Source organism: Demequina sediminis (assembly GCF_039545075.1).
Classification (GTDB): Bacteria; Actinomycetota; Actinomycetes; order Actinomycetales; family Demequinaceae; genus Demequina; species Demequina sediminis.
This window is the reverse complement of record NZ_BAABRR010000004.1, coordinates 1-114,321: the sequence shown is the minus strand read 5'-3', so window position 1 is coordinate 114,321 and position 114,321 is coordinate 1. Positions and strand designations below refer to the sequence as shown.

Genomic DNA, 114,321 nt, shown 5'->3' with positions numbered 1-114,321 from the left:
GCCACGTCGAGGCGGGGTCGATCGCGCGCGGGTCGACCATCTCGATCACCGCGTCACGCGGCGCGGCCGTGTCGCGCACGAGTCCCGCGAGGTCGCCGAGGCGGGTGGGGTGCCCCGATCCGAGGTTGAGGACCGTGGGCGCATCGGGACGCTCGACGATTGCCGCGACGGCGTCCGCGATGTCGTCGACATAGATGAAGTCTCGCTGCGCGTCGCCGGTTCCGAACAGGCGAATCGGCTCTCCCGCGAGCACCGCGTCCATCCAGATCGCAAGGACACCCTGGCCTCCGTTGCCCTGCTGGCCCGGGCCGTACGCGTTCGCGAGGCGCACGAGCGTCGCGGGCACGCCGGCGGCATGGACGATGTCCTCTTGAGCGAGCTTGTACGCACCGTACGCGTTGGCCGGATGGGGCACGTCGCCCTCCCGGAAGGGAGGACGCAGGGGCGGGCCATAGACCGCGCCGCCCGACGACAGCAGCACGAGGCGTGGGCTGCGCGGCTGCGCGGCCAGCGCCTCCACACATGCGGCGAACTCGGCGAGATCGGACTCGACCAGGTCGGGTCGCTGCTGCGCGAGCGCCGGCGTGAGCGACCCCGCCGCCCACACGACCGTGTGGACCTGCGCGGCATCGTCCGCCCACACGCCGTCCGACAGAAGCGGATTCTCCCTGGTGAAACGCGCCACCGCGTGGCCCCGGCGCTCGAGTTCCCGAGAGATCGGGCCGCCAAGGAAGCCCCGCGCTCCCACCACGGCCACGTCGTATGATTTGCGCAACCGTCGTGTCCTTTCAGATTGGATCTCATCCTATGGCCTCCCGGCGCCTGCTCATCTTGACGTCGACGATGCCGGCGAGAGAGGGCGACGGGACCCCGGCATTCGTCGCGGACCTGTCCGCTCAGCTTGCCCAGGACTTCGAGGTGCGCATCCTCGCGCCCGCGGTTCCCGGTGCTCCGGCGCGCACGCGACTCGACGATCGCGTCGAGGTCATCCGCTACCGCTACTTCCCGCGCCGTTGGGAGGACCTCGCCGACGGCGCGATTCTGGAGAACGTGCGCGCCAAGCGTTCACGCCTCATGCAGGTGCCCCCGCTGCTCGCCGGCCTCGCCTGGGCGGTGCGCTCGCAGGTGAGGGAGTTCCGGCCCGATGCCATCCACGCGCATTGGGTGATCCCGCAGGGAGTGGTCGCGACCGGCGTGGCCCGCTCCGTGCCGCTGGTCATCACGACGCTCGGAGGAGACCTCTATGCGCTCGAGAACGGAGCGGCGACGGCCCTCAAGCGCCGGGCGCTCCGGCACGCGCGTGCGGTCACCGTGATGAACGAAGACATGAGGGAGCGCGCCATCGCTTTGGGCGCCGACCCCGCCACCACGCATGTGATGCCCATGGGCGCGCGGCTGGCGACGCTCGAGGCCACGACCGCGCGCGAGGTCGCGCCGCCGTCGCGCAGGCATCCGGTGCGGGTCCTCGCCGTGGGTCGATTGGTCGAGAAGAAGGGCTTCGACGTCCTCCTGGCCGCGCTGCGGGCCGCCCAGTCGCGGCTTGAGCTCGTGATCGTGGGCGATGGCCCCGAGCGAGCCACACTCGAGGCGGCCGCGGCGGGTCTGCCAGTGAAGTTCTTGGGACAGTTGGGCCGCGCGGAACTCAACGCGCAGTACGATCAGGCGGCGATCGCGGTGTTCCCCTCCCGCCGCGCATCGACGGGCGACCAGGACGGGCTGCCCGTCGCGATGCTCGAGGCCATGGGAGCCGGCTGCGCCGTGATCGCCTCGGACCTGCCCGGACTCAACGAGGCGATCGAGGAGGGCCACTCGGGCGCCTTGGTGCCGCCTGGTGACGTCGCCGCGCTCGCCCGCACCATCGAGGTGGTCGCGGAGGACGCGGAACTGCGCGCCTCACTCGGCGCGGCGGCGCGTGAGCGTGCCCAGACCTACTCGATTGACGCGGTGGGCGCGGGTTACCGCGCCCTGTTCCACGGCATCGTCTCCTAACGCGGCGGCGCTACCGACCCAGGCGCTGGTACCGCAACTCGGTCTCGAGCTTCTGCGCGCGCCACCACGGCTCGTGCTCGCGGTACCAGTCGACGGTCGCGACGAGCCCGGCGCGCAGGTCGCGGTGCTCGGGCTCCCACCCGAGTTCGTCACGCAACAACGAGGCGTCGATCGCGTAGCGGAGGTCGTGGCCCGGCCGGTCGGGCACGTGGTCAAAGTCATCCGCCTCGCGGCCCATGATCTCGAGCAGCGTGGAGATCACGGTCCGGTTGTCCATCTCGCCATCGGCCCCGATGAGGTACGTCTGGCCGATCTTGCCGCGCTCGAGGATCGCCCACACCGCGCGGTTGTGGTCGTCGACGTGAATCCAGTCGCGCACGTTGAGGCCCGCGCCATACAGCTTGGCGCGACCGCCGTCGAGGAGCGTCGTGATCTGGCGCGGGATGAACTTCTCGACATGCTGGTACGGACCGTAGTTGTTCGAGCAGTTCGAGAGCGTCGCCTCGAGGCCAAAGGAGCGCACCCACGCGCGGACGAGCAGGTCCGCACCCGCCTTGGTCGACGAGTACGGCGAGCTCGGGTTGTACGGAGTGTCGGGCGTGAATCGCTCGGGCGTGCCGAGCGGCAGGTCGCCAAAGACCTCGTCCGTGCTGATGTGGTGGAAGCGCACCCCGTGCCGGCGCGCCGCCTCGAGCAGGTGGAAGGTGCCCACGATGTTGGTGTGCACAAACGGCCATGGCTCGTCGAGCGAGTTGTCGTTGTGCGACTCCGCGGCGAAGTGCACCACGGCATCGGCATCGCGCACCAGCGAGTCGACCACCTCGGGGTCCGCGACGTCTCCCTTCACCAGCGTGACGCGCGGGTCCTCCGGCAACGACGCCGAGTTTCCCGCGTAGGTGAGCAGATCGAGGACGGTGACATCGACGTCGGGGCGCTCCGCGAGAGTGAGGCGCACGAAGTTCGCACCGATGAACCCGGCACCACCGGTGACCAGCAGCCTCATGAAGGCTCTCCCTTCGCGTCCTGGTCCAGCAAGGTCAGGAGGTAGTCGCCGTAGCCCGACTTCGTGAGCGCCTCCGCGCGCTCGCGGAGGTCGGCGTCCGTCAAGAAGCCCCTGCGCCACGCGATCTCTTCCGGCGATCCGATCTTGAGCCCCTGACGACGCTCGACCGCGTGCACGAACTGGCTGGCCTCGAGCAGCGACTCGAACGTCCCGGTGTCGAGCCATGCGGTGCCACGCGGAAGCACCTCGACCTGAAGGAGGCCGCGCTCCAGATAGTGACGGTTGATGTCCGTGATCTCGTACTCGCCGCGAGGCGAGGGGCTGATCGACCGCGCGATCTCCACGACCTCGTTGTCATAGAAGTACAGACCCGGCACCGCGAAGTGAGAGCGCGGGTGCTCGGGCTTTTCCTCAAGTGACAGCGCGCGCCCGTCCGCGTCGAACTCGACCACGCCGTACGCGCGCGGGTCCGCGACGCGGTACGCGAAGATCGCGCCGCCCTTGATCTCCTCAAAGCGCTGCAGGTGCAGGCCCAGTCCCGGCCCGTAGAAGATGTTGTCGCCGAGGACAAGTGCGACCGGCTGGTCGCCGATGAAGTCGGCACCGATCACGAAGGCCTGGGCCAGTCCGTTCGGCTCGGGCTGCTCGGCGTACTCGAGGGTGATGCCAAAGCGCGACCCGTCGCCCAGCAGACGCTGGAACTGAGGAAGGTCGTGCGGAGTCGAGATGATGAGCACCTCGCGGATGCCCGCGAGCAGCAGGGTCGACAACGGGTAGTAGATCATCGGCTTGTCGTAGACCGGGACCAGCTGCTTCGAGATCCCCATGGTGATGGGGTGCAGGCGCGTGCCGGAGCCGCCCGCGAGAATGATTCCGCGCATGGGGGCCATTGTGCCGTGTAGCGTGTGGGTTAGGCCAGCCGCGAGCGCGGCGGCGGCGCGCCACGTGCCGAACCCCCTCCTTCGAGACGCGTCGCGCACGATGCGTGCGCCTAGGACGAAGGTGCGCGACGACTCCCCATGCAAGCGCGTACATTGTCCTCGTGATCGAGAACACGCCCCCCGTGGCCGCCCGTGAGCACACCGTCGAGAGCTTCACCCGCGAGTTCCTGCGCGAACTCAACTTCGGCCAGGGCGTCGACCTGGACCGAGCATCGGCCAACGACAAGTACCTCGCGCTGTCGCGCACCGTGCGTCACTACCTCACCACCCGGTGGCTCGAGACGCTGCGCAACCAGTACCGCGACCAGGCGAAGACCGTCGCGTATCTGTCCGCGGAGTTCCTGCTGGGGCCCCAGCTCGAGAACGCGATGCTCGCGGCCGATCTCGATGAGATCGCGAACGAGTCGCTGCGCGCGCTGGGCGTCGACCTCGACGAGCTGCGCGCCCTCGAGATCGAGCCCGGCCTGGGCAACGGCGGCCTGGGCCGCCTCGCGGCATGCTTCATCGATTCCCTCGCAACCCTCAACGTGCCGTCCGTCGGCTACGGCATCCGCTACGAGTACGGCATCTTCCGTCAGACCTTCGAGGACGGCGCTCAGGTCGAGAAGCCGGACACGTGGCTGCGCCTGGGATCGCCGTGGGAGCTGCCGCACCCCGAGCACGCGGTCGAGGTCTCCTTTGGAGGCCACACGGTCGAGGCCGAGGGCGGCAACGATGGCGCGCGCACCTGGGTGCCCGACTGGCGTGTCGCCGCGGTGCCCTACAACTACATGGTGCCCGGCTACCGCAACGGACGCGTCAACACGCTGCGCCTGTGGAGCGCGCGCGCGACGCACGAGTTCGACCTGCAGATCTTCAACGCCGGCGACTACGCCGAGGCCGTGCGCGCACGCACGTTCGCGGAGAACATCTCCAAGGTGCTCTACCCCGAGGACTCCACGCCGCAGGGCAAGGAACTGCGCCTGCAGCAGCAGTACTTCTTTGTCGCGGCCTCGCTGCGCGACTTCCTCGAGACGGTGCTTCCCGCGGACTTCGACCTGCACCGCCTCCCCGACCGCATCACGTGGCAGCTCAACGACACGCACCCGGTGATCGCGGTGCCCGAGCTCATGCGCATCCTCGTCGACGAGCGCGGGTGGGACTGGGCCGATGCCTGGGCCGTGACCCAGAAGGTGTTCGCCTACACGTGCCACACGCTCCTGCCCGAGGCGCTCGAGGTGTGGTCCGTCGACCTGCTGGGCCGCCTGCTGCCGCGCCACCTCGAGATCATCTACCGGATCAACGAGGAGTTCATCGAGGAGGTGCGCGCCGCGTTCCCCGGGGACGAGCTGCGCGTGCGGCGCATGTCGATCATCGCGGAGCAGCCCGAGCGTGCGGTGCGCATGGCACACCTCGCGACCGTCGCGGGCTTCAAGGTCAACGGCGTCGCGGAGCTGCACTCGCAGCTGCTCGCGGACAAGGTGCTGCACGACTTCGCGCAGATGTGGCCGGGCAAGTTCACCAACGTCACCAACGGCGTGACCCCCCGTCGCTTCGTGCGCCTCGCGAACCCGGGGTTGTCGGGGCTCATCACCGAGGCGATCGGCGACGGCTGGATCACCGACCTCGAGCAGCTGCGGGGCCTCGAGCCGCTCGCGGACGACGCCGAGTTCCGCCGCCGCTTCCGCGAGATCAAGGCCGCCAACAAGCGCCACTTCGCGGACGTGCTCCTCGCGCGTGACGGCATCGAGATCGCGGGAGACGCGATGGTCGACGCGATGGTCAAGCGCCTGCACGAGTACAAGCGACAGAGCCTCAAGCTGCTGCACATCGTGTCGCTCTACGAGGGCATCACCTCGGGACGCATCCCGCTCGACGCGGTCACCCCACGTACGTTCGTGTTCGGCGCCAAGGCCGCGCCGGGATACGTGCGCGCCAAGGAGACCATCGCGCTCATCAACGCGGTGGGTGCCACGATCAACGCGGACGCCTCGCTCCAGGGCCGACTCAAGGTCGCCTTCCCCGCGAACTACAACGTGACGCTCGCGGAGGACCTCGTGCCCGCCGCGGACCTGTCCGAGCAGATCTCGCTCGCGGGCAAGGAGGCGTCGGGCACGGGCAACATGAAGTTCGCGCTCAACGGCGCCCTCACGGTGGGCACCGACGACGGCGCGAACGTCGAGATCCGCAAGCTCGTGGGCGACGAGAACTTCTTCCTCTTCGGCATGACCGAGCCCGAGGCGGCGGACCTGTCCGCACGCGGCTACGATCCCGGCGCGTACTACGAGTCCGACCCCCAGCTGAAGGCCGCGCTCGACCTGCTCGCCTCCGGCGTGTTCACGGGCGGAGAGCGCGGCGGCGCGGTGGCGTCGATCTTCGCGAGCCTCACCGAGCGCGACCGCTTCATGGCGCTCGCGGACTTCCGCTCGTACATGGACGCGCAGTCGCGCGTGGACGCCGCGTACGCGGACCACGAGGCGTGGAGCCGCTCCGCGGTGCTCAACGTCGCGCGCACCGGCTTCTTCAGCTCGGACCGCTCGATCCAGGACTACCTGGACCGGATCTGGGGGGCGCGTCCCGTCACGCAGAACCGCTAGCGAGGCGTGCGCGGTCCGCGAGCGCCTCGCGCACGTGGGCGAGGATCCCGTCGACTCCCGCCTCGACCTGCGCGAGCGTCACCCGGAAGTCCTCGGAGGTGCCGTACCAGGGGTCGTCGATGTCGAGCGCCGGGCCCTGTGCCGCGGGGTCGAACTCGCGGTACAGGCGGATGGGCGCCTCCGGATCGAGTGACCGGAGCCGGCGCGCGTGGGCCGAGGTCATGGCAAGGACGAGATCGCTCGCGCCCAGGTCCGCGCGCGTGACTTGCCGTGCGGCCCTGCGAGGCACCTGGTAACCGGCCTCCCGGAGCACCGCGGCGGCGCGCCGGTCGAGCGGCCTGCCGTGCTCCTCATCGCTCACGCCGGTGGAGGTCACCTCGACGCGGTCGCCGAGGCCAGCCTCCGCAAGCCGCGCCTTGAGGACCACCTCCGCCATGGGAGAGCGGCAGATGTTGCCGGTGCAGACGGTCATGATGCGAAGCGGTGAGGGCATGCCTCCATGATGCCAAGGCCCGCGCGGGCGGAGCGCCGGCACCGACACCCGGCACCGGCCCCGGCACCGGCCCCGGCACCGGCCGGGGCCCCCGCTAGACCCCCGACCGCCCCCGCAGCCTGTCGATCTGCCTGCGCTCGCGCTTGGTGGGCCGTCCGGCACCCCGCTCGCGCTGGCCGAACGGCGACGCGAGCTCCTTGGGCGGAGGGGGAGGGCTGTGATCGATGTACGCGGCCGCCGCTACGGGCGCGCCCACGCGCTTGGCGAGCAGCTGCGTCACCTCGACGATCCGCACGCGCTCTCCGCCACGCACCTCAACCCTGTCGCCGGCGCTCACCCGCACCGCGGGCTTGGCGCGCTCGTCGTTGACGCGCACGTGCCCCGCCCGACAGGCGGCGGTGGCCTGCGAGCGCGTCTTGTACAGGCGCACGGCCCACACCCACGCGTCCACCCGCACCGACTCAGCCACCCGCCGAGCCTACGCCGGACGCGCCGCCTCACCCGCGCATCGTCCCCTCCCACGCCGCCGCCGCTGCGCCCGTACGCTGGGGGAATGCAGACCGTCATCGAGATCATCGGCTGGGTCGGATCGATCCTCATCGTGTGGTCGCTCACGCAGGCGCGGGTGCTGCGGTTCCGGTGGATGAACTTTGCCGGCTCGGTGATCGCGACCGCCTACAACGTGCTGTTCGAGATCTGGCCGTTCGCGGCGATGAACGGCGCGATCGTCATCATCAACGCGTACTGGCTCACCCGCCTGTATCGCGAGCGCCACGACACCGACGTCTACAAGGTGCTCGCGGTGGGCCCCGAGGACCCGTTCCTTCAGCACGTGCTCGCGACGCATGCGCAGGACATCGCGGCGCATCAGCCCAGCTTCGCCGCGCGGGCGATGTCGCAGGACGGCAGGCGCGCGACCTTTCTCATCACGAGGGGCGACGAGGCCGTCGGCGTGGTCGCCGTGCGCAACGAGGGCGCGGGCACGGGACTGGTCGAGCTCGACTGGGTCAAGCCGAGATTCCGCGACTTCACGCCGGGCGAGTTCGTCTATCGTGACTCGGGGGCGCTCAAGCAGGCCGGCTTCCGTCGCGTCGAGATCGACACGCACGAGGCGCTTGACCGCGAGTACCTGCGGCGCATGGGATTCCAGACCCGCGGCACGCGCTGGGTCCGCGAACTGTAGCGCCGGCGTGCCATGATCCTGAGGTGAACCAGGTCCACTTCGCCTCCGACAACTACGCGTCCGTCCACCCCGAGGTGATCGCCGCGATCATCGCCGCGAACGGCGGCCACGACGTCGCGTATGGGGCGGACGCCGCCACCGCGGCCTTCGACGCCGCGATCGCCGCGACCTTCGGCGAGCATGCGCTCGGCTTCCCGGTCTTCAACGGCACGGGAGCGAACATCGTCTCGCTCATGGCCATCAGCCCGCGGTGGGGCGGCGTGGTGGCCTCGGAGCACGCTCACATCCACGTCGACGAGAACGGCGCCCCCGAGCGCGTGGGCGGCCTCAAGGTGCTGACCCTGCCGTCCACGGATGGCCGGCTGCGCCCCGCGCAACTCGAGCGCTACCTGGGAGACTTGGGCGACGAGCACCGCGCGCAGCCCGTGGTGCTGTCCATCACCCAGTCGACGGAGCTGGGGACGGTGTACAGCCTCGAGGATCAGCGCGCGCTCGCCGATGCCGCGCACGCCCTGGGCATGCGCGTGCACCTGGATGGCGCGCGCCTCGCGAATGCGGCCGCGGCGCTGGGCGTGTCGCTCTCGCAGGCCGCGGCCGGCGCCGACATCCTCAGCCTGGGCGGCACCAAGAACGGGGCGATGCTGGGCGAGGCCGTCGTGGTGCTCGCTCCCGACCTGCGCGACACGCTCGCGCACGACATCCCTTACCTGCGCAAGCAGACCATGCAGTTGGGTTCGAAGATGCGCTACGTCTCGGCGCAGCTCACGGCGCTGCTCACCTCGACGGACGCGGCGGGCGACCCCCTGTGGCTGCGCAATGCGCGCCACGCGAACGCGATGGCCGCACGGCTGAGGGCGACCCTCGCCCCGCTCGCGGCCGCGGGCGAGATCCGCTTCACGCAGAAGACCGAGGCCAACGCCGTGTTCGTCGAGCTCCCACGCGCCGCCGCCGACGCGGTGCGCGAGCGCTTCCGCTTCTACGACTGGCAGCCCGGCGCCGCCCCCGACACCGTCGAGGCGCGCTGGATGTGCGCATGGGACACGGGGGACGATGACGTGGATGGCTTCGCGGCCGCGGTCGCCGAGGCGCTGGGCCGGCCGGGCGGGACGCGCTGATGGCGGCCCTGTGCCCGTGCGGAAGCGGCGCATCGTTCCCCGACTGCTGCCGCCCGTACCTGCGCGGCGAGGCCGACGCCCCCACCGCGGAGGCCCTCATGCGGTCGCGCTACTGCGCCTTCGTGCGCCGCGACGCGGCGCATCTCGCGCGCACCTGGCACCCGTCTACGCGCCCGCTCGACCTGGAGTCGGAGTTCGAGGATGTGCAATGGCGCGCGCTCGAGGTGCTGTCCGCCACAGGCGGCGGTGAGGACGACGACACCGGGACGGTCACCTTCGTCGCGCACTACGCGACGGGCGCGATCTCGATGGGCGCGCACCGTGAGACGAGCCGGTTTATGCGGGTCGACGGGCGCTGGCTCTACGTCGACGGGGACGTCACCGCGTCCTGACGGAAGCCTTGTGACCCTATGCCCACGCGAGAACTCCGCGGAGGCCCCACAATAGTGCGGCGACCGAGCCCCTCCTCCTCGCGGTTGTTGTCGCGACCGCTCTCGCGTTCGACTTCACCAACGGCTTCCACGACACCGGCAACGCGATGGCAACCTCGATCGCCACGCGGGCCCTCAAGCCCAAGCAGGCGGTGCTGCTGTCCGCATCCCTCAATCTCGTGGGAGCGTTCCTCTCGCTCGCCGTGGCCGCCACGATCGCCAAGGGAATCGTCGATGCCGGGGTGGTCACTCTCGACGTGGTGCTCGCCGGACTGGTGGGCGGAATCGTGTGGAACCTGGTGACGTGGCTGTTCGGGATCCCGTCCAGCTCCTCGCATGCGCTGATCGGCGGCGTGGTGGGAGCCGTGCTGGCCGCGGCCGGCACCGGCGGCGTGCAGTGGGCCGGCGTGGTGGGCAAGGTGCTCATCCCCGCGCTCGTGGCGCCGCTGGTCGCGATCCTGGTGGGATCGGTCGCGACGTGGCTGGTCGCCCGGATCACTCGCGACGTCCCGCAGGAGACCAACGACCGGCTGTTCCGGTGGGGCCAGATCGGGTCCGCGTCGTTGGTTTCGCTCGCGCACGGCACGAATGACGCGCAGAAGTCGATGGGCATCATCCTGCTCGCGCTGATCGCGGCGGGCGCCGTGCCCGCGGACTCCGGAGTGCCGTTCTGGGTGATCCTGTCGTGCGCGCTCGTCATGGCGATCGGCACCTATCTGGGTGGCTGGCGCGTGATTCGCACGCTGGGCAAAGGCCTCGTGGAGCTGGAGTCGCGGCAGGGCATGGCCGCCGAGACGTCATCGGCCGCGGTGATCCTGCTGTCGAGCCACTTCGGCTACTCGCTGTCGACCACCCATGTCGCGACCGGCTCGATCCTGGGTTCCGGCGTGGGCATGCGTGGTGCGCAGGTGCGCTGGTCGGTCGCGGGCCGGATGTTCCTGGCCTGGCTCATCACCGTTCCCGCCGCGGCCGTGGTGGGCGCCGCCGCGTACGGGCTGGACGTGCTCGTGGGCGGCACCGCAGGGTCCTACGTGGTGTTCGCCGCGCTCGTGGTCATCGCATGGGTGATCTGGGCATGGTCGCGCCGCCACCCGGTGGGACACCACAACGTCAACGACGACTGGGAGCCGGCGGACGACAACGAGTCGATCCTGGCCGAGTCGGTCGTCGATCACGATCCTTCGCTCATGACGGTCCCCGCGGACCGTGAGCGCGAGCTGTAGGGGGCACGGTCATGGGTGAATTCGTCGAGTGGGGCGCCCTCGCCAACGTGGTCCTCATGGGACTCGTGGTGGGCGCCGGCCTGCCCACGCTCTTCGCGCTGGGAGTGCGGGCCCTCGCGGGGCCCGGTGCGCGCGATGTCGATGGCCGGGTGCTGCCCGCGCGCAGGCTGGCCTCAGCGGCGTGTTTCGGAGTGGTGGTGCTCGCGATCGTCGGGGCGATCGCCTACATCGCGGCGGGCGGTCACTAGCCTCCGCGTCCCTTGACCCGGCACGCGCGCCAGTTCCGAGACCACCCGCGTGCCGAGCAGCGCCGACCGGGATCGCGGGCGGTCTCCCGAAGAGCCTGCGATCGGGGCCGCGGTGCGACCGACGCGCGCGTCAGGACGATGCCCGGGCCGGGGATGCAAGAAGGCCCCCGAGGTCTCTCGGGGGCCTTCTCCTGTGGTCGGCTGTACGGAATGGCCCTGGACCTGGGGCGCCACCCAAGGTCGGATGTCCGTCTCTCGCGGCCGGTCGAACGATCTCCCGCGGGTCGGCACACGGCAGCGGCGCCCGGCCGCAGTCCGATCCTCGGCAGCCGCCATTTAGCGATACCACCTGGCGTCGCGGGCGCGCGCGAGGACCCCGGCCACGCCCGCGCACAGGAACAGCGCCGCGATCCACGTCACCTCCGTCGCGTGACCGGCGAGCCACAGCTCGACCTGCCCGCGACCCAGGTTGTTCGCGGCCTCGAGGACGAGTCCCACGAGGAGTACCGGCATCCACGCCAGCCGCGCATCGATGGCGGCGGCGACCGCACCAATGCTGAGGAGAAGCACCCACGCGACGTGCTCCGAGGTCCGTCGCGCTGCCACGAGCAGCGGCGCGTACGCACCGAAGGAAAGCGCCAAGCCGATGCCGACCGTCAGCGCCTGCACCACCACAGGCCTTCGCAACGACGCCGCGTATGAGTCCCACGGAGAACGGATCGCGACGCTGAAGAGGAGCGCGCTCACCATCACCACGAGCCAGCTCGCCGGAATGCCCTGAGGAAGCACGGGCGTGTCGAGCAACGCTCCCTGCGACAGGTGCCCAACGACCGCGGCGACCGCCGCAGCGACGACGAGTGGGACGAGGCGCGCGGCCTTCAGTGCGACCCGGATCACGGCAGCACTGCCGGAAGCTGGGAGGCATCGCACGCGGCGAGGGCCCGGTACAGCGACGGAATCGCGACGCTGATCTCCCCCCAGCCGATCCCCGCATCCCGGGCGTCCCAAGCCGCTTCGGCCGCCGATTCGTCCGAACCGAACGTGACGCGTGCGCGCACCCACTCGTCGACGTAGGCGCTCGCGGTGAGGATGCGCTCGCCATCGGCGCTTGGAATGTCGGAGAAGTAGGCCTCGCACGCGGCGGGCCGAGAAAGCGTCAACGCCACGGCGTCGATGCCGGGAGACCCGTCGTCCTCCAGGTAGGCGGGGTCGACGGCCCACAACCCGACGTCGGGATCAGGCTCGCTGATGGCGCGATCGTCGACATACCGCGTCGGCGCGACGATTCCCCACTCGACTAGCGACGCGAATGTCTGATCTATCTTGCTCGCCGAGCGCTGAGCGGCCGCAGGCGGCTCCGAGGTGCAATATTGCGTCGCCGCACCGACGCACGACAGGTCCGGCTCCGACCCCACAATTCCGTTGCTCCCAGGGTCCTGCATCCCGGCGGCGACGGCGAGCACGACCGCTCCGCCCCCGCCCATCACCATTGCCGCTCGCCAGGGCGAGCGCCGCAGGCCTCGTGGCAGGCCGAACGTGCGCCACACGGCAATGCCTGCGGCCACGAAGAGAAGCAACCCCGCGCACTTGAGCCACACGAGCACGCCGTCGAGGCTCGTGTACGGCGTCCACGCAGGGAACCCGAGGGTAACGATGAACCTGCGGTACGGACCGTAGTTCTCCGCGAGGACCGCCAGGCAGAAGTAGCCGAACCCCGCCGCGGCCGGAATCCACAAGCGCGGCACGAGCATGCCCGCGGTGACGCCGACTGCCGCAGCGAACAGGATCACCACGATGGGGTGAGCCAGCATGGTGAGGCTCACCTCGATCGACGCTCCGTTCCTCTTCGTCATCGCCACCGCAACCACGCAACCGACGAGCCATGCCAGCAGCGCGCTCGCCCCGTGCGCCAGCCACAACGCGCCCGCCGAACGGTGCGCGCGCAGAGTTTGCAGCAGGTCGTCGCGCCACTGACCGTGATGGAACCGCCACGCGTCGAACGCCGTGGCACCGACGATCAGCGGCGTGGTCAGCAGCAACGCGCCTGAGACCCAGTTCACCGCCGCCAAGCTCGACTGCGTCCACGTGTCGCGGCTCGAGGCGACATATGCCTCGACCGCGATGTAGGGAAGAAGCATCCACAGCGCGCTCGACCGCCGCGCGGTGAAGCCCACGAGTCCTGCGCTCATGGCACCTTCGCGGCGTCGACGACGGCGAGGAAGGCGTCCTCGAGCGCGCGTGGCGACGCGCTGTCGGGAGCCAGCGTGCGCAGCTGCTCTGTGGTGCCGTCGAACACGACGCGCCCCCTATGAAGCACCACCACGCGCGAGCAGATGGTTGCCACGTCTTCGATGAGGTGGCTGCTCATAACAAGCTCATGGTCGAGGCCTGCGACAAGGTCAAGGATCTCGCGCCGATGCTGCGGGTCGAGACCAGTGGTGGGCTCGTCAAGCAGGAGCACCTCAGGGTCGAGGGCGATCGCTTGCGCGAGCGCGATCCGCCTATGCATGCCTCCCGAGAGCGTTCGAATACGTGTACCGACGCGGTCTGCAAGACCCACATCCACGAGCGCCATGTGCGCGGCCCGGGTGGCATCACGCCAACGCGCGCCTCGCATCCACGTGAGATAGGCGACCGCTTCGAGCGCGGTCAGGTGCGATGGGAGGGCGAGGCTCTGCGGCATGAGCGCGACCCTGCGAAGTGCGACACGGCGCGAGGCTCGGCTGTACAGCGACGCACCGCCGATGGCGGCGTCGCCGCTCGTGGGCTTGAGCGCACCGCCTGCGACGGAGAGCAGGGTGGTCTTCCCCGCACCGTTCACCCCGACCAGACCGATGCGCTCCCCGGCCACCGCGATGCTCACAGCGTCGAGCGCCACCACACCTCCATACGTATGGGCAACGCCCGACACCGTGAGCATGTGCTTCCTATCCTTCTGCGGCAGCCGTCAGTGGCTGAACGTGAGCGACGTGGTCTTGCACGGGTCAGCGCGTAGGACTCCTCGATCCTCGCAGATCCGCACGTCGACGACGTGCGACTGTCCCAGCAGATCCTCGGTGAGATCCGTGCCCACCACCGTCTTCGTGACGTCCGTCTGGCGGGTCCAGGCCGCCGAGGAGGTCGCCTTGGTGCGCACGCGCTCGACGTTGTAGTTGTTGAAGTAGCCCAGGAGGTTGCCCGAAATGCCGTACTCCCTGGCGAAGTAGTCGGTGTCGACCTTGGTGAACACGCCGTTACCGTTCGACCTCGTGTCACGCTGGTAGGCGGAGTCATACTCGAACGTCTGCCACGTTTTTGGGACGATCTCGCCCCGAGCCTGGGCGAGGTTCGCACCATCCTCGCTGAGGGTCAACGGCGAGGTCGCCGTCGCGAACGCTACCGCGTTCGCAACGGTGCCGCCGCCGAAGATCACGAGGCATGCCGTCGATACGGCAATGCCCACACGCAGGTTTCTCTTCACGCTGACTTGCTCCTTCGTCAATCCGCTCATCCTCGAGCGGGCCGACCCCCCCCAGTAGGGCCTGCGAGGCACAAGATAGCGACCCGGGAGCTGGGAGGCAATAGCGACATAGGTTCCTCTCGAGAGCGCATCCCTCCTGCTATCTCACGAGTACGGCGAGTTGCAAGCCCCCACTTCTGGGGTGCTGTCGCATGGAGGGCGACCCTCCGGAACCGAGTAGCGCGACTCGCTTCCGGACCCGCCGGAGCCGGAGGCGAAAGCATGCCCGGAACCGGCCAAGACAGCCCTCGACCCCAGCCACGGCTACCAACGCAAAAACGGGTGAACCCCCATCACTGGGGGTTCACCCGTTCACGATGTCGTGAGACATCACATGGTGGCCGGTTCGGGCAATTCCGTCGGCCCTGGTAGGCCGCCCGTATCAAGCGGGGCGGATGTCCGTTTCCCACAGCGGTCGGCGCGATTTCCCACGGAGCGCGGCCGCGCAAGGCTGCGACCAGGCGGGGTCCGCGTACGGTGCGGCCGCGCCGTCGACAGAGCGCAATCCGCGTACGGGCGCGGAGTCAGCCTCTTCTCGAGCAGACCCGGACGCGCCACTTCCCACGCCAATGACCGAACAGCGATCTGAATCGGTCTGAGTTTTGTTCCGTCCTATCGACAAGGATGGAACCCATGACTCGTTACACCCCGGAGATGCGTGAGCGCGCGCTGAGGATGCTCGCGGAGGCGTTGCCGGATCACCCGAACTTGTGGAGCGCGGTGCGGCACGTCGCCGGGCTGCTGGGGATGAGCCCCGAGACGCTCCGCGTGTGGCATCGCCGCCTCGAGGTCGACGCCGGCGTTAAGCCTGGCGTGCCCAGCGATGCGGCCGAGGAGATCAAGCGCCTCAAGCGTGAGAACGCCGAGCTGCGCAAGGCCAACGAGATCCTCAAAGCCGCGAGCGTGTTTTTCGCCAAGGAGCTCGACCGCCCCTGACCGACATGATCCGGTTCATAGACGAACATCGGGATCAGTTCGGGGTTGAGCTCATCTGCCGCGTCCTCAGACGGGCAGTCCATGGCTTCCTCACGTCGCGTGGCTACCGCGCAGCAAAGACGCGCACGCCGTCGGCACGGCAACTGCGTGACGACCTGCTCATCCCCGAGGTCGCCCGCCTGCACGCAGAGAACTACGGCGTGTACGGGCGTCGCAAGATGCACGCGCTGATGCGCCGGCAAGGATGGGACATCGGACGCGACCAGACCGAACGCCTCATGCGCGCCGCCGGCGTGCGCGGCGTGAAGAAGTCCAAGCGCGTCTTCACGACCAAGAGCGATCCGAAGGCGGCGCTGCCGCGGGACCTCGTCAATCGGCACTTCGCGGCCGACGCGCCACGGCGGCTATGGGTCGCTGACATCACCTACGTCGCGACGTGGTCCGGCTTCGCCTACGTCGCGTTCGTCACTGACGTCTTCTCACGCAGGATCGTGGGCTGGACCGTCGCGTCGACCCTGAAGGCCGAGATCCTGCCCTTGCAGGCGCTCGACATGGCCGCGTGGGACGCCGGCGGCGACCTGAGCGGGCTGACGCATCACTCGGACCACGGCTCGAACTACATGGCGATGGTCTACACCGACCGCGTCGTCGAGCTCGGCGCGAAGCCCTCGACGGGAACCGTGGGCGACAGCTACGACAACGCCCTCGCCGAGGCGATCAACAACCTCTACAAGACCGAGCTGATCCGCCAGCGCGGCCCCTGGCGAACCGTCGAGCAGGTCGAGCTCGCGACCCTTGCGTACGTGTGGTGGTGGAACAACCAGCGCCTGCACGGCGAGCTCGGGATGCGGACACCACTCGAGGTCGAAGAGGCCTACTACGCTGACCTCGAATCACCCCAGCCGGTACCTGCCGGACAGGGAAACTGAGCGGAACGAAACTCAGGATGCTTCTATGTCATGTCAAGGCCTCGGAGTGGTGGAGTTGCCGGTAGACCTGTCGGGCGATGTATCGCTTGAGGCAGCGGCGGATCTCCTTGGTCGATAGTCCCTCGGCGCGGCGTCGTTCGACGTAGGCGCGGGTGGGCTCGTGGTGGGACATCCGTGTCAGCGTGATCGAGGACAGTGCTCGGTTGAGGCGGCGGTCGCCGCCGCGGTTGAGGCGATGGCGGTTGGTGTTTCCGGAGGACGCTGGAAGCGGGCTCGTGCCCGATAGGACCGCGAACGCCGCTTCGGAACGGATGCGGCCGTCGTGCGACCACGCGGCGATCAAGACCGCGGCGTTGATCGGGCCGATGCCGGGAAGTTCGAGCAGGTGAGCGCCGTCGCTGGCCGCCACGAGCGCGGTGATCTGCTCGCGGTTGGCCGCGAGTTCGACATCGCAGGCGAGGACGTGCCGAGCGAGCCGGGTTGCCTCGTATCGTGCTGTGGCGATCGCGAGGCCCTCGCTACGGGTGCGCCAACCGGCGATAGTTTCGAACTGGGTGCGGCTCAGCGAACGACGGGCGTCGATACCGAGGTCGACCGTGCGCACGAGCGCGGTGAGGGCGTTGATCGCGCGAGTGCGTTCGGTGTTCATCAACTCGCGGGCGCTGACTAGGACGCGCAAAGCCCCTCGTACACCTGTGTCGTCGCGTGGATCGCGCAGTCGGTCGATGTCGGCCCCGAGGACGGAGCGGGCGATGAGCTCGGCATCGATGTCGTCGCTCTTGCCCCGGCCGTGGCGCGCTGCCGCGGGCGTGGCGAAGGGTTCGACGACGCGATAGCCGCCGTCATGACAAGCGCGCGCCAGGCGGGCACCGTATGAGCCGATGCCCTCGATGACGACGAGCGTCGAGGCGGGTGTCGTGGTGCGCTTGGCGATCCAGTTCACCGCGCGCGCCATCCCGGCGTTCGTGGCGGGGAACGTATCCGACGCGGTCCTCGCGCCGGTGGTTGCGTCAATGATCGCGAGGGTATGCGTGCGGGCGTGGGTGTCGGCCCCGATGACGAAGCCGACCTCGTTTGCGACGATAGACATGGTGTGCGTGATCCTTTCCGTGGGTGACGTCACTGTCGTCGGCGTCGACCCGGGAGAGATCACTTCGAGGCAGGCCTGTAATGGGTCACGACCGCTGCAACGGTCGGGCAAGCTTCTGATCAAGCCATCGGAGTGGGCCGGGTCGGCGTCGGCATCCCGCTCGGATGGACAGATCCCGGGAAAGGCACACCGCAGCCGCGGCGGCCAGTCGATTCAGGGGTCACACCCGAGCAGGAACGCCAACACCAACCCTGCCAGCCGGCCCCAGGCCAGCCACTCACAGACTTACAGCCGATTCAATCCGAGATCGAGCGATCATCGGGGGCGGCGCGGGCCACGCCGCGCGACCGATCTGCTCGATGCCGTGGTGCCCATCTGGCTCGCCGCAGCCTCGGTCCGCTCCCAGACGATCTCCCACGCTTGATCGCTCACTCCGCGGTACGCCGAGCGATCAATCTCGGTGAGCACTGTGGAGAGGTCACCGATGACCGCACTCACCGTATTCCGTGCAAGTCGGCCAGGGATTCCCCATGCTTCGGCCTCGGCGATCACGTCTGAGACGGTGATGTCGTCAACGAGGGTCTTGCTGTTGACGTCCAGTGCAAACCTGCGGCCGTCGCGCTCATGGTGCAGGTGCATCGCGATGTCGTATGCCGGCGAGAGCTCGGCGGTGCCGTCGTCGTAGCGGAGGAACGAGATGTTCTTCGCGTGCATGTCCGTGTTCCCGACCAACGTGGAGAAGGTCACGAGTCGCAGGAGGGCGCGCAGGTCGGCCCCATCGGCACGCATCACAGCGGCTGCGTGCCTGAGCGAGGGCATCGTTGAGCCCCACTGGAACTTGCGATTCGGGTCGCGTGTATCGAGGCCGATGGCTTGCGCGAGATCCTCCTGGTGCCATCGCTCGACGACGCCACTGTCATCGATGGTGCGGTCGTACCGCGAGACCGCGATTGCACGCGTGGATTCAAACTCGAGGATCTCGGCACGGATGTCAGTAAGGCCGAGTGTGCGGGCCAAGTGCAGCGCGGCGACCTCGGTGTCGATCGTGTCCGCGGTGAGTGAGTCGGCAGGGTTGCCACGCTTGATGATCCAGGTCGATGCCGCGCCCTCCTTGCACGCGAGCCAGGTGCCGTCTTCAGCTCGATGGGCGACGATCTTGGGAACCATTCCGGGAAGCGTCGACGAGTCAGCGGTGCCCGCTGCTGGCGATCGCGTGTCGGCGTGGACGATCCTGGCCTCGAGCTCGGCCAGATCGATCGGCTCGTAGTGGCCGGTCCGCTCGGGATCCCGTGCCGAGTCGGGCGCAAAGACGGCCGCGCCTGGAGTGTCGAGCCCGTACGCGCGGATCAGTCCGAACGTGTCGTCAGGAGGAATGCCGGCGTCGAATGCGTGGTTCGTGCGGGCGTTGCCTTCAGGAAGGAGCCCATCGAGGTAGTTCTTCACCATCGGAGAGCCGACGGGCTCGCCAATGGGCAACTTGGCGGACAAGATGCGGGACCCGAGCGGCCAGCGCTCCGCGGCCTCGCTGGTCCATGCAAGGGAGAGCCGGTCATTGGTGGACTCGGCGATCGTGGCCGCTCGGGTGCCATAGATCCACACGCCGAGCGACTCGCGCCCGCTCATGTCAGGGCCCATCGCTCTCGCCGCGTGCGGCAATCTGCGAGCGACGGGCGCGTGCCTGATGACGACGCCCTGCTGCGTCAGGGACAAGTTCGATACGCAGCCCGAGCTCGCGAAGTGAATCGAAGAGACGGCGAGCGTAGAGGTTGGGCTCGCCAGACTCGATGTTGTAGACATAGCGCCGACTCACACCGATCGCTTCCGCAAGCTCATCTTGGGTGAGATCGACCTCGATACGCCGACGGGCGATCGCTTCTCCGAGTGCCTCCGGCGAGCGGATGGGCAGACGTGCAGGTTCTGAACCCTCCATGACTGCACTCCTCACGGGCTGATATCTTCCCACGAGACTAACGGGCGCATATCGGCCCGTCAATCACGCGGGCGGATATGCGCCCACGAAAGGGCTTGAGCACGGGGAACGCCCCTCCACCACGCACGAAGGTCATCGCCCTCATCCACGACCGCGACACCACCATCATCAGCGCCAACCCCAGCCACGACTACCGACGCAAAAACGGGTGAACCCCCATCACTGGGGGTTCACCCGTTCACGATGTCGTGAGACATCACATGGTGCGCGAGGGGGGACTTGAACCCCCACGCCCTTTCGGGCACACGGACCTGAACCGTGCGCGTCTGCCAATTTCGCCACTCGCGCGCGCCGAGCAACTCTAGCACGTTTCGCAGGGCCTATACGATGGGCCGCATGGGTGTGCTAGACCGCTTCGAGCGCGGCGTCGAGAACGTCATGCAGAACGCGTTCGCGCGCACATTCAAGTCCGGGGTCAAGCCCGTCGAACTTGCCGCCGCGGTGAAGCGCGAATGCGACGCGCGTGCGGCGGTGGTCGACCGCGGCCGCACGGTCGCCCCCAACGAGTACGGGATCGCGCTGTCTCCCACGGACATGGAGACCGTCGAACAGTGGGGTCTCGACGCACTGAGCCACGAGATTGTCGAGTCGCTGCGCACGCATGCCGAACGTCAGCGCTACTCCTTCGTGGGCGCCGTCGACGTCGCCTTCGACGTCGACGACACGCTCGCGACCGGCCGCTACGCGGTGGTGTCGCGCACCACGCGCGGGCCGGTGGCCCCCGCGACCACCTCGAACCCCAGTTCGCGCTACCCGCTGCTCGACATCGACGGCACGCGCTACTACCTCACCGGCGACGCGACGGTGATCGGCCGCGGCTCGGAGTCGGACATCGTGGTCGACGACACCGGCGTCAGCCGGCGTCACGTGCGCCTCGAGGTCACGGCGCACGGCACGATCCTCACCGACCTCGGGTCCACCAACGGCACGTTCGTCGAGGATCAGAAGGTCAGTGAGGCCACCCTCCTCGATGGCAACGCGGTCACGATAGGCCGCACCACCATGATGTACTGGGACGCCATCGATGGGGACGAGGACGACGAGTGAGCCAGCTCTCGATCACGCTGTTGCGGATGGGCTTTCTGGTGCTCTTGTGGGCGCTGGTGCTCTCCGCGATTGCCGTGCTTCGCGCGGACCTCTATGGCACGCGCATCACGGCGAGGGGCCGCGGTCGAGAGTCACGACGGGCGGCCGATGCTCGGGCCGACAAGACCGCCGCGCCCGGCCGAGCGTCCACGGGGGTACGCACGGGGTCGATCTCGACCAAGGATCCCGCGGCGGGCCACCTCGCAGTGACGGCCGGCCCCCTCAAGGGCACGACGATCCCGCTGGGCTCGGCACCCGTCCTGGTCGGCCGCGCGAGCACCTGCACTCTCGTCATCGACGACGACTACTGCTCCGCCAAGCACTGCCGCATCTATCCCGACGGTGACCGCTGGATGATCGAGGATCTGGGCTCGACGAACGGCACCTACCTCGGCAATCAGCGCGTGACGGACCCGGTGCCGTTCCGCGAGGGCGAGGTCGTGCGCATCGGCGCCACCGCCCTGGAGCTGCGCCGCTGATGTTCCTCGGGATCCACTTTGCCGCGCGCTCCGACGTGGGTCTCGTGCGCTCAAGCAACCAGGATTCCGGCTTCGCGGGCCCCCATCTGCTGGCCGTCGCGGACGGCATGGGCGGCGCGGCGGGCGGCGACATCGCCTCCTCGATCGCGATCGCGCGCCTCGCGGCCCTCGAGGGCGAGGCCCACGGTCCCGACGACGCGCTTGACGAGCTCAAGTCCGCGATCTCCGACGCCCACGCGCAGATCGTGATGCGCGCGCGCAACGACCCGGAACTGTCGGGGCTCGGCACCACGGTGACCGCGCTGCTGCGTTCGGGCGCGACGCTGTCGATGGCGCACATCGGCGACTCGCGCGCCTACCTGCTTCGCGACGGCGTGCTCGATCAGGTCACCACCGATCACTCGTTCGTCCAGCATCTGGTCGACACGGGCCGGCTGTCCGTCGCGGATGCCGAGCATCACCCCAAGCGTTCGATGCTGCTGCGCGTCCTGGGAGACATCGACGCGGACATCCCGGTCGACATCTCGGTGCGCGAGACGCGTGCGGGCGACCGCTGGATGTTGTGCTCCGACGGCCTATCCGGGGTCGTCAGCAAGGACACGATCCGGGAGACGATGCTCGAGGTCGCCGACCCGGGCGACTGCGCCGACGCGCTCGTGGGCCTCGCCCTCTCCGCCGGCGCGCCCGACAACGTCACGTGCGTGATCGGGGACATCGTCGACATCGACGCGTCACCCGACGGCGTAGGCCCGCCGACCGCGTCGCAGATCGTCGGATCGGCCGCGCGCGACCGCCGCAAGCCCTCGGCGGGCGGCGACACCCCCGCGGGCAAGGCGGCCCGCCTGGCCGCGCGCGAAGACCCGGACGACGAGGACGAACCTGCGCGCGACGGCTGGCAGCGCCTGCGCCCGTGGATCCTGCCCTTCGTCGTGCTGCTCGCCCTGGTGGGCGCCGCGTGGGGCGGGTACTGGTGGTCGCAGCAGCAGTACTTCGTGGGCGAATCCGATGGCTTCGTGACGATCTACCGGGGCATCCCCGAGTCTCTCGGCTCTCTCACGCTGTCGACCGTGGTCGAGAAGACCGGCGTCCCCGTCGATGAGCTCGCGCCCTATCAGCGGGAGCGGGTGAGCGACGCGATCCGGGTGGGCACCTTTGAGCAGGCCACGGCCGTCGTCGCCTCCCTGGGAACGGGCGCGTAGTGGCGACCGTCGCCGAGGTGACGGTCCGCACGGGCCGGCGCTCCGAACTGGGGCTGCTCGCGCTCGCCACCGGCGTGGCCGTGCTGTCGCGCGGACTCGTCGACTATCACGCCGACGTCCTCGAGCTCGGGGGGCTCGGCGCGTACGCGCTGGGCTGGATCGCGGTGAGCCTCGTGCTGCACTTCGCGGTGCGGCGGTGGGCCTCCTTCGCCGATCCCGTCCTGCTCCCCGCGGTGCTCGCGCTCAACGGAATCGGCCTCGCGATGATCCGCCGGATCGACTTCGCCTATGCGGATCGCGGCCGCGACACCTCCTTCGGTGAGGTGCAGATCGTGTGGAGCCTCCTCGGGGCGGCCTTGGCGGTCGCGGTCATCCTGCTGCTGCGCGACTACCGCCTGCTGCGGCGCTTCACGTACACCGCCGGCGTGCTCGGTCTCGTGGGGCTCGTGCTTCCCCTCATGCCCGTGATCGGCACGCAGATCAACGGCGCGCGCATCTGGATCACGGTCTTCGGGCGGTCGCTGCAGCCCGCCGAGTTCGCCAAGATCGCCTTCGTCATCTTCTTCGCGGGCTATCTGGTGTCGAACAGGGACACGCTCGCGCTGGCCGGACCCAAGGTCCTCGGGATGCGCTTCCCGCGCCCGCGCGACATGGGACCGCTCGCGCTCGTGTGGGTCGCCGCAATGATGGTGCAGATCTACGAGCGCGACCTGGGCACCTCGCTCCTGCTCTTCGGGATCTTTGTCGCGATGCTCTACGTCGCGACCGAGAGGCTCAGCTGGGTGATCGTCGGCATGGGCATGTTCGCGGCGGGCGCGGTGCTCGCGGGGACACTGTTCAGCCACGTCGGTTCGCGCTACACGGCGTGGCTGCACGCGCTCGACCCCGAGGTCTACCGCTCGGGCGCGTCCGAGCAGCTCGTGCGCGGCCTGTTCGGCATGGCCTCGGGCGGGCTGTTCGGCACCGGCTGGGGCGAGGGGCGACCCGACCTCGTGCCGTATGCCGAGTCCGACTTCATCGTCAGCTCGCTCGGCGAGGAGCTGGGCCTCACGGGGCTGATGGCGATCCTCACGCTGTACGTGATCATCGTGCAGCGCGCGATGCGCACCGCGATCGGCGTGCGCCACGGCTTTGGCAAGCTCCTCGCGGCCGGGCTCGGCTTCGCGATCGCGCTCCAGGTCTTTATCGTCGTGGGCGGTGTCACGCGCGTCATCCCCCTCACCGGCCTCACCACGCCGTTCCTCGCCTACGGCGGCTCGTCGATGCTGGCCAACTGGGTGATCGTGGGCCTGCTCCTGCGCATCTCGGACCAGGCCCGCCGCCCCGAGGAGGTGCGCGCGTGAACGAGCCCGTGCGTCGACTGTCCGTCGTCGTCCTCGTGATGTTCCTCGCCCTGATGTCGGCGGCCTCGTACATCCAGGTGATCTCCGCGGGCGACCTCAACCAGGACCCGCGCAACGTACGCACGCTCTACCGCGAGTACGGCACCTTCCGTGGGCCCATCGTGGTCGACGGCGAGTCCGTGGTGTGGTCGCAGTCCGTCGACTCGCCCTTCAACTTCCAGCGCACCTACGCCGACGGCCCCCTGTACGCGTCCGTCACGGGCTACTACTCGATCGTGTTCGGCCGCACGGCGATCGAGCAGACCGAGAACGAGCTTCTCGCCGGCACGGCCGACTCGCTGTTCTGGACCAGGCTGGGCAACCTCGCCTCGGGAGAGACGCAGCGCGGCGCGAGCGTCGAGCTCACGCTCAGCGCCGCGATCCAGGAGGCCGCCGCCGCCGCGCTGGGCGACAACACCGGAGCGGTCGTCGCGCTCGACCCCGCGACGGGCGAGGTGCTCGCGATGGTGACGAGCCCCACGTACGACCCCGCCCTGCTCGCGAGCCACAGCTCCGCCGAGGTCAACGCGAACTACCAGGAGCTGCTCGCCCAGGAGGACGGTCCGCTCGTCAATCGGGCGATCGCCGGCGACACCTACCCGCCGGGCTCGACCTTCAAGCTCATCGTGTCCGCCGCGGCCCTCGAGGCCGGATACGAGGCGGACTCGGAGTTGTACGCGCCCGACGAGCTACCGCTCCCGCAGAGCTCGAACGTGCTGGGCAACTACGGCGGAGCCGCGTGCTCCGACGACGAGCGCCAGACCCTCGCCGACGCGCTGCGCATCAGCTGCAACACCGCCTTCGCCAACCTGGGCATGACGCTCGGGTGGGGCGTCATTGAGCGCAAGGCGAAGGAGTTCGGCTGGGGAGAGCAGCTCTCCATCCCGCTCGCGGTGACGCCGTCACGCCTCCCCGAGAACCCCGACAGGGCGCAGACCGCGATGGCGTCGATCGGCCAGTACGACGACCGCGCCACTCCGCTGCAGATGGCGATGGTGGCCGCCGGCATCGCGAACGACGGCGTCCTCATGAGCCCCTACCTCGTGGACCAGGTGCGCGACGCGAGCCTGCGCCTCATCGAGGACTCGGAGCCCGAGGAGTTCTCCTCGCCCATGACGACGGCGGACGCGAACACGCTCACCGAGATGATGGTCGGCGTGGTCGAGTCGGGCAGCGCGACATCGGCGCAGATCCCCGGCGTGCGCGTCGCAGGCAAGACCGGCACCGCGGAGACGGGCACCGACGAGCGGCCGCACGCGTGGTTCGTCGGCTTCGCCCCCGCCGAGGACCCGGTCATCGCGATCGCGGTGCTCGTCGAGAACGGCGGGTCGACCGACGGCGAGATCACGGGCGGCCGGGTCGCGGCGCCGATCGCGCGCTCCGTGATCGAGGCCGCCCTCACGGAACGGGCGGGAGGCTGACATGGCGATTCACGCGGGGACCACGCTTGGCGGACGCTACGTACTGCGCTCGCTGCTCGCGGTGGGCGGCATGGGTGAGGTGTGGCGCGGCACGGATGCCGACCTCGAACGCGACGTCGCCGTCAAGGTGCTCAAGGACGGCGCGGCGGAAAACGAGACGTTCCTCAAGCGCTTCCGCAACGAGGCGACCAACGCGGCGGGGCTGTTGCACGCCAACATCGCGCAGGTCTACGACTTTGGCGACCACGACGGCACGCCCTACCTAGTCATGGAGCTCGTCGAGGGCGAGCCGCTGTCGACGATCCTCGAGCGCGAGCACACGCTCGAGGAGGCCCGGCTCGTCACGCTCCTGCGCCACACGTGCCGCGGGCTCGACGCCGCGCACGCCGCCGGCGTCATGCACCGCGACGTCAAGCCGGGCAACCTCCTGGTCCAGGAGGGCGACCACGTCAAGATCACGGACTTCGGCGTGAGTCGAGGCACCGACCAGACCACGCTCACGGCGACCGGCATGGTGATGGGTACCGCCCAGTACCTCGCCCCCGAACTCGCGCTCGGCAAGCCCGCGACCCCAGCCTCGGACCTCTACGCGATGGGCATCATCGCGTTCGAGGCCGTCGTGGGCAAGAGGCCGTTCACGGCCGCGAGCGCGGTCGACATCGCGATCTCGCAGGTCAACGACCCCGTGCCGCCGTTGCCTGAGGGCGTATCGCCCGACCTCGCGGCGCTCATCCTGAAGCTTCTCGAGAAGAACCCGCGCCGCCGCCCTCACTCCGCCCTCGAGCTCGACCGCATGCTCGCGAGCCTCGAGCTCATCGAGGCGGGCAGCGAAGTGCCGGTGCCCGCCTCGAGCGCGGTGCCGATTGCCGCGCCCGCACGCCGCGCGATGCCCCCCTCGATCGCACCACGAGAATTCCGACCACGCCCCGACGTCGAACGTCGCCGGCCGCGACCCCGGTAGGTGCGACAATGGCCCCCAGCACGACGGACCACGAAGGACACTCCATGAACGAAGAGCCGAAGATCCTCGCCGGACGGTATGAGGTCGGCGACCTCATCGGCCGCGGCGGGATGGCCGAGGTCCATGTCGGCTACGACACGCGGCTGGGCCGCACCGTAGCGATCAAGATCCTGCGCGCGGACCTCGCGCGCGATCCGTCCTTCCAGACGCGCTTCCGCCGCGAGGCCCAGGCGGCCGCGGGCCTCAACCACCCCAGCATCGTCGCCGTGTACGACACGGGCGAGGACACGATCGTGGGCGCGAACGGCAACCCTCAGGCGGTGCCGTTCATCGTGATGGAGTACGTCGAGGGTCACACCGTCCGCGAGATCCTCAAGGGCGACGTCGCGGCGCCCATCGACGAGGCCGTCGAGATCACCGCGGGAGTGCTCGCGGCCCTCGACTACTCGCACCACGCCGGGCTGGTCCACCGCGACATCAAGCCCGCCAACATCATGCTCACGCCCACGGGCGCGGTGAAGGTCATGGACTTCGGCATCGCGCGTGCGCTCGCCGATGCCGGCCAGACCATGACCCAGACGCAGGCGGTCGTGGGGACGGCGCAGTACCTCTCTCCCGAGCAGGCGCGCGGCGAGAACGTCGACGCCCGGTCGGACCTCTACTCGACCGGCTGCGTGCTCTTCGAGCTGCTGACCGGACGGCCGCCCTTCGTGGGCGACTCGCCGGTCTCCGTGGCGTACCAGCACGTGCGCGAGCCCGCGCCGCGTCCGTCGGAGTTCGCGTCCGACGTGCCAGAAGAGCTCGACCGCGTGGTGCTGCGTGCGCTCAGCAAGAACCGCGACGAGCGCTACTCGAGCGCCCAGGAGTTCCTCGCGGACCTGCGCGCGGTCATGGCGGGAGACGAGATCTCGCCGTCGACCGGGGCGATCGCGCTGGGTTCGGCGGCGCTGGGTTCGGCGGCGCTGGGAGCCGGCGTCGCGGGCGTGGCCGCCGCGGCGGGCGGTCCCGAGACCGGAGCGACCGAGATCATGCCGAGCGCTCCCGTCACAGGCGAGACGGCCGTCATGGAGGGTGGCCCGTGGGCCGCCGTCGGACAGCCGCCGTCGATCTCTCCCCAGGGCGACCCCGTCACCGGAGCGGTCGGCACGCTCGAGGAGGACGAGGACGACGCCGCGGCGCTGCGCAAGCGCCGCATCATCCAGTGGTCGATCCTGGGCGCCGCGCTCCTCGCCGCGATCCTGCTCATCATCGCGCTGTTCATGATGACGCGCGACACACCGGGCGCCGAGCCCAGTCCGTCCGCCGAGACCATCGCCCTCACCAACCTCGCGGGCATGACCCAGGCCGAGGCCGAGGCAGAACTCGAGGCGCTCGGCCTCGAGGGCACCTTCACGCCAGAGGCCTCCGACACGGTCGAAGAGGGGCTCGTCACGCGCACCGATCCGGAGGCGCGCCTCATGGTGCCCGTGGGCTCGACGGTCGAGGTGTTCGTGTCGTCGGGCGCGGACGTCGTCATCGTGCCCGATGTCCGCGGCTTCGAAGAGGACGTGGCCCGTAAGGCGCTCGAGGATGCCGGCCTGCGCGTGGTGCGCACCGACACCGAGGACGACGGCGGAATCGATGCCGGCCGTGCGTCGAGCACGGATCCCGCGGCGAACGAGGAGGTGCCGCGCGATACCGCGGTCACGCTCTACCTGTCGACGGGCGAGGTGGAGCTGCCGAACCTCGTGGGGTCGACCGAGTCGGACGCCCGCGCACAGATCAGCGAGCTGGGGCTCGTGCCCAGCGTCACGTACCGCGAGACCGGCGACGAGCCGGCGGGCCGCGTGCTCAAGCAGGAGCCGGGCGCAGGCAAGGTCGCGCGCGGCTCGACCGTGACGCTCACGGTCGCCGAGGCGCCGTCGACGGTCGCCGTGCCCGACGTCGTGGGACGCTCCGAGGGCGCGGCCCGCAACGACATCACGGGCCAGGGCCTCGAGGTGGGCAACGTGTCGACGGACACGTCCGCCGCCGACCCCGACAAGGCGGGCACCGTGAAGTCGACCAACCCGCGCGGCGGCACGCAGGTCACCCCGGGCACGGTCGTCGACCTGGTGCTGTGGTGCGACGTGCGCTCCGTGACGGTCACGCCCGACCCCGAGAACCCCGAGGCCACCGAGCAGCATTTCGAGTGCCGATAGTCACGGTTCAATGACGGCGCCGCCCCCGGGGAATACCCCCGGGGGCGGCGCTGTCTATGCTGGCATGATGATGCCCCTCGCCACCGTCGACGGGGTGCGCGACTTTGTCGTCAGCGGCCTGCCCGCGGTCCAACGCGCCCTCGACGACCACGTCACCCAGGCCATGTCAGAGCTGCCTGCGGCCGGCACCGACTACCGCAACCTGTGGGCGTCGATCGGCGACCAGTACCTGGGCGGCAAGAACCTGCGGCCGTCGCTCACGCTCGCCGCGTATGCGGGGCTGGGCGGCGACGAGCCCGAGGCCGTGGTGCCGGTGGCCGCCGCGATGGAGATGCTCCACACCGCGATGCTCATCCACGACGACATCCTCGATGGCGACGAGGTCAGGCGGGGCCGCCCGAACGTCGCGGGCACGCGCCGGCGCGCGCTCGCCGGCAGCACGCTGGCGCCCGCCCAGGTGGACGCTCACGTGCTGTCCGCCGCACTCCTGGGCGGCGACCTGGCCCTGGCATCGTCCTACGACCTCATCTCGCGCGCGAAGCTTCCCGCGCACCACCGCATCGCGTGTCTCGACCTCGTCACGCGCGCGATCCGCACCACGATCGCAGGCGAACTCCTCGACATGTATGCGGACGTGCTCGCTCCCGAGGACGCGAACTCGCTCCTGGTCGCCGAGCTCAAGACGGCAACCTACTCCGTCGTGGTGCCGATGCTGGCGGGCGCGCAGCTCGCGGGGGCGGACCCCACGATGGTGAGCCACCTCGAGAAGCTGGGCGCGTCGCTCGGGCTGAGCTTCCAGCTGATCGACGACGACCTGGGCGTGTTCGGCGACCCGGCCCTCACCGGCAAGTCCGTCCTGTCGGACCTGCGGGCGGGCAAGCGCACCGAGTTGCTGCGCCTCGGCTTCCAGCAGGCCGATGCCCCCGGCCGTGCGGTGCTCGCCGCCGCGGTGGGCAACTCGCGCCTCGACGACGCGGGAGCGGATCGTGTGCGCGAGGTGCTCATCGAGTCGGGCGCCCGCAAGCGCGCTCTCGCCGTCGCGCGTCAGCACACCAAGGTCGCGCGCCGCATCGCCTCCGAGCGCATCCCGTCGCCGCTGTCGGGCTTCCTGGTCGACCTCATGGACGAGCTGGAGGGGCGCTCGTCGTGAGCCCCTCGCACCGCCAGCCCTCCGATCCATCCCCCTCCCTCGCCCTCTACGACGCGACGGCCCGCGACGCAGCCGCGCGCGTGATCGCGCGCTACTCGACCTCGTTCGGGCTGGGCACGCGGCTGCTGGGCCGCGCGATGCGCGCACACATCGAGGCGATCTACGCGATGGTGCGGGTCGCCGACGAGGTGGTCGACACCTATCGAGGGGACGATGCCGAGGCCCAGTTGGAGAGGTTCGTCGCCGAGGTGCACGCGGCGATGGACGGCGGCTTCAGCACGGACCTGGTCGCCCACGCGTTCGGACTCACCGCGCGCGAGGTGGGGATCACGCGCGAACAGACCGAGCCGTTCTTCGCGTCGATGCGCATGGACCTCACGCGGACGGTCCACACGCGGGACTCGCTCGCCGCGTACATCTTCGGCTCCGCCGAGGTCGTGGGGGAGATGTGCCTCGCGGTCTTCGTCAACACGGGACACGGCCCCCGTCCGCTGGATCCCGACGTGCGTGCCGGCGCGCGGCGCCTGGGCGCCGCCTATCAGAAGGTGAATTTCTTGAGAGACCTCGCAAGCGACACCTCGAACCTAGGCCGGTCGTACTTTCCCGGCGTGACGGCGACGACCCTGACGGATGCGACGCTGGCCGAGCTGGTCGCGGACTGCCGCGCGGACATTCGCGCGGCGGAGGCGACGCTGCCCGCCCTGCCGCGACGCGCGCGCGTCGCCGTGGGCACCACGGTCGACATCTACGCCCGGCTGCTGCGGCAGATCGAGGCCACCCCGGCGCGCGAGCTCGAGCGCCGCCGCGTGCGCGTCGCGGACCCGATCAAGGCCGCCCTCGCGGCACGCAACGCGTGCGGACTGCGCGGGAGGACCGCATGAGCGCCGTGTCGGACGCCGCGCAGCGGGGCAGCACCGCCCGTCCCCGCATCGTCGTGATCGGCGGAGGGGTGTCGGGACTCGCGACCGCGGGGCTGCTCGCGCGCGGCGGCGCCGACGTCACGCTCGTCGAGCGGCACGCGGAGCTCGGCGGGCGGTCGGGGCGCCTCGAGGTCGACGGCCACACGTTCGACACCGGCCCCTCGTGGTATCTCATGCCCGAGGCCTTCGCGCAGTACTTCGCGCTCATGGGCAGGGACGTCGACGTCGAGCTCGACCTCATCGAGCTCGACCCGCGCTACCGCGTGTTCTTCGAGGGCGCCGAGCCCGACGGCATCGCGGAGGTGCTCGACGTGAGCGCCGACTCCGAGGAGAACTGGCGCCGCTTCGACGCGATGAGCCCCGGCGAGGGCGACGCGATGCGCGCGTACGCGAAGGACGCGGGCGAGTTCTACCGGATCGCGCTCGACCGCTTCCTCTACACGACCTTCGAGAGGCCGCTCGCGGTGCTCAACGCTGGCGTGATCCGGCGGATGACCACGCTCGTGCCGCTGCTCGTGCAGTCGCTGGGAGGGCGCATTGCGGCACGCGTGCGCGACCCGCGGCTGCGGCAGGTGCTGGGCTTCCACGCGGTCTTCCTCGGCTCCGCGCCCTCGCGCGTGCCGTCGCTGTTCTCCCTCATGAGCCACTTGGACCTCACGGACGGCGTGCGCTACCCGCGCGGCGGCATGTTCGCGATCATCGAGGCGCTCGCGCGGATCGCGCGCGAGGAGGGCGCGGAGCTGCGCACCTCCGCCCCCGTGGCGCGCATCCTCGTCGACGACCGCGGCCTCGCGACGGGCGTCGAGCTCGAGTCGGGCGAGGTGATTCGTGCCGACTCCGTGGTGTCGGGCGCGGACCTCCACCACACCGAGACCACGCTGGTCCCCGAGAGGTGGCGCGCCCACCCGGAGCGCCGCTGGCACCGTCGCAAGCCCGGCGTAAGCACGCTCCTCGCGATGGTGGAGGTCGACGGAGAGGTGCCCGAGCTCGCGCACCACAGCCTGTTCTTCTCGCGCGATTGGGACGCCAACTTCGAGGCCATCATGGGACGCCGCCTGCCTCCCGTGCCAGCCTCGGTCTACGTGTCCCGCGTGGGCGCGACGGATCCGAGCGTGTCTCCCGCCGGCAAGGACTCCCTGTTCTTCCTGGTGCCGTTCCCCGCCGACACGGCCCTGGGTGCGACCGAGCCCTCGCGCGAGCGTCTCGAGGAGGTGGCACGCGCGTACATCGCACAGGTGGGCGCATGGGCCGGCGTCGAGGACCTCCCCGGCCGATCGCGCGTGCTCTCGCTCACGACCCCGGCCGACTTCGAGGGGCGCCTGGGTGCCTGGCAGGGCGGCGCGCTCGGCCTTGAGCACACGCTGCTCCAGTCCGCGATGTTCCGCCCCGCCAACGTCTCCTCACGCATCCCCAACCTGCTGTACGTGGGGGCCTCGACCACCCCAGGCATCGGCGTCCCGCTGTGCCTCATCTCCGCGGAACTGGTGGCCAAGCGCCTGCTGGGCGCCACGGACGCGGGACCGCTGCCCACGCCTGCGCCGCGCGGCTTCCTGGGCCGCTCGCGCGCACGCGGCGTGCTGGGCAACCTCGCGCGACGGGCGCGCGCATGACCCACGCGTTCTATCTGATCGCGCTGGTGGTGTCGATCGCGGGACTCGTCACGCTCGATGCGCGCTACCGGATCGCGATCTTCGACCGGCCGCGCCCCGCCCTCCTCACGCTCGCGATCGGGGTCGCGTTCTTCCTGGTGTGGGACGCGATCGGGGTGGGCCTCGGAATCTTCTTCGTGGGCGAGGCGCCGTATCAGACGGGCATCATGCTCGCGCCGGAGATCCCTCTCGAGGAGCTGTTCTTCCTCATCCTGCTCGTGTACCAGACGCTGCTGCTGTGGCGCTGGTTCGACGGGCGCCGCGCTCAGGCGGGAGCCGTGGCATGACGTACGTGGTGCTCTCGCTTGCGGTGCTGGCGATCGTGGCGGCGGTGACCGTGCCCACGCTGCGCCGGCTTCCCGCGCGCCCGATCCTCCTCACCGGCCTGGTGCTGATCGCGCTGACCGCGGTGTTCGACAACCTCATCGTGGGACTGGGGATCGTGGCCTACGACCCCGACAAGATCTCGGGACTACGGCTGCTGCACGCCCCGATCGAGGACTTCGCGTACAGCCTGGGCGCGATCATGCTGGTCCCCGCCCTGTGGACCTGGCTCGCCCGCCCCTCGCACCCCTCCGGCCCCTCCTCGCCATCCACCGTTCGGGACACTCAGGACTCGTCAACCCCGCCCACTGGGCCCTCTCGGGACACTCAGGACTCATGACCACCCTCGCCAGCATCGTCAAGGCCTCTCGCCCCGTCTCGTGGATCAACACCGCCTTCCCCTTCGCGGCCGCGTATCTGCTCGTCACCCGCGAGGTCGACGCGGTCCTCGTGGTGGGCACGCTGTTCTTCCTCGTCCCGTACAACCTGCTGATGTACGGCATCAACGACGTCTTCGACTACGAGTCGGACCTCGCCAACCCCCGCAAGGGCGGCATCGAGGGCGACGTGATTCGCGACCGCGAGCGCGCACGGCGGGTGCATCGCGCGATCCTGTGGGCCTGCGCGATCACGGTGCTTCCTCCCCTGGCGTGGCTGCTGACGCAGGGCACGGTCGCGGCCGGCGTGACGCTGCTGCTGGTGCTCTTCGGCGTCGTCGCCTACTCCGCGCCGGGTCTGCGCTTCAAGGAGCGCCCCTTCCTCGACTCGCTGACCTCGGCGTTGCACTTCTGCGGCCCGCTGCTCTACGGCCTGGTGATCGCGGGAGCCTCGCTCACCGCGCGCGACACGTGGCCCGTGTGGGTGGCGTTCATCCTGTGGGGCATGGCGAGTCACGCCTTCGGGGCCGTGCAGGACGTGCGCGCGGACCGCGAGGGCGGGATCGGGTCGGTCGCGACGGTGATCGGGGCGCGCGCCACCGTAGGGGTCGCGTTGGCGCTCTACGTAGCATCGTCCCTGGTGCTGCTGCTGCTCCCGTGGCCTGGAGTGCTCGCGGCGGTGCTCCCGCTCGTGTACGTGGCGTCGGTCGCGCGGTTCGTGCGCGTCACGGATGACACCTGTGAGGACGCCAATCGCGGCTGGCGCACGTTCCTGTGGCTCAATCAGCCGGTGGGCTTCGCCGTGACGATGCTCGTGATCGCGGTCTGGAGAGACTGGCTCTAGGCCCGTCGGGCGCCGCGGGGAAGCGCGCCACGGAGTCCTAGCGGCGCACGAGCGGCGACAGGCCGGCCGAGCGGCCCTCGGGATCCGGCATCCCACACACCTCGAGCCAGTTCGCGAGCAGGCGGTGCCCGCCCTCGGTCAGCACCGACTCGGGATGGAACTGCACGCCATGAAGCGGCAACGAGCGGTGCCGCAGTCCCATGATGATCCCGTTGGCAGTCGACGCCGTGACCTCGAGTTCATCAGGCACGGTCGGGTTCTCCACGGCCAGCGAGTGGTAGCGCGTCGCGGTGAACGGCGATGGCAGCCCGGCGAGCACTGACTCGCCCCCGTGCGCCACCGAGGACGTCTTGCCGTGCATGAGCTCCGGCGCGTGCGAGACCACGCCACCGAAGACCTCCGCGAGCGCCTGGTGACCCAGGCAGATGCCCAGCATCGGGGTTCCGGTCTCCGCGCACTGGCGAATGACGTCCATCGACGCGCCGGCCTCGGCGGGCGTCCCGGGACCGGGGGAGATGAGCACCCCGTCGTAGTCGGCGATCGCGCCCGCGGTACCCACGGCATCGTTCCTCACGACCACCGTCTCCGCGCCCATCTGACGCAGATAGCCCACGATCGTGTAGACGAAAGAGTCGTAGTTGTCGACCACCAGGATCCGTGTCACGGCGCCGCCTCCACATTCGTCTCTTGGATGTCGAACGTGACGGAGAACCACGGGAACACCCACTGGAACAGCACTCCAACCACCGCGGTGATCACCAGGAGAAGGATCACGAGCCGGACCCATGCCGGCCCGGGAAGCACGCGCCACACCCAAGGGAAGATCATGGCTGGGATACCTCCTCGAGGATCTCGGCGGGAACGGCGTCGCCCACGGGCGCCCAGTACTCGAGCTCTCCGTGCACGATGAACCGCTCCGCCGCGGAGAACATCGGGTGGCACGTCGTGAGGGTGATGTAGTGGCCGTCGGGAGCGGCGCCCGGCTGCCCTGGGACGGGGGCAATCACCTCGACCTGGTGCGGCAGGACGATGCTGTCGTCCGTGACGCGGTAGACGTACCAGGCCTCTTGGGTCTGGACCACGAGGGCGTCGCCGTGTTCGAGCTCGGCGATCCTGTTGAAGGGCTTGCCGTACGTGGTGCGGTGCGCGCTGATCGCGAAGTTGCCCAGCTCTCCCGGCATACCCGTGCCCGGGTAGTGGCCGATGCCCAGGACGTCGAGCACCTCGCGGCGCGTCACGCCCTCCGAGATGGGCTTGACGTAGTCGGTGCCCCACCGCGGCACGTACAGCGTCGCGAACGTCGTGCGGAACTCGGGCTCCTCCATGACGGGCGCGGTGTCGGGAGACTGCTTGTCGGCATCGGCGATCACCAGCGGGCCGGCCGGCTCGGCAGCGTCACCCGGCTCCTCCGCCTCGATCTCCCCCGTATACGCCCAGTCGAGCGTCTCGAGGACCTCCTGCTGCTCGCGCGCCGCGGTGACGTCCGTGTAGAACAGCTGCCACACCACGTAGAGCCCGACCACGGCGCCGGCGAGGATCAGCAGCTCACCCACGAGGGAGACGAGGCGCGCGCCGATCCCTGGACGGCGGGCGGCGGCGGGCGCCGCGACTGCCGCGGAGCCAGGGGGGGCTCCGGCGTCGGCGGGGCTGTGGGGAGGCGCGGTCATGAGGAGTCCAGTCTACGGGAGGCCACGCAGGGCGCGGAATCCCTGACTCTCGCGCGCGCTCGGTACCCTAGGACCCTGACCTCGCGCGCTCGGGCGCAAGGCCACGACGTACGGAGTGATAGTGGCAGTCTCGAAGAAGCGCGACGACAAGGCCGTCAAGGCGTTCAAGGCCCCCCGCAACCTGGGCAAGCCCAGCAACGACAACCCCAAGTGGCTGCTGCCTGTCGCGCTCACGGCGCTGGCGTTGGGCCCCACCTGGATCGTCGTCTACTACGTGTCCAAGGCGAACTACCCGATCCCGGGGATCGGCGACTGGAACCTTGCGGTCGGATTCGTCTTCATGGCCGCCGGAATGGTGCTGCTGACCCGCTGGAAGTGACCCCACCCGCGGGCGTTGTCCCCAGGTTCCTCCACACCGGTGGAGAAACCACACGGGTGTAGTTATCCCCCGCTGTGCACAAGATTGGGGATAACTACACCGGTGTCATTCACAGCTGTGGACGATGCCGGGGAGAGCGGTCCGGGCGCGTCGCCGTCGCGGTGGGGGGTCCGCCGTCGCGGCCCGCGAGTGGGGGTGGCCTCAGGGCCGGCGATCCACCCAGCGCAGCATCGCGAGCATCGTCGCCGCACCGGCGAGCGCGCCGCCCAGGTGGCCCTGCCACGAGATGCCGGGCACCACGAAGCCCACGACGAGCCACAGTCCGGCCGTGGTGAGCAGCGACCGGTAGTCGAGCTTGAGCTTGAAGAGCACCACGGCGAACGCGGCGATGAGGCCGAAGATCGCTCCCGAGGCGCCGCCGTGAAGTGCGACCGACGGGGCGATGAGAGCGGCGACCAGTGAGCCGCCCAGCAGCGAGGCGACGTAGAGCAGCACGAAGCGCGCGCGGCCAAGTATGGGCTCAAGCTGCGTACCAAACTGGAAGAGCACCAGCATGTTCATGCCGAGGTGCAGCAGACCAAAGTGCACAAAGCCCGCGGAGATCCAGCGGTACCACTCGGTGCCCACGTTGGAGTACATGGCCACCTCGGCGGGGCCGACTCCGGTCCACAGCCCCCAGGCGTCCTGCCACGCCTCGGTTCCGAGCACGAACGTGCCAAAGAGGAACGCGAGCACGTTCGCGGCGATGAGGCCGTAGGTCACATACGGGGTCCCCATCGCGCTGGTGAAGCCAAGGCGATTGCGCAGGGGACGCGCGGCGGACTGCGCCTCGCGGACGCAGTCGACGCACTGGATGCCCACCGCGGCCGGCCGCTGGCACTCCGGGCACGCGGGACGTTCGCAACGCTGACAGCGCACGTACGAGACGCGTTCGGGGTGTCGCGAACAGACCGGCGGCGCGGCGGGCTCCGAGCTCACGTGTTACTCGGCGATGGTGACGCCGGTGATCATCACGTCCTCGAGCGGGCGGTCGCGGCCGTCCGTCGGGGTCGCGGCGATCGCGTCGACCACGGCGCGGGACTCGTCGTCCGCGACCTTGCCGAAGATGGTGTGCTTGCCGTTGAGCCAGCTGGGCTGGTCCACGGTGATGAAGAACTGCGAGCCGTTGGTGCCGCCGGGACGCCCGGTGATGGGGTTGAGACGCTGGCCCGCGTTCGCCATCGCGAGCAGGTAGGGCTCGTCGAAGCGCAGCTCGGGGTGGATCTCGTCGTCGAAGTTGTAGCCGGGGCCGCCGGTGCCGGTGCCGAGCGGGCAACCGCCCTGGATCATGAAGCCGGAGATGACGCGGTGGAAGACGAGCCCGTCGTAGAACGGGTCGTTGGACTTTTCGCCGGTCTCGGGGTTCTTCCACTCCTTCTCGCCGGTGGCGAGGCCCACGAAGTTCTTGACTGTCTGAGGGGCGTGGTTGGGGAAGAGCTCGATGCGAATGTCGCCTGCGGTGGTCTGAAGAGTTGCGATCATGCTGGCCATTGTTCCATGGGCCTCGCTACCGCGCGCCGCAAGTGGCACGATGGATGGAAGAGTTTGCCCTGGGATTCGGTTGTCACCCCGGGGAGGCAGTGTCCCCCACCGACGACGAGGAGCTGAGCATGAAGAAGGTCGATATCCAGGACTTCGACGCCGACAAGGCGCGCGCACAGGCCGCGGACGCCGCCAAGGCGGCCCGCGAGGCTGCTCGTGAGGCATCCGTCGCCGCTCGCAAGGCCGCGAAGCGTGCCAAGCAGTGGGCCGAGCCCCAGGTCGAGCACGCTCGCGAATGGGCGGGACCGCGCGTCGAGCACGCGGTCGAGTGGGCCACGCCGCGCGTCGAGCAGGCGTATCACGCCGGCGCCCGCAAGGCGAAGCCGTACGTCCACAAGGCGGGCGACAAGGCCAGCGAGTGGACCGATGTCGCGCACGCAGCGATCATCGGCGCGGTGATCCCTGCCGTCATGGCCGCCGTGGACGATGCCGCGCGCACCCCGGAGGAGAAGACGTCCCGCTCGTGGGGGCGCGTGCTGGTTCCCGTCGTGCTTGCCGCGGCCGCAGGCGCCGCTCTCGTGGCATGGGCGCGTCGCGACCCGGGCCGCGACGCGTGGGCCGGCGAGGACGAGCAGTGGGAGTTCGCCGGCGAGGCCGACTTCAAGGACAACCTGCGCCGCGGAGTGAACAAGGCCGTCGACGCCGCCGCGGACGCCGCACGCAAGGCCGCGGATGCCGCGACCGCAGCGGCAAACGCCGCAGCCGAGGCGATCACCACCACGGCCGGTCCCACGGTCGACAAGGTGCGCGAGGCCGCAGGACCCGCCGCGGAGGCCATCAAGGACACGGTCGTGACCGAGGCCAAGAAGGTCGCCGAGGTCGCCGGTCCCGCGCTCACCCAGGTCAAGGACACCGCCGTGGCCGAGGCCAAGCGGGTGCGTGACGCCGCGGACGAGGCTCGTTCCCGCGCCACCGACGAGGTCGTCTCCGTCATGGACGACGCCGAGGACGTCTGGGAGGACGTCGCGGATGACGTCAAGGAGGCCGCGGCCGAGGCCACGGACGCGGCGACGGACGCCGTCAAGGACGCCAAGAAGAAGTAGCACCGCCGCCCGGGGGGCGTCGCGTGGCTCCACTGTCGAGCCGCGCGGCGCCCCTTTCGCGTGGTCGGAAACGCGCGTCCGGGACCTCCGCCTTGACGTTGCCCCGGGCTGGAGGGTTTACCGTCGTGTCATGAACGCCACCTCCGCCCCCACCGTCGAACTCACCGTGTCCGGAATGACCTGCACCGGATGCTCGGGCACCGTGGAGGCCGCCCTGACCGCGCTCCCCGGCGTGCGCGCCGCCTCGGTTGATCACGTGTCGGGCAAGGCGGTGGTGCTCCTCGAGGCCGACGCCGATCCCGAGGCCTTCGCCTTCGACGCCGACGCCGCGGTGCACGACGCCGGCTACACCGTCGAGTCCGCGGATGTCGCGACCGCCGCCGCTGCCGGTGCCGACGCCGGTGAGTCGTGCTGCGGCGGCGGGGGCTGCTGCTAGCCCCCGCTCCTTCCTGCTCCTCTCCCTCGCGGCTCCGCCACACGGTTTCGCGGCTGCGCCACACGGGTCTCGGCGTGTCGCCGGCAAGTCGCGACCGCGGAGGCCGCTGAGGGCCGATGCAGGGCGCGCGTGTGTGGCGGAGCCGCAAGGGTGCGCGGTGTGGCGCAGCCGCAGGACAGCGCGGTGTGGCAGCTTCCGACCCCGTGCGGCGAGCGACGGCTCCGCCACACGGATTCGCGACTCCGCCACACAGGTCTCGGCGTGTCGCCGGCGTGTCGCGCCCGCAGAGGCCACTGAGGGCCGATGCCGGGGCGGCTTGTGTGGCGGAGCCGCAAGGGTGCGCGGTGTGGCGGTGTCGCGCGTCAGACTTAGTGGCAGGGCTGTTAGTTGAGTCCTGAACGGAGAGTCAGTCATGGGAAGACCCCCGCAGATCCCCGCGGAGAAGAAGACCAGGATCGTCCTGGCGGTGCTGGCTGGCGAGCTGTCGATCGCTGAGGCCGCTCGCAAGGAGAAGGTCTCGGAGCAGTCGATCGGGCGGTGGAAGGCCGACTTCCTCGAGGCCGGCAAGAGCGCCCTCACGACAGGCCGCACGGGCCCGTCGACCCGAGAGCAACAGCTTGAGGCTGAGGTCACTGAGCTGACCCAGGCCCTTGGCGAGGCGGCGGTCGAGATCCGGGTGTGGAGGAAGTCCGCCGAGGGCCGCTTGGGCCCTTCACGGACCTCGAGATGATCCGCGTGGAGGCGGGCATGTCGACCTCGAGGTTCTGCGAGATCTTCGACATGCCCGAGCGGACGTGGCGGCGATGGCAGGCCCGTGCGCGTGCAGGCGAGATGGTGAAGGGTCCGTGGCCGCAGCCGGCCCGCACGATGGTGCGCGAGCACGTCGTGACTCACGCGACCGCGCACCCGGCGTGGGGGCATCGCAAGATCTGGGCGCTGGTGCGCCACGACGGCGTGCGCACGTCCGAGGCGACCGTGTTGCGCACGCTGCGCGACGAGGGACTGCTGCTGCCGGCCCACTATCAGCGTGAACGCAAGCAGCTCGCACAGCGGCGCAAGGCGGCGTTCGCGACCGATCCCACGGGTCCGAACCAGGTGTGGCAGCTGGACTTCAGCGAGTTCGAGACCACCGCGGGCGGCACCTGGCGCATCGCCGCATGCAGGGACTACTGGTCCACGTTCGAGTTCGACGCTCACGTGTCACCAACCGCGAACATGTTCGACGCGATCGCCGCGGTCGAGAAGGCCCTGGCCGAGGCCGAGTGGATGTTGGGTCGACCCCTGCGGGACATGGCGGTGGAGGACCGCGAGACGGGTCTGCTGACTCCGGTGGTGACGATCGTGACGGACAACGGCGGCCCGTTCCGTTCCTTCACGTTCGAGGCGTTCATCGCCGCCCATCCTGAGCTGCGACACGTCCGCACTCGCGTCCGCACGCCCGGCCAGAACGGCTCGCGTGAGCGTGGCTTCGGGTCGATGAAGTACGAGTGGCTGTACCGCCACGAGATCGATGACGCCCTGGACCTCGTCGCGCAGATCGAGGCGTATCGCGCCGATTACAACCACGTGCGACCTCATGAGGCGATCGCCTGGAACAGACCCGCCGAGGTCCACCAGGGGCTGGCCGACCCGACCATCCCCACCTTTGAAGCCGAAGAAATCCTGCCAACAACTTGACGCGGGACACCGACGATACCGACGAGTGGGTCCATCACGGCTGCGACGTGAATGTCTTTGTGGGTGTCGACACCCACGACGACGTGCCTGGACCGCGGCTGTTCCGGTGACTCCATTTCTGTCCTCCTCAATGCGAGCTAGCGTGGGATACACGCTGTCGCCGGCGGGTGGACAGGACTGTCACGGGGACGCTTCGAGGTGTTGCTCCATGCTCCTATCAGGTCACACCCGTCCGGCGGCAGCGCTTGCTGCGTGCCCGGCCGGGCGGTCGACAGATCAACGCAAAGACACCACTCGGGTCAGTCGCCAGCAAGGGTCAGACCGCGTCGGCCAGGACTTCCCCATCCTCGCTGGACGGGACCAGAACAGCCTGACAGTCGCCCGCAGCACCGACGCGGCCCATCGAGCCGACCATGCCGTGACGGTTCAGCGCCTTGGCCATCTTCCTCGAACGAAACTGGCTACCGCGGTCGGCATGCAGGATGCAGCCGGCGACGTCACCGCGTGTTGCGACGGCGATCTTGAGGGCATCGACGGCGAGTTCGGCGGGCATCCGATCGGCGATCGAGTAGCCCACGATCCGGCCCGAGAAGACGTCTTTGATCGCACAGCAGTACAACTTGCCTTCAGCCGTCCAGTGTTCCGTGATGTCGGTCAGCCACACCCGGTTGGGTGCGTCCGCGGTGAAGACCCGCTGCACGAGGTCGTCGAACACGGGCGGGCCGGAGCGTTTGCCCTTGCCGCGCCTTCGTCGCTGCGCCGCCGACGTGATGCCCGACTGGGAGCACAGCTTCCATGCCGTCCGTCGGCTCATCCGCCAGCCGGCACTGCTGGCCTCACCAGCCAGGAACCGGTAGCCGAACGTCGGATCGTCCGTGTGGGCGTCCCACAGGGCGTTGACGCGGTGAGCCTGTACCCACTCGGAATCGGTCACGGGATTGGCCAGCCACCGGTAGTACGGCTGGCGAGCGAGCTTGAGGACCCGGCACGTCACCGCAACGGGGATCCCGTCGGCGGCGAGCTCTTTCACGAGCGGGTAGAACCTTTTCCCGGCAGCTGCGCCTGGGACAGGTAGGCGGCCGCGCGTCGCAGCACTTCGTTCTCCTGCTCAAGGAGCTTGATGCGCTTCTTCAGTTCACGGGTCTGGGCCGCATCGGCGGCCGTCAGGCCGCTCTTACGGCCAGTCTCGACATCATCGGAGCGCAACCAGTTCTGCAGGCATGTCTGGGAGATCCCGAAGTCGTGGGCGATCTGCTTGATCGTCACGCCAGCCTCACGGCGACGAGCGACAGCAATCACATCATCACGGAACTCTTTGGGGTAGGGCTTGAGCACAGGTCACATCCTTCCAGCAGCACCATCCGGCACCACAGATCAGATGTCACCTAACCGTTCACCACGCCCAAGGCGGTGGCGATCACCCCGGTGACGGGCATCCGCGCGATCCCGCCGCGCCCGACCCTGGTGGCCGCGACCCGTTCCTCCAGCATGGTCATCGTGTCGCGCATCGCCGTGTGATGGGCCTGCGCAATCAGCGATTGCGTCCCGGCATCGGCGACACCCCACACTGCGCTCAGCGACTTCGGCGGTGAGAACGTCAGATCGAAGCCTGCAACCGCGGTGCGCGACTTCTTCGCAACCTCCTCCTCACGGATGCGTTCGATGGCGTCCTGCCGTTGCGCGCCGGTCAACGACGAATCCAGCCGTGCAACCCTCGCTGCAATCCGCTCGCGCGGGGGTCGCAACCGCGGATATGGCGACCCGAGCTTCTCCCCGGTCACTGGATGGACACCCTCGCCGAGCAGCCGGGCGAGGTGCTCCTCGGTCACAGTGTCGCCGTCCGCGAGGGCCGGACCCTGGCCGGTGTCGAGGCTGGACAGGCCCGTGCCAAGCCACGTTCCTGGAGGGCAGCCGGACTCGGTGTAGTAGCGGGTCAGAGGGGTGCCCATGTCCCGCTCGCCGTCGCCCGCGGCGACCGACTTCAACAGGTATTCGTACCCGCGGCCCGACGACATCACGCGGATCGTCATCACCACGGCCGACCCCTTCCGAGACGATCTCGGAAGGGGCCGCCTCAGCGGTCAGGTGCGCCCGGCACGCCCGCTCTGCACCCTTGGTGCCAACCGTGTGGGGGAACCTCAGGACTCGGATCCGGCCTGCAACGTCAAGCACCCCCGCGAACCTGACTTGTCCTGTCTGACCTCACGGAGCCGGGGGCCCCGCCGGCTACGTCCTCTCCGGCCTACCGCATGGGCTCCCTCGCGTGTCTCTCGTGAACGGCGTGGGTGCTCGTGACCGGTCCTCTCTCAGGTGCTGGCGCCCCTCGGGGCTTTTCGCCCGGACCGCTATGAAGGGCCGGCTGCGCTTCTATAGGGGCCGCTGGAGAGTCCGGTGTCCTGTGAACTGCTCCGGCGCACGAAGGCAGTGGGAGACGATCCCGGTTCTGCGCAGCCAGACGGCCGACGCTGTTGCTGGCACTGCCGATCTTGATCGGACCTTCATGGTTCGACGATCGGGCATTGACCCCGACACACGAGACTGAAGGCTCGATGTCTGCGACGGGTGGTGACAGCTCGATCGTGACGACTTCTGGTGGAAGCCGCATGCACAGGATGAGGAGCGAGATCTTTTGAGTACGAAGACGAAGTTGACGGCCGTAGTCGGGGCAGCGACGCTGGCGATTGTGCTGGCGGCCTGCGGGTCGCAGTCTGAACCATCCGGGGCCGAGGAGTCGCCGACTGCGGACTCGACTCAGACCGGTACAGCGGTCGAGCACAACGAGGCCGATACCGAGTTCGTGCAGATGATGATCGTCCATCACGAGGGCGCGATCGAGATGGCCGACCTCATCGTGGAGCGGGCCAGCACCGAGCAGGTGCGCGAACTGGGTGAGCGGGTCCGCGATGCCCAAGGTCCTGAGATCGAGCAGATGACCGGCTGGCTGGAGTCCTGGGGCGAGGAGCTGCCCTCCGACATGGACCACGGCGGGATGGACCACGGCGGCATGGACATGGGAGGCATGGATCAGCAGCAGGCGATGGAGGCCCTGGGGAACGCCGACGGCGCCGAGGTTGACCAGCTGTTCCTGGAGCTGATGATCGAGCACCACCGCGGGGCCATCGAGATGGCACAGGATCAGATCGACAACGGTCAGAACACGGACGCGATCGCTCTGGCCGAGGACATCATCGCGGCACAGGAAGCGGAGATCGCTGAGATGGAGCAGATGCTCGAGGGATCTTGACTGTAGCACCCTGTCGCAACGTTGCCGGTGCATCGCAGCGTGACGTGCTTCATCGAATGTTGATCGAACCCCGACCGGTTGCGTGGAACGCGGGGACGAACATGGGCCCGACCGCAAGTTCGCGCGCCGGTGCGAGAAGGTCGAGACGAGATCGGAGGGCCCCGTGAGTCCAGCAAGTACGACCGTGCCACGCGTCACCGTGGTGTCGGCACCAGCGTGCCACTTCTGCGAGGACGCCGACCAGGCTCTGGCGAAACTGGAGGGTGAGTTCGTGATTGCTGTCGAGCACGTCGCGCTCGACAGTGACGCCGACGAGCTGCTCGACATCGCCCTCGACAACCTCTAGCCCACCCACCCCCGCTCACCGACACCCCGATGGAGGACACGATGACCACCTGTTGCCGCGAGAACTCGCCTGACCGAACGCCCGCCGCGGACCGGCAGTGCTGCGGTGCCCACGCCGCCACGCAGTCGCCCACCGGCCAGGACGCCTGCTGCATGACGCCCGACGGCTCGGAGCGCCTCAGCGAAGCCTCCGACCGAGCGACCTAACCGGCGGCAGCCTCACCACAGGAGCACATGATGCGACCGATCCTCTTCTCCGTCCTCGGCCTGGACATCCAGACCTACGGTGTCAGCAAGGCGTTGGCGGCGCTGCTCGGCGCCTTCCTGCTCGGACGTGCCTTCGAGCGCCTCGGCCTGAAGAAGGATGACGCTCACGCACTGGTCCTCTGGGCGACGGTCTGGGGGTTCGTGGGTGCGAAGATCTACCACCTGCTCGAGAACCTGCCGAATCTCACCTGGCATCATCTGGGCGGAACCGGGTTCACCTGGTACGGCGGACTGCTGGCTGGTGTCGCCTCCGCGCTCATCGTCATCCGCCGTAGGCGCCTGCCCGTCGCTGCTGTCGCCGATGCGGCCGCCATCCCGTTGACCCTGGCCTACGGTGTCGGCCGTCTCGGGTGCTGGTTCTCTGGTGACGGCACCTACGGCAGGCCCACCACACTTCCGTGGGGCATGACGGTCTCCGACGGTGCGGTTCCGACCGACGTGCCCGTCCACCCCACGCCCCTCTACGAAGCTCTCGCGGCGGTTCTGATCGCGGCTGTGCTGTGGAGGCTGGCCCGCCGTCAACGGCCACCCCTGACGATCTTCGCCGGCTACATGATCCTCAGCGGTGGTGCCCGGTTCGCAGTCGAGTTCCTGCGCATCAACGACCCGGCGCTCTTGGGCCTGACCCAGCCACAGCTGTGGTCGATCGCCAGCGTGCTCGCCGGTGCCGTCCTGATCGCCATTGTCCGCCGACGCAACCCGCAGGACATCGACGCATCACCTGTGGCAGCGCCCGGTCGCTCACTCGCGCCAGGAGATCTCTCGTCCTCGACCCCCTCCTGACCCGGCAGAGATGCTCCGCCAGACGAGAAGTTCTCAGGACGGGAGCACGTCCACGCGGCGCGCGGTGCAAGCCCGGAGCGCCGCCCGAGACCCGCACGTCGCAGTCACGCCGTCGCTGTTTCCCACCCATGGCGCCTACGAGGAAGGTCGCGCTGACTGCCCTTTGCGGGGGTGAGCAGACACACTGGAGTCATGAGTACCTCCCCTTCCTCCGGTCGCCGTGCCCTGGTTGTCGACGATGAGCAGGCACTGGCGCGTGTGCTGGCCGGCTATCTGGAACGGGACGGTTTCGAGGTCGACCTCGCCTTCGACGGGCACTCCGCGGTGGAGCTGGCCCGGCAGGGCGACCCGGTGGTGGTCGTGCTCGACCTGGGCCTGCCGGGCATGGATGGGATAGAGGTTTGCCGGCAGGTCCGCACCTTCTCGGACTGCTACATCCTCATGCTCACCGCACGTGCCGAGGAGATCGACACGTTGATCGGGCTGTCGGTCGGGGCCGATGACTACATGACCAAACCGTTCAGCACCCGCGAGCTCATCGCCCGGATCGGCGTCATGCTGCGACGACCCCGCGGCACAGGACCCCAAGACGCCGCCCACGAGCCCCTGAGGTTCGGCGCGTTGAGTATTGACGTGCTGGGACGCGAGGTGCATCTCGACGGCGAGCCGGTGGCGTTGACGCGTACGGAGTTCGACGTGCTGGCCGCACTGGCGGCCAATCCCCGGCAGGTGTTCACGCGCCAAGCGTTGATCAACGTGGTGTGGGGTGGGGACTGGGTGGGCGATGAGCATCTGGTGGACGTGCACATCCTGCACATTCGCCAGAAGCTCGCCGACAGCGCCACGGAACAGAAGTACGTCCGCACGATGCGCGGCGTCGGGTACCGGATGGGCACCGGCCAGTAAGCGCTCGAGAGACTTCGGGGCGCGCACGTGGGATCGCTGTGCGCCTGATCATCGCGATGGCCCTGGTGATCCTCGCCGGGGGAATCACGGCTCTGCTGGTCGCGGCTCTGGTGGGCCCGGTGTTCTTCCACCGCCACCTGATCGAGGTGGAGAACTCTCCCGGGACGACCTTCGAGCACGCCGAAGCCGCTTTCATCTCGGCCAGCACGCTGACCCTCGCCATCGCCCTGGGGGCCTCCGTGGTGACATCGCTGGCCGCCAGCCTGATCCTGGCCCGCCGGATCGGCACCTCGCTGGGCACCATGTCCACCGCCGCCGCGCAGGTCGCCGCAGGGCGGTTCGAGGCCCGCGTCGCACAGCCAAGGGTCGGTGCGGAGTTCGATGAGCTGGCCGACGCCTTCAACGATATGGCCGCCCACCTCGATCACGACGAGGACCTACGACGCCGACTGATGGCCGACGTCGACCACGAGCTACGCACCCCGGTCACCACAATCTCCGCCACCGTGGACGCCCTGGAGGACGGGGTGCAGGAGCTGAGCCCGCAGACCGTCGAGGTCCTGCGCACCCAGGCCTCACGCCTGACTCGCCTGGCCGCCGACCTCGCCGCCGTCACCCGGGCCGAGACCGGCGACCTGCACCTGGACCGGCAGCCGGTAGCGCCGGAAGAGTTGCTGGAGGTGGCCGCGCAGTCCGCCCGCGACCGGTATGCCGCCACCGGCGTCACCCTGGTCGTCGAAGCTGGCCCACACCTGCCCGTGGTGTCGGTGGACGCCGACCGGTTCGGGCAGGTCCTGGCCAACCTGCTGGACAACGCGCTACGCCACACCCCCAACGGCGGCCGGGTCACCCTGGGCGCGAGCCGCCACGGCGCCGGTGTGCGGCTGGTGGTGACCGATACCGGCGAGGGCATCGACCCCGTCCATCTGCCCCACCTGTTCGAGCGCTTCTACCGCGTCGACACCGCCCGCGACCGAGACCACGGCGGCTCAGGTATCGGACTCAGCATCACCCGGGCGCTCGTACACGCCCACGGCGGCACGATCACCGCCCACAGCGCCGGCACCGGCACCGGCACCAGGTTCGTCATCGACCTCCCCGCAGCGGCAGCGACCACCGCCGCGAGCGATCGGTACGCCGCCGATCTTCAGTGAGACTTCATAGAGCGACCGTCTCTTCTTGATCCACCTGGCCCAGGCTGGAAGCAAGCCACCGGTGGGGACCCACCGGGGTCAGGGCAAGGAGACCGTGATGGGCCTGTGGTGCAACCAGATGGGCGTGGGCGGCTGGGTCGCGATGATCGCGCTGTGGGTCGCTGTGTTGGCCGTGGTCATCTGGGCGGTGTGCCGGATGTTCCCCACCCCCCATCAGCGGGCCGACCGCGACGTCGACCCGCAGGCGCTCCTAGATGCCCGCCTCGCCTCGGGCGAGGTGGACCCCGAGACCTACCGGACACTGCAGTCCCACCTCGCCTACTCCCCCCACTTGGCCGACCCTGAGCCGGTCACGACGAAAGGACCACGATGAAGCACCACCTCAAGCACATGGCCATCGGCGCGGTCGTCATCCTCGCCGTCCTGCTGGCTTTCGGCGTCGATCTCGGCCAGGCGTTGCCGTACGCGATCCTGCTGGCCTGCCCCTTGGGGATGGTCGCGATGATGTTCTTCATGAACCGACAAGGCGGTCACAACCACGGCGGCTCCACGGGCCAGGACGCGGGGCACGAGCACACCACGCCGACCCGTGAGGATCACGAACGCATCCCCTGAGGCCATCCCGCGAGCCGTCGGCCCTTCCGTTCCGGCCGGCGCGGGCGTAGCCGCTGACCCCCTGCAGCGCGCACGCCCGCGCCGGCCTCGTCATTCCTTCAGAACGCGCAACGCATGTCCCGCAGATCCGTCGCCTTCATCGAATCTCCATCGATCTGTTAGGGCAGCGCAGGGTCTACGCGCTTACCGTCATAGATACCCCCACCGGGCATCCGAGGGGTTCGAGCCATCTGGCCCAACAGGAAGGAACGACGTCATGGGAACCCTCGCCACGCTGGCCGCGGCCCTACTGCTGACGGCCCTGATCGGCTGGTACTTCTTCGGCCCGAAGAAGTCCCGGCGCGCCCAGGTCGACGGTGGCGTGCAGGTCGTGACCGTCTCGGTCAAGGGCGGCTACAGCCCCGACGTCGTCGAGGTCGTCCAGGGCGTCCCGGTGCGGATGGTCTTCGACCGTCAGGAGTCCGGGGACTGCTCCTCCCGGGTGGTCTTCCCCGACTTCAAGGTCAACCAGTCCCTTCCCGCCTATGCGACCACGGCGGTGGACTTCACCCCCCAGGAGATCGGTGAGTACGGCTTCGCCTGCGGGATGAACATGCTGCACGGCAAGGTCCGCGTGGTCCCGGGCGCCGCCAGCGCTGTTGGTGCCGACTCGGGTGCCGCGGCATCGTCGAGCGCGCCCGGGAGTGGTGGCGTGATCGCACCCCCGCGCCCGACCGAGGAGACCTCGCCCCTTGCGGGCGGCCCGCACGGCCACGGGGGCGGCGGCAGTGCTGCGGATGTGGTCAGTGGGCCGGTGGCGATGCATGTGGCCGAGGATGAGTCGGTCGATGCGGAGGCCGCCGAGCGCGCGGCCGAGGTCGCCGATCTGCGTCGGCGGGTGATCGTCGGTGCTGTGCTGACTTTCCCGGTGCTGGTGGCGGTGATGGCCCATGAGCTGTTCGGGGCGATGTGGCCTGGGGTGCTGCTGGAGCCGTGGTTGCAGCTGGTGCTGATCGCCCCGGTGATGGTCTACACGGGCTGGCCGATCCACCGCACCGGGTGGCTGGCGCTGTCCCACCGCACCGCCGAGATGAACTCCCTGATCACGCTGGGCACGATCGCGGCGTTCGGGTTCAGCCTGGTGGTGACCTTCGTCCCGGACGTGCTGCCGGCCGATGCCCAAGAGGTCTACTACGAGGCCGTCGGGGTCATCATCACCCTGATCTTGCTGGGCCGGCTGCTGGAGACCAAGGCCAAGGCCGGCACCGGTGAGGCGATCCGCGCCCTGATCGGCCTACAACCGCGCACCGCGCGCGTCATCCGCGGCGGTGAGGAGTTCGAGATCGCCGTCAGCGACGTCCAGGTGGGCGACGTGATCGCGATCCGCCCCGGGGAGAAGCTGCCCGTGGACGGCGAGGTCAGCGAGGGAACCTCGGCCGTGGATGAGTCGATGGTCACCGGCGAACCGATCCCGGTGGTCAAGTCCACCGGGGACACGGTCATCGGTGCCACGATCAACCAGACCGGTGCGTTCCGCTACGTGGCCACCAAGGTCGGGGCGGACACCATGCTCGCCCAGATCATCCGCCTGGTCCGCGAGGCACAAGGATCCAAGGCCCCGATCCAGCGCCTGGTGGACAACGTCTCCAGCTACTTCGTGCCCGCCGTGATCGTGATCGCGGTCTGGACGTTCGCGATCTGGTCGCTGGTCGGCCCACCGCCGGCGGGGATCTTCGCCCTGGTGGCCGCGGTCGCGGTGCTGATCATCGCCTGCCCGTGCGCCTTGGGCCTGGCCACCCCGCTGTCGATCACCGTCGGCACCGGCAAGGGCGCCACCCACGGCATCCTGATCCGTTCCGCCGAGGCACTGGAGACCGCGCACAAGCTCACCACCGTGGTGCTGGACAAGACCGGCACCATCACCAAGGGCGCCCCGTCGCTGACCGACGTGCTGCCCGCCGACGGGTTCGACGACACCGAGCTGCTGGGCCTGGTCGCCGCCGCCGAACGCGACTCTGAGCACCCGCTCGCGGCCGCGATCGTGGCTGGCGCCGCCAGCGCCGGACTCACCCTGAGCGCAACGCAGGACTTCACCTCGATCACCGGCCAGGGCGTGCGCGCCCTCGTCAAGGGCCGCCAGGTCCTGGTCGGCAACAAGCGCCTGCTCACCGGCGCCGGGATCGACCCCACACCCCTGACCGGCGACCTCGAACGTCTCGCCCGAGACGGCAAGACCCCCATGCTCGCCGCTGTGGACGGTCGCCCGGCCGGGGTGATCGGCGTGGCCGACACCCTCAAGGACGGCTCCATCGAGGCGATCGCCGCCCTGCACGCACGCGGGCTGGACGTGGTGATGATGACCGGCGACAACCGCGATACCGCAGCGGCCATCGCCCGCCAGGTCGGCATCACCCGTGTCCTGGCCGAGGTCATGCCCGAGCACAAGGCCGCAGAGGTCAAGCGCCTGCAAGCAGGCGGCGGGATCGTGGGGATGGTCGGCGACGGCATCAACGACGCCCCAGCCCTGGCCCAGGCCGATGTCGGCTCAGCCATCGGCACCGGCACCGACGTCGCCATCGAGTCCTCCGATATCACCCTGATCTCGGGGAACCTGTCCGGTCTGGTCACCGCGGTCGACCTCTCCCGGGCCACCATGCGCAACATCCAGCAGAACCTCGGATTCGCCTTCGGCTACAACGCCCTGGGCATCCCCATCGCCGCCGGAGTCCTCTACCCCGCCTTCGGGCTGCTGCTCAGCCCGATCATCGCCGCCCTGGCCATGGCGCTGTCCTCGCTGTCGGTGGTCGCCAACTCCAACCGGCTGCGCCGCTTCACCCCCGCACCCGTGCCCGCGGCCATCACAACGCCGTCCACGGCCACCGAACCGGAGGTCGAGGTGGGACACGACCCCAACAACGACGAGATCACCAAGGAAGAGACCGCCATGACCCACCACCACGAGCACGCCTCGCACCACAACGCCACCGTGACCGACCCGGTGTGCGGGATGAGCGTGGACCCGGCCACCGCGGCGGCCACCCGCGAGCACGACGGCGTCACGTTCGCCTTCTGCTCCGCCCACTGCGCCGCCACCTTCGACGCCGACCCCCACCGCTACGGCCACCCGCACCCGGCCCACTAGGACCACCGCCGACCACGCCGTGAAGGCACGCACACCACGACCGACCCGACCCAGGAAGGACCGCCATGATGACTACGGAACCGACCGCGAGGCCCTCGTGCACCGGCTGCACCGGATCGAAGGACAGGTCCGAGGTATCGAGCGCATGGCCACGGAGGACGCCTACTGCATCGACGTCCTGACCCAGGTCGCCGCTGCCTCACGCGCCCTGCAGTCGGTGGCTCTGCTGCTCCTGGATGACCACCTGCGCCACTGCCTCACCGAGGCCGCCCGAGCCGGGCCGAACATGGACGCCGAGGTCACCGAAGCCTCTCAGGCCATCGCACGCCTGGTACGCAGCTAGCGGCCCTGCCCAACCACCAACGCCCCTGACCCGCCGACTCGTTCGGTGGCGCACCGCTGCGGCCTTGAACCGGCCCACGACCACCCATGGAGACCGACATGGCGCACCAGGCACGGATGCGGCACACGCCGCAACCACGGCAGCCGCGACCGCTCCCGCCTCGCGCCCGCGTTCGTCGGCACAAGCGGCAGTGATGGACCGACAGGCCGCCCCGGTCACAGCACGCACCATGCCCGCCGGCACCCGCCGCGGACCGCTGCGCCGGTTCGTGGCGATGGAGAACTCCGGGGCGATCGTCCTCATCGTGGCCACCATCACCGCCATGGCCTGGTCCAACTCCGCCTGGGCCAGTACCTACGAGGCGCTGTGGACCACCCGGCTGGGCATCCAGGTCGGAACCTGGGAGCTGTCCAACAGCCTGCGGGACTGGGTCAACGAAGGACTGATGGCGCTGTTCTTCTTCGTCGCCGGGCTGGAGATCCGCCGCGAGTTCGACATGGGCGAGCTGCGCGAGAGGCGACGTCTGGCGGCCCCGGTGTTCGCCGCGTTGGGCGGCATGGTCGTGCCCGCACTGCTGTACCTGGCCATCAACGCCGGGGCGGACTCGATGCGCGGCTGGGGCATCGTGGTCGGCACCGACACCGCCTTCGCACTCGGTGTCCTGTCGCTCTCGCGTGGGGTGTCCCCGCGCGTGCGCACATTCCTGCTCACTCTGGTGGTCATCGACGACGCGATCGCCCTGACCGTGATCGCCGTCGCCTACACCGACAGCCTGTCCCCACTGTGGCTCCTGATCGCCGTGGCCGCGTTCGGCCTGATCCTCGCCTTGCGTGCCGCCGGTGTCCGTCACCTGTCCGTCTACGCCCTGGTCGCGGTCGGGATGTGGCTGGCAGTGTCAGCCTCGGGGCTGCACGCCACGATCGCCGGGGTCGCCGCCGGGCTCGTGGCCACCGCCTACCCGCCCGGACGCGAAGGGCTGCGCCGGGCCGGGGTGTGGTGGCACCGCTTCCGGATGGCACCCACCCCCGAGCTGGCGCACCGGGCCAGCCGGTCCATGGCCCAAGCCATCTCACCCAACGAGCTGCTGCAACGGATCTTCCACCCCTGGTCCAGCTATCTGATCGTCCCGCTGTTCGCCCTAGCCAACGCCGGCCTGGCCCTGGACGGGGACACGCTCTCGCGCGCGGCCACCTCGCCGATCACCCTCGGGATCATCGTGGGCCTGGTCATCGGCAAGATGATCGGGATCGTCGGCTCCACCTGGCTGGCCTCGCGTCCTGTGTTCGGTGGTTTCCCCATCACCGTCGCCTGGCCCAGCCTGATCGGCGCGAGCGCGGTCGCGGGCATCGGCTTCACCGTCTCCCTGCTGATCGCCGACATCTCCTTCGTCGGGGACCAACTGGAGGAGGCCAAGCTCGGCGTCCTGGTCGGCTCGACGCTGGCCGCCGCTCTGGGCTTCACCGTGTTCCGCGTCGTGGCCGCACTGCCCAGTCACGTGCGCACGGCCGGAGCCGCTCACCTGGCAGCACCGCTGCCCGACCTGGCCGCACCGGTCGAACCCGACATCGATCACGTCCTCGGTGATCCCGACGCCCCGGTGATGCTGGTCTGGTACGCCGACCTGCAATGCCACCACTGCGCGCACGCCACCACCACCATCGACCACCTCCGCGCCCGGTTCGGCGCCGACCTGGCCATCGCACACCGCCACCTGCCGCTGACCGACATCCACGCACACGCCCAGCTCGCCGCTGAGGCAACCGAGGCCGCAGCCTCCCAAGGCCGGTTCCAGGCCATGTGGGACGCCCTGCTGGACCACCAGGATGACCTCTCCCGCGAGCACCTCACGACGATCGCCGCCGGTCTCGGGCTCGACACCGACCAGTTCACCGCCGACCTACGCTCGCGCCGCCACGCCCCGCGCATCGAACGCGACATCACCTCCGCCGACGACTCTGGTGTGATCGGCACCCCCACGTTCTTCATCAACAACCGCCGCTACGACGGCCACCTCGACCTCGCACCCCTGACCGATCTCATCGGCGAGGCCCTGGCCACCGCACCCGACACCCGCCCCCTGGCCCCGCATCCGTATCCGCGTCCGCCCGAGCGCTTCGGGACCAGCCCGGCCGCTCACGTCGACCACGACGGCGGGCACCACGACGCACACGATGCGCCGTGCCCGGCACGGAGGGACTGAACCATGGTCCTGCTGTCTCACCGTCCACCGCGACCCGCCGGCGGCACCACCGCACCACGAGCCGGACGTGCCGCAACACGATCCGCACGCTTGGTCAGCGTGCTGCAGGCCGCCGCCGGTGGTCTGCTGACCGAGACCGCCTTCCCGGACCGGTCATGGTGGCCGATGGCCTTCGTCGGCGTCGCACTCCTCGTACTCGCACTGGACAGGGACTCCCCACGATGGGCTGGGCTGGTCGGCTTCGTGTGGGCGCTGGGCCTGTTCGTCCCGCACCTGTACTGGGCCAACGAAGCAGCCGGGGTCCTGCCCTGGCTCGCCCTGTCCGTCCTGCAGGCAGCGCTCGTGGCCGTCGGCACCACAGCCTGGGCGCTGACCAGACGCGTGCCACGCCTGAACCGATACGGGCCGCTGCCGGCAGCCGCGTTCGCCCTCGTCTGGGCCGCCGCCGAGCAACTGCGCTCCAGCTGGCCGTTCGGGGGGTTCCCCTGGGCGCGTCTGGCCTTCTCCCAGACCGAGGGCCCGCTGCTCACCCTCGCATGGCTAGCAGGCGCGCCCCTGGTCTCTGCCGCCGTCGCCTTCGGCGGGTTCACCCTCGCGGCCACACTCACCCTGGTGCGAGCCCACCGGCTCCGCTCAGCCGCACTGACGGCAGCCGCCACCATCGCGCTGCCACTGGCCGGTGCCGCGATCCCGCTGGACACCGACCCACAGTCCGGGACGCTGCGGCTCGCCGCTGTCCAGGGCAATGTCCCCGACGACGACACCCAGGGCCCTTCCCGGTCGCGTGTCATTCTCGACAACCACGTAGCCGGAACCCTCGCCCTACTTGACCAGGTCGCCCCCGGTGACCTCGACGTCGTCCTGTGGCCAGAGAACGCCACCGACATCGACCCCCGAGCCGACGACGATGCCTGGCGCGCCGTCGACGAGGCCGCGCAGGCCCTCGATGCCCCGATCCTCGTCGGCACCGACCGGTACATCGACGCCGGCCGCTACAACGACATGCTGCTGTGGGAACCGGGCGACGGGCCGACGTTCTCCTACTCCAAACAACGACCAGCACCCTTCGGGGAGTACATCCCTCTGCGGCCCTTCGTCCGCCTCTTCTCCGCCGAGGTCGACCGCGTCTCCATCGACATGATCCCCGGCCAAGAACCAGCCATCGTCCCCATCCTCGTTCCAAGGCTCGACCGGGACGTCCCCGTCGCGACCGTCATCTGCTTCGAAGTCGTCTACGACGCACTCATCCGCGACGCCGTGGTCCAGGGCGCCGAACTGATCGTGGTCCCCACCAACAACGCCTCCTTCGGCTTCACCGCCGAGTCCACACAACAACTCGCCATGTCCCGGCTACGCGCCGTCGAGCACGGTCGCGCCACCGTCCAAATCTCCACCGTCGGAGTCAGCGCGATCATCGCCCCCGACGGCAGCGTGCTTCAACAGACCCAACTCTTCACATCCGACCAGATGCTCGCCGCGCTTCCCCTACGCACATCCCTGACACCTGCCGATCAGCTCGGCGAGTGGCCGACAATCGCCATCGTTGCGCTGTCCCTGGTGGCGCTGCTCAGCAGGCTCGTAACGACGCTGGGAAGTTCGCGGCGTGACCGTGCCGCGATCGCTTCAGGCGCAACGGGTCCGGCCGAACCTTCGTCAGAACTTGATCGCCGCTCAACGCAACCGGGTGCGGGCACCAGGCAACCTGAGCTGGATGATGCAGACGCCACCGCCAACTGAGGAACTTGCCTCGCCGACACCTCCCGCAGCGCGGGCCACAGGTCTGCGCGCGGTCTGGACAGCACTCACCGGAGCTACTGGCGTCGTTGTCGGGTTGGCCCCCCACGTCCTGCACCACGTCGCGCCCATTTTCGGCACAGCACTCGTTGCCGGCACCACCGGTACCGCGCTGTTCGGTGCGCTCGGACTCGGGGCAGCGACTCCAATGCTGATCCGACTGCGCCGACGCTTCAACTCTTGGTGGGCACCAGCGATCGCACTGATGACCTTCATTGGCGCCTTCTTGATCTCCACTCTCGTCTTCGGCCCCACGATCAGCGGCACCCTAGACACTCCCCCCACGCTACCGAGCGAACCGGCAGACCCGATCGAACACGACTCACACCACCCCACAGACTCCTAGCTGGCGGCTCTGCGTGACGGGGGCAAGGGATGAAGCATGTGTAGACCTGCGCGACGAACAGTACAGCGCCCGCAACCACGACGACCGCGCGGCGAACTACCACGCTTCCAGTTCCGCACACCCGCGGAAGCCCGTGCGATTCGTGCCAATCCTTGCCCGCACTGCGACTGTCCGCGCACCGGTCGGCCCAGCGACGTACGACTGCGTGAAGCTGATCATCGTCCGCTCGGGCTCGGCGCTTCTGTCTGGCGATTTCGGCGAGACGGTGGTTGAGGGGCTCTTCACAGATGGGGCTGTAGTTGTGGCCTGAAGCCGCCGGCTTCGAGCAGCGAGCGGGCGATGTAGTGGGTCAGGTTCCTGAAGCCCAGGGCTGAGCCGCGTAGGTGCTCGAGTCGGCCGTTGATCGCTTCGGTGGGGCCGTTCGATGTTCCGGGGTGGTCGAAGAAAGCGAGGATGTCGTGGGCTCGGTTGTTCAGCGTGCGGCCGAGCCGGCGCAGCTCGACGAGTGCGGCCGGGATGCCGGTGCGTAGCGACTCGATCAGCGCCGCGAAGTCGGCGCGCGCAGCAGCCCGGTCGGGGTTGCGGTAGGCGGTGATCATCCGCTGGTAGACGCCCCAGGTGACTTCGACCTCAGCGTGGTCGTCGGCGTCGAAGAGGGCGTCGAGCCGGTCCCACTGACGTTCGGGTCTGCCGCACCGATAGGTGACAGGGGTTAGTCACGCGGCGAGGGCCACGTTGGTGGTCATGATGGTCTCGTATTCGATGGGCGTCAACTTGCCCAGGGCGGCCTGTCGGCGTCGGCGGTGGTAGGTCCGCTCGATCCAGGTCACGATCGCGATGCGCAACTCCTCGCGGGTGTCCCAGGAGCGTCGGTCGAGGACGTTCTTCTGCAGGAGTGCGAAGAAGGACTCCATGGCTGCGTTATCCCCGGCCGCACCGACACGGCCGATCGATCCGACCATGCTGTGGCGCAGCAGAGCGTGGACCAGCTTCCTGGAACGAAATTGCGATCCTCTGTCGCTGTGCAGCACGCAACCGGCGACATCACCCCTGCGTGCGACCGCATTGTTGAGCGCGTTGACGGCCAGGCGGGAGTTCATGCGCGAGTCGATCGAGTATCCCACGATGCGGTTGGAGTACAGGTCCTTGACCGCGCACAGGTACAGCTTGCCCTCAGCCGTCCGATGCTCCGTGATGTCCGTCAGCCACACCTGGTTCGGTGCGTCCGCGGTGAAGACCCGCTGCACGAGGTCGTCGTGGACCGGCGGGCCGGCCTTGCCCTTTTTGCCCCGGCTCTTCTTACCGAAGGTGGACCACCAGCCGTTGTCACGGCAGATCGCCCAGCCGGTGCGTTCAGCCATCGGCTCACCGGCCACACGGGCCTCGTCGACGAGGAACCGGTAGCCGAACTCGGGATCGTCAACGTGCGCAGTGTGAAGGGCGTTGGCGCGGTGGGCAGCGACGAGTTCGGCGTCGGTGATGGGGGTGGCCAGCCACCGGTAGTAGGGCTGGCGGGCGAGCTTGAGTACCCGGCACGTCACCGCGACGGGGATCCCGTCGACGGCGAGCTCTTTCACGAGCGGGTAGAGCGTTTTCCCGGTAGATGCGCCTGGGACAGGTACGCGGCCGCACGGCGCAGGACCTCGACCTCTTGCTCGAGGAGGCGGATTCGCTTCTTCGCCTCACGCAGCTCGGCGGAATCGGTGCGCGTCACGCCGGGCTTGACGCCGTCGTCGATGTCGGCGCGACGCATCCACTTCTGCAACGTCATCGGATGAACCCCGAAGTCACGGGCGATCTGCTCGATCGTGACACCGGGCTCACGGTTACGCGCGACACGGACCACGTCGTCACGGAACTCACTCGGGTAGGGCTTAGGCACAGCAACATCCTTCCAGGCCACCCGAACGGGCAAGCCAGATCAGATGTCACCACTCAGTGCGGCAGACCCATGACTATTCGTACGCAGCAGTCTCTGACGGGGTTCATCGCGACCGATCCGCAGCTGACCTACACCGAGAAGGGTGAGGCGAGGTTCTACGCACGGGTCGGGCAGGAGAACTACCGACGTGAGCAGGACGGGTCGTTCACCAAGCTCGAGCCCGACTTCCACAACCTCGTGATCTACCGCGCGTCCGCCGAGCGCGCCTACGAGCGGTTCGCGAAGGGCGACAGCTTCGTCGCCGAGGGCTACGCCCACGAGTACTCCTACACCCGCGACGGGCAGCAGATCGAGGGTGAGGAGTTCGTGGCCAAGAAGATCGGCCACGACACCGCCCGCACCACCTACGACGTCGCGCGCACCCGCCGCGACGAGCCCGCCCCTGACCGGGACGCGGGCCGTGACGGACCAGCACGCAGCGCGTCGACGCGGACCGAGCCCTCCCGCAGCGCGAGCGCGAGCCGGCAGCTCGCGCTCGGACTGTGACCGGAGGCCACGGCGATGAGTGAGCATGCGCCTGCGGTCCCGCCGGAGCCGGACGAGCCCGAACCCGACACGCCGCCAGCCGATCCCGCTGCGCTGTCTGACCCCACGGACCAGACAGCGGCCGAGGTGCGAGTGCTCGACGAGCCCCCGCACCCGGTGAACTGGAACCTGCTGACCGCCAAGCAGGCCGTGATCGAGTGGCGGGAGCTGAACGCCTGGGTGGACTGGCTGCGCCACGCCTACGGGCTACCCGCAAGCGTGGTTCCGCCCTTCTGGTATCGCCACACCGAATTGGTGTGGGAGCTGTCCGCGCTGCACCTGCATTGGCTGTGCAGCTACGACCCCGAACAAGACGGGTCAGCAGCGATCGGCTGGCACCACGACTTCGCCGAAGCCAGGCTCCGGCTGCGGGATTGGGTAGCCGCCTCGGGCACCAGGGTCGATCGTGACCGTCCGACCCGTCAGGCCGTCTGGCCCGGCGATGACGCCCCCGAGCCGGTCGAGGAGCGCCTGATCGCTGACCGGGACGCGGACTTCGTGGCCTTCGTCAACGCCGACCTCGCCCGCCGACGCGACGCCGAGGAGAAGTTCTACGCTTCCCTCCACGCCCGAGCCGCTGACGGTGACGCGCGCGGGTCGGACGAGTGGGTGCACGGCGATGGTGCGTTCCTATGACCGCAAGACCGGCCGGGCCGACGCGGACCGGCCGGTGCGGGTGCGGTTTGTCGAGCGGGAGCAGATCGACGCCGAGAAGGTCGCCGAGGTCCTCATCCGTCTCGCCTTGCGTGCTGCTGGGGACGGCACCGCCACCGGAGACACCGGCCAACACCTCCGCGGTCTGCTCCAGTCGCGGAGGTAGACTGGAGGGTACGAACTACGATCACGGCGCCCTTGGCACCCGACCGTAAACCCCGCACCTCGGGGTGTTCTTTTCGCGAATCTGACGTGACCGCCACCCGGCGCCCCAGCCGCCCGACACCCGTCGGGCATCTGAAAGGCGGTCACCCTGATGACGCTCACCGACCTCCCCTCCGGCCTGGACCTACGCGCCCTGCGCGCTCTGGCCGCAGGCAACCCTGGCCCATCCCAGAAAGCTGACGAGCCGCTGGCCGAAGGGCTGGTGCCGGCGGTCTCCTACCTGCGGGTCTCGACCAAGGACCAGGCCACCCGTAACGGCCTCGAAGAAGGACTGTCCATCCCGGCCCAGCGTGAAGCGGCCGCCAGGAAGGCCGAGCAGCTCGGCGCGGTCATCGTCAAGGAGTTCATCGAACCGGGCGAGTCGGCCAAGACGGCGCGGCGGCGTGCGTTGCAGGAGATGCTCGACTACCTGTCTGCGAATCCGGTGCGGTACTGCATCATCAATAAGGTCGACCGGCTCGCCCGCAACCGGCTGGATGACGCGATCATCCACGCCACTCTGCGGGGTGCGAACATCATCCTGGTCTCGGTGACGGAGAACACCGATGAGACGCCCTCGGGGATGCTGATGCACGGCATTCTCGCCTCGATGGCGGAGTTCTACTCCCTCAACCTCGCCCAGGAGGTCACCAAGGGCATGGTCCAGAAGGCCACCCTCGGTGGTACCCCCACGAAGGCGCCACTGGGCTACCTCAACGTGCGCACCACTGACTCCAAGGGCCGCGAGGTCCGTGACGTGCAGGTCGACCCCGAGCGGGCCGAGCTGGTGCGGTTCGCGTTTACCGCCTACGCCACCGGGGAGGAGTCGCTGTCCTCTCTCGCCCGGAAGTTGAAGACCCGCGGGCTCACTACACGCCCCACACCGTCCCAGCCGGCCCGTCCGGTGACGACCACGGCGTTGCACAAGATCCTGACGAACCCCTACTACCAGGGCACCGTCACCTTCCGCGGCGTCACCTACGACGGTGCCCACACCACACTCGTGGACTCGGATACCTGGCTGCGCGTGCAGACCCAGCTCGACGCGAAGAACGCCGTCGGCGAGCGCCCGCAGAAGTACGACCACTACCTCAAAGGCAACCTGTACTGCTCGTGCGGGGCCAAGCTCATGATCGAACGGCCCCGGGACAAGAACGGCGACCGGTACGAGTACTTCACCTGCTCCGGCAGGCGGAAGAAGAAGGGCTGCACCCGCTCCGCCGTGCTGGCGCCACGGGTCGAGGACCGGATCGACCGGGACTACGGCACCAACGGCCTCGCCGCCACCGAGGCCGAGCACGTCGCGTCGGTGCTGCACCGAGTGTTCAGCCAGCTCGAAGCCTCCAGTGACAACGAACGCAAGCTCCTCGAAACGCAGCGGGACAAGCTGGAGGCCGAACGCCTCAAGCTCGTCCAGGCCCACTACGCCGACGCGATCCCACTTGATCTGCTCAAGACCGAACAGGACCGTATCCGCACCAGTCTGGACGCGATCACCAACCGCCTCGACGCGCTCGCGACCACCTACCGCGATGCCCACGACGGGCTCGATCAGATCCTCGGCGTCCTGACCGACCTCGGCGACCTCTACGCCCGATGCGAACCTACTGAACGCCGCATGCTGAACCGTGCGCTGTTTACCAAGATCGTCGTCGACGAAGACGAGAACGTCACGTTCGTCCCTGCCGAGCCCGCAGCGACCGTCCTGGCCCACGCTCACAGCGGTGGGACGACCGATCCGGGCCCGGACGCGAACCTGCCCCGCCATCAGACGGGGCAGGTTTCGATTTTCTCAACTTACGTGGAGCCTAGGGGAATCGAACCCCTGACCTCCTGCTTGCAAAGCAGGCGCTCTACCAATTGAGCTAAGGCCCCCGGTGGTCATCTGACCGGGTGATGGACATCGTCCCATAGGTCGCGATGCGAGTTCTCGGTGACGAGCACGTAGAGGACGGCTCCCGCCGCGACGGCGGCCGCCAGAATCAGCGTCATCTTCATCGCATCACCTCGGTGGGCCCAGGAGGACTTGAACCTCCGACCTCTTCGTTATCAGCGAAGCGCTCTAACCGCCTGAGCTATGGGCCCGTCCCGCGGCGTCAGTGCCGCGGCGATAAACGATACCGCAGGCCAGGCGCGAACCAAAATCGCGCCCGCCGCGGGCCGTGCGTGAGGCAGTCGCCCCTGTTAGTCGTCCGTGAGGGTGACGTAGACGCCGCCCACGACGGAGGAGACCACGTTGTACAGGAACGCGCCGATCGTCGTGAGCGCGGTGATGAGGACCACGTTCACGACCGAGACCAGGATCGCCGCGCTCATGACCTTGTTGCGGTCGAAGAACTGCATGATGTTGATCTCGTTCTCGGGTGTGAAGAGCTGCAGCACCCACTCGTTGACCAGGGCGAAGAAGCCCATGCCGTTGAGCACGTTCCAGATGACGAAGACCGCGACCACGAGCATGATGCCCAGCGCGATCGACATGAGGAAGCCCAGCTTGAGCGCGGACCACGGGTCCACGCGAGAGAGCAGGACGCGCGCCTTGCGCGGTCCACCCTTGCTCGACGGCGTCGCGAGGTCATCGCCCGCCTTGAAGCTCTCCGCGGCGCGGCCCGCGAGATCCTTGAGCTTCGCGGTGCCCGTGCCGAGCGCTCCCTGCAGGGGCGAGTGCTCCTCGCGGGGCGCAGCGGCGGGCGCCGGAGTGGCCGGGGCGGGAGCGGCAGGCGCGGACTGCGGCGCGGACGTCGTGGGGATGCCGCCCGGTGCGGACTGCGGGCGCAGCTGGGTGCGCTGGGGGATCGAGCCGGTGGTGGGTGCGGACGATGCGGGGGCAGCCTGCGCGGGCGCCTGCGGCGCGGCGGGAGGCTGGGGAGTGGTCGGCGTCTGCCCGGTGGTGGGTGCAGTGGCGGGAGCCTCAGGGGACACGGGCATGAACGCACGCCTCGCCGGGATGGACCCGGTGGTCGGCTCGGCCGGACGGGGGGTGTACAGGCCCCTGCTCGGCGGCGTGGTGCGGTCGTCCGCGTTCATCCAGGCTCCCTGTCATCTGACACGCGTCTGCGGTCTCGTCCTCCGCGCGAGGGCGCGCGGACATCCGTCTAAGCGTAACCGAGCCCTGTGCGGAGGTCACGCTCGGGCGCGGCCGCCACGGCATCGTCCCGTCGCTATCCCCGCGCCCTGAGTGATTCCAGCGCCGCGAGGATGAGGTCGAGGCCGAAGTCGAACTCGCCTGCCGGCTCATAGCCGTCGGCCATGAGCGCGGCCGCCGACTCGTGGAGGTAGGGGAACTCGTCGGCAGGGAGTTGGGGCAGGTAGACGTCCTCGGTGAGGTCCGCGAGTCCGCCGGCGGTGTCGAAGGGGAGGCTCGCCTCCTGGAGCGCGAACCCGTACACGTAGCTGTCCAGCAACCAGTTGGCATGCGCCGCCATGACGATGCCGAAGCCGGCCCGCCGCAGGCAGGCAGTCACCGCCTCGCGGTGGCGGAGGTTGGCGGGCCCCGGCGTGGTGCGCGACTCCATCAAGGCGATGGCCCATGGATGTCGTGCGAGGACCTGCCGGGCGGAGGCCGCCCGCAGCCGCATCGCCGCCTGCCAGTCCAGGTCCTCGGGCGGCAGATCGATTTCGGCAAAGACGATGTCGATCATGGCGTCCAGCAGCTCGTCCTTGCTCGCCACGTAGTGGTAGATCGACATCGCGCCCGCACCGAGGTCGCGCGCCAGCCGACGCATGCTCAGTCCGTCGACGCCTTCGCTGTCGGCGAGCCGGAGGGCCTCGGCGACCACCAGCTGCTTGCTCAGCCCGGGCTCCGAGCCCTCGGGGCGCCGCTGCGGTGCAGTCACGGGTCTCCTCACTCGATCTCTGGCCTTGACAATCGTACGGTGTACTGCACATAGTACAGCGTACGACGTACGGTGTACGGCACACGGTGTACGAAGCCCCGAGGCGGCGGCGTCCCGCGACACTTCCCGCCCGTACCCAGGCACGCCACCACCGGCCGCCACTCCGGCGAACGGACCACTCCCACACGAAGGACAACCCCATGACCACCCGACCCGCGTCTGCGGACCACCTCGACCACGCCGCCCTCCCCGTGCAAGCCAAGCTGGCCGCGGCGTGGACCAGCTTCATGCTCCTGTACGTCTACGTCGACTACTTCCACCTCTACAAGCCCGGCACGATCGACGGGATCTCCAACGGAGTCGTCTTCGAGTTCGACATCAGCCCGGCTCTCATGACCGGATTCCTCGCGCTCATCGCGATCCCGTCGCTCATGGTGATGCTCTCGATGACGCTGCGCCCGCGCGCGAGCCGGGCGGTCAACCTGATCGTCGCCTCGCTGTACGTGCCCGTCACAGTGTTCAACGCCGTGGGGGAGTCGTGGGAGTGGGCCGCCTTCTACGCGCTCTCCATCGGACTCGAGCTCGCGATCCTGGCGGTCATCCTGAGGTCCGCGTGGGCGTGGCCTCGCGCCGCCACCGGAGCGACGGGCGCGACGAACCGCCGTCCCGCGGGCGCGCTCCAGGAGGGCTGAGCAGGCCAGCGCGGAAGCAGCGCGCGCCGGTCCCGGACACAACTCCGGCCCGGCCCCCGCGACGGGGACCGGGCCGGAGGCGAACGTCGCGTCAGACCTGGACGGGCTCCGCGGCGGTGCCGGGCTCGCCGGCCTCGATCGGGGCACCCTCGGCGGCCAGCGCCGCACGCAGCTGCGCACCCAGGCCCGCGTCGACGGACGTCCAGTACTGGATCGCCCGCTCGCGGATCTCGTCGGAGACCACCGCGCCCACGTGACCCGTGATCTGGTCGAGGAAGCGCGCGCGTGCGGCATCGTCGAAGACCTCGCGATACAGCGTGCCCGCCTGGCCGAAGTCATCGTCCTCGGAGTGGAGCGTCGCTGCGGCGCGCACCATCTCACCATCGGTCTCCCAGCCGCCCGACTCCGCCGCCCGGGCCGGGTCGGCGTGCGCGCCGCCCGTGCTGTTGGGCGCGTAGACCGGGGTCTCGGGCGAGGCGAACGAGTAGCGCATCGCGCCGTCCTTCGCATACGAGTGACCGTGCGGGTCGGCGTTCTTGGGCGCGTTGACGGGAAGCTGCGCGTGGTTGGTGCCCACGCGGTAGCGGTGCGCGTCCGCGTACGAGAAGATGCGCGCCATCAGCATCTTGTCGGGCGACGGGCCGATTCCGGGGACAAAGTTCGACGGCGCGAACGCGGCCTGCTCGACCTCCGCGAAGTAGTTCGCGGGGTTGCGGTTGAGCTCCATGACGCCCACCTCGATGCGGGGGTAGTCCGCCTTGGGCCACACCTTGGTGAGGTCGAAGGGGTTGAAGCGGTAGGTCGCCGCGTCCGCGTAGGGCATGACCTGCACGTACAGCGTCCAGCGCGGGAAGTCGCCGTCCTCGATGTGCGTGTAGAGGTCGCGGATGTGGTGGTCGGCATCGGACCCGGCAAGCTGCGAGGCCTCGTCGTTGCCCAGGCTGTGCACGCCCTGCTCCGAGATGAAGTGGTACTTCACCCAGAAGCGCTCTCCGGCGGCGTTGATCCACTGGTAGGTGTGCGAGCCGTAGCCGTTCATCTCGCGCCACGAGCGCGGGATGCCGCGGTCACCCATGAGCCACGTCACCTGGTGTGCCGACTCGGGCTGCAGCGACCAGAAGTCCCACTGCATGTCGTTGTCGCGCAGGTGCGAGCCGGGCAGGCGCTTCTGCGAACGGATGAAGTCGGGGAACTTGATGCCGTCCTTGATGAAGAACACCGGCGTGTTGTTGCCCACCAGGTCGTAGTTGCCCTCGGACGTGTAGAACTTCAGCGCGAAGCCGCGCGGGTCGCGCCACGTGTCGGGCGAACCCTGCTCGCCGGCAACCGTGCTGAAGCGCGCGAACATCTCGGTCTCGACGCCGGGCTGGAACAGCGCGGCACGCGTGTAGGCGGACACGTCGTTCGTCACCGTGAACGTGCCGTAGGCGCCGCCGCCCTTGGCGTGCACCACGCGCTCGGGGACGCGCTCACGGTTGAACTGCGCCAGCTTCTCGACCAGGTAGTGGTCGGTGAGCGAGATGGGTCCGTCGGTGCCGACGGACAGCGAATGCTGATCCGAGGCGACGGGCGCGCCCGCGTTCGTGGTCGTGAAGTGCTGGGACATTGCTGCTCCTTCAGTGGGGGATGACGGGGGACGATGCTCCGCTACAGGCGGCGCACACCCCCCAGAACGTGACCTCGGCCTCGGTCAGGGTGAAGCCGTGGGTGGTCGAGGGGGTGAGACACGGTGCGTGACCGACGACGCAGTCGACGTCGGCGATCTCTCCGCACCGCGTGCACACGACGTGGTGGTGGTTGTCGCCCACGCGCAGTTCGAAGCGCGCGGGGTGATCGGCCGGCTCGATGCGACGGGCCAGTCCGTGCTCGGCGAGGTCGTGCAGCACGTTGTAGACGGTCTGCAGCGTGACCTCGGGGGCCTGCCCGCCGGCCCCGGAGCCCACCGCGGCGTGGACGGCATCGGCCGACGAATGCGGGCGGCTCGCGAGCGTCTCGAGGATCGCGACGCGAGGCGCAGTGACGCGCAGGCCTGCGCCGCGGAGCAGCGCGGGTGCGTCGACGGGGATCATGCCTCCACCGTAGTGGCTTCTTTTGAGTAACTCAAATCTTTCCTTGGCCTGTCCCCGCGGCTCCGCCACACGCCGCGACCCCAGTGGGACCGTGGTGGTCGGTTCTGGCCGGTCGGAGCGCGTCATGGGACGGCCATGGTCGCGCGCGTGTGGCGGAGCCGCGAAAGTGTGTGGCGGAGCCGCGCTGGGGGAGGGCTGAGCGAGCACTGAGGGAGGACTGAGGGAGGGCTGGGGAGCCGTGCTGGTGGGCCGTGGGCGTGACCTTCGACCCTCCTCGCGATATACCCCCGGGGCTATCGTCGAGATCAGAGCCATATACCCCAGGAGGGATCATGAAGCTGGTCGTTGTCGGCGGAGTCGCCGCCGGAGCATCCACCGCCGCACGCGCACGCCGCCTCGATGAGCAGGCGGAGATCGTCGTCTTCGAGCGCGGCCACCACGTCTCGTTCGCGAACTGCGGCCTGCCGTACCACGTGGGCGAGGTCATCACGGAGCGCTCGCGCCTGCTGCTCCAGACCCCCGAGAGCCTGCGCGAATCCCTCAACCTCGACGTTCGCGTGGGCACGGAGGTCATCGCGATCGACCGCAAGAAGCGCACCGTCACGGTCCGCGAGGTCGACTCGGGCAAGGAGTACACCGAGTCCTACGACAAGCTCGCACTGTGCATGGGCGCCGAGCCCGTGCGCCCACCCCTGCCCGGCATCGACCACCCTGCGGTGGAGGTGCTGCGCAGGATCGGCGACATGGATCGCATCAAGTCGCGCCTAGACGATGCCCTCGCGGCTCAGAAGGCGGGCCGCCGGGGCGTCGTGACGGCCGTCGTCGTGGGTGCTGGATACATCGGCCTCGAGATGGCCGAGAACCTCCACCACCGGGGTGTGCGCGTCGACGTGGTCGAGCTCGCCGACCAGATCCTGCCTCCCGTCGACTCCGACATCGCGGCCCCCGTCGAGCAGCACCTGCGCTCGCGCGGCATAGGCCTGCACCTGTCCACCGCCGCGGCCGCCTTTCAGCCGCTCGCCGACTCCGACGGTCCGAACAGGGTCAGCGTCGAGCTCACCTCGGGCACCACGGTGAAGGCAGACCTCGTCATCCTCGCCGCTGGCGTACGGCCCGCGGTCGACCTCGCCAAGGCGGCCGGGATCGAGCTGGGCGAGCGCGGCGGCATCAAGGTCGACACCGGCATGCGCACGTCGGATCCCCACATCTGGGCGGCGGGCGACGCGGTCGAGACTCCTCACCCCGTCCTTCCCGGCTCGTACCTGGCGCCGCTCGCGGGACCGGCCAACCGTCAAGCGCGCGTCGCGGCGGAGAACATCTGCGGGCGCGACACGCACTATCGCTCGACCCAGGGCACGAGCATCGTCAAGGTCTTCGACATGGTCGCTGGCGGCACGGGAGCCACCAAGCGGCAGCTCGACGCCGCGGGTGTCGAGTACCGCGTGGTGCACGTCCACCCCTCGGGTCACGCCGGCTACTACCCGGGCACCGCGATGATGCACATCAAGGTGCTGTTCTCCCCCGACGACGGGCGCGTCCTCGGCGCTCAGGCGTGCGGCTTCGACGGCGTCGACAAGCGACTCGACCTGTTCGCGATGGCGATCCGCGCCGGACTCACGGTCTACGACCTCGAAGAGCAGGAACTCGCCTACGCGCCGCCGTTCGGCTCCGCGAAGGACCCCATCAACATGGCCGGCTTCGTGGCCTCCAATGTGCTGCGCGGCGACCTCACCCTCTGGTACTCCGAGGACTTCCCCTCCGCGACCGAGGGCACGCGACTGGTCGACGTGCGCACGCCCGAGGAGTACGACATCTGGCACATCCCCGGCGCCGAGAACGTCCCGCTCGCCACGTTCCGCGACGCCATCGCGGACTGGGACCGCACGCAGCCCGTGCGGCTGTACTGCGCGGTGGGATTCCGCTCCTACCTTGCGCACCGCATCCTGGTACAGAGCGGCTTCGCGGATGTCGCGACGCTGTCGGGCGGCTCGACCACCTTCACCCACATCCACGGCCACGCCGAGTCCTACGAGCCACAGCCGCCGATGGAGAACTACGCCGAGAAGGTCTCGGTCGCCTCGTCGGTGGCCGCGGCGACGGGACAAACCACGGACCTCGACTGCACGGGACTCGCGTGCCCGGGACCGATCATGCGTCTCGCAGGCGCGATGAAGGCGGCGAACGCCGGTGACGAGATCCGCGTCACCGTCTCCGATCCGGGCTTCGCGCTCGACGGTCCCGCATGGGCCTCGAAGAACGGTCACACCCTCGTGAGCATGGACCCCAAGGGGCCGGGCTACGTGGCAACCTTCCGCAAGGGAGGGGTGGCCCCCGTGACGGCATCGTCCCCGCAGGGCAAGAACAAGACCTCGATGGTGGTCTTCTCGGGCGACCTCGACAAGGTGCTGGCCGCCTTCATCATCGCGAACGGCGCCCTCGCGATGGGCGACGACGTCTCGATGTTCTTCACCTTCTGGGGCCTCAACGCGCTACGCCGCGTCGACCCACCCAGGCGGGAGAAGAAGGCGATGGAGAAGATGTTCGGGGCGATGATGCCGCGCGGTGCGGACAAGCTCACGCTGTCGCAGATGCACATGGCCGGTGCGGGCACCGCGATGATCAAGAACGTCATGAAGCAGCACGACGTCCAGCCCCTGCCGGAGCTCATCGCATCCGCACAACAGGCCGGGGCGAGGCTCATCGGGTGCACGATGACGATGGACCTGCTGGGCATCGCGCAGTCCGACCTCCTCGAGGGGGTCGAGTTGGGCGGCGTCGCGACCTTCCTTGGTGAGGCCAACGAGTCGGGCACCACGCTGTTTATCTAGGTCACCCGACCCACACCGCGCTCACTTGCGGCTCCGCCACAGACTGCTCAACTGTGGCTCCGCCACAGACTGCTCACCTGTGGCTCCGCCACACAAGCCGCCCCAGCATCGGCCCCCAACGGCCTCCACAACCGCGACACGCCGACGACACGCCGAGGCCCGTGTGGCGGAGCCGCGAAGGCGTGTGGCGGAGCCGACGCGTACACAGCAGGAGGGGCCGGTCTGCTGACCGGCCCCTCCTGTGCTGTCACGTGTTACTCGGCGGCGGGTGCCTCCGTGGCCGAGTCGCCGGACTCGACCGTCTCGCCCTCGGCGACGCCCTCGGCGACACCCTCAGCGGCCTCCACGACGGCCTCCTCGACAGCCTCCTCGGCGTCCAGGTTGCGCTCGACGTTGCGGGCGATGCCGATGATCCTGTCGCCATTGGCCGGCTTGGCGAAGATCACTCCCATGGTGTTGCGTCCCTTCGCGGGAACCTCCGCCACGGCGGAGCGCACCACCTTGCCCGACTCCATGATCACGAGGACCTCGTCCGCCTCCTCGACCAGGAGCGCACCCACGAGGTCGCCGCGCGCCTCCTGCAGGTTCGCGACCTTGATGCCGAGTCCGCCGCGGCCCTGCTGACGGTAGTTCTCGACCGTCATCTCGGTGCGCTTGGCGAAGCCACCCTCGGTCACCACGAACGAGAACGAGCCCTCCGTCACGACATCCATCGCGAGCAGCTCGTCGTCGCCGCGGAAGCTCATGCCCTTGACGCCCGACGTAGCGCGTCCGGTGGGACGCAGGGCCTCGTCGGTCGCGGTGAAGCGCAGGGACTGACCCTTGCGCGACACGAGCATGAGGTCGTCGGTCTCGGAGACCAGTCGCGCGGACACGAGCTCGTCCGGCTTGAGCTCGCCGTCCTCGGACTCGACCTCACGCAGGTTGATCGCGATGAGGCCGCCGCTGCGGTTCGAGTCGTACGCCTTGAGCTCGGTCTTCTTCACCAGGCCGCGCTTGGTCGCGAGGACCAGGAAGTCCTTGTCCTCGTACGAGCGCAGGTCGAGCACCTGCGCGATCTCCTCGCCCGGCTGGAAGGCGAGCAGGTTCGCGACGTGCTGACCCTTCGAGTCACGGCCGCCCTCGGGAAGCTCGTAGCCCTTGGCGCGGTACACGCGACCCAGGTTGGTGAAGAACAGCAGCCAGTGGTGCGTGGTCGTCACGAAGAAGTGATCCACGACATCGTCATTGCGGAGCGTCGCCCCGCGCACGCCCTTGCCGCCGCGCTTCTGCGCCCGGTACTGGTCGGACCGCGTGCGCTTGACGTAGCCGCCGCGGGTGATCGTGACCACCACCTCCTCCTCGGCGATGAGGTCCTCGATCGACACGTCGCCCTCGAACGGGCTGATCTCGGTGCGGCGGTCGTCGCCGTACTTGCGGACCACCTCGCTCAGTTCCTCGGAGATGATGCTGCGCTGACGCGACTCGGACGCGAGGATGTCCCGCAGATCCGTGATCTCCGTCATCAACGCGTTGTAGTCGTCGGTGATCTTCTGACGCTCGAGGGCCGCGAGGCGGCGCAGCTGGAGGTTGAGGATCGCGGTCGCCTGCACCTCGTCGACGTCGAGGAGCTCCATGAGTCCCACGCGCGCCTCGTCGGCGGACGGCGAGCGACGAATCAGGGCGATGACCTCGTCGAGCGCGTCGAGCGCCTTGAGGTAGCCCTGCAAGATGTGCGCCTCGCGCTCCGCCTCACGCAGGCGGTACGCGGTGCGGCGCTGGATGACCTCGAGCTGGTGAGCCGTCCAGTAACGGATGAACCCGTCGAGCGCGAGCGTGCGCGGCACGCCGTCGACGATCGCGAGCATGTTCGCGCCGAACGTCTCCTGCAGCTGCGTGTGCTTGTAGAGGTTGTTGAGCACCACCTTCGCGACCGCGTCACGCTTGAGCACGATCTCGAGGCGCTGACCCGTGCGGCCGGAGGTCTGGTCGCGGATGTCCGCGATGCCGGACACCTTGCCGTCCTTGACGAGCTCCGCGATCTTGATCGCGAGGTTGTCGGGGTTCACCTGATACGGCAGCTCGGTGATGACCAGGCACATGCGTCCCTGGATCTCCTCGATGTTGACCACCGCGCGCATCGTGATGAGGCCGCGGCCCGTGCGATACGCGTCCTCGATGCCCTTGCGGCCCAGGATGGTCGCGCCGGTGGGGAAGTCGGGGCCGGGGATGCGCTCGATGAGCGCCTCGAGCAGTTCCTCGCGGCTCGCGTCAGGGTGGTCGAGGTGCCACTGCACACCCTCGGCCACCTCGCGCAGGTTGTGCGGAGGGATGTTGGTGGCCATGCCCACCGCGATGCCGGCCGAGCCGTTCGCGAGCAGGTTGGGGAAGCGCGCCGGCAGGATGGTCGGCTCCTGCTCGCGGCCGTCGTAGTTGTCCTCGAACTCGACCGTGTCCTTGTCGATGTCCCGCACCATCTCCATGGCGAGCGGGGCCATCTTGCACTCGGTGTATCGCGAGGCCGCGGCGCCGTCGTTGCCGGCGGAGCCGAAGTTGCCCTGGCCCGCGATGAGCGGGTAGCGCAGCGACCACGGCTGGACCATGCGCACGATCGCGTCGTAGATCGCGCTGTCGCCGTGCGGGTGGTACTTGCCCATGACGTCGCCGACCACGCGCGAGCACTTGGAGAACGCGCGGTCGGGGCGATAGCCGCCGTCGAACATCGCGTAGAGCACGCGACGATGCACGGGCTTCAGTCCGTCGCGGACGTCGGGTAGCGCGCGGCCCACGATGACCGACATGGCGTAGTCCAGGTAGGACCGCTGCATCTCGGTGTTGAGGTCGACCGCCTCGATCCGGCCGTGCTGCACGGCCTCGGGGTTCTCAGATGTCAAGGAACCTCACGTCCTTCGCGTTGCGCTGGATGAAGCTGCGGCGGGACTCGACGTCCTCGCCCATCAGCACCGAGAAGATCTCGTCCGCCTGTGCGGCGTCATCCATGGTGACCTGGAGCAGGGTGCGCGTCGCCGGATCCATCGTGGTGACGCGCAGCTCCTCGTGATTCATCTCGCCCAGACCCTTGTAGCGCTGGACGCCGTTCTCCTTGGGGATGCGCTTGCCGTTCGCGGTGCCGTCCTTGATGACCGCGTCGCGCTCCCTGTCGGAGTACACGTACTCGTGGTCCGCGTTGGTCCACTTGATCTTGAACAGCGGCGGCTGCGCGAGGTAGACGTACCCGGCCTCGATCAGCGGCCGCATGTAGCGGAAGAGCAGCGTCAGCAGAAGGGTGCGAATGTGCTGGCCGTCGACGTCGGCATCGGCCATCAGCACGATCTTGTGATACCGCGCCTTGGTGATGTCGAAGTCCTCACCCAGTCCCGCTCCGAACGCGGTGATGAGGCCCTGGACCTCCTGGTTCGACAGCGCGCGGTCGAGGCGCACGCGCTCGACGTTGAGGATCTTTCCGCGGATCGGCATGATCGCCTGGTTGTAGGGCTCGCGGCCGGCCTTCGCCGAGCCGCCCGCCGAGTCACCCTCGACGATGAAGATCTCACACTCGGAGGGGTTGCGGCTCTGGCAGTCCGACAGCTTGCCCGGCATGCCGCCGGACTCGAGCAGTCCCTTACGCCGCGTCGCCTCGCGCGCCTTGCGGGCGGCGATGCGCGCCTGCGAGGCCTGAATCGCCTTGCGGATCACGTCGCGTGCCTCGTTGGGGTGCGCGTCGAACCAGTCCGTGAGTTGCTCATTGACCACGCGCTGCACGAAGGTCTTGGCCTCGGTGTTGCCCAGCTTGGTCTTGGTCTGTCCCTCGAACTGCGGCTCGCCCAGCTTGACGGAGATCACCGCGGTGAGTCCCTCGCGGACGTCGTCGCCCGTGAGGTTATCGTCCTTCTCCTTGAGGATGCCCTTCTCGCGCGCGTACTTGTTCACCAGGGTGGTCAGCGCCGCACGGAACCCTTCCTCGTGCGTGCCGCCCTCGGTGGTGGAGATCGTGTTCGCGTACGTGAAGACGGACTCCGAGTAGGCGTTGGTCCACTGCATCGCCATCTCGAGCGAGATTTTGCGCTCGGTGTCCTCGTTCTCGAGGGAGATGACCTCGGCGTGGACCAGCTCCGCCTTCTTGGTCGCGTTGAGGTGCGTGACGTAGTCGACCAGCCCACCGTCGTAGCGGTAGGTCACGGCGCGCGACGTCGGCGCCTCGTCGCCCTCGGCATCGTCCGCCGGCGCGATGTGCTCGGGGCGCTCGTCCGTCAGCGTGATCGACAGGCCCTTGTTGAGGAAGGCCATCTGTTGGAAGCGCGCACGCAGCGTCTCGTAGTCGAAGTCGGTGGTCTCGAAGATCGTGGGGTCGGCCCAGAACGTCTGCTGGGTTCCGGTCTCGTCGGTCGCCTCGCCCTTGACGAGCGTGCCCTGCGGCTTGCCACCGTCGGCGAAGGTCTGGCGCCACACGTGTCCTTGGCGCTTGACCTCGGTCTCGACCTTGTAGCTCAGCGCGTTGACGACCGAGATACCCACGCCGTGCAGACCGCCCGAGACCGCGTAGCCGCCGCCGCCAAACTTGCCTCCCGCGTGGAGGATCGTCATGACCACCTCGACCGTGGGCTTGCCCTCGGTCGGGTGCATGTCGACGGGGATGCCGCGTCCGTTGTCGGTGACCCTCACACCGCCGTCCGCGAGCAGCGTCACGGTGATGGTGTCGCAGTATCCGGCGAGCGCCTCGTCGACCGAGTTGTCGACCACCTCGTACACGAGGTGGTGCAGTCCGCGCTCGCCCGTCGAGCCGATGTACATGCCCGGGCGCTTGCGAACGGCCTCGAGGCCCTCCAGGACGGTGATGTTCTCGGCGCCGTAGGCGGGCTCATTAGCCCGCGCCTGGTCATTCGCCACAGATTCGCCTTTCAAGCCGCTGACGCGCCCCGAGAGGGGTCGCGTGCTATCTCGGCTCATTCTAGTGGCTCTGAGGCCCGATCTGGCGCCTTTCACAGGCCATTTCGGCGAGGTTGTCCCCCTGCCCCGGTGGCCGTCGCGGGCGGGTGGCCTCGCGAGGGGACGATACGGGGGTCGAGATCACCCGTAGGTGTCGCGCGGCCCCCGGCCTCGCACGGTCCGCGGACCCTTGGTCCACGAACGCGCGGTCGGGCCGAGCACCTTGAGCTCGCGAACGATATCGCGGCCAAACTCCTCGTTGATGCGATGGCGAATCTGGCCCGCCATCATCTGAAGCTGCGTGGCCCATGCGGTCGACGACGCCTTGACGGTGAGGATGCCATCCTCGAAGCCGAGCGGCTCGCAGTGGTCGGCGATGCGATCGCCGATCACCTCGCGCCACCGCGCCGTCACCGAGGAAACCTCGATCTGCTCGGTCCACCCCATCCGACGCAGCAGGGTCTGCACGGCGTCGCTCATCGGCTGCGGATCGCGGCCACCGCCGTAGGGCTCCGATCCGCGCTTGCGCTCCTCGCGCTGCCGCCGCCCCTGATTCGCGCTCGTGCGACGCGCGCCACGGGCGCGCGCCGCCTGGCGCGCTCGCTCCATCGCGTCACGCGCGAGCTTCGCCGCATCCGCCGGAACCAGGGGATCCGGAACGTCGGACGTTCGGGCGTGAGTGGCATCGTCCCCGTGGTTGTCAGTCATCAGCGGGCTCTTCCCCCACGCGTCCCTTCACGACGGGGATCACGCGCCCCTCGAGGGAGGCGGGCACGTCCTCCGCGACCGCCGCGGTGATCAGTACCTGGCTCGCGCGCTCGAGCCTGGCGGCCAACGCCGTGCGTCGGCCCGAGTCGAGCTCAGCAAAGACGTCGTCCAGGATCAGCACCGGCTCGCCGTCGTCATCCGCGTCCGGACCTGAGTCCGACGTGAGCAGGTCATACGTGCCGATCCGCAGCGCAAGCGCGCACGACCACGATTCCCCGTGGCTCGCGTAGCCCTTGGCGGGCATGTCACCCAGGCGGATCTCAAGGTCGTCGCGATGAGGGCCCGCGAGCGTCACGCCGCGGTCGAGCTCCTTGGGGCGAACCTCCGCGAGGCGCTCCAGGAGCCGCTCAGCCAGCACGGTCGAGTCGGCGGGGAGGTCCTCGCCCAGCGCCGACGCGTAGCGGATCGCGCAGTCGCCGCCGTCGGGGGCAACGTCCTGGTACGCAGCCCACACGTGAGGAGCGAGGCTACTCACGGCGCGCAATCGCGCCGCGATGATCCTGCCGCCGAGCTCCGCGAGCTTCTCATCCCAGATGTCGAGCATGGTGAGGTCCCCGCGCGCGTGCCGCGCGCTCTTGAGCATTGATGTGCGCTGACGCAGGACGCGCTCGTAGTCCGCGATGTCTCCCGCCAGGGCGGGCTGCAGCGCGACGCAGAGTTCGTCCATGAAGGAGCGGCGCCCCGAGGGATCGCCCTTGACGAGGCTCAGGTCCTCGGGCGCGAAGAGCACCGTGCGGAGGATTCCCACGAGATCCCGGGGTCGGGCGGCGCCGCGATTGAGCCGTGCCTGGTTGGCGCGGCCCGCGTTGAGCGTGACCTCGAGCGCGAGAGAGCGCCCGGCCTTCTCGACCCTCGCGCGCACGACGGCGCGCTCGGCGCCTGCCCGGATGAGCGGTGCATCGTTGGCGACCCGGTGAGATCCGAGCACCGACAGGTAGCGAATCGCCTCGACCAGGTTGGTCTTGCCCTGGCCGTTGCGACCCACGAACGTCGTGACGCCGGCCTCCAGCTGGACCTCCGCCTGCGGGTACGAGCGAAAGTCGGCGAGCTGAAGATGCGTGACGCGCACTACGACGCGATGCGGATGGGCACCAGCAGGTAGCGGAAATCGGCGGCGATCTCGCCACCGGGCTCCTTGACGCCCACGAACTCGACCGGCTTGGTCTCCTGGGTGAACCCGAACCGGACGTACTCGCTGCCGAGGGCCGTGAGTCCGTCGAGCAGGTACTGCGGGTTGAACGCGACCGTGATCGGCTCACCCTCGAGCGCCGCCGTGAGGGCCTCGGACGCCTGCGCGTCGTCGCTCTGTCCGGCATCGAGCGTGACCTCGCCCTCGGCGAACGCGAGCCTGACCGAGGAGTTGCGCTCCGCCACCAGCGCGACGCGACGCGTCGCGTCGATGATGTCCTGCGTGCGCACGGTCGCCGTGATGGGGCTGGACTCGGGGAAGAGGCGACGCACCGCGGGGTAGTCGCCGTCCATGAGCAGCGACGTGGTGACGAGGCCGCCCGCCTCGAAGCCGATCAGATCGAGTCCCTGACCCGAGCTCAGCGCGACGGTGACCTCGCCGGCGCCCAACGCCTTCGCCGTGTCGCCGAGAGTCTTGGCGCGCACGAGCGCGACGGCCGAGATGTCCGACTTCGACGGCTTCCACTCAAGCTCGCGTAGCGCGAGGCGGTAGCGGTCGGTGGCGAGCAGCGAGATGTGCGATCCCTCGATCTCGACGCGCACTCCGGTGAGGATGGGGAGGGTCTCGTCGCGGGACGCAGCGCTGGTGACCTGGGCGACCGCCTGCTGCAGCGTCGCGCCGTCGATCGTGCCCGACTGCTCGGGAAGCTCGGGAAGCGAGGGGTACTGGTCCACGGGCATCGTCGCGAGGGTGAATCGCGACGCGCCACACGTGACGGAAACCTTGGTGCCTTCGAGCGACAGCGTGACCGGCTTGTGAGGGAGGGCGTTCGCGATCTCACGCAGGAGGCGACCCGACACGAGCACTTCGCCCGACTGGTCGACCTCGGCGGGGAACTCGCCGCGCGCCGACACCTCGTAGTCGAAGCTGGCCAGTCGCACGGTGCCTTCGGTATCCGCCGTGATGCGGACTCCGGCAAGAACGGGTACCGGCGGTCGCGCCGGCACGGCGCGGGACGTCCATGCGACGGCGTCCGCAAGGACGTCGCGCTCGACGGTGAACTTCATCGGGTGCTCCTCTGGTCTTGGCACAGACTATGCCACGGTCCGGACAGTTGAGGGGGTGCCTCGCCCCTGGCGACGTCGCGGCGCCAATGAAGGTCGCGTGGAGAATGACAAGAATCTAGAGAAGTAGTGGTCATAGGTACCGTGGAATCTGTGGATGAGCACTGTCCGGGCTGGAAAGCGCCGTGATCCGCGTGTGTATGGCCTGCGGATGAGAGGTCGGGTTGGCGCCCTGGGCCTGTGAGCGGATCCGCTCGACTCACATGGTTCTTGTGATTCTGCACAGGCCATCCCCTGTGGATTGAGCGTGCTGTCCACGGGCGTCCACAGGGTTTTCCACAATTGTGAGGGACGTGCGTGAGCGCATCGTGAGACGGGACGATGCGTGGACAGGGGTCGCGAGGGCGTCCAGGGGGCGTGGAGAGGCCGTGTGTCGGGGAGGCGTCAGGCCCGCGACTGCTTGATGCGCGCGTGGATCTCGTTGACCTGGTTGTACATCTGGCGGCGCTGAGCGATCTGGTCCTCGACCTTCTTGACCGCGTACATCACCGTGGTGTGATCCTTGCCGCCGAAGTGATCGCCGATCTTGGGGAGAGAGAGGTCGGTCAGCTGCCTGCAGAGGTACATCGCGATCTGACGCGCCGTGACGTAGACACGCGAGCGGCTCGTGCCGGTGAGCTCCTCGATCGTGATCCCGAAGTAGTCGGCGGTCTTGCCGATGATGGTCGAGGCCGTGATCTCCGAGTCGTCGTCGGAGATGAGGTCCTTGAGGACCACCTGCGCGAGCGAGAGATCCACGGGCTGTCGGTTGAGGGCCGCGAAGGCCGTCACCCTGATGAGGGCACCCTCGAGCTCGCGGATGTTGCTCGTGATGTTCGACGCGATGTACTCCAGGACGTCCGACGGCGCCTGGACGGCATCGGCCGCCGCCTTCTTCCTGAGGATCGCGATGCGCGTCTCGAGGTCGGGCGGCTGGACATCGGTCATGAGTCCCCACTCGAAGCGGGTGCGCATGCGCTCTTCGATCCCGTCGAGGTTGCGGGGGCTGACGTCGGAGGTGATGACCACGTGCTTGCCGGCGTTGTGCAACGCGTTGAAGGTGTGGAAGAACTCCTCAAGGGTCTGCTCCTTGCCCTGCAGGAACTGGATGTCATCGATGAGGAGGACGTCGACTTCGCGGTACGTACGCTTGAAGCTCAGCGAGCGATCGTCTCGAATCGAGTTGATGAAGTCGTTGGTGAACTCTTCGGAGTTCACGTAGCGCACCCTGGTCTGCGGCTTGAGATGCCGCGTGTAGTGACCGATCGCGTGCAGCAGGTGCGTCTTGCCCAGCCCCGATCCCCCATAGATGAACAGTGGGTTGTATGTCTTGCCTGGTGACTCCGCGACCGCGAGGGCGGCGGCGTGGGCGAAGCGGTTGGACGGGCCAATGACGAAGGTGTCGAACGTGTAGCGGGGATTGAGGTGCGGGTCCTCGACCACGGGGGGAGGCACCACCTCGGGCCGGCGCACCTGGGGCGGGCGCGGCTCGTCGGTCTCGCCGTCCGCCGGCGGGGGCGGAGTGATCGAGGCGTCGACGGTGACGGCGATCCTCACGTCACGTCCGAGCACCTCGCTGAGCGCCTCGGTGACCTGACCGCGCAGCGTGGTCTCGACGTAGTTCTTGGTGAAGTCTTCGGCGACCGCGAGGAACACGTTGTCCTCGACCACCGCGAGCGGCTTGACGAGGCGCAGGAACGAACGGTTCTGCGCGCTCAGCCCGCCGTCGTCGGCGAGAAAGTCGAGGGCTCCGCGCCATACAGCGTCAATCGAGTCCGAGGCAGGCTCTGCCACCACTGGCCGTCACCCCCAAGGTGTGTATCCACAGCGTTTTTCACAGTCGGTGCATGGCCGGTCACCTGTTCGTTACCGCGTCGCCGCGTGTCGCTCACTTGGTGCAGGGCCGTGATGGTGGAGCCTATCCTGTTTGACAAGTGCGCCCCAAGGTGAGCCGCGGGATTTGCTTCCGTGGGCTCGAGCGCGTAACGTGAGTGCGCTGATTTGACCATTCCCTGAAACGTCGTGGAGTTACCGTGAGCAAGCGGACTTTCCAGCCGAACAACCGCAAGCGTGCCAAGACGCACGGCTTCCGTCTGCGCATGCGTACGCGTGCCGGTCGGTCGATTCTGGCGTCCCGCCGCCGTAAGGGCCGCGGCAAGCTGTCGGCCTAAGGTTGCTGCCGGCCGGCTCGCGCCTGCGGTCGCCCGCGGACTTTCGGTCCGCGATGCGACTGGGGGCCCGAAGCGGTCGGCACACCGTGGTGGTGTATGTGGCGCTCACCGGCGATGCTCGACGCATGGCCGGTTTCGCTGTTTCTAAGGCGGTAGGAGGTGCCGTGGTTCGCAACCGTGTGAAGCGGCGCCTGCGAGCGCTCGTGGCCGAGCGCCTGGAGCACCTACCCGAGGGCGCGCGACTCGTGGTGCGCGCATTGCCCGAGGCCGCGCTGGCCGACTATGCGACGTTGGGTGCGGATCTCGACGGCGCCCTGAGTGCCGCGACCCGGCGGGCCTTGCGATGAACGGCATGCAGCGAGTCGTCGTGGCCGCGATCCGGGGCTATCAGCTCACCGTCTCTCCCCTGACGGGACCTACCTGCAAGTTTCATCCCACGTGCTCGCACTACGGCATGGAGGCCGTGCGTGTGCACGGCGCAGGCATCGGCTCACTGATGGCCGTGTGGAGGATCCTGCGCTGCAACCCGTGGAACAACGGCGGCGTCGATGACGTGCCTGCTCGTGGAGAGCGCCTATTTCGCCTCACGAGGAATAATGCCGCGATGACGGCTGACCAGACTTCCGTCCACACGACATAAGGAACCTCGGCTTCATGATCGACACCATCCTCTTCCCACTCGAGTGGGTCGTCGCCAACATCATGGTGATCTGGCACAAGTTCTGGACGCTGCTAGGTCTAGATCCCGCCGCGGGTATCACCTGGGCGCTTGCGATCGTGGGACTTGTGGTCACCATCCGCGCGGCGCTGATCCCACTGTTCGTCAAGCAGATCAAGGCGTCGCGCGCGATGCAGATGATCGCGCCGGATCTACGCAAGATCCAGGACAAGTACAAGGGCAAGAAGGACCAAGCGTCCCGCGAGGCAATGAGCCGCGAGACCATGGAGCTCTACTCCAAGCACAAGACCAACCCGTTCTCCTCGTGCCTGCCAATGTTGGTGCAGGCGCCTATTTTCTTCGCCCTGTTCCGCGTGCTCAACTACCGCCTCGAGGGCAATGTCAATGGCGGTGGCAATACCGACGGCATCGGCATGCTCACCAACGAGCTCGCCACGCAGGCGCAGCAGGCGGACCTGTTCGGTGCATCGCTGTCGGACACGTTCTTCAACTCGGAGGGTGCGGCCGCGAAGATCCTGTCCGCCGTCCTCATCATCGCCATGGTTGCCACGACGTTCACCACTCAGCGTCAGCTCACCATGAAGAACATGCCGGCGAGTGCCCTTGAGGGCCCGATGGCGCAGCAGCAGAAGATCCTGATGTACGCGCTGCCGTTCATCTTCGTGATCACCGGCCCCAACTTCCCCGTGGGTGTCCTCATCTACTGGACCACCACCAACCTGTGGACCATGGGCCAGCAGTTCTACGTCATCCGCAACAACCCCACGCCCGGCTCCGAGGCGGACCGCCAGCACCAGGAGCGCCTCGCGGCCAAGGCCGCGCGTCGCGCCGCTCGCCGGGGCGAGGACCCCGCGGTCGTGGTCATCGAGCAGGAGCCGGTCGAAGAGCCCAAGCGTTCCGGTCAGCGACAGCAGCCCAAGCGCAAGGGCCGTGGCGGATCGAAGCCTCAGTCCGCCGCAGGCGGCGATCAGGAGAAGGACAACTCATGACCGACAGCATCAAGAAGCTCGACGCCGAGGGTGACGTCGCAGCCGACTTCCTCGAGGAACTGCTCGACATCCTCGACATGGATGGCGACATCGACATCTCGGTCGAGGCCGGACGAGCCAAGGTGGCGATCGTGGCCGATGGCCCGAGCCAGGACCTCAAGCGACTCGTGGGTCCCGAGGGGGAGGTGCTCGAGGCGCTCCAGGACCTGACGCGTCTCGCTGTCCAGGCCGACACCGGCGAGGTCAGCCGGCTCATGCTCGACATTGCGGACTTCCGTGCCGGTCGTCGCGAGCGGCTCGCCGAGCTCGCCCGCGAGGCCATCGCGGTGGTGCGGGAGACGGGCGAGCGCGTCGAGATGCAGCCGATGAATGCGTTCGAGCGCAAGGTGGTTCACGACGTCGTTCTTGAGGCCGGCCTGGCCTCCGAGTCCGAGGGCGAGGACCCGCAGCGCTACGTCGTGGTGCTTCCCTCCTGACGTTTCACGTGAAACACCTATGACCGACGACGTCCTCGAGCCCCCTCAGATCGACCCCCTCAGCGGCAGTGCCGCGGTCCGCGAGTACTTCGGGGACACGTATCCACGAGTGCTGGCATTCGCCGACATGCTGGCAGCTGAAGGTGTCGAGCGAGGACTGATTGGCCCCCGCGAGGTCGGGAGGCTCTGGGAGCGCCACATCCTGAACTCGGCGGCGCTCGCGCCGTACCTCGGGGATGGCCGAGTCGCCGACGTCGGCTCCGGCGCCGGCCTCCCCGGCATGGTGTTGGCCGCGATGGATCCCTCTCGCGACTACGTGCTGATTGAGCCGATGGAGCGACGCATTCAGTGGCTTTTCGAGGTCGCGGAACGATGCGGGATCGACAATGTACTTGTGGTGCGGGGGCGTGCCGAGGAAGTCACGGAGTCGGTCGAGGCCGACATCGTCACCGCCCGCGCTGTCGCGGCCATCGACAAGCTGGTCAAGTGGTGCTCACCGCTGCTCAGTCCCCACGGGCGTCTGGTGCTCCTCAAGGGTCGGAGTGCGGCCGACGAGCTCGACCGCGCCAAGTACACCCTGCGCAAGCAGCGCTTCACGGGCGAGATCCACACGGCGGGCACCATCGCGGGCGTCGACGCCACGACCGTCGTGGTGCTGACCCGGTCGTGATTCTTCCCCCTCGCTGTCCACACGGTCGTCCACAGGCGTTTGTGCGTGAGAGTGGCGGCGGACGCGGGTTTCTCCACAGGAGTCCGAGAGGTGGTGCGCGGCCCGAATGCGTGCGCATCGTGATGCCATAGCCGCACCAGGCCCGCACGCTGTCGCCGATCCCGGACCTCTTCCAGGCGCCTCCTGGGGTAGAGTCGTCGGGCCGGAGGAGGTGCTCAGCGGACCCACAAAGGTTTGCTGTTGGCGGTTGCGCCGCCCATGTTTCACGTGAAACATGGGCGGAGGTGAGTCGCCGGTCTGACCGCGACGCGTGATCACGAGGCGTTTCCTCAAGGAGAGGCTTCCACCCCCGTCGCCATTCACGGTGCGGGGCGCGAGTACGAGAGGCATGCCCAGTTCCGGGCGAGACGGGCCGGCGGCGGATACAGATGTGGGGAAGGTGTGCGAGTGGCGTTTGACGATGCGAGGCCGACGACCGGGCCGGAGCGTGACCGCACCCCCGACGGTGTTTCACGTGAAACCACCAACCCCTTCACGGCGATCGACCCCTTCGAGGGCCTGAGCGAGGACGGCGACAGCCCGCTCGCGGCGGAGATGATAGCCACGGAGCGGCGTCGGCGCGCGCTCGAGAGTGCGGCCTTCCCTCGCCCCGCCCGTACCCGCATCATCGCGGTCTCGAACCAGAAGGGCGGGGTGGGCAAGACGACCACCTCCGTCAACGTGGCCGCGGCGCTCGCCAAGCGAGGTGCCAACGTGCTCGTCATTGACGCGGATCCCCAGGGAAACGCCTCCACGGCGCTCGGCGTCGACCACAGGTCGGGCACGCCCTCGATCTACGACGTCCTGCTCGACGAGACGCCCATGGCGCGTGTCGCGCAGCGCAGCCCCGAGATCGACACGCTGTGGTGTGTGCCGGCGACGATCGACCTCGCGGGCGCGGACATCGAGCTCGTGTCGATGGTCCGACGCGAGTTCCGCCTGCACGACGCGCTCAAGGAGTTGCTCGAGGGCGCGGGCAAGGAACTGGACTACGTCTTCATCGACTGCCCGCCCAGCCTCGGTCTACTCACGCTGAACGCGATGGTGGTCGCGACCGAGGTCCTCATCCCGATCCAGTGTGAGTACTACGCGCTCGAGGGCCTGACCCAGCTGATCAAGACCGTCGAGATGGTCAGGAAGCACCTCAATCCCGGCATCCACGTCTCGACGATCGTCCTCACGATGTACGACGGCCGCACGAACCTCGCGCGCGAGGTGGCATCCGAGGTGCGCTCGCACTTCCCGGAGCAGACCCTCGACCAGACGGTGCCGAGATCGGTGCGCGTCTCGGAGGCGCCGGGGTTCGGCCAGACCGTCATCACCCACGACCCACACTCGTCAGGAGCCGTGGCCTACATGGCCGTCGCGCGTGACATCGCGGTGCGCGGCGCCGCAGGAACGGAGCACTAGTGAGCAAGACCAAGAGGGGCCTGGGGCGCGGACTCGGAGCGCTCATCCCGACCGAGCCCGAGGGACCCGTCCAGGAGCGCCCTCGGGACGTCTTCTTCTCGGACACCACGGGCGCGATTCCGACAATCACGCAGGTCTCCGAGGACGGCGAGCTCGTTCCCGTTCCCGGGGCATCCTTCGCCCATATCGACCCGTACGCCGTCGTACCCAACCCGCGTCAGCCCCGCACCGTCTTCGACGAGGAGGCCCTCGCCGAGCTCGTCGGATCGATCAAGGAGATCGGCGTCCTGCAGCCGATCGTCGTGCGGCCCAATCCCGAGGGGGAGGGCTACGAGCTCATCATGGGCGAGCGCAGGCTGCGTGCGTCCAAGGAGGCGGGGCTCACCGAGATCCCGGCGATCATTCGATCGACCGACGACAACGACCTGCTGCGTGACGCGCTGGTCGAGAACCTCCACCGCAGCCAGCTCAATCCGCTCGAGGAAGCCGCGGCATATCAGCAGCTGCTTGAGGACTTCGGCATCACGCATGAGGAGCTCGCGACCAGGATCTCCCGGTCGCGTCCCCAGATCTCGAACACCCTGAGGCTCCTGCGCCTCCCGGCGCCGGTGCAGCGACGGGTTGCGGCCGGTGTGCTCTCGGCGGGCCACGCCCGCGCCCTGCTGGGGCTCGAGTCTCCCGAAGCCATGGAGCTCCTCGCGACGCGCATCGTCGCTGAGGGCCTTTCGGTGAGGGCGACCGAGGAGGCGGTGACGCTCGGCGTCGATACCCCGAAGCCACGCAAGGGAGCCGTGCGGGCCGGCGGACGCACCGCGGCGCTCGACGAGCTCGGCGGCAGGCTGGGTGACCGCTTCGACACGCGCGTCAAGGTCAAGCTGGGTCGCACGCGCGGATCGATCACGATTGACTTCGCGACCGTCGATGACCTCAACAGGATCGTCGGCCTCCTGGACCCCACGGATCCGGGAGTGTTTGGAAGCGACTCCTAGCCGAACCGCCTAGTCGACGATCCCGCGACCGTGGGCGTCGGCGACCAGCGCGCTGTAGGCCGAACCAAGGTCGAGACCCGCCGCCTCGGCGGCCTGCGGAAGCAGCGAGGTCTCGGTCATACCAGGGGCGATGTTGATATCGAGCACCTGAGCGGCGCCGTCCCCATCGAGAATGAGGTCGACCCGCGACAGGTCGCGAAGGTCCATGGTGCGGTGCACGGTGAGCGCGGCGGCAGAGACGACCTCGGCCTGTTCGGCGGTCAGCCGCGCGGGCGCGAAGTACTCGACCCTGCCGGCGTTGTAGCGCGCGTCGTAGTCGTACGCCCCCTCGACGGCGACCTCGACCGCGGGCAGCACCCGGGCATCGTCCCCCGTGCCCAGGACACTCACCGCGAGCTCGATGCCCTCGACGTGCCTCTCGATGAGAGCCACGTCGCCGTAGGCGAAGCAGTGGACCATCGCGCGGGCGAGGTCGGCGCGGTCCCTGACGATCGACACGCCCAGCGCGGAACCGCCGCGCACCGGCTTCACGACGAGCGGGAGCGAGAAGCGCGCCACGATCGCGTCGAGCACCTGCTCGGCACCCACCTCCCGGAAGAGAGACTGGGGGAGAGTGACGTACTCGGGCGTCGAGATGCCCTCACGCATCATCACCGCCTTGGCGACCGCCTTGTTCCACGCGACCCGGGCCGCGCGAGACCCCGTGCCCACGAACGTCACACCCAGCAACTCGAGGAGTGCCTGGAGCGAGCCGTCCTCTCCCGAGGCACCGTGGAGAAGCGGCCACACGACGTCGACGTCGCCGGCGCGCAAAGTAGGGATCAACTCCGTGTCCACATCAAGCAAAGAAACCTGGTCGAAGCGTCCCTTGAGCGCCTCCTGGACCCTCCTGCCACTGCGAATCGACACGTCGCGCTCGTGTGACAGCCCGCCGGCCAGAATGAGTACGTGCATGAGGTGCGGTCCTCTCGGAGGTCGTAGCGGTCAGTAGAGGTCGGGCGAGGGGAAGTCGACGGTGTCGCCGCGGCGGCCCCCCGAGGTTCCGAAGATGCGGACGGTCTCGAGCTCGGCGTCCACGACCGTCGCGAGGCGGCGCACGCCCTCCCTGATGCGCTCCGGGGTGGGGAAGCAGTACGACAGTCGCAGGTGATCCGTGCCCGAGCCGTCGATGTAGAACGCGCTGCCCGAGACGTATGCGACGCGCGCCGTGATCGCGCGGGGAAGCATCGACTTGGCGTCGAGACCGTCGGGAAGCCGCACCCACACGTAGAACCCACCGTCGGGCACGTTCCACGACGCCTCGGGGATGTGCTCCCCGAGCGCGGAGATCATCGCGTCCCTACGCTCCCGGTACTGGACCTGGAACTTCTTGATCTGGCCCTGCCAGTCGAAGTGCTCAAGGTAGGTCGCGATCGCCATCTGCGACGCGTTCGAGGGGCTGAGGATCGCCGCCTCGGATGCCAGGACCAGCTTCTCACGCACCGCGTGCGGCGCGACCGCCCACCCGACGCGATATCCCGGAGCGAAGGTCTTCGAGAAAGACCCCAGGTAAATGACGCCTTCGGGGCTCATCGAGCGCAGTGAGGGGAGCGGTTCGGTGTCGAAGCCCAGCAGGCCGTAGGGATTGTCCTCGAGCACCAGCACGCCGTACCGCTCGCAGATTTCCAGCACCTGCGGGCGGCGTTCGAGCGACAGCGTGACGCCGCCGGGGTTGTGGAAGTTGGGAACGGTGTAGAGGAACTTCACGCGACGACCCTCGGCCGTGAGGCGCGCGAGGGTCTGCTCAAGAGCCTCGGGGATGAGCCCGTGCGCGTCCATGGGCACGTGGACTACATCGGCCTCGTGCGCCCGGAACACGCCGAGCGCTCCCACGTACGACGGCGCCTCGGCCACGATGACGTCGCCAGGATCGATGAAGATCGTCGTCACCAGGTCGAGCGCCTGCTGCGAGCCCGTGGTGACCACGACATCGTCCGGATGGGCGACGATGCCCTCGAGCGCCATGACCTCGAGGATCTTCTCGCGCAGCGTGACGTCGCCCTGGCCGGAGCCGTACTGGAGCGCGACCTCGCCGTGCTCCACGATGATCCGGCGGGACATCTCACCCAGCTCCTCGAGTGGGAGGCCGCCGATGAACGGCATGCCGCCGGCAAGCGAGACCACCTCGGGGCGGCTCGCGACCGCGAACAGGGCACGAATCTCCGAGGCGCGCATCTGGTGCGCGCGCTGTGCATAGGACCCGTACCAGGGATCGAGACGAGTGCCTTCGCGCGGGGTGGGGGTGCCGTCGCTCATGGCGCAAGTCTGGCACGCGCACGGGGGTCCAGCCATCACGCGCCTGGACCCCCGTGCTGCAAGACGATGCTTGGGTCGGGTTAGGCGAGGACCTCGTCGAACAGTGCGGAGAGCGCGGGCTTCGGGCGAGCGCCCACCACGGACTTCACGACCTCGCCGCCCTTGAAGAAGCTCATGGTCGGGATCGAGGTGACGCCGTAGGCCATCGCGAGCTGCGGGTTGGCGTCGGTGTCCACCTTGACCACCTTGAGGCGGCCCGCGTACTCCTCGGCGAGCTCGTCAAGGAGAGGGGCGACCGCGCGGCACGGTCCGCACCACGTCGCCCAGAAGTCGACCACGACAGGGACGTCCGAGGCGAGCACCTCCGCCTGGAACGTGTCCACGGTGGCGGCGACGGGGACCGCCGGCAGCGCGGCCGCGGGCGACTCGACGGGAGCCGTGACGGCCTCGACCGCGTCCGGAGCCTCCTGGGACGCACGTGCTGCCTCGCGCGCGTCGAGGTAGTGCTGGGCGTCGAGGGCGGCGGCGCAGCCCGAGCCGGCGGCGGTGATGGCCTGGCGGTAGCGGTTGTCGACCAGGTCACCACACGCGAACACACCCTCCACGTTGGTCGCGGTGGTCCGTCCGATGACCTGGACGTAGCCCTCGCTGTCGGTGTCGACCTGTCCCTTGACCAGCTCGGAGCGAGGATCGTGACCGATCGCGACAAACAATCCCGTCGCGGCCAGCGTCGACTCCTCACCACTCACACGGTTACGGATCCGCACACCCTCGAGCTTCACGTCACCATCAAGGCCAATGACCTCGGAGTTCCACACGAACTCAATCTTCGGATCCGCCACAGCACGATCCGCCATGATCTTCGACGCCCGCAACTCATCCCTGCGATGCACCAGATACACCTTCGCCGCGAACCGGGTCAGGAACGTCGCCTCCTCCACCGCGGAGTCCCCACCACCGACGACCACGACCGTCTGGTCACGGAAGAAGAACCCATCACACGTGGCACACCACGACACACCCTTACCACTGAGACGCTTCTCATCATCCAGACCGAGCTCCTTATACGCCGACCCAGTCGCGAGAATCACCGCGGCAGCCGTGTACTCACCCGACATGCCCGTCACCACACGCTTCACGTCACCGGCAAGATCCAGCTCCGTCACATCATCGAAGAGCACCTCGGCACCAAAACGCTCCGCCTGAGCCTGCAACGTCTCCATCAACTCAGGACCCTGCACACCCTCCACAAACCCAGGAAAGTTCTCCACCTCGGTCGTATTCATCAACGCCCCACCAGCCGTCACCGACCCCGCCACCACCAACGGCGCCAACCCCGCACGCGCCGCATAAATAGCCGCCGTATACCCGGCAGGACCAGAACCGACAATGATGAGGTTGCGCGTTTCGCTCACGGTTGTTCCTTGTGTGATGGGGCGCCGAGCCCGGCCGGGACGGCGTTACATGAACAGATGGTAGGGGTCCGATGTTCCCGCTCAGTCAGCGGCGGGATCGACCGGGCGCGGCTGGATGGTGCGGGCGGGTTCGATCACGATGCTGTCGCTCAGCGGCTGAGCCAGCCAGGCCAAGGCGACGAACACCGCGAGCACGATTCCGGCGACGGCGAGAGTCATGACCACGCGCGAGCCGTTCAGGGGGCCGCCGGACTCCGCACGCACACGGGCGCGCTCGAGGCTGTGGGTGATCGGGGCCGAGGCGGGCCAGCGTCGGTGCAGCGCCTCGAGCACCAGCTCCCAGGTGCCGCGCTCGCGCACCCGGTTCTGGTCGGCCACCATGATCTCGAGGGTGTCGAAGGCGGCCTCGTGCTTGTCCGCCGGTCGCGAGTGCGTGCCCGGAAGTGGTGTCTCCGCGACCTCCGCGGCCTCGTCGTGCGCCGCCGACCGCATCGTCTCCTGCAACTGAGGGTCGGCAAGCGCCTCCGCGGCCTCTTCCTCGGCGGCTAAGCGCGCCGCTTCGAGCGTCTCCGAGGCGATCAGTTGGCGCGACGCCTCGAGGCGCTCGGCCTCCTCCTGCGCGAGTCGGGCCGCCTCGCGCGCCGCCTGTGCCTCGTGCTCGCTCTCGAGGCGCGGGATCCACCGCAGCGTCTCGACGGCGGCCGTGAAGCCCACGAGCGCGCGTGCGTCGAAGGGGGACAGGGCGTCGATGAGGGCACCAAGCGTGGTCGGCGGCGCGCCCGTGAGGACATCGAGGGCCACGGCGCGACCCGCGGCAGGCATGCCGTCCGGGAGGTCGTCGGCCGTCGACTCGCCGCGGTCGAGACCCGTGAGCGCGCGCACCAGGATCTCGCCCAGGGCGCGCGAGTCTGCCTCCTCCGAGGCCTGCTCGACGATCCCGGCCTGCGCACCGGCCTCGCCATCCACGCCGACCCCGGCGACCACCACGCGGCCGCGCTCCGTCACCGTGATGCAGCCGGGGCGCACGAATCCGTGCGTGAGGCCCTCCGCCTTGGCCGCGGCGAGCGCGCGTGCGGCGCCGCCCACGATCGCCATCGCGCGCCGGGGATCGATGCGTCGCGTCGCAAGCACCTCGTCGAGGGTGACGCCGGGCACGTGCTCGATCGCCACGTACGTGACCGGGCGGCCCTCGACGGTGTCCCGTCCCGTCGCGACGATGCGTGCGAGACGGGGGTCGCGCAGGCGCGAGGCCCGCGTCGCGACCTTGCGCACCGCGCCGGCCGACACGAGGTGAACGATGTCCACCACCGTGAGTCGATCGAGCCGCCCGTCGTGTGCGAGGTGCCGCTCGATGCCCGGGATATCGTGATTGACCTCCTCGAGCAGGGTGAAACGCGCACCCAAGACCCTGCCCTCTTGCACCTGTTCCGCACCCCCGACGTATCGCTACGCCTATCGTACGGTGCGCCTCAGACGTCGAAGGAGCGGTGCCACCAGTTCCTGGGCCTCGGGCACCTTGAGGAGGCGCAGCAGCGCCCAGTAGGCGACCCCCATCACGGGGATGAGCACCGCAACCGTGCCGATCGACATGACCAGCCTCGCGACCCGGTCGCCCGACTCCGCCGCCGGGATGAGGCGCATCAGCCACCAGCCGAGCGCTCCGGTCGCGATTGCCGCCGCGGTCGCGCGCGCGATGACGCTGAGGGTGCGCGTGCCGCCCAGGCCGCCGATGCGGCGCCTGACGCCGTTGGCGCGGAGCACCACACCCACCACGTTGGACAGGCTCAGGGCGAGCGCGACGCCCGCGGTCCACCACGCGAATGGCAGCGTCTCGCGCAGGAGGAACATGCCTCCCACCCACGCGATCGTGACGGGAATCTGGATGAAGAAGACTGCTCGCCCGTCCTCGAGCGCGAAGAAGACGCGCTTGAACACCGAGAGCAGCCCCAGCGGGGCCGCGCCGAGCGCGAGGGCCATGAGCACGTAGGCGACCGACTGCACCTCCGCCTCCGGCTGTGCGGGCAGCGCGATGCGCGTGAGTGCGGGCGCGAGGGCGACGAACACGGCGGTCGACCACAGACCGAAGACAGTGACCATGCGCAGCCCGCGCTGCGTGGTCGCGCGCAGCGTCGCGAGGTCCCCCGCGGCAGCGTGCCTTGCCATCGGCGTCGCGAGCGCCGTGACGAGCGAGACCGTGACGATCGAGTGCGGCACGAGGTAGAGCATCATCGCGTTGAAGTAGGCCGCGTTGCCGGCGATGTCCACGGCGTTGAGGTCCTCGGCCGCGGCGCTCGCGGCGGACGCGACCCTGGTCGCCATCACCACGCCGACCTGGTCGAGGAGCACCGCGCCGAGCGCCCAGCCGGCGACGCTCGTGATGCCGCGGAGCTCTCCCTTGGGGCCCTTCCAGACCGGAGCCCACCGGTAGCCTCCGCGTCGCAGCGGCCAAATGAGAATGAGTGCCTGCGCCGCGATGCCGAGCGTCGCGGTCCCGGCGAGGAGCGCGATGCGGGCGGCGGACCAGTCGGGCTCGACGACGTCCGCGTCGAGGGCGTAGCCGCCGTAGATCGCGAGATACGCGACGAGTCCGGCGATCGACACCACGTTGTTGAGCACGGGCGCCCACATGTACGGCCCGAACTGCTCCTTGGCGTTGAGTACCTGGCCCAGGATCGTGTAGACGCTGTAGAAGAACAGCTGCGGGATGCACCAGAACGCGAATCCGATCGCGAGCTGGCGCTGCGCGACGGACCAGTCCTGCGTGTACATCACGACGAACACGGGCGCTGCGATGGTGAACAGCACCGTGACCGCGAGCGAACCCGCCACGCCGAGCGTGACGATTCTGTCGACCGTGCGCTTGCCGTCCTCGCGGCGGAAGGCCCGCACGATCTGCGGCACGAGCACCGCGTTGAGGACGCCCGCCGCGATGACGGCGTAGAGGGCGTTGGGGATCTTGTTCGCGACGTCGTATGCGTTGCCTGCCACCGTGTTGACCGCGATGGCGGCGGCAAGCAGGGCGTTGCGCGCAAAGCCCAGTCCGCGCGAGACCAGCGTGCCGGACGCCATCACGAGCGTGTGCCGCCGCAGCGATCCGCGGGGGGCCTCCGGCGAGTCGGTGGTCACGGCAGGGCCTCGCCGCCGGTCGCCTCCAGCGGGTCCGGCCGCGGGCCGGTGCGGGTCTCCTTGCGGCCTCGGCGAATCGTGCGCACGACGCCCATGACGAGGAGCAACACGAGCCCGGCCGTGAAGAAGGCGGTCATCGCCGTTCCCCAGTCCGCCCGTACCCGCACGCTCATGCTCACCGGGGCGCCGATCGCCGTGCCGTCGGGGTTGCGCAGCACGATGGTCGCGTTGACGTTCGCGGAGGACACCGCCTCGACCTCGACGGGCACCGCCATGCTGGACCCCGCAGGGATCGTAACGGTGGGGGCGTCCCTCACCTGCAGGTTGGGTGCGAACGACGTCATGTCGACCGTGACGGTGGCGTCCACGTCGAGATCGTTGCGCACGGTGACGGGGACGCTGCCGCTGTCGGCGATGAAGTTCACGTCCGAGCCCGCCGCGACCGTCAGCGCGCCGAGCGTCTGGTCGACCGCCGCGGTGGACTGTGTCACGCGCAGACCGCGAATTTGAGGTTGGTCGCGCAGCGATGTGGCGAGCGGCGACAGCAGGGTACGGCCTCCCGGATTGAGGATCGCGGACGGGTCCTGCGCGGTGAGCGACAGGTCCCCGAGCCGGGCGAGCCTGCGCGCCAGTCCGGTAATGGTCGCCGCGTCGAGGTCCCCGTCCTCGTCCACCACGGTGGGGAGGACCGTGCGCGGCCCGGCGCCCTCCGCGAGCTCCGCGACGGAGATGGGATCCACAAACTCGGCGGTCATGAGCGCGGAGAGCGCGATGGCGGACTCGGGGCCGGTGGGTGCCCAGTCGGCGCCGGTCCACGCGAGCACCGGTCCGTCCGACTCGGCGGCGGTGAGCGCGCCGGTGGCGACCGCCGCGCCGACTCCGCCGGGGCGTGTCGATCCGATCCCGGAGATGCTATCGGAGAGGACCTCGTCGGGGGTCAGCACGGAGAGGATCCCGTCGCCCACGGCGACCGTCTGGACGGTCCGCACCGCGGCATCGTCCCCCTCGGATCCTGTGACCACGAGGGCGCTCGCGCCCTTCGCCGCGGCGAGCTCGGCGGTGGGGGTGTCGGCATGGGCGACGTGAGCGATCCACGGCAGGTCCGTGAGGGGGCTCGAGCCTCCCCGCACGCGCGACAGGGCGAAGTCGAGCAGGGTCTCCTCGCCGGCATGGGCGAGCGACACGAGGTCGGGGTCGCCGGCGGGGATGGCCATGACGTCGCGATCCGCCATGTCGAGGCTGCTCTTGCCCAGGTCCGAGAGCGCCGTGGTGTCGATCGCGAGCGTGACGCCGGGGATGTCGGAGGCGGCGGTGATCGCGCGCACCCGCGCGCTGATGCCCGTCGCGGTCGCGAGCGTGGCGAGCTCGAGGCGCGGCATGGACGCATCGATCCAGGTCACGGCTCCGCTGAGCAGCACGCGCGTCTCCTGGTCGGTCACGAGCACCACCTCGACGCCGTGCACCGCCCACGTGTCGGGGGCGAACGGAAGGTCCGCGGCGGCGGCGGTCACCGAGACCGTGGCGGAGCCGCCCGGCGCGAGGCGGTGGACCGTCTCGGGCTCGACCTCGCCGTCCTCCGGCGCCACCGGGGTGCCCGCGGCGGGAGGCAGGGTGAGCGAGATGCCCACGTTCGCGGCGCCGACCGTTGTCATCCGCGGTCGCGAGCCTGCGAGGAAGGCGTCGAGGGCCCCGAGGTCGCCCAGTGGTGCGTTCGTCACGCGCATCTCGACGCGCGCGTCGTCAAGCGGCACGGAGTCCTCGTTGTGGACCGTCGCGATCGACGTCATCGACTCGCCCGCCCGCACCGTGGGCGAGGGATCCGACTCGATCGAGGCCACCAGGGTCGCCGGGGTGTCCGTCGGTGCGGCCGTGGCTACCCCGACGGGCGCGGCCACGCCGAGGATCACGAGGGCGGCGGCGCCCGCGAGGGCGCGGCGCAGGCGGGAGGGAAGTAGTGCGGTCGTGCGCATGGGTCGGGTCACGGAGCAATCGCGAGGAGACGGGCGGCCGCCTGGGCCATCTTCCGCTCATTGGGATAGGCGAGCTCGCGCATGAGGTCGGCCACCGCGATCCAGCGCGCCACCTCCGCCTCATGATCGGGGTCTTTGTCCGTGGTGATGATGCCCGCGCGCGCCTCGAGAAGGTAGTGGTGGACTACCTTGTGCACGCGGCGATCATCGCCCGTGAACCAGTAGTCGATCACGCCCAGCGGCTGAATGATCTCGGCATCGATTCCCGTCTCCTCCGCGACCTCGCGCACCGCAGCGATCTCGGGAGTCTCCCCCTCCTCGATGTGACCCTTCGGCAGGCACCACTCGAGGCGGCCCGCGCGGTTGCGGCGCCCGATGCACGCGGCGTATGCGATCCCGTCCTCGACGCGCACCGCGATTCCTCCCGCGGAGGTCTCGTTGCTCACCGGCAGGTGAGGCGTGCGGTGGGCGGCGGTCTCGCGTCGCTGGCGGGCCGGCACACCCGTGGGCGGCATCGGCACCGGGCCGGGACGCGGGACGGGCGGCGTGGGCATGGCCCAACTCTAACGACCCCGCAGAGGGCCCGAGGGAGGCGGGCCGCGCCCGTCTGGGACACTGGACCGGTGACAGACCACCCCGCCGCCTCCCCCTCGCTCGACGTGCTGCGCCGCCGCGCGGTCGGATTGTGGGCCGCGCTGCCCGCCGACATCACGCGCCTCGCCGAGTCCTTCGCGGCCGCGGGTCACGAGCTCGCGCTCGTCGGCGGACCCGTGCGCGACGCCTTCCTGGGGCGCTCGAGTGCGGACCTCGACTTCGCGACGTCCGCCCATCCCGACCAGATCGAGGCGCTGTTGCGGGGCTGGACGCGCTCGACGTGGGACATGGGTCGCGAGTTCGGGACGATCGGCGGGCGCAGGGGCGACGTGGTCGTCGAGATCACCACGTATCGCGCCGACGAGTACGACGGCGCGACGCGCAAGCCGGTGGTCGCGTTCGGCGACTCCCTCGAGGGCGACCTCGCGCGGCGCGACTTCACCGTCAACGCGATGGCGGTGCGGCTGCCGTCGCTCGAGTTCGTCGACCCCTACGGGGGCCTCGAGGATCTCGCGGGCGGGCTGCTGCGCACCCCCATCGACCCGCACGTGTCCTTTGGAGACGATCCCCTGCGCATGATGAGGGCGGCGCGCTTCGCGTCGCAGTTGCGCTTCGACATCGAGCCGGCGACGTTCGCTGCGATGGCGGCGATGAGCGAGCGGATCGCGATCGTGTCCGCCGAGCGCGTGCGCGACGAGCTCACCAAGCTGCTGCTGGGCGGGGACGTGCGCGCGGGCCTCGCGGCGCTCGTGGACTCGGGGCTCGCGGAGCGCGTCCTTCCCGAGCTGCCCGCGCTGCGCCTCGAGGTGGACGAGCACCACCATCACAAGGACGTCTACGACCACACGCTCACGGTGGTCGAGCAGGCGATCGATCTCGAGACCGGCCCCGACGGACCGGTGCCAGGTCCGGACCTGATCCTGCGCCTCGCGGCGCTGCTCCACGACATCGGCAAGCCGCCCACGCGCCGCCTCGAGCCGGGCGGGGGCGTGAGCTTCCATCACCACGAGATCGTGGGCGCCAAGATGACCGCCCGCCGTCTCAAGGAACTGCGCTTCGACAAGGACACCGTCAAGGCCGTCCAACACCTGGTCTCCCTGCACCTGCGCTTCCACGGATACGCGGATGCGCGGTGGTCGGATTCCGCGGTCCGCCGCTACGTGGTCGACGCGGGGGACCAACTGGAGCGGCTGCACCGGCTCACGCGCGCCGACGTCACGACCCGCAACCGCCGCAAGGCCGACCGGCTGTCGTTCGCGTACGACGACCTCGAGCACCGCATCGCTGAGCTGCGCGAGCAGGAGGAGGTCGACGCGATCCGTCCCGATCTCGACGGCACGCGCATCATGGAGATCCTGGGGCTTGCTCCGGGCCGCGCGGTGGGCGAGGCCTACCGCCACATGCTGGAGCTACGCATGGAGCACGGACCGCTCGATCCCGAGCGCGCCGAGGCCGAGCTCAAGGCCTGGTGGGCGGCCCGCCAGTCTTCCTGACGACGCCCTCACCCCACGAGGTGAGGGAACGTGGCCGCCGTCTCCGCGTGGACGATGCTCCCTCCCGTGGTCGCGAGTCCCGCCGCGAGCGCGGGGTCGGCCGCGCAGGCTGCCTCCCAGCCCAGGCTGGCCAAGCGCACCGCATACGGCAAGGTCGCGTTCGTGAGCGCGAGTGTCGACGTGCGTCCGACCGCGCCCGGCATGTTGGCGACGCAATAGAACGTGGTCTGTTCGACCGCGTAGGTGGGCTCGGCGTGAGTGGTCGGACGCGAGTCCTCGAAGCAGCCACCCTGGTCGATCGCGACGTCGACCAGCACCGCGCCCGCGCGCATCCGCGACACGAGTTCGCGGGTGACGAGCCGCGGGGCCCGCGCGCCCGTCACGAGCACCGCGCCGATCACCAGGTCAGACTCCGTGACGGCCTCCTCGATCGCCGCCGCGCTCGACGCGACGGTGCGCACGCGGCCGCCGTACAGGTCGTCCAGGTGGCGCAGCCGGGGCACCGACAGGTCGAGCACCGTCACCTCCGCGCCCATACCCACGGCCTGCGACACGGCGTTGGCGCCCGCGACCCCCGCCCCGATCACGGTGACGGTCGCGGGCCGCACCCCGGGCACGCCGGGCAGCAGCACCCCGCGCCCGCCCTGCGGACTCATGAGGTGGTACGCCCCCACCATCGTCGCCATGCGACCGGCCACCTCGCTCATGGGGGCGAGCAGCGGAAGCGAGCCGTCGGCCAGGGTGACGGTCTCGTAGGCGATCGCGGTGGTGCCTGACTCGGCGAGCGCACGCGTGAGCGGCTCGTTGGCCGCCAGGTGGAGGTAGGTGAAGAGCAACAGGCCAGCGCGCAGGTACCCGTACTCGGCCGGCACCGGCTCCTTGACCTTGATCACCATGTCCGCGCCCCACGCGTCGGCGGCCGTGCCGAGCCTCGCGCCGGCGAGCGCGTAGTGGTCGTCGGCGAAGGCCGACCCGAGCCCCGCGCCCGTCTCGACCACCACCTCGTGGCCCGCCGCGACAAGCTCGCGCACCCCGCCCGGGGTCGCGCCCACACGACGCTCGTTGTCCTTCACCTCTGCCGGAATCCCAATCAGCATGGCCCCACCCCTCTCGGCGCTTCGCGCACCTTCTTCATCGGACACCTGCAATTCTTGGAGGAAGTTCCCGTCACACAAGCAAACTCGAACACATATGGCCATAGTGCGCGAAAGGGCGAAGAATCGATGACCGTGACCCCTCAGGGCGGCCCCGCGCCGAAGCCTGTTCGACTCGACGACCTCGACGAGCGCATCGTCTGGGAACTCATGCGCGACGCCCGCATCCCCAACGCCGCACTCGCGGCGCGGCTTCACGTGGCGCCGTCGACCACGCACGCGCGTGTCAAGGCGCTGCGGGAGGCGGGCATCATCCGCTCGTCCCATGTCGAGATCGACTACGCCGCGCTGGGACTCGACGTCCAGGGGATCGTCTCGGTCCGGCTGCGCGCGCAGGCGCGACCCCAGATCAAGAGCTACGCCTCGAAGGTGATCCAGCTTCCCAACGTGCTCTCGGTGTTCTTCGTGGGAGGCACCATCGACTTCCTCATCCACGTCGCGTGCGTGTCGACCGCGCAGCTGCGCGACTTCGTCGCGACGGAACTCAGCATGGATCCGGTGGTCGCCTCGACCGAGACCAACATCGTCTTTGACCACCTGATCGGCCAGGAGCACCTGGGCTCGGGCGGCCTCGCGGCCATGCGCGGCCCCATTCGCTAGGGACGATGTCCGGGGCGAGCGCGGTGGGTCAGGCGGGGGTGCGCGGGGCCTGCACGAACAGCGCGGCGACCGCGAGATAGGCGACGGCCAGCCCCGCCATCACCAGCGACGAGTACCCCGAGGCAGGCAGCACCACCGCCGCGATCGCCGCGCTCGCGATGAACGCCACGTTGTACGCCATGTCGTAGAGGGTGAAGGCGCGGCCGCGGTACTCGTCGGCGGTGTCGCGCTGCACGATCGTGTCGACGGCGATCTTCGCGGCCTGCACCGCGAGGCTGACAACGACGGCCGCCGCGAGTAGCGCCCACCGGGCCGAGGTCGCGGCGAGCAGTGACTGTCCCGCCGCTCCCACCACGAGCGCTCCCGCGATCCACCGGTGCGGACCCACGCGGGGCGCGAGCCACGGCGTGACGACCGCCGCGAGACCAAACCCCACCGCGGCGAAGCCCAGCACCACGGTGAACGCGCCCAGCGACTGCTCGGGACGGTCGGGGTCGCCCAGCAGGTGGCGCGAGATGAGGATCGACGCCACGAACATCACGCCGTACAGCAGCCGCTGCGCCGCCATCACCGCCAACGCGTGGAACGGCGTGACGCGGGCCCGCAGGTAGCGCACGCCCTCGCCGAGTTCCCGGCCCAGCGCCGCGATCTGCGCGCGCACATGCAGCGCGTCGAGCGGATGCAGCGGGCCCAGCTCCCTGCGACCCAGCAGCGTCGCGGCCCACGAGGCGAGCGCGAACGCCACGCACGCCGCCGTGAGCGAGGCCAGCGCGAGCGACGAGTCCGTCGCGGAGGGGGCCACGAATGTCACGACGCCGCCGATTCCGGCCCCGACCGCCGCGGCCACCGTGCCGAGCGTGGGCATGATCGCGTTCGCCGCGAGGAGTTCGTCGCGCGGAACCACGTTCGCGATGCCGGCGGACATCGCCGCAAGGAGGAAGCGGTTGACGGACAGCGTGAGCAGCGCGAGGCCGTAGAGCGACCACAGCGGGCCGTCGAGCATGAGCACCGCGATGATCCCGAGCCCCAGCCCGACGCGCACCAGGTTCCCGACCAGCAGGATCCGCTGCCGCTGCCACCGGTCGATGAGAGGCCCCACGAACGGCCCGATCAGCGTGAAGGGCGCGAGCAGGGTCGCGAAGCCGACCGCGATCTCTTGAGGCGTCGCGGCCTGCGTCGGATCGAAGAAGAACGCGGTCGCGATCCCCACCTGGAACATCCCGTCCCCGCCTTGCGACAGCAGGCGCGAGTAGGTGAGGCGGCGGAACCCGCGCGCGCGCCACAGGCGGGCGAGGTCGCGGGCCAGCGTCATGGGCTCAGACTAGGGGGCGACGGCTCCCATGCAGGGACGATGCCGTGCGTGGTGGCGCCGCGGCGCGCTCCCTCCCGCTCGCTAGCATCGGGGTCATGGGGGACATGACGGTGGCCGCGGCGGTGGCGGCGACGCCCGACACGCGAGACCGCTTCGTTGATCTGGTGCGCGTTGGATCACTCGTGGGCGTGGTGCTGGGCCACTTCGCGATGGCGGCGGTGACGCTCGACCACGCGACAGGGACGGTCGACATCGCCAACGTGCTCGAGTCCGCGCCGTGGACGCGGCCGCTCACGCTCGTGTTCCAGGTGATGCCGCTGTTCTTCGTGGTGGGCGGCTTCGCTCACGCCGTGGCGTGGGTGTCGCTGCGGCGCCGGGGCGGGGGATACGCCGACTTCGTGCACGCGCGCATCGGCCGCCTCATTCGGCCGACGCTGGTGTTTGTGTCCGTGTGGATGGCGGCGGCGGTGGTCATCGAAACCGTGTGGGGCGACTCTCCCGCGACCGGCCCGCTGCTGCAGATCGCGGGCCAGCTGCTGTGGTTCATCGGCATCTACCTCATCGCGGCGGCGTTCGCCCCGGCCCTGCACGCGGCCCATCGGCGGTGGGGCGGGTGGGTGATCGCGGTTCTCATGCTCGCCGCGATCGCGGTCGATGCGGCACGCCTCGCGGGTGGGGTCGACGGGGTGAAGTGGCTGAACTTCGCGTTCGTGTGGCTCGCGATTCATCAGCTGGGCTTCTTCTATGCGGACGGCGTCGCCGACCGCTGGGGTCCCCGCCGGCTCGGGGCGACGATGCTCGCCGTGGGCACGCTTGCCGTCGCGGCGCTCGTGGCATGGGGGCCGTACGGGCTGTCCATGGTGTCGTACGAGGGCGAGGAGCTGTCGAACCTCGCGCCGCCCACGGTCGCGCTGTTGGCCTTCGGCGTCGCACAGGCGGGGGTGGCGCTGCTCGTGCGCGGGCCGGTGCGGCGGGCGCTCGCGCAGCGGCGCGTGTGGGCCGTGGTGGTGGCGGGCGGCGCGGTGGCGATGACGGCCTTCTTGTGGCACTTCACCGCCTTGGTCGCGATCTATGCCGCCCTGTGGGTCGCGGGGGTGGACCTCGAGGCGGACCCGACCACGGCATCGTTCTGGTGGACCAAGCTCGCGCTCCTGCCGGTCTTCCTCGTTGTGGTGGCGGGCCTCGTGGCCGCATGGCGGCGCTTCGACCGCCCCCCGCGGCGGGACGGGCTCGTCGGGGTTGGTCGCGCGCGAGCCGCCGTGGCGGCGCTCGCGGTCGCGTGCGCGATTGTCGGCATGCTCGCGTTCGCCGTGGTGGGATTCCGTGGCGCGGCGAGCGGCTACGTGGGCCGGCTCGTGGGACTGCCCGTCACGGCCTGGGCCGCCCTGGGGCTGACCGTCGCGGCCGCGGTGCTTGCGGAGGCGGCGGTGAGGCGCGTGAGTAGAGTGGCGGAGGCAGAGGGGAGCCAAGGATGACCTTTGGCGAGGCGGTGTCGACGTGCCTGCGTGCGTACGCGGGCATCCGTGGGCGCGCCCGCCGCAGCGAGTTCTGGTGGTTCCAGCTCTTCGCCGCGGTGCTGTGGCTGCCCACCGTCGCCACGTTCTCGCTGCTGTGGGGCGCGGCCTTCGAGGGCTCTCTCGCCCCCGCCGAGGATCCCGCAATCAACCCCGATGCCGTCGGGTGGGGGGCACTCACCGGCGCGTTCGGCGTGGTGGTGGTCTACCTCGTGGTGGTCGTGATCCCGAGCCTGTCCGTCTGGGCGCGCAGGCTCCATGACACGGGCATGAGCTCGGCGTGGATCCTGCTGTCGGTGGTGGGTCTGGGGATCATCCCGCTCATCATGGCGATTCCCCAGGGCCAACCCGGCGCCAACAAGTACGGCCCCGATCCACGCGTGCATTCCCGAGTGGCGGCGGGCCGCTAGTTCGCGAGGGGCCGATGCCCCGGTTGCGACCCGTGGACGGGCGCGCCAGGGTGGAGGTATGAGCATCCCGCAACGCGTCGCCATCGTCGGCGGGCACGGCAAGGTCGCCCGCCGGCTCATTCCGATCCTGCTGCACCGCGGCCACGAGGTAGTCGCGCTCGCGCGCCGGGACGACCAGTTGAGCGCGCTGTCCGCGCTGGGAGCCCATGCCCGCCGTCTCGACATCGAGGCCGCCACCGAGGCGGACTTCGCGGCGGCCTTCGGGGGCTGCGAGGCGGTGGTGTTCGCGGCGGGCGGCGGGCCGGACGGCAACATCGACCGCAAGCGCACCGTGGACCTCGAGGGTTCGCTCAAGTCGATCGCGGCGGCCAAGCGGCGGCGCATCAGGAGGTTCGTGCAGGTGTCGGCGATCGGGGTGGACGTCGATCCGGACCCGGAGCGGGGCGAGGTGTGGGCGGCCTACGTGCGCGCCAAGCGTGAGGCCGACGCCGCGCTGAGGGAGTCGGGCCTGGCCTGGACCATCCTGCGGCCCGGCTCACTGACGGACGGGCCGGGGACGGGATGCATCACGATCGGTGAGACGGTGCCGCATCACTCGATTCCGCGCGTCGACGTCGCGCAGACCGTCGCCTCGTGCCTGTCGCGCCCCGCGACGGCGGGCCATCAGTGGGAGATCGTCACGGGCCCGCAGCCCATCGGCGCCGTGCTGGATCGGTTGACGGCCGCGTCTTCCTGAGGTCACCCCCCGGCGCGCCCGCCCCGCCCGCCCCGATGCGCAAGTCACACATCTGGTGACAGGTGTGGCTGAGCTGAACGGGGAATCGGCGACACCCGGCGTGAGATGTGTGACTTGCGGAGACGATGCCGGGGCCGGGGCCGGGGCCGGGGCCCCGCCCCACCCCCGACGCACCCGCCAATGGCAACGGGCCGGGCCCGCCCCCCGAGGGGAGGCAGACCCGGCCCGTTGCCGTGCGTCAGCGAGTGTGAGGCTTAGCGCTCGCGCGTGCCCGCGATGAACTCCTCGAGGTGCTGGCGGCCCAGCGTGTCCTCGGTCTGGACGGGCGGCGACTTCATGAAGTACGTCGACGCGGACAGGATCGGGCCGCCGATTCCGCGGTCCTTGGCGATCTTCGCGGCGCGCATGGCGTCGATGATGATGCCGGCGGAGTTGGGCGAGTCCCACACCTCGAGCTTGTACTCGAGGTTCAGGGGCACCTCGCCGAAGGCCGAGCCCTCAAGGCGGACGTACGCCCACTTGCGGTCGTCGAGCCACGCGACGTAGTCCGAGGGGCCGATGTGCACGTTGCGGTCGTCCTTCAGGCCCGCGAGCGGACCCGAGGTGAGGTTGGACGTCACGGCCTGCGTCTTCGAGACCTTCTTGGACTCGAGGCGCTCACGCTCGAGCATGTTCTTGAAGTCCATGTTGCCGCCCACGTTGAGCTGGTACGTGCGGTCGAGGCGCACGCCACGGTCCTCGAACAGCTTCGCCATCACGCGGTGGGTGATGGTCGCGCCGACCTGTGACTTGATGTCGTCGCCCACGATCGGGACGCCGGCGGCCTCGAACTTGGCGGCCCACTCCGGGTCGGACGCGATGAAGACGGGCAGCGCGTTGACGAAGGCGACGCCGGCGTCGATCGCGCACTGCGCGTAAAACTTGGCGGCCTCCTCGGAGCCCACGGGGAGGTAGCAGACCAGCACGTCGACCTGCTTGTCGCGCAGCACCTGCGTGACGTCGACGGGGGTCTCGTCCGATTCGACGATGGTCTGGCGGTAGTACTTGCCCAGGCCGTCAAGGGTCACGCCGCGCTGGACCTGAACCTCGGTCTTGGGGACGTCGCAGATCTTGATGGTGTTGTTCTCCGAGGCGGTGGTCGCCTCGACGAGCTCCTTGCCCACCTTGAGCGAGTCCACGTCGAAGGCGGCCACGAACTCGATGTCCGAGATGTGGTAGTCGCCGAACTGCACGTGCATGAGGCCGGGAACGGTCTCTCCTGCGGTGGCGTTCTTGTAGAACTCGACGCCCTGGATCAGCGACGTGGCACAGTTGCCCACGCCGACGATGGCGGCACGAAGCTTGGCCATGGTGAATCTCCTTGACTAGTGGCCCGCCGAGGCGGTGCCGGGGTTGTCCCCGCCGGGGGCGGATCGTTCATTTTCAATGAGGCGGTCGAGCCATTCGACCTCGCGCTCGACCCGCTCGAGGCCGTGGCGCTGGAGCTCGGCCGTGTAGGCGTCGTGGCGCTCGTGCATGCGCTTGAGCCCCTCCGACACCTCCTCCAGCCGTTCGGCGAGACGGCTGCGCCGTCCCTCCAGAATCCGCAGCCGGGTCGCGGAATCGGTGTGTGCGAAGAGCGAGAAGCGCACGTCGAACGTGTCGTCGTCCCACGACGACGCGCCGGCGCTCGCGAGCTCCTCCGCGAGGCGCGCACGCCCCGCCTCGGTCAGGCTGTAGGCAATTCGCGCACGCCGGGACGATGCGGGTGCCGCGGCGGCGGCCTCCTCGCCCGACGCGGTGATGAGCCCCGCCTCGACCATGCGCCGCAGGCACGGGTAGAGAGACCCGTAGCTGAGCGCGCGGAAGGGGCCGAGCTCGGCGCCGAGGCGCTTGCGAAGCTGATAGCCGTGGAGCGGCTGGTCCTTGAGGATGCCGAGGATCGCGAGGGCAAGGACGTCCGTCTTGGCCATGCGCTCGCCTCCTCTCCCCGTCGGCTCGCCGCTCGCGCGGCGATCCATCGTCCAGTTGTATCGCTCCGATACATCGAGAACCGTACATCACGGAATCGTGACGCGCGAGCCGGACGCGACTCGGCACGCAATGCCGTGCTCGAGCGTTGTTTCCGCAGAGACCTCGTGGGGCACGGCGTCCGTATCGCGACGCGCGCTCCCGCCCCAGCCCATGACCAGTCCTTAAGGTGGACACGTGACCGATCGCCCCAGCTCGCCCAAGCGCATCTCGACGCGCACCGCGTCGAACCAGGCCCGGCCGCCCCAGGCGACCAGGGCATCGTCCGCCTCCCAGGCGCCAGCGAAGGCGGCGCCAAGGACCGCGCCCAAGGCGGCGGGTGGCGGAGCGGCTGGCGGCGGCGGTAAGGGCGGCGGCAAGAAGGGCGCGGCGACGCCCGAGCAGCCGCGGTGGAAGCGCATCCTCAAGCGCACGGGCATCGCGGCCCTCATCACCGGTTTTGTCGCGGTCGCGGTCGGAGCGATCGCGCTCATGGTCGTCTACTCGCGCCTCGAGGTGCCCGAGGCCTCCGACGTCGCCCTTGCGCAGGCCTCGACCGTCTACTGGGCGGACGGCGAGACCGAGATGGGCCGGGTGGGCGAGGCGAACCGCGAGATCATCGCCCTCGACACGCTTCCCGATCACGTGCCGCACGCCGTGGTCGCCGCCGAGGACCGCAGCTTCTATACCAACCCGGGCATCGACTTCACGGGCACCGCCCGCGCGCTGTTCAACACCGTGGTGCTGGGCAACAAGCAGGGCGGCTCGACCATCACGCAGCAGTACGTCGAGCGCTACTTCTTTGGCGAGACCACCACGGACATCCCGGGCAAGATCAAGGAGGCGCTGCTCGCGCTCAAGGTGGACTCGGTGCAGACCAAGGACGAGGTCCTTGAGAACTACATGAACACCATCTACTTCGGGCGCGGCGCATACGGCATCGAGGCCGCCGCCAAGGCGTACTTCGGCAAGGGTGCCGCCGAGCTCACGGTGTCCGAGTCCGCGCTGCTCGCGGGCATCATCCCCGCTCCGAGCGCGTGGGACCCGCGCTTCAGCCCCGAGCGTGCCGAGCAGCGCTGGAACTACGTGCTCGACGGCATGGTCGAGGCGGGCTTCCTCGACCAGTCCGAGCGGGACGCCCAGGAGTTCCCCGAGACCATCGAGTTCGTGGCCTCCGACACGTTCGGCGGGCCCACCGGCCACCTGCTGCGTACGGCGCTCAACGAGGCCATGACGGTCCTCGACCTCGATCAGGACCAGATCGAGATGGGCGGCTACCGGATCGTCACGACCTTCCGCCAGGATCACCAGGAGTCGACCGAGGCCGCGGTGGCGGACATGCCCGACGACCACGCGGACAACCTGCGCGTCGCGGCGACCACCGTCGACGCCGCGACCGGCGCGATCACCTCGATGTACGGCGGCGCCGACTACCTGGAGGTGCAGCGCAACGCGGTGACCCAGGACATCGCGCAGGCGGGCTCGACGTTCAAGCCCTTCGCGATGATCGCCGCGCTGTCCGACGGCTACTCGCTCGAGTCGACCTATACGTCGAACAACGAGATGGAGATCGAGGGCTTCGACCGGCCGGTGCGCAACTTCGGCGGCACCGACTACGGGCGCATCGACATGGTGCGCGCGACCCAGGCCTCGGTGAACACGTACTACGTGCAGCTGGGCCGCGACGTGGGCCCCGACCGCGTCATGCAGGCCGCGATCGACGCGGGCCTTCCCGAGGACACCGTGGGCCTCGACTCGAATCCCTCGAACGTGCTCGGCTCGGCCTCTCCGACCGCACTCCAGATGGCGCACGCGTACACGACCCTCGCGAATGCCGGCGTCGAGAAGGACCCCTACACGGTGCAGTCCATCACGGACGCGAACGGCGACGTGGTCCTCGAGCACTCGGTCGACGGCAATCAGGTCTTCGACGCCGACGTCATCGCCGACACCACGTTCGCGATGCAGCAGGTGGTGCAGGGCGGCACCGGCCGCAAGGCCGCCGAGCTCGGCCGCCCGCTCGCGGGCAAGACCGGCACGTCGAACGACAACCGCTCCGCGTGGTTCATCGGCTTCAGCCCGCAGATCGTCGGCGTCGTGTCGATGTACCAGGTGGGGCCCAACGGCGAGGTCGAGGAGATCACGCCGTTCGGCGGCTACGACCAGATCACGGGAGGCTCTGTCCCCATCGACGTGTGGATCGCGATGATGGGCCCGATCCTCGAGGGCTACGACGTGGTCGACTTCCCGCCCCGCGCCAACGTGGGCGAGGCGAAGGGCGTCATCACCACCCCCACTCCGTCGCCCACTCCCACCGAGACCGAGGAGCCGGACCCCGTCGTCACCCCGTCGGAGGAGCCCGAGCCCGTCGTGACCCCGTCGGAGGAGCCGGAGCCCGTGGTCAGCGTGACGCCCACCCCCGAACCCTCGCCTCCCGCGGAGGAAGAGGGGGCGTAGCCGCGGGGACGATGCCCGAGGCGCTACACGCCGACGGCGCGCTCGGCGTGGGGAAGGCCGGCGAGTTGGGCCCGTTCCGCGGCCTGCGTCGCCTTGGGGTACCAGCGCCGGTACTTGCGCACGTGGTTGAGCTGGTGCGCGAGGAGGTAGGCGATGCGTCGTGGGGCGCGGTCGGCCGAGTTCCACAGCGCGTGTGACACGCGGCGCTGGCGGTAGAGCCGCTTCACGAGGCGTCGCGTGTCGGCGTCGATGAGGTACCGCAGGACCAGCGGCCGCGGCAGGATCGTGAAGAGCGTCTGGCGCTGCGCCGGCGGGTAGTCGTCGCCCGCGGCGGGCAGACCAAGCACGTACTCGCGCACGTACGCGACCGCGGGGTTCACCCCGGCGCCCGTCACAAAGAAGTTCGAGCGTGACAGGCGCGGGTTGAGCTCGAAGTACACGGTCTCTCCCGTGCGCGCGTCGACCTTCATGTCGAGGCTCGCGAAGCCGCGCCAGCCGAGGGACTCGAGCAGCCGCTCGACCTTCGCGGTCTCGGCGGGCTCGTCGATCGTGAGCACCACCGAGGAGTTCCCCACGGTTCCCGGCAGGTGCTCCTGCAGCAGCACGTGGCCGTACACGGTGAACGCGGCCCTGCCGTCGAGGCCCACGTACGTGTTGAGGATGCGCAGCGCGGCATCGTCGCCGGGGATGAGGTCCTGAATCACGAACGCGCCCCGGTAGCCCGCGGCGTGGATCCGCGTGAGCAGCGCATCGAGGGCCTCGCGCGTGGGGACGGTGAAGACCTTCTCCTTCCCCTCGAACTCGATCGCGTGGTACGCCGCCGAGTCGTCGGCCTTCGCGATGACAGGGAACTCGAGGTCGCCCGTGTCGACCGCGGGGCCCTGAGTGAGGTCAACCACCACCGAGCGCGGGTGCGCGAGTCCGTGCTCGCGGCACAGGTCCGCGAACGAGTCCTTGCTCGTGACGATGTCGAGCAGGTCGCGCTCGACGTACGGGATCGCGTAGGCGTCCTCGAGCTCCGCGCGATGCTCGATGAGCGAGCGCACCAGCCAGTCGACCGAGGCGACCGCGAGGAGATCGGCACCCGGGTGGCGCTCGGCGATCGCGCGCATCTCGCGGACCATCACCGCGGGGTCGTCCATCTGGGGCACCACGACGTTCTCGAGGATCGCCGAGTCGCGCACGATCCCGTTGAGGGTCGCGCTCATGAGCACGACCTTGACCCCGAAGGCCTCGTGGAACGCCCGCGCGATCGAGTAGCCGCCGATGTCTCCGCCGAGCACCACGGGCACGAGAGTGCGATCGCCGAGCAGCTCGCGATACGGGAACTGCCCCATCAGAAGCCACTCTCCGTGGGATGCGGATAGTGCTCGAGGTACTTGCGCACCAGGCGCGCGTCAAGCGCGCGCACGTAGAGGCGGCGCATGAGGCTGCCGTCTCCGCGGTAGCGCAGCGGGTGGAAGACGCCGTGCGCGCGCTTCGCCGCCGCGACGCGCGCGCGCAGCCCCGGGTCGAGCAGGTAGCGCAGCAGCATCCGGTACGGCACCACCGAGTAGAGGACCTCGCGCGGCGGGGTACGCGGCGGGGCGTCGCCGTCGACGTGGCCGGGCAGCAGGTCGCGCGCCGCGACCTCGGCGACGTTGACGCCCGCCGCGGTGACGTAGAAGTTGTTGCGGCCGATGCGCGGGTTGGCTTCGAAGAAGACGCGCTCGCCCGTGCGGCTGCTCACCTTGTAGTCGAAGTTCGCGAAGCCGAAGTAGTCGAGGTGATCGAGGAGGCGCGCCGCGGCGTCGAAGGCCTCCTGGTCGACCTGCGTGAGGATCGCGGCGGGGATGCCGAGCGTGCCGGGAGTGTGCTCCTCGAGCAGCACCTGACCGCCTCCCACGAGCGTGACCTGGCCCGCGCGGTCGCGGTACGCGGTGAGGGAGCGCATGTGGGTCTCGTCGCCTGGCACGAACTCCTGCACCAGGAACTCGCTGGGGTAGCCGATCTCCTCGAGGTGATCGAGCACCTCGACCAGCTCCGCCTCGGACGTGAAGTGGTGGATCTTCTGCTTGCCGGGAAAGCGCGCCGTGAACCAGTCCGCGCTGTTCGAGGGCTTGCCGATGAGGGGGTACTCGAGGGCCGCCTCCCGCACCAGGGCGAGGGCGTCGCCCTTGGCGACCCCGGCATCGTTCCCACCAAATCCGACCGCGACCGTGAACGGGGTCCGGACGCCGACCCTCTCGCACGCGGCGGCGAAGGCGACCTTCGAGGAGACCGCGTCGAACGTCGCGAGGTCGGGGAACGGCAGCAGCCAGCGCGGGTCGAGGTGGTCACGGTGCTGCGCGAGCACGCGCACGTGCCAGTCGAGATTGGTGAAGAGCAGCAGTTCGTGATCGGGGTGGTCGGCCGCGATGGCGTCGAGGCGGGCGAGCAGCACCTCGGGGGTGAAGACCTCGGGCTCGATCACCCAGGTGGCGAGGCGCGAGTAGCGGCCAAACGTGGTGACGCGGGGCGACACCACCAAGGACCGCCAGCCGAACCGCTCGTGGGCGGCGCGCTGGAAGGCATAGGTGCCAATGTCTCCGCCGAGTCCCACGACGAGTACCTGCTTCACCGCCACCTCCTCCGATCGGGCCGTGCCAGTCTAGCCAGGCCCCCCGACCCCGGCATCGTCCCCTCTCCACAGACCGGTGGCGCCCGCGAGGGGCCAGCGGGTATCCTGGACCGTCGCGAACCTGCCCGCCTCCCGGTGGGACGGTCGCGGCTGCATCACCCTCCTGCCACGGAACGTCCGTGGCCGCTTGAGTCCAGAGGAGGTGGGTATCGATGCGTCAGTACGAAATGATGGTCATTCTCGACCCTGAGGTCGACGAGCGTACGGTTCAGCCGTCGCTCGACAAGTACCTGACCGTGATCACCAACGACAAGGGCACCGTCGACAAGCTCGACATCTGGGGCCGCCGTCGTCTGGCATATCCGATCAAGAAGAAGAACGACGGCATCTACGCGGTGATCAACTTCACCTCGGAGTCCGCGACGGCCAAGGAGCTCGAGCGTCAGCTCGGCCTCAACGAGACCATTCTTCGCACCAAGCTGCTGCGTCCGGACGCTCACTAGTCCGGATCTCTCCCGACTCTCACCAGCACACACACGACACTCAAGGGACACACACATGGCAGGCGACACTCAGATCACCGTGGTCGGCAACCTCACCGGAGACCCGGAGCTTCGCTTCATCTCCTCCGGCGCGGCTGTCGTGAACTTCACGGTGGCGTCCACCCCCCGCACGTTTGACCGTCAGTCGAACGAGTGGAAGGACGGCGAGACCCTGTTCATGCGGTGCTCCCTGTGGCGCGAGGCTGCCGAGAACGTCGCAGAGTCCCTCACCAAGGGCATGCGCGTGATCGTCACCGGACGCCTTGTGTCGCGCTCGTGGGAGGCGAACGGCGAGAAGCGCTCCGTCACCGAGATGCAGGTCGACGAGGTCGGCCCGTCCCTGAGGTACGCCACGGCCAAGGTCACGCGCACGCAGCGCGGCGGCCAGGGCGGCGGCGGATTCGGCGGGGGCAACTCCGGTGGCGGCGGCTACGGCGGCTCGCCCGCCGGTGGCTCGTCGAACGACCCGTGGGCCTCGGCCCCCGCGTCGGACGAGCCCCCGTTCTAACAGGTACTTTTCTTCAGGAGTTCACTTCAATGGCTAAGCACGACATCCGCAAGCCGCGCAAGAAGGTCAACCCCCTCAAGGCCGCCAAGGTCGACAAGGTTGACTACAAGGACACCGCGCTGCTTCGCAAGTTCATCTCCGACCGCGGCAAGATCCGTTCGCGCCGCGTCACCGGGGTCACCGTTCAGGAGCAGCGTCAGATCGCCCGCGCCATCAAGGTCGCGCGCGAGATGGCCCTCCTGCCCTACGCCGGCTCCGGCCGCTGATCGGGGGTAGGACATGGCTAAGGTCATCCTGACCCACGAGGTCTCCGGGCTCGGCATCGCCGGCGACGTCGTCGACGTCAAGGACGGTTACGCGCGCAACTACCTGGTTCCCCGCAAGCTGGCCACCCCGTGGTCCGCTGGCGCCGAGAAGCAGATCGAGGGCATGCGCAAGGCGCAGCGCGCCAAGGAGATCGCGACCATCGAGGGTGCTCAGGCTGCGCGCGACGCGCTGCAGTCGGCTCCCGTCGTGGTGGCGGTGAAGGCCGGCGAGTCCGGTCGTCTCTTCGGTGCCGTCTCGCCCGCCGACATCGCTGACGCGATCGGCTCGCGCGCCACGGTCGACAAGCGCCGCATCCACGTCGCCCAGCCCATCAAGGCGCTCGGCGAGTACGAGGTGTCGGTTGCCCTGCACTCGGACGTCACCGCGAAGGTGACCGTCCAGGTGGTCGCGGCGAAGTAGTACTGCAGTTCTGGCCCGCGAGGGCTGGTCCGGCGTCTGCTGTGAGGCCCGGTCTCCCGTGGGGAGGCCGGGCCTCGCTGTGTCTTGGGGTGGGTGTCGGTGTCGGTGCGGGTTGGCCCGGCTTGGCTCGGTGCGGTTCGGCTCGGCCCGGCTCGGTGCGGCTCGGTGCGGCTCGGTCCGGTCCCGTCCGGTCCGGCCCGGAACGCGGGCGAATGCCGGAGGGGCCCGCACTTGGGGCCGCCGCAGCCCCGAATGCGGGTGGCATCCGTTTCGACCCGCATCCTGGGCGGAACCGGCCCCCTTCACGGGCAGTCGGGCAGGTCTCCCAGGGCCTCCTCGCGACACGCCGATGCGCGACACGCCGATGGTTTCATCGTCACCTTTCTCCACAGAGGGGGGAGCAGCAAAAGCCCAGGTAATGCTCCACTATCGCGGGCCGGTCACGAGAAATCCACATGTCTGTCCACATGGCCCACGCATGGTTGTCCACGGGTGAATCCGAGTCATCCACGGATCGGGCGGAGTTGTCCACGTGATCGACCTCACTCCGATTAGGCGGCGGCGCGAATGCGCCCTACCGTCGCGAGCCTGAGCCCGTTGTCAGACCCCCGCGCCATGCTGGGTTCACCGGCTCACGGAAGGGATGGCATGTCAGTCGACGAGCTCGAAGCGGCGTACGGGCCCAGCGAAGGGTCGCGCAATTCGTTTGATCGTCTCCCGCCCCAGAACCTCGAGGCGGAGCAGAGCGTGCTCGGCTCGATGATGCTGTCGAAGGACGCGATGGCGGACGTCATCGAGGCCGTTCGTGCCGACGACTTCTACAAGCCCGCGCACGAGACGATCTTCGACGTCACCGTGAAGCTGTACAACTCGGGAGACCCTGTCGACGCCCTCACGGTCGGAGCCGAGCTGCAGCGCCAGGGTCAGCTCGCCCGCATCGGCGGAGCCGAGTACCTGCACACGCTCATCGCGATGGTGCCCTCGGCGGCATCCGCCGGCTACTACGCGCGCATCGTCCGCGAGCAGGCGATCCTCCGCAAGCTCGTCGAGGCGGGGACCCGGATCGCCGGGATGGGCTACGACGGCGAGGGCGCCGAGGTCGATGCCATCGTCGACTCGGCCCAGGCCGAGATCTTCGCGGTGACCGAGCGCCGCAACTCCGAGGACTACCTGCCCATCGGCGACATCATGGAGCGCACGCTCGAGGAGGTCGACGCCGCGTCGGCCCGCGACGGCTCGATGCTGGGCGTGCCCACGGGCTTCCGCGAGCTCGACGACCTCACCGGCGGGCTCCAGCCTGGCCAGATGGTCGTGCTCGCCGCGCGCCCCGCGATCGGCAAGTCCACGCTGGGCCTCGACATCGCGCGGTCGTGCGCGATTCACCACAACAAGGCCGCCGTCATCTTCTCGCTCGAAATGAGCCGCGAGGAGATCACCAAGCGCATGTTGTCGGCCGAGGCCGGCGTGAAGCTCTCGAAGCTCACCAAGGGACCCATGGGTCCGAGCGACTGGGAGCGGCTCGCGCAGACCGCCGCCTCGGTCGCGAAGGCGCCGCTGTTTATCGACGACTCCGCGAACATGACACTGATGGAGATCCGCGCCAAGTGCCGCCGCCTCAAGCAGCAGCACGACCTCCAGCTGATCGTGGTCGACTACCTGCAGCTCATGACCTCGGGTCGCAAGGTCGAGTCGCGTCAGCAGGAGGTCTCCGAGTTCTCGCGCGCGCTCAAGCTGCTCGCCAAGGAGGTCGGCGCTCCGGTCATCGCCATCTCGCAGCTCAACCGTGGACCCGAGCAGCGCGGCGACAAGAAGCCCATGCTGTCCGACATGCGTGAGTCGGGGTCGATCGAGCAGGACGCCGACATCGTGATCCTGCTCCACCGCGAGGACGCTTACGACCGCGAGAACCGGCCGGGCGAGGCCGACTTCATCGTGGCGAAGCACCGTGCGGGACCCACGGACACCATCGCTGTCGCGTTCCGCAAGGACTTCGCCCACTTCGCGGACATGGCGCCCGACCTCTAGGCATCCCTCGCTCGCACGGCTCCGAACACGTACCGTACGCACAGACGGCAACGGCGAGGAGGCCGCGATGGCAGCACGGTGGAGTCTCGGGTGGGCGGCAGGCGCGCTCGTGGGAGGAGCGGTCCTGCTCGCGGGGTGCGCGGCCGACTCCGGTGAGGGCGTCGCTGCCGGCGACAGTCCCGCCGCAACGCCGTCCGGAGGGGCGGACGCCGGATCGACCACCGAGTCGAGCACCGGTCCGACGCAAGACCCTTCGCCCACGACCGAGCCGGAGACTCCCGACGGTCCCCACGCCTTCGCGTTCTCGGGCCCGCTGGTCGACGGCTCCGGCACGTTCGACGGTCTCACTCTCGACGACCGCGACGTCATCCTGTGGTTCTGGGCGCCGTGGTGCCCCACGTGCCTGGCCGAGGCGCCCGAGATCCTCGAGGCGATCCCTCAGCTTCCCGAGGGCGTCGAGGTCGTCGGACTTGCGGGACTGTCGGGCGACCTGGAGCACATGCAGGAGTTCGTCGAGATCAGCAAGACCGGCGACATGACCCACGTCGCGGATCTCGACGGCGAGATCTGGCGCGGCTTCGACGTGGTGTCTCAGGCGACGCTGATGGTGATCGACGACTCGGGCGAGGCCTACGAGCTGGGTGGCGGCACGACCGCCGAGGACCTCATCGAGTACGCCGAGAAGATCGCGTCCTCCTAGCGGCGATCACGACCGCGACCGCCGCCGCCGCGGCCACCGCCACGAGTGCCACCAACACGGCGGTGCCCCACGACTGAATCGCGAGCGAGATGCCCGACTGCCAGCGCGCGGTCGCGAGCAACACCGGGTTGAGTGCGGTGATGCCGTAGCGCGGCAGGATCTCGGCCAGCGCGAACACCACCACGTAGATCCCGGCCGCCACCATGAGCACGCCGCCGGCGCGCATGAGCAGCGGGGTGCGGCGCCGCAGGGCCGCCGCAGCGCCGGCGCCAGCCACCGCGGCCGCGAGCGAGACGAGCACGACAGTTGCTCCCATGCCCACCGCGTACGCGACGAACGGGGCGATCGTCTGCGCGGGACCCGGTGCCGCGAGGGCCTGGGTGACCACGGTGAGGAACAGGCCGATCGTGCAACTGAGCGAGGCGATCGCGAAGGATGCGCCATACGCGACTTGCGACGCGAACGTGCGCCCCGGGGCGTGCGACGCGCGACTCAGTGCTGCGAGCCCCGGGCCGCGCAGCTCGCCGCGCGCCGTCATCACCACGCCGAGCCAGACCACCAGGACCCCGAGCGCCAGCGTCACCCACGACACATACGGCAGGACGGTGGCCTGCAGTCCCAGGCTGATGCCGCCGAAGACCAGGCCCAGCGCCGTGAAGATGGCCACAAACCCCGCCGTCATCGCAAGAGCGAAGCCCAACGCGCGACGCAGGGCGACCGCGCGGGGAGGCGGGGCATCGTCCCCTCCCAGGGCGCCCGCGCTCCGGGTGATGATGACCGTGAGGTAGGCCGGCAGGAGCGCGAAGCCGCACGGGTTGAACGCGGCGACCGCGCCGAGGAGGAGGGCGTATGCGACGGCGTCGGCCATGGGGACTCCTGGGTCGGGTGCCTGCTGTTCGGGTGTCTGCTGTTCGGAAACGTGGCGGCGGCGGACGGGCGACGATGCTTCGCTCACGCTAGTGGCCCACCTCGCCGCGGTCGGGGCGCCGCCTCCGACGAGATTGATAATCGTTCTCGTTATCCGGTAGGGTCACGCTGTGCGCCGATCAGGAGGCGCCGCCGGGAGCGATCCCGGACTCCCCGTTCACGGAAAGGCGGGCCCTCGACGGGCCTTGGTACCCGATGTCCTTCTCACGCTCCGCGCGACGCGCCACCACGGCCGGCGTCGCGGCCCTGTCTCTTCTCGCACTGACCGCGTGCGCCTCAACCGAGGCCGGCGAGTCCTCCCTCAGCGCCTCGCCAAGCGCCAGCGACGACCACGACGACCACGCCCACGAGGCCGCCCAGGCGACGGAGGCGACGGCCGCGACCCCGCGCATCGTCCTCACGTATGACGGCGGGCTGGTCGTGCTCGACGCGAACTCGCTCGAGACCGAGGCGACCCTCGAGCTTCCCGGCTTCAATCGCATCAGTTCCGTGGGCGACGGGCGTCACGTCGCGGTGTCGACCACTGGCGGCTGGGCGATCGTCGACGCCGGCACCTGGACGCAGGCGCACGGCGATCACGCGCACCACTTCACGTCCGAGCCCGCGCTCCACGAGGTGATCCTCGAGGCGGAGGAGCCTGGTCACGTGGTTCCGCACGACGGCCTCACGGCCTTCTTCGACGATGGCACCGGCCAGATCACCGTGGTCGAGACCAGCGAGTGGGCGGACATGGTCGAGCACGAGCACCTCCACCCGATCCGCGAGTACACCACCGCCGAGGCGCACCACGGCGTCGCGGTCGCGACGGAGTCGGGCGAGCTGCTCGTGACGATCGGCGACGCGGACGGGCGCACTGGCGCGATGCTCCTCGATGAGGACGATGCCGTCATCGCGTCGAGCGAGGAGTGCCCGGGCGTGCACGGCGAGACGGCCTTCACGGGCGCGTCGGGCGAGGCCTACTTCGTGACCGGCTGCGAGGACGGCGCCCTGGTGTTCCACGGCGAGCACGTTCACAAGGTGGCAGCGCCCGACGCGTTCGGGCGGATCGGCAACGCGTTCGCTGTCGAGGGCTCCGACGTGGTCCTCACCGACTACAAGACGGATCCCGAGGGCGGTATCGGCCTCACGCAGGTGACGCTGCTGGACGTGGCGAGCGAGTCGCTCACCGTGATCGACGCGTTCCCGGGAGCGGATGCGCAGTACACGTGGCGCGGGCTGGCCCGCGGCGCGGACGGCGAGGCCCTGGTGCTCGGCACGGACGGGGCGCTGCGCGTGCTCGACCCCGCGACGGGCGACGTGGTGCGCGCCATTGACGTGATCGACGGCTGGGAGATCCCCGAGGAGTGGCAGACCGCCCACCCGGCGCTCACGGTGCTCGCTGGCATGGCCTACGTGACGGAGCCGGCGACCGGCGAGGTGCACATCGTCGACTACGCGGGCGGCGAGGTGTGGAAGTCCGTCGAGGTGGGTGTCGAGATGAACGAGATGGTCGGCGTGACCGGCTAACGGTTGCGAGAGCGGAAGCGGGCGCGCCGCCCCACGCCCCGCCCCCGCTGCCCGCCCCCCACCCCCCCCAAACGCCCCCCCCCCCCCCCCCGGGTACAAAAACAAATAAATTAAAAAAAAAATACCCAA

At 69.3% G+C, this 114,321-nt stretch carries 107 protein-coding genes, 3 tRNA genes and 4 pseudogenes (1 of these 114 only partly in view); 64 read left to right on the top strand and 50 right to left on the bottom strand.

Annotated features, from left to right (window positions below; genetic code table 11):
* Positions 1-775, bottom strand: the 5' portion of a protein-coding gene (locus tag ABEA62_RS05030; protein WP_286214415.1) for an NAD-dependent epimerase/dehydratase family protein. 95 nt of this gene lie to the left of the window's left edge; 775 of the gene's 870 nt are visible here — the first part of the coding sequence; it begins with the start codon at positions 773-775; its stop codon lies off the left edge, out of view.
* Between the two features lie 32 nt (positions 776-807).
* Here ABEA62_RS05030 and ABEA62_RS05025 point away from each other — a divergent pair, with 32 nt between their 5' ends.
* Entirely contained in the window at positions 808-1,989 is a 1,182-nt protein-coding gene (locus tag ABEA62_RS05025; RefSeq protein WP_286214416.1) for a glycosyltransferase, read from the top strand.
* A gap of 10 nt (positions 1,990-1,999) precedes the next feature.
* Here the strand turns inward: ABEA62_RS05025 and rfbB are convergent, their stop codons facing one another.
* On the bottom strand, positions 2,000-2,992 hold the full coding sequence (gene rfbB, locus ABEA62_RS05020) for a dTDP-glucose 4,6-dehydratase (protein WP_286214417.1): 993 nt from the start codon (positions 2,990-2,992) through the stop codon (positions 2,000-2,002).
* On the bottom strand, positions 2,989-3,873 hold the full coding sequence (gene rfbA, locus ABEA62_RS05015; RefSeq protein WP_286214418.1) for a glucose-1-phosphate thymidylyltransferase RfbA: 885 nt from the start codon (positions 3,871-3,873) through the stop codon (positions 2,989-2,991). The genes rfbB and rfbA overlap by 4 nt, the downstream gene beginning before the upstream one ends.
* A gap of 161 nt (positions 3,874-4,034) precedes the next feature.
* Between rfbA and ABEA62_RS05010 the strand changes: the two genes are divergently transcribed.
* Entirely contained in the window at positions 4,035-6,509 is a 2,475-nt protein-coding gene (locus tag ABEA62_RS05010; protein WP_345378899.1) for a glycogen/starch/alpha-glucan phosphorylase, read from the top strand.
* Here the strand turns inward: ABEA62_RS05010 and ABEA62_RS05005 are convergent.
* Complete coding sequence (locus ABEA62_RS05005; RefSeq protein WP_286214419.1) at positions 6,493-7,002, bottom strand: low molecular weight protein-tyrosine-phosphatase; 510 nt, start codon at positions 7,000-7,002, stop codon at positions 6,493-6,495. The genes ABEA62_RS05010 and ABEA62_RS05005 overlap by 17 nt on opposite strands.
* A gap of 94 nt (positions 7,003-7,096) precedes the next feature.
* The gene (locus ABEA62_RS05000) at positions 7,097-7,471 is read right to left on the bottom strand and encodes an RNA-binding S4 domain-containing protein (RefSeq protein ID WP_345378896.1); all 375 of its coding nucleotides are present in this window, start codon (positions 7,469-7,471) and stop codon (positions 7,097-7,099) included.
* 84 nt (positions 7,472-7,555) lie between these two features.
* Between ABEA62_RS05000 and ABEA62_RS04995 the strand changes: the two genes are divergently transcribed.
* The 5 genes and pseudogenes from ABEA62_RS04995 to ABEA62_RS04975 all read left to right on the top strand — a co-directional run bounded on the left by ABEA62_RS04995 (position 7,556) and on the right by ABEA62_RS04975 (position 11,202).
* The gene (locus ABEA62_RS04995; protein WP_286214420.1) at positions 7,556-8,185 is read left to right on the top strand and encodes a hypothetical protein; all 630 of its coding nucleotides are present in this window, start codon (positions 7,556-7,558) and stop codon (positions 8,183-8,185) included.
* A gap of 23 nt (positions 8,186-8,208) precedes the next feature.
* Positions 8,209-9,300 (top strand): threonine aldolase family protein, encoded by a 1,092-nt coding sequence (locus ABEA62_RS04990; RefSeq protein ID WP_286214424.1) that lies wholly within the window; start codon positions 8,209-8,211, stop codon positions 9,298-9,300.
* A complete protein-coding gene (locus ABEA62_RS04985) occupies positions 9,300-9,692 on the top strand; it encodes a YchJ family protein (RefSeq protein WP_286214425.1) in 393 nt (130 codons plus the stop codon). Before ABEA62_RS04990 ends, ABEA62_RS04985 begins: the two co-directional genes overlap by 1 nt.
* Positions 9,693-9,760: 68 nt before the next feature.
* A pseudogene (locus ABEA62_RS04980) lies at positions 9,761-10,954 on the top strand (anion permease); the annotation flags it as partial.
* 11 nt (positions 10,955-10,965) lie between these two features.
* Positions 10,966-11,202 carry a hypothetical protein gene (locus ABEA62_RS04975; RefSeq protein ID WP_286214426.1) on the top strand — a complete coding sequence of 79 codons (237 nt, stop codon included), beginning with the start codon at positions 10,966-10,968 and terminating at the stop codon, positions 11,200-11,202.
* 336 nt (positions 11,203-11,538) lie between these two features.
* Here the strand turns inward: ABEA62_RS04975 and ABEA62_RS04970 are convergent, their stop codons facing one another.
* The 4 genes from ABEA62_RS04970 to ABEA62_RS04955 all read right to left on the bottom strand — a co-directional run bounded on the left by ABEA62_RS04970 (position 11,539) and on the right by ABEA62_RS04955 (position 14,662).
* A complete protein-coding gene (locus tag ABEA62_RS04970) occupies positions 11,539-12,099 on the bottom strand; it encodes a hypothetical protein (protein WP_286214427.1) in 561 nt (186 codons plus the stop codon).
* Positions 12,096-13,391, bottom strand: coding sequence for a hypothetical protein (locus tag ABEA62_RS04965; RefSeq protein WP_345378890.1), 1,296 nt, complete (start codon positions 13,389-13,391; stop codon positions 12,096-12,098). The genes ABEA62_RS04970 and ABEA62_RS04965 overlap by 4 nt, the downstream gene beginning before the upstream one ends.
* Complete coding sequence (locus ABEA62_RS04960) at positions 13,388-14,080, bottom strand: ABC transporter ATP-binding protein (protein ID WP_345378888.1); 693 nt, start codon at positions 14,078-14,080, stop codon at positions 13,388-13,390. Before ABEA62_RS04960 ends, ABEA62_RS04965 begins: the two co-directional genes overlap by 4 nt.
* A 69-nt stretch (positions 14,081-14,149) precedes the next feature.
* Entirely contained in the window at positions 14,150-14,662 is a 513-nt protein-coding gene (locus tag ABEA62_RS04955; protein ID WP_286214429.1) for a hypothetical protein, read from the bottom strand.
* 663 nt (positions 14,663-15,325) lie between these two features.
* Here ABEA62_RS04955 and ABEA62_RS04950 point away from each other — a divergent pair.
* Positions 15,326-16,566, top strand: a protein-coding gene (locus ABEA62_RS04950) for an IS3 family transposase (protein WP_425557971.1) whose coding sequence is annotated in 2 segments (ribosomal slippage) — positions 15,326-15,611 and positions 15,611-16,566 — 1,242 coding nt in all. Because the reading frame shifts where the segments join, the coding sequence is not laid out codon by codon here.
* Between the two features lie 28 nt (positions 16,567-16,594).
* Here the strand turns inward: ABEA62_RS04950 and ABEA62_RS04945 are convergent.
* From ABEA62_RS04945 to ABEA62_RS04930, 4 genes are all read right to left on the bottom strand, one after another.
* Positions 16,595-17,656 carry an IS110 family RNA-guided transposase gene (locus ABEA62_RS04945; RefSeq protein WP_345379009.1) on the bottom strand — a complete coding sequence of 354 codons (1,062 nt, stop codon included), beginning with the start codon at positions 17,654-17,656 and terminating at the stop codon, positions 16,595-16,597.
* A gap of 315 nt (positions 17,657-17,971) precedes the next feature.
* Positions 17,972-19,279, bottom strand: a complete 1,308-nt coding sequence (locus ABEA62_RS04940) for a type II toxin-antitoxin system HipA family toxin (protein ID WP_286214432.1) — start codon at positions 19,277-19,279, stop codon at positions 17,972-17,974.
* 1 nt (position 19,280) lies between these two features.
* Entirely contained in the window at positions 19,281-19,586 is a 306-nt protein-coding gene (locus ABEA62_RS04935; protein ID WP_286214433.1) for a helix-turn-helix transcriptional regulator, read from the bottom strand.
* 261 nt (positions 19,587-19,847) lie between these two features.
* Positions 19,848-19,934, bottom strand: a tRNA-Leu gene (locus ABEA62_RS04930).
* Between the two features lie 48 nt (positions 19,935-19,982).
* On the opposite strand from ABEA62_RS04930, the gene ABEA62_RS04925 reads away from it, so the two are divergent.
* The 13 genes from ABEA62_RS04925 (at position 19,983) to ABEA62_RS04865 (ending at position 33,618) form a co-directional block, all read left to right on the top strand.
* Positions 19,983-20,693, top strand: a complete 711-nt coding sequence (locus tag ABEA62_RS04925; protein WP_286214434.1) for an FHA domain-containing protein — start codon at positions 19,983-19,985, stop codon at positions 20,691-20,693.
* Positions 20,690-21,211: an FHA domain-containing protein FhaB/FipA gene (locus tag ABEA62_RS04920; RefSeq protein ID WP_286214435.1), complete on the top strand. Its 522-nt coding sequence runs from the start codon at positions 20,690-20,692 to the stop codon at positions 21,209-21,211. The genes ABEA62_RS04925 and ABEA62_RS04920 overlap by 4 nt, the downstream gene beginning before the upstream one ends.
* Positions 21,211-22,410: a PP2C family protein-serine/threonine phosphatase gene (locus ABEA62_RS04915; RefSeq protein WP_286214436.1), complete on the top strand. Its 1,200-nt coding sequence runs from the start codon at positions 21,211-21,213 to the stop codon at positions 22,408-22,410. The genes ABEA62_RS04920 and ABEA62_RS04915 overlap by 1 nt, the downstream gene beginning before the upstream one ends.
* Positions 22,410-23,753 (top strand): FtsW/RodA/SpoVE family cell cycle protein, encoded by a 1,344-nt coding sequence (locus tag ABEA62_RS04910; protein ID WP_345378881.1) that lies wholly within the window; start codon positions 22,410-22,412, stop codon positions 23,751-23,753. Before ABEA62_RS04915 ends, ABEA62_RS04910 begins: the two co-directional genes overlap by 1 nt.
* Positions 23,750-25,213, top strand: a complete 1,464-nt coding sequence (locus ABEA62_RS04905; protein WP_286214437.1) for a peptidoglycan D,D-transpeptidase FtsI family protein — start codon at positions 23,750-23,752, stop codon at positions 25,211-25,213. Before ABEA62_RS04910 ends, ABEA62_RS04905 begins: the two co-directional genes overlap by 4 nt.
* 1 nt (position 25,214) lies before the next feature.
* On the top strand, positions 25,215-26,174 hold the full coding sequence (locus ABEA62_RS04900; RefSeq protein WP_345378878.1) for a serine/threonine-protein kinase: 960 nt from the start codon (positions 25,215-25,217) through the stop codon (positions 26,172-26,174).
* Between the two features lie 44 nt (positions 26,175-26,218).
* Positions 26,219-28,354: a Stk1 family PASTA domain-containing Ser/Thr kinase gene (gene pknB / locus ABEA62_RS04895; protein WP_286214439.1), complete on the top strand. Its 2,136-nt coding sequence runs from the start codon at positions 26,219-26,221 to the stop codon at positions 28,352-28,354.
* A gap of 67 nt (positions 28,355-28,421) precedes the next feature.
* Positions 28,422-29,504, top strand: a complete 1,083-nt coding sequence (locus ABEA62_RS04890; RefSeq protein WP_286214440.1) for a polyprenyl synthetase family protein — start codon at positions 28,422-28,424, stop codon at positions 29,502-29,504.
* Entirely contained in the window at positions 29,501-30,385 is an 885-nt protein-coding gene (locus ABEA62_RS04885; protein WP_286214441.1) for a phytoene/squalene synthase family protein, read from the top strand. Before ABEA62_RS04890 ends, ABEA62_RS04885 begins: the two co-directional genes overlap by 4 nt.
* Entirely contained in the window at positions 30,382-32,034 is a 1,653-nt protein-coding gene (crtI, locus tag ABEA62_RS04880) for a phytoene desaturase family protein (protein ID WP_286214442.1), read from the top strand. The genes ABEA62_RS04885 and crtI overlap by 4 nt, the downstream gene beginning before the upstream one ends.
* Positions 32,031-32,360: a lycopene cyclase domain-containing protein gene (locus tag ABEA62_RS04875; RefSeq protein ID WP_286214443.1), complete on the top strand. Its 330-nt coding sequence runs from the start codon at positions 32,031-32,033 to the stop codon at positions 32,358-32,360. The genes crtI and ABEA62_RS04875 overlap by 4 nt, the downstream gene beginning before the upstream one ends.
* Complete coding sequence (locus ABEA62_RS04870) at positions 32,357-32,737, top strand: lycopene cyclase domain-containing protein (RefSeq protein WP_286214444.1); 381 nt, start codon at positions 32,357-32,359, stop codon at positions 32,735-32,737. Before ABEA62_RS04875 ends, ABEA62_RS04870 begins: the two co-directional genes overlap by 4 nt.
* On the top strand, positions 32,734-33,618 hold the full coding sequence (locus ABEA62_RS04865; protein WP_286214445.1) for a prenyltransferase: 885 nt from the start codon (positions 32,734-32,736) through the stop codon (positions 33,616-33,618). Before ABEA62_RS04870 ends, ABEA62_RS04865 begins: the two co-directional genes overlap by 4 nt.
* Positions 33,619-33,655: 37 nt before the next feature.
* On the opposite strand, the gene ABEA62_RS04860 is transcribed toward ABEA62_RS04865, so the two are convergent.
* From ABEA62_RS04860 to ABEA62_RS04850, 3 genes are read right to left on the bottom strand one after another with little or no spacing between them, the layout of a single operon-like run.
* Positions 33,656-34,282, bottom strand: a complete 627-nt coding sequence (locus ABEA62_RS04860) for an aminodeoxychorismate/anthranilate synthase component II (RefSeq protein WP_286214446.1) — start codon at positions 34,280-34,282, stop codon at positions 33,656-33,658.
* Positions 34,279-34,446, bottom strand: a complete 168-nt coding sequence (locus ABEA62_RS04855) for a hypothetical protein (RefSeq protein ID WP_286216801.1) — start codon at positions 34,444-34,446, stop codon at positions 34,279-34,281. The genes ABEA62_RS04860 and ABEA62_RS04855 overlap by 4 nt, the downstream gene beginning before the upstream one ends.
* Positions 34,443-35,285 (bottom strand): class E sortase, encoded by an 843-nt coding sequence (locus ABEA62_RS04850; RefSeq protein ID WP_345378871.1) that lies wholly within the window; start codon positions 35,283-35,285, stop codon positions 34,443-34,445. Before ABEA62_RS04850 ends, ABEA62_RS04855 begins: the two co-directional genes overlap by 4 nt.
* 121 nt (positions 35,286-35,406) lie before the next feature.
* On the opposite strand from ABEA62_RS04850, the gene ABEA62_RS04845 reads away from it, so the two are divergent.
* Positions 35,407-35,664, top strand: a complete 258-nt coding sequence (locus ABEA62_RS04845; RefSeq protein WP_345378869.1) for a cell division protein CrgA — start codon at positions 35,407-35,409, stop codon at positions 35,662-35,664.
* A gap of 201 nt (positions 35,665-35,865) precedes the next feature.
* On the opposite strand, the gene ABEA62_RS04840 is transcribed toward ABEA62_RS04845, so the two are convergent.
* Positions 35,866-36,642, bottom strand: coding sequence for a rhomboid family intramembrane serine protease (locus ABEA62_RS04840; protein ID WP_286214450.1), 777 nt, complete (start codon positions 36,640-36,642; stop codon positions 35,866-35,868).
* 3 nt (positions 36,643-36,645) lie between these two features.
* Positions 36,646-37,185, bottom strand: coding sequence for a peptidylprolyl isomerase (locus tag ABEA62_RS04835; protein ID WP_286214451.1), 540 nt, complete (start codon positions 37,183-37,185; stop codon positions 36,646-36,648).
* 128 nt (positions 37,186-37,313) lie between these two features.
* On the opposite strand from ABEA62_RS04835, the gene ABEA62_RS04830 reads away from it, so the two are divergent.
* The 4 genes from ABEA62_RS04830 to ABEA62_RS04815 all read left to right on the top strand — a co-directional run bounded on the left by ABEA62_RS04830 (position 37,314) and on the right by ABEA62_RS04815 (position 40,401).
* Entirely contained in the window at positions 37,314-38,288 is a 975-nt protein-coding gene (locus ABEA62_RS04830; RefSeq protein ID WP_286214452.1) for a hypothetical protein, read from the top strand.
* A gap of 130 nt (positions 38,289-38,418) precedes the next feature.
* Entirely contained in the window at positions 38,419-38,724 is a 306-nt protein-coding gene (locus tag ABEA62_RS04825; RefSeq protein ID WP_286214453.1) for a heavy-metal-associated domain-containing protein, read from the top strand.
* A 412-nt stretch (positions 38,725-39,136) separates the two neighbouring features.
* The gene (locus ABEA62_RS04820) at positions 39,137-39,454 is read left to right on the top strand and encodes a helix-turn-helix domain-containing protein (protein WP_286214455.1); all 318 of its coding nucleotides are present in this window, start codon (positions 39,137-39,139) and stop codon (positions 39,452-39,454) included.
* Positions 39,455-39,471: 17 nt separating this feature from the next.
* Entirely contained in the window at positions 39,472-40,401 is a 930-nt protein-coding gene (locus ABEA62_RS04815; RefSeq protein ID WP_345378865.1) for an integrase core domain-containing protein, read from the top strand.
* 316 nt (positions 40,402-40,717) lie between these two features.
* Here the strand turns inward: ABEA62_RS04815 and ABEA62_RS04810 are convergent, their stop codons facing one another.
* From ABEA62_RS04810 to ABEA62_RS04800, 3 genes are read right to left on the bottom strand one after another with little or no spacing between them, the layout of a single operon-like run.
* Positions 40,718-41,431 (bottom strand): IS3 family transposase, encoded by a 714-nt coding sequence (locus ABEA62_RS04810; protein WP_286214457.1) that lies wholly within the window; start codon positions 41,429-41,431, stop codon positions 40,718-40,720.
* Complete coding sequence (locus tag ABEA62_RS04805; protein WP_286214458.1) at positions 41,428-41,736, bottom strand: transposase; 309 nt, start codon at positions 41,734-41,736, stop codon at positions 41,428-41,430. The genes ABEA62_RS04810 and ABEA62_RS04805 overlap by 4 nt, the downstream gene beginning before the upstream one ends.
* A 50-nt stretch (positions 41,737-41,786) precedes the next feature.
* On the bottom strand, positions 41,787-42,431 hold the full coding sequence (locus ABEA62_RS04800) for a relaxase domain-containing protein (RefSeq protein WP_286216749.1): 645 nt from the start codon (positions 42,429-42,431) through the stop codon (positions 41,787-41,789).
* Positions 42,432-43,048: 617 nt separating this feature from the next.
* Here ABEA62_RS04800 and ABEA62_RS04795 point away from each other — a divergent pair.
* The 11 genes from ABEA62_RS04795 (at position 43,049) to lnt (ending at position 55,116) form a co-directional block, all read left to right on the top strand.
* Complete coding sequence (locus ABEA62_RS04795) at positions 43,049-43,645, top strand: DUF305 domain-containing protein (RefSeq protein ID WP_286214459.1); 597 nt, start codon at positions 43,049-43,051, stop codon at positions 43,643-43,645.
* A 163-nt stretch (positions 43,646-43,808) separates the two neighbouring features.
* Positions 43,809-43,991: a hypothetical protein gene (locus tag ABEA62_RS04790; RefSeq protein WP_345378861.1), complete on the top strand. Its 183-nt coding sequence runs from the start codon at positions 43,809-43,811 to the stop codon at positions 43,989-43,991.
* A gap of 236 nt (positions 43,992-44,227) precedes the next feature.
* Positions 44,228-45,040 carry a prolipoprotein diacylglyceryl transferase gene (locus ABEA62_RS04785; RefSeq protein ID WP_345378859.1) on the top strand — a complete coding sequence of 271 codons (813 nt, stop codon included), beginning with the start codon at positions 44,228-44,230 and terminating at the stop codon, positions 45,038-45,040.
* Positions 45,041-45,232: 192 nt separating this feature from the next.
* A complete protein-coding gene (locus tag ABEA62_RS04780; protein ID WP_286214462.1) occupies positions 45,233-45,946 on the top strand; it encodes a response regulator transcription factor in 714 nt (237 codons plus the stop codon).
* Positions 45,947-45,984: 38 nt separating this feature from the next.
* Positions 45,985-47,100 (top strand): sensor histidine kinase, encoded by a 1,116-nt coding sequence (locus ABEA62_RS04775; protein ID WP_286214463.1) that lies wholly within the window; start codon positions 45,985-45,987, stop codon positions 47,098-47,100.
* Between the two features lie 25 nt (positions 47,101-47,125).
* A complete protein-coding gene (locus ABEA62_RS04770; RefSeq protein ID WP_345378855.1) occupies positions 47,126-47,473 on the top strand; it encodes a hypothetical protein in 348 nt (115 codons plus the stop codon).
* Entirely contained in the window at positions 47,470-47,715 is a 246-nt protein-coding gene (locus tag ABEA62_RS04765) for a DUF2933 domain-containing protein (protein WP_286214466.1), read from the top strand. Before ABEA62_RS04770 ends, ABEA62_RS04765 begins: the two co-directional genes overlap by 4 nt.
* A 256-nt stretch (positions 47,716-47,971) precedes the next feature.
* On the top strand, positions 47,972-50,836 hold the full coding sequence (locus ABEA62_RS04760) for a heavy metal translocating P-type ATPase (RefSeq protein ID WP_345378852.1): 2,865 nt from the start codon (positions 47,972-47,974) through the stop codon (positions 50,834-50,836).
* 19 nt (positions 50,837-50,855) lie between these two features.
* On the top strand, positions 50,856-51,179 hold the full coding sequence (locus ABEA62_RS04755) for a metal-sensitive transcriptional regulator (protein WP_286214472.1): 324 nt from the start codon (positions 50,856-50,858) through the stop codon (positions 51,177-51,179).
* Positions 51,180-51,408: 229 nt separating this feature from the next.
* Positions 51,409-53,379 carry a Na+/H+ antiporter NhaA gene (gene nhaA / locus ABEA62_RS04750; RefSeq protein ID WP_286214473.1) on the top strand — a complete coding sequence of 657 codons (1,971 nt, stop codon included), beginning with the start codon at positions 51,409-51,411 and terminating at the stop codon, positions 53,377-53,379.
* A gap of 99 nt (positions 53,380-53,478) precedes the next feature.
* The gene (gene lnt, locus ABEA62_RS04745) at positions 53,479-55,116 is read left to right on the top strand and encodes an apolipoprotein N-acyltransferase (protein ID WP_345378846.1); all 1,638 of its coding nucleotides are present in this window, start codon (positions 53,479-53,481) and stop codon (positions 55,114-55,116) included.
* Positions 55,117-55,800: 684 nt separating this feature from the next.
* Here the strand turns inward: lnt and ABEA62_RS04740 are convergent.
* Together ABEA62_RS04740 and ABEA62_RS04735 are read right to left on the bottom strand one after the other, a co-directional pair.
* Positions 55,801-56,202 (bottom strand): annotated as a pseudogene (locus ABEA62_RS04740) (transposase); the annotation flags it as partial.
* 33 nt (positions 56,203-56,235) lie between these two features.
* A protein-coding gene (locus tag ABEA62_RS04735) for an IS3 family transposase (protein WP_286214475.1) occupies positions 56,236-57,401 on the bottom strand; the annotation gives its coding sequence in 2 pieces (ribosomal slippage) (positions 56,236-57,114 and positions 57,117-57,401; 1,164 coding nt in all).
* Between the two features lie 69 nt (positions 57,402-57,470).
* Between ABEA62_RS04735 and ABEA62_RS04730 the strand changes: the two genes are divergently transcribed.
* From ABEA62_RS04730 to ABEA62_RS12680, 4 genes and pseudogenes are all read left to right on the top strand, one after another.
* Positions 57,471-57,947 carry a single-stranded DNA-binding protein gene (locus tag ABEA62_RS04730; protein WP_286214477.1) on the top strand — a complete coding sequence of 159 codons (477 nt, stop codon included), beginning with the start codon at positions 57,471-57,473 and terminating at the stop codon, positions 57,945-57,947.
* A 15-nt stretch (positions 57,948-57,962) separates the two neighbouring features.
* Complete coding sequence (locus ABEA62_RS04725) at positions 57,963-58,622, top strand: hypothetical protein (protein ID WP_286214478.1); 660 nt, start codon at positions 57,963-57,965, stop codon at positions 58,620-58,622.
* Complete coding sequence (locus ABEA62_RS04720; protein WP_286214479.1) at positions 58,606-58,806, top strand: hypothetical protein; 201 nt, start codon at positions 58,606-58,608, stop codon at positions 58,804-58,806. Before ABEA62_RS04725 ends, ABEA62_RS04720 begins: the two co-directional genes overlap by 17 nt.
* A gap of 150 nt (positions 58,807-58,956) precedes the next feature.
* Positions 58,957-60,036: pseudogene (locus ABEA62_RS12680) on the top strand (recombinase family protein); the annotation flags it as partial.
* Positions 60,037-60,646: 610 nt separating this feature from the next.
* On the opposite strand, the gene ABEA62_RS04710 reads toward ABEA62_RS12680, so the two are convergent.
* The 4 genes from ABEA62_RS04710 to ABEA62_RS04695 form a co-directional block, all read right to left on the bottom strand.
* Positions 60,647-60,719: transfer RNA gene (locus tag ABEA62_RS04710), tRNA-Ala, on the bottom strand.
* Positions 60,720-60,855: 136 nt separating this feature from the next.
* Positions 60,856-60,929 (bottom strand) — tRNA-Ile (locus ABEA62_RS04705).
* A 99-nt stretch (positions 60,930-61,028) separates the two neighbouring features.
* Positions 61,029-61,868: a DUF3566 domain-containing protein gene (locus ABEA62_RS04700; RefSeq protein WP_345378841.1), complete on the bottom strand. Its 840-nt coding sequence runs from the start codon at positions 61,866-61,868 to the stop codon at positions 61,029-61,031.
* Positions 61,869-62,002: 134 nt separating this feature from the next.
* A complete protein-coding gene (locus tag ABEA62_RS04695; RefSeq protein WP_286214482.1) occupies positions 62,003-62,677 on the bottom strand; it encodes a TetR/AcrR family transcriptional regulator in 675 nt (224 codons plus the stop codon).
* A 200-nt stretch (positions 62,678-62,877) separates the two neighbouring features.
* Between ABEA62_RS04695 and ABEA62_RS04690 the strand changes: the two genes are divergently transcribed.
* Positions 62,878-63,369: a DUF6326 family protein gene (locus ABEA62_RS04690; protein WP_286214484.1), complete on the top strand. Its 492-nt coding sequence runs from the start codon at positions 62,878-62,880 to the stop codon at positions 63,367-63,369.
* Positions 63,370-63,460: 91 nt separating this feature from the next.
* Here ABEA62_RS04690 and ABEA62_RS04685 read toward each other — a convergent pair whose 3' ends face one another.
* Positions 63,461-64,975, bottom strand: a complete 1,515-nt coding sequence (locus tag ABEA62_RS04685) for a catalase (protein ID WP_345378837.1) — start codon at positions 64,973-64,975, stop codon at positions 63,461-63,463.
* A gap of 10 nt (positions 64,976-64,985) precedes the next feature.
* A complete protein-coding gene (locus tag ABEA62_RS04680; protein ID WP_345378835.1) occupies positions 64,986-65,438 on the bottom strand; it encodes a Fur family transcriptional regulator in 453 nt (150 codons plus the stop codon).
* Between the two features lie 332 nt (positions 65,439-65,770).
* On the opposite strand from ABEA62_RS04680, the gene ABEA62_RS04675 reads away from it, so the two are divergent.
* Positions 65,771-68,266, top strand: a complete 2,496-nt coding sequence (locus ABEA62_RS04675; RefSeq protein ID WP_286214488.1) for an FAD-dependent oxidoreductase — start codon at positions 65,771-65,773, stop codon at positions 68,264-68,266.
* Between the two features lie 254 nt (positions 68,267-68,520).
* Here ABEA62_RS04675 and gyrA read toward each other — a convergent pair whose 3' ends face one another.
* The 6 genes from gyrA to dnaA all read right to left on the bottom strand — a co-directional run bounded on the left by gyrA (position 68,521) and on the right by dnaA (position 77,965).
* The gene (gyrA, locus tag ABEA62_RS04670; protein ID WP_286214489.1) at positions 68,521-71,139 is read right to left on the bottom strand and encodes a DNA gyrase subunit A; all 2,619 of its coding nucleotides are present in this window, start codon (positions 71,137-71,139) and stop codon (positions 68,521-68,523) included.
* Positions 71,129-73,192, bottom strand: a complete 2,064-nt coding sequence (gene gyrB, locus ABEA62_RS04665) for a DNA topoisomerase (ATP-hydrolyzing) subunit B (protein ID WP_286214490.1) — start codon at positions 73,190-73,192, stop codon at positions 71,129-71,131. The genes gyrA and gyrB overlap by 11 nt, the downstream gene beginning before the upstream one ends.
* 120 nt (positions 73,193-73,312) lie before the next feature.
* Complete coding sequence (locus tag ABEA62_RS04660) at positions 73,313-73,879, bottom strand: DciA family protein (RefSeq protein WP_286214491.1); 567 nt, start codon at positions 73,877-73,879, stop codon at positions 73,313-73,315.
* Positions 73,872-75,008 (bottom strand): DNA replication/repair protein RecF, encoded by a 1,137-nt coding sequence (gene recF / locus ABEA62_RS04655; RefSeq protein WP_286214492.1) that lies wholly within the window; start codon positions 75,006-75,008, stop codon positions 73,872-73,874. The genes ABEA62_RS04660 and recF overlap by 8 nt, the downstream gene beginning before the upstream one ends.
* Complete coding sequence (gene dnaN / locus ABEA62_RS04650; RefSeq protein WP_286214493.1) at positions 75,008-76,135, bottom strand: DNA polymerase III subunit beta; 1,128 nt, start codon at positions 76,133-76,135, stop codon at positions 75,008-75,010. The genes recF and dnaN overlap by 1 nt, the downstream gene beginning before the upstream one ends.
* 441 nt (positions 76,136-76,576) lie before the next feature.
* Positions 76,577-77,965, bottom strand: coding sequence for a chromosomal replication initiator protein DnaA (gene dnaA, locus ABEA62_RS04645; protein WP_425557969.1), 1,389 nt, complete (start codon positions 77,963-77,965; stop codon positions 76,577-76,579).
* A 239-nt stretch (positions 77,966-78,204) separates the two neighbouring features.
* On the opposite strand from dnaA, the gene rpmH reads away from it, so the two are divergent.
* The 8 genes from rpmH to ABEA62_RS04605 all read left to right on the top strand — a co-directional run bounded on the left by rpmH (position 78,205) and on the right by ABEA62_RS04605 (position 83,594).
* Positions 78,205-78,342, top strand: coding sequence for a 50S ribosomal protein L34 (rpmH, locus tag ABEA62_RS04640; protein WP_062204973.1), 138 nt, complete (start codon positions 78,205-78,207; stop codon positions 78,340-78,342).
* A gap of 2 nt (positions 78,343-78,344) precedes the next feature.
* Complete coding sequence (gene rnpA, locus ABEA62_RS04635) at positions 78,345-78,689, top strand: ribonuclease P protein component (RefSeq protein ID WP_286214494.1); 345 nt, start codon at positions 78,345-78,347, stop codon at positions 78,687-78,689.
* 5 nt (positions 78,690-78,694) lie between these two features.
* Positions 78,695-78,982 (top strand): membrane protein insertion efficiency factor YidD, encoded by a 288-nt coding sequence (yidD, locus tag ABEA62_RS04630; RefSeq protein WP_286214496.1) that lies wholly within the window; start codon positions 78,695-78,697, stop codon positions 78,980-78,982.
* A 14-nt stretch (positions 78,983-78,996) separates the two neighbouring features.
* The gene (gene yidC / locus ABEA62_RS04625; protein ID WP_286214498.1) at positions 78,997-80,010 is read left to right on the top strand and encodes a membrane protein insertase YidC; all 1,014 of its coding nucleotides are present in this window, start codon (positions 78,997-78,999) and stop codon (positions 80,008-80,010) included.
* Positions 80,007-80,486 carry a Jag family protein gene (locus ABEA62_RS04620; protein WP_345378822.1) on the top strand — a complete coding sequence of 160 codons (480 nt, stop codon included), beginning with the start codon at positions 80,007-80,009 and terminating at the stop codon, positions 80,484-80,486. The genes yidC and ABEA62_RS04620 overlap by 4 nt, the downstream gene beginning before the upstream one ends.
* Positions 80,487-80,505: 19 nt before the next feature.
* Positions 80,506-81,156 (top strand): 16S rRNA (guanine(527)-N(7))-methyltransferase RsmG, encoded by a 651-nt coding sequence (gene rsmG, locus ABEA62_RS04615; protein WP_286214500.1) that lies wholly within the window; start codon positions 80,506-80,508, stop codon positions 81,154-81,156.
* A 447-nt stretch (positions 81,157-81,603) separates the two neighbouring features.
* Positions 81,604-82,605: a ParA family protein gene (locus ABEA62_RS04610; protein ID WP_345378819.1), complete on the top strand. Its 1,002-nt coding sequence runs from the start codon at positions 81,604-81,606 to the stop codon at positions 82,603-82,605.
* The gene (locus tag ABEA62_RS04605) at positions 82,605-83,594 is read left to right on the top strand and encodes a ParB/RepB/Spo0J family partition protein (protein ID WP_345378817.1); all 990 of its coding nucleotides are present in this window, start codon (positions 82,605-82,607) and stop codon (positions 83,592-83,594) included. Before ABEA62_RS04610 ends, ABEA62_RS04605 begins: the two co-directional genes overlap by 1 nt.
* Before the next feature lie 9 nt (positions 83,595-83,603).
* Here the strand turns inward: ABEA62_RS04605 and ABEA62_RS04600 are convergent, their stop codons facing one another.
* From ABEA62_RS04600 to ABEA62_RS04565, 8 genes and pseudogenes are all read right to left on the bottom strand, one after another.
* Entirely contained in the window at positions 83,604-84,548 is a 945-nt protein-coding gene (locus ABEA62_RS04600; protein WP_345378815.1) for a D-alanine--D-alanine ligase family protein, read from the bottom strand.
* Between the two features lie 30 nt (positions 84,549-84,578).
* On the bottom strand, positions 84,579-85,889 hold the full coding sequence (locus ABEA62_RS04595) for an aminotransferase-like domain-containing protein (protein ID WP_345378813.1): 1,311 nt from the start codon (positions 85,887-85,889) through the stop codon (positions 84,579-84,581).
* Positions 85,890-85,969: 80 nt separating this feature from the next.
* The gene (gene trxA, locus ABEA62_RS04590; RefSeq protein WP_286216752.1) at positions 85,970-86,272 is read right to left on the bottom strand and encodes a thioredoxin; all 303 of its coding nucleotides are present in this window, start codon (positions 86,270-86,272) and stop codon (positions 85,970-85,972) included.
* Between the two features lie 63 nt (positions 86,273-86,335).
* A pseudogene (gene trxB, locus ABEA62_RS04585) lies at positions 86,336-87,304 on the bottom strand (thioredoxin-disulfide reductase); the annotation flags it as partial.
* Between the two features lie 81 nt (positions 87,305-87,385).
* Positions 87,386-88,708: a protein kinase family protein gene (locus ABEA62_RS04580; protein ID WP_286214504.1), complete on the bottom strand. Its 1,323-nt coding sequence runs from the start codon at positions 88,706-88,708 to the stop codon at positions 87,386-87,388.
* A gap of 48 nt (positions 88,709-88,756) precedes the next feature.
* The gene (murJ, locus tag ABEA62_RS04575) at positions 88,757-90,430 is read right to left on the bottom strand and encodes a murein biosynthesis integral membrane protein MurJ (protein WP_345378810.1); all 1,674 of its coding nucleotides are present in this window, start codon (positions 90,428-90,430) and stop codon (positions 88,757-88,759) included.
* Positions 90,427-92,412 (bottom strand): DUF6049 family protein, encoded by a 1,986-nt coding sequence (locus tag ABEA62_RS04570; protein ID WP_286214510.1) that lies wholly within the window; start codon positions 92,410-92,412, stop codon positions 90,427-90,429. Before ABEA62_RS04570 ends, murJ begins: the two co-directional genes overlap by 4 nt.
* Positions 92,409-92,954, bottom strand: a complete 546-nt coding sequence (locus tag ABEA62_RS04565) for an NUDIX hydrolase (RefSeq protein WP_345378807.1) — start codon at positions 92,952-92,954, stop codon at positions 92,409-92,411. Before ABEA62_RS04565 ends, ABEA62_RS04570 begins: the two co-directional genes overlap by 4 nt.
* A gap of 69 nt (positions 92,955-93,023) precedes the next feature.
* Here ABEA62_RS04565 and ABEA62_RS04560 point away from each other — a divergent pair, with 69 nt between their 5' ends.
* Positions 93,024-94,487 (top strand): CCA tRNA nucleotidyltransferase, encoded by a 1,464-nt coding sequence (locus ABEA62_RS04560; protein WP_286214511.1) that lies wholly within the window; start codon positions 93,024-93,026, stop codon positions 94,485-94,487.
* Between the two features lie 8 nt (positions 94,488-94,495).
* Here ABEA62_RS04560 and ald read toward each other — a convergent pair whose 3' ends face one another.
* Positions 94,496-95,584: an alanine dehydrogenase gene (ald, locus tag ABEA62_RS04555; RefSeq protein WP_286214512.1), complete on the bottom strand. Its 1,089-nt coding sequence runs from the start codon at positions 95,582-95,584 to the stop codon at positions 94,496-94,498.
* A 126-nt stretch (positions 95,585-95,710) separates the two neighbouring features.
* On the opposite strand from ald, the gene ABEA62_RS04550 reads away from it, so the two are divergent.
* Positions 95,711-96,241, top strand: a complete 531-nt coding sequence (locus ABEA62_RS04550) for an Lrp/AsnC family transcriptional regulator (RefSeq protein ID WP_286214513.1) — start codon at positions 95,711-95,713, stop codon at positions 96,239-96,241.
* Positions 96,242-96,269: 28 nt separating this feature from the next.
* On the opposite strand, the gene ABEA62_RS04545 is transcribed toward ABEA62_RS04550, so the two are convergent.
* Positions 96,270-97,553 carry an MFS transporter gene (locus tag ABEA62_RS04545; protein WP_286214514.1) on the bottom strand — a complete coding sequence of 428 codons (1,284 nt, stop codon included), beginning with the start codon at positions 97,551-97,553 and terminating at the stop codon, positions 96,270-96,272.
* A gap of 95 nt (positions 97,554-97,648) precedes the next feature.
* Here ABEA62_RS04545 and ABEA62_RS04540 point away from each other — a divergent pair, with 95 nt between their 5' ends.
* The 3 genes from ABEA62_RS04540 to ABEA62_RS04530 are packed head-to-tail and all read left to right on the top strand — an operon-like array spanning position 97,649 to position 100,213.
* On the top strand, positions 97,649-99,028 hold the full coding sequence (locus ABEA62_RS04540; RefSeq protein ID WP_286214515.1) for an acyltransferase family protein: 1,380 nt from the start codon (positions 97,649-97,651) through the stop codon (positions 99,026-99,028).
* Positions 99,025-99,477, top strand: coding sequence for a DUF805 domain-containing protein (locus tag ABEA62_RS04535; protein WP_345378800.1), 453 nt, complete (start codon positions 99,025-99,027; stop codon positions 99,475-99,477). The genes ABEA62_RS04540 and ABEA62_RS04535 overlap by 4 nt, the downstream gene beginning before the upstream one ends.
* Before the next feature lie 58 nt (positions 99,478-99,535).
* Positions 99,536-100,213: an NAD(P)H-binding protein gene (locus ABEA62_RS04530; protein ID WP_286214519.1), complete on the top strand. Its 678-nt coding sequence runs from the start codon at positions 99,536-99,538 to the stop codon at positions 100,211-100,213.
* 254 nt (positions 100,214-100,467) lie between these two features.
* Here the strand turns inward: ABEA62_RS04530 and ABEA62_RS04525 are convergent, their stop codons facing one another.
* Complete coding sequence (locus ABEA62_RS04525) at positions 100,468-101,562, bottom strand: inositol-3-phosphate synthase (RefSeq protein ID WP_286214520.1); 1,095 nt, start codon at positions 101,560-101,562, stop codon at positions 100,468-100,470.
* Between the two features lie 15 nt (positions 101,563-101,577).
* Positions 101,578-102,165 carry a PadR family transcriptional regulator gene (locus tag ABEA62_RS04520; RefSeq protein ID WP_286214521.1) on the bottom strand — a complete coding sequence of 196 codons (588 nt, stop codon included), beginning with the start codon at positions 102,163-102,165 and terminating at the stop codon, positions 101,578-101,580.
* A gap of 235 nt (positions 102,166-102,400) precedes the next feature.
* Here ABEA62_RS04520 and ABEA62_RS04515 point away from each other — a divergent pair, with 235 nt between their 5' ends.
* Positions 102,401-104,659, top strand: a complete 2,259-nt coding sequence (locus ABEA62_RS04515; protein WP_286214522.1) for a transglycosylase domain-containing protein — start codon at positions 102,401-102,403, stop codon at positions 104,657-104,659.
* 23 nt (positions 104,660-104,682) lie between these two features.
* Here ABEA62_RS04515 and ABEA62_RS04510 read toward each other — a convergent pair whose 3' ends face one another.
* Both ABEA62_RS04510 and ABEA62_RS04505 read right to left on the bottom strand, forming a co-directional pair.
* Positions 104,683-105,996, bottom strand: coding sequence for a carboxylate--amine ligase (locus tag ABEA62_RS04510; RefSeq protein WP_286214523.1), 1,314 nt, complete (start codon positions 105,994-105,996; stop codon positions 104,683-104,685).
* Positions 105,996-107,258 (bottom strand): carboxylate--amine ligase, encoded by a 1,263-nt coding sequence (locus ABEA62_RS04505; RefSeq protein WP_286214524.1) that lies wholly within the window; start codon positions 107,256-107,258, stop codon positions 105,996-105,998. The genes ABEA62_RS04510 and ABEA62_RS04505 overlap by 1 nt, the downstream gene beginning before the upstream one ends.
* Before the next feature lie 212 nt (positions 107,259-107,470).
* Between ABEA62_RS04505 and rpsF the strand changes: the two genes are divergently transcribed.
* From rpsF to ABEA62_RS04475, 6 genes are all read left to right on the top strand, one after another.
* Complete coding sequence (gene rpsF / locus ABEA62_RS04500; RefSeq protein ID WP_286214525.1) at positions 107,471-107,761, top strand: 30S ribosomal protein S6; 291 nt, start codon at positions 107,471-107,473, stop codon at positions 107,759-107,761.
* A gap of 55 nt (positions 107,762-107,816) precedes the next feature.
* Complete coding sequence (locus ABEA62_RS04495) at positions 107,817-108,308, top strand: single-stranded DNA-binding protein (protein WP_345378793.1); 492 nt, start codon at positions 107,817-107,819, stop codon at positions 108,306-108,308.
* Positions 108,309-108,337: 29 nt separating this feature from the next.
* A complete protein-coding gene (gene rpsR / locus ABEA62_RS04490; RefSeq protein ID WP_286214526.1) occupies positions 108,338-108,574 on the top strand; it encodes a 30S ribosomal protein S18 in 237 nt (78 codons plus the stop codon).
* A 13-nt stretch (positions 108,575-108,587) separates the two neighbouring features.
* Positions 108,588-109,034 carry a 50S ribosomal protein L9 gene (gene rplI, locus ABEA62_RS04485; RefSeq protein ID WP_286214527.1) on the top strand — a complete coding sequence of 149 codons (447 nt, stop codon included), beginning with the start codon at positions 108,588-108,590 and terminating at the stop codon, positions 109,032-109,034.
* A 648-nt stretch (positions 109,035-109,682) separates the two neighbouring features.
* Entirely contained in the window at positions 109,683-111,059 is a 1,377-nt protein-coding gene (gene dnaB / locus ABEA62_RS04480) for a replicative DNA helicase (protein WP_286214528.1), read from the top strand.
* A 67-nt stretch (positions 111,060-111,126) separates the two neighbouring features.
* Positions 111,127-111,759 (top strand): redoxin domain-containing protein, encoded by a 633-nt coding sequence (locus ABEA62_RS04475; protein WP_286214529.1) that lies wholly within the window; start codon positions 111,127-111,129, stop codon positions 111,757-111,759.
* On the opposite strand, the gene ABEA62_RS04470 is transcribed toward ABEA62_RS04475, so the two are convergent.
* Entirely contained in the window at positions 111,725-112,627 is a 903-nt protein-coding gene (locus tag ABEA62_RS04470) for a cytochrome c biogenesis CcdA family protein (protein WP_286214530.1), read from the bottom strand. The genes ABEA62_RS04475 and ABEA62_RS04470 overlap by 35 nt on opposite strands.
* A 254-nt stretch (positions 112,628-112,881) precedes the next feature.
* On the opposite strand from ABEA62_RS04470, the gene ABEA62_RS04465 reads away from it, so the two are divergent.
* Positions 112,882-114,192 carry a hypothetical protein gene (locus tag ABEA62_RS04465; protein ID WP_286214531.1) on the top strand — a complete coding sequence of 437 codons (1,311 nt, stop codon included), beginning with the start codon at positions 112,882-112,884 and terminating at the stop codon, positions 114,190-114,192.
* Positions 114,193-114,321 lie beyond the last annotated feature (129 nt).

Coding starts and splice junctions, on each gene's coding strand:
- ABEA62_RS05025 (WP_286214416.1), top strand. CDS start 808: ATGGCCTCCCGGCGCCTGCTCATCTTGACGTCGACGATGCCGGCGAGA.
- rfbB (WP_286214417.1), bottom strand. CDS start 2,992: ATGAGGCTGCTGGTCACCGGTGGTGCCGGGTTCATCGGTGCGAACTTC.
- rfbA (WP_286214418.1), bottom strand. CDS start 3,873: ATGCGCGGAATCATTCTCGCGGGCGGCTCCGGCACGCGCCTGCACCCC.
- ABEA62_RS05005 (WP_286214419.1), bottom strand. CDS start 7,002: ATGCCCTCACCGCTTCGCATCATGACCGTCTGCACCGGCAACATCTGC.
- ABEA62_RS04995 (WP_286214420.1), top strand. CDS start 7,556: ATGCAGACCGTCATCGAGATCATCGGCTGGGTCGGATCGATCCTCATC.
- ABEA62_RS04985 (WP_286214425.1), top strand. CDS start 9,300: ATGGCGGCCCTGTGCCCGTGCGGAAGCGGCGCATCGTTCCCCGACTGC.
- ABEA62_RS04975 (WP_286214426.1), top strand. CDS start 10,966: ATGGGTGAATTCGTCGAGTGGGGCGCCCTCGCCAACGTGGTCCTCATG.
- ABEA62_RS04965 (WP_345378890.1), bottom strand. CDS start 13,391: ATGAGCGCAGGACTCGTGGGCTTCACCGCGCGGCGGTCGAGCGCGCTG.
- ABEA62_RS04945 (WP_345379009.1), bottom strand. CDS start 17,656: ATGTCTATCGTCGCAAACGAGGTCGGCTTCGTCATCGGGGCCGACACC.
- ABEA62_RS04940 (WP_286214432.1), bottom strand. CDS start 19,279: ATGAGCGGGCGCGAGTCGCTCGGCGTGTGGATCTATGGCACCCGAGCG.
- ABEA62_RS04935 (WP_286214433.1), bottom strand. CDS start 19,586: ATGGAGGGTTCAGAACCTGCACGTCTGCCCATCCGCTCGCCGGAGGCA.
- ABEA62_RS04925 (WP_286214434.1), top strand. CDS start 19,983: ATGGGTGTGCTAGACCGCTTCGAGCGCGGCGTCGAGAACGTCATGCAG.
- ABEA62_RS04915 (WP_286214436.1), top strand. CDS start 21,211: ATGTTCCTCGGGATCCACTTTGCCGCGCGCTCCGACGTGGGTCTCGTG.
- ABEA62_RS04900 (WP_345378878.1), top strand. CDS start 25,215: ATGGCGATTCACGCGGGGACCACGCTTGGCGGACGCTACGTACTGCGC.
- pknB (WP_286214439.1), top strand. CDS start 26,219: ATGAACGAAGAGCCGAAGATCCTCGCCGGACGGTATGAGGTCGGCGAC.
- ABEA62_RS04890 (WP_286214440.1), top strand. CDS start 28,422: ATGATGCCCCTCGCCACCGTCGACGGGGTGCGCGACTTTGTCGTCAGC.
- crtI (WP_286214442.1), top strand. CDS start 30,382: ATGAGCGCCGTGTCGGACGCCGCGCAGCGGGGCAGCACCGCCCGTCCC.
- ABEA62_RS04875 (WP_286214443.1), top strand. CDS start 32,031: ATGACCCACGCGTTCTATCTGATCGCGCTGGTGGTGTCGATCGCGGGA.
- ABEA62_RS04870 (WP_286214444.1), top strand. CDS start 32,357: ATGACGTACGTGGTGCTCTCGCTTGCGGTGCTGGCGATCGTGGCGGCG.
- ABEA62_RS04865 (WP_286214445.1), top strand. CDS start 32,734: ATGACCACCCTCGCCAGCATCGTCAAGGCCTCTCGCCCCGTCTCGTGG.
- ABEA62_RS04855 (WP_286216801.1), bottom strand. CDS start 34,446: ATGATCTTCCCTTGGGTGTGGCGCGTGCTTCCCGGGCCGGCATGGGTC.
- ABEA62_RS04850 (WP_345378871.1), bottom strand. CDS start 35,285: ATGACCGCGCCTCCCCACAGCCCCGCCGACGCCGGAGCCCCCCCTGGC.
- ABEA62_RS04835 (WP_286214451.1), bottom strand. CDS start 37,185: ATGATCGCAACTCTTCAGACCACCGCAGGCGACATTCGCATCGAGCTC.
- ABEA62_RS04830 (WP_286214452.1), top strand. CDS start 37,314: ATGAAGAAGGTCGATATCCAGGACTTCGACGCCGACAAGGCGCGCGCA.
- ABEA62_RS04825 (WP_286214453.1), top strand. CDS start 38,419: ATGAACGCCACCTCCGCCCCCACCGTCGAACTCACCGTGTCCGGAATG.
- ABEA62_RS04820 (WP_286214455.1), top strand. CDS start 39,137: ATGGGAAGACCCCCGCAGATCCCCGCGGAGAAGAAGACCAGGATCGTC.
- ABEA62_RS04815 (WP_345378865.1), top strand. CDS start 39,472: ATGTCGACCTCGAGGTTCTGCGAGATCTTCGACATGCCCGAGCGGACG.
- ABEA62_RS04800 (WP_286216749.1), bottom strand. CDS start 42,431: ATGACGATCCGCGTGATGTCGTCGGGCCGCGGGTACGAATACCTGTTG.
- ABEA62_RS04785 (WP_345378859.1), top strand. CDS start 44,228: ATGCGACCGATCCTCTTCTCCGTCCTCGGCCTGGACATCCAGACCTAC.
- ABEA62_RS04780 (WP_286214462.1), top strand. CDS start 45,233: ATGAGTACCTCCCCTTCCTCCGGTCGCCGTGCCCTGGTTGTCGACGAT.
- ABEA62_RS04765 (WP_286214466.1), top strand. CDS start 47,470: ATGAAGCACCACCTCAAGCACATGGCCATCGGCGCGGTCGTCATCCTC.
- ABEA62_RS04760 (WP_345378852.1), top strand. CDS start 47,972: ATGGGAACCCTCGCCACGCTGGCCGCGGCCCTACTGCTGACGGCCCTG.
- nhaA (WP_286214473.1), top strand. CDS start 51,409: ATGCCCGCCGGCACCCGCCGCGGACCGCTGCGCCGGTTCGTGGCGATG.
- ABEA62_RS04730 (WP_286214477.1), top strand. CDS start 57,471: ATGACTATTCGTACGCAGCAGTCTCTGACGGGGTTCATCGCGACCGAT.
- ABEA62_RS04725 (WP_286214478.1), top strand. CDS start 57,963: ATGAGTGAGCATGCGCCTGCGGTCCCGCCGGAGCCGGACGAGCCCGAA.
- ABEA62_RS04720 (WP_286214479.1), top strand. CDS start 58,606: ATGGTGCGTTCCTATGACCGCAAGACCGGCCGGGCCGACGCGGACCGG.
- ABEA62_RS04700 (WP_345378841.1), bottom strand. CDS start 61,868: ATGAACGCGGACGACCGCACCACGCCGCCGAGCAGGGGCCTGTACACC.
- ABEA62_RS04690 (WP_286214484.1), top strand. CDS start 62,878: ATGACCACCCGACCCGCGTCTGCGGACCACCTCGACCACGCCGCCCTC.
- ABEA62_RS04685 (WP_345378837.1), bottom strand. CDS start 64,975: ATGTCCCAGCACTTCACGACCACGAACGCGGGCGCGCCCGTCGCCTCG.
- ABEA62_RS04680 (WP_345378835.1), bottom strand. CDS start 65,438: ATGATCCCCGTCGACGCACCCGCGCTGCTCCGCGGCGCAGGCCTGCGC.
- ABEA62_RS04675 (WP_286214488.1), top strand. CDS start 65,771: ATGAAGCTGGTCGTTGTCGGCGGAGTCGCCGCCGGAGCATCCACCGCC.
- gyrB (WP_286214490.1), bottom strand. CDS start 73,192: ATGAGCCGAGATAGCACGCGACCCCTCTCGGGGCGCGTCAGCGGCTTG.
- ABEA62_RS04660 (WP_286214491.1), bottom strand. CDS start 73,879: ATGACTGACAACCACGGGGACGATGCCACTCACGCCCGAACGTCCGAC.
- dnaN (WP_286214493.1), bottom strand. CDS start 76,135: ATGAAGTTCACCGTCGAGCGCGACGTCCTTGCGGACGCCGTCGCATGG.
- yidD (WP_286214496.1), top strand. CDS start 78,695: ATGCAGCGAGTCGTCGTGGCCGCGATCCGGGGCTATCAGCTCACCGTC.
- yidC (WP_286214498.1), top strand. CDS start 78,997: ATGATCGACACCATCCTCTTCCCACTCGAGTGGGTCGTCGCCAACATC.
- ABEA62_RS04620 (WP_345378822.1), top strand. CDS start 80,007: ATGACCGACAGCATCAAGAAGCTCGACGCCGAGGGTGACGTCGCAGCC.
- rsmG (WP_286214500.1), top strand. CDS start 80,506: ATGACCGACGACGTCCTCGAGCCCCCTCAGATCGACCCCCTCAGCGGC.
- ABEA62_RS04600 (WP_345378815.1), bottom strand. CDS start 84,548: ATGCACGTACTCATTCTGGCCGGCGGGCTGTCACACGAGCGCGACGTG.
- ABEA62_RS04595 (WP_345378813.1), bottom strand. CDS start 85,889: ATGAGCGACGGCACCCCCACCCCGCGCGAAGGCACTCGTCTCGATCCC.
- ABEA62_RS04565 (WP_345378807.1), bottom strand. CDS start 92,954: ATGCCCACGCCGCCCGTCCCGCGTCCCGGCCCGGTGCCGATGCCGCCC.
- ald (WP_286214512.1), bottom strand. CDS start 95,584: ATGCTGATTGGGATTCCGGCAGAGGTGAAGGACAACGAGCGTCGTGTG.
- ABEA62_RS04550 (WP_286214513.1), top strand. CDS start 95,711: ATGACCGTGACCCCTCAGGGCGGCCCCGCGCCGAAGCCTGTTCGACTC.
- ABEA62_RS04545 (WP_286214514.1), bottom strand. CDS start 97,553: ATGACGCTGGCCCGCGACCTCGCCCGCCTGTGGCGCGCGCGCGGGTTC.
- ABEA62_RS04540 (WP_286214515.1), top strand. CDS start 97,649: ATGGGGGACATGACGGTGGCCGCGGCGGTGGCGGCGACGCCCGACACG.
- ABEA62_RS04535 (WP_345378800.1), top strand. CDS start 99,025: ATGACCTTTGGCGAGGCGGTGTCGACGTGCCTGCGTGCGTACGCGGGC.
- ABEA62_RS04530 (WP_286214519.1), top strand. CDS start 99,536: ATGAGCATCCCGCAACGCGTCGCCATCGTCGGCGGGCACGGCAAGGTC.
- ABEA62_RS04525 (WP_286214520.1), bottom strand. CDS start 101,562: ATGGCCAAGCTTCGTGCCGCCATCGTCGGCGTGGGCAACTGTGCCACG.
- ABEA62_RS04520 (WP_286214521.1), bottom strand. CDS start 102,165: ATGGCCAAGACGGACGTCCTTGCCCTCGCGATCCTCGGCATCCTCAAG.
- ABEA62_RS04510 (WP_286214523.1), bottom strand. CDS start 105,996: ATGGGGCAGTTCCCGTATCGCGAGCTGCTCGGCGATCGCACTCTCGTG.
- rpsF (WP_286214525.1), top strand. CDS start 107,471: ATGCGTCAGTACGAAATGATGGTCATTCTCGACCCTGAGGTCGACGAG.
- ABEA62_RS04495 (WP_345378793.1), top strand. CDS start 107,817: ATGGCAGGCGACACTCAGATCACCGTGGTCGGCAACCTCACCGGAGAC.
- rpsR (WP_286214526.1), top strand. CDS start 108,338: ATGGCTAAGCACGACATCCGCAAGCCGCGCAAGAAGGTCAACCCCCTC.
- rplI (WP_286214527.1), top strand. CDS start 108,588: ATGGCTAAGGTCATCCTGACCCACGAGGTCTCCGGGCTCGGCATCGCC.
- dnaB (WP_286214528.1), top strand. CDS start 109,683: ATGTCAGTCGACGAGCTCGAAGCGGCGTACGGGCCCAGCGAAGGGTCG.
- ABEA62_RS04475 (WP_286214529.1), top strand. CDS start 111,127: ATGGCAGCACGGTGGAGTCTCGGGTGGGCGGCAGGCGCGCTCGTGGGA.
- ABEA62_RS04470 (WP_286214530.1), bottom strand. CDS start 112,627: ATGGCCGACGCCGTCGCATACGCCCTCCTCCTCGGCGCGGTCGCCGCG.
- ABEA62_RS04465 (WP_286214531.1), top strand. CDS start 112,882: ATGTCCTTCTCACGCTCCGCGCGACGCGCCACCACGGCCGGCGTCGCG.